Source organism: Dermatophilaceae bacterium Soc4.6 (assembly GCA_039889245.1).
Lineage (GTDB): Bacteria > Actinomycetota > Actinomycetes > Actinomycetales > Dermatophilaceae > Lapillicoccus.
The window spans coordinates 2231441-2343718 of record JAZGVH010000002.1 but is presented as its reverse complement, the minus strand read 5'-3'; the positions used below and the strand labels follow the sequence as shown (position 1 = coordinate 2343718).

Here is a 112278-nt window from a genome sequence, read left to right as displayed (position 1 = left end):
GCCAACGCCCCGCCGACCCCCCGTCCCTCGTGGGCGGGGTCGACGACGGTGTGCGTGAAGGTGACGACGCCGTCCGCGAGCCGGTAGGCCGCGTAGCCGGCGACCTCGCCCTCGGTCGTGGCCTGGTAGCGGTGCGCCTCGAGGGCGTCGTGGACGGTGACGTCGGGGGTCTGGGTCATCCCCTCAGCCTCTCGCATCGGCTCAGTCGGGCCCCCACAAGAGTCGGCAGTGCCCGGGCTCGCCCCCGGCATCGGCGAGAGCCGGCCCGACGGCATACGGGCGGGGGCCCCGGCGTTCTGCCCGTATGGAGCGCCCCGTCGTCACCGCCATCCACCTCGCGCCGGGCACCCGGCTGCCCACCCGCAGTGTGCCCACGGTCGAGGCGGAGGCCGGCACCGGGCTCGTGGGTGACCGCTACCACGGCAGCCGGCACCGCCACGTGACGATCCAGTCGGCTCCTGATCTCGAGGCCGCCGCCGCCGACCTCGGGCGGCCGGTCGACCCGGGTCTGACCCGGCGCAACCTCACCATCTCGTCGGGCCGCCTGCCGACCCGGCCGGGTGAGCGGGTGCGGATCGGGCAGGTCGAGCTCGAGGTCGTGCGCAAGGCGGCCCCCTGCCGGCTGCTCGACGACGGCATCGGGCCCGGCGCAGCCAGAGCCCTGCACGAGCGCGGGGGCACGGTCTTCCGGCTCCTGACCTCGGGCTCGATCTCCGTCGGTGACGAGGTCGACCTGTCGCCGGGGACCGAGCCCCCGACCGTGTGACGGCCTCGAGCGCGCCACCGGTGTCGGTCGCGTCTGACGCCCGGCCTGCCAGACTGACCTCGTGGAGGTCACCTCGCTCGGCTGGCGCACCGACTTGGCCCTGCTGCGTCTCGGCGGCAGCACCGTGACCGACCGGGGCGACCACCTCGAGGTGCGCACGTCCCACAACCCGACCTTCTGGTGGGGCAACTTCCTGCTGCTCGACCATGCCCCCGGGCCTGTCGAGGCGCCCGGCTGGGTGGCGCGGCACCGCGAGGTCTTCGGGGCCGAGCACGTCAGCCTCGGCGTCCACGCAGTGGCGGCCGAGGGGGCCGACCTGGCGCCCCTGGTCGACCTGGGCCTCGCGGTCGACCGGTCGAGCGTGATGACCGCGGCCCGGGTGCATCCGCCTCCGCGGCCCAACCACGAGGCGACGTACCGGCCGCTGTCCGGCGACGACGACTGGCGCCAGCAGGTCGACCTGTCGATCTCCACCTGGGACGGGGTCGTCGACGACGGCCACCGGCTCTTCGAGCAGCGGCGGGCGGCGACGCAACGGCAGCTCGTGAGCGACGGGCACGGGCAGTTCTTCGGTGCCTTCGAGGGGGAGCGGTTGCTGTCGTCGCTGGGTCTCGTGCGGGCGGGCGACGGGCTGGCGCGCTTCCAGAACGTCGGCACCCATCCCGAGGCGCGCGAACGAGGACTCGCCGGCACGCTGGTGCACCACGCGAGCCGGTGGGGGCTCAGCGACCTGGGTGCGTCCACCCTCGTGATGGTCGCCGACCCCGACTACCTCGCGATCGGGGTCTACCGCTCGGTCGGCTTCGCGGAGAGCGAGACCCAGCTCTCCGCTGCTCTGCACCGCTGACGCCCGCGACGGGTCCTCGGCCGCTGTCGGCAGCGCTCTGTCGCTCAGGGGAGGGTGTACGCCCGCGCGAGGTGCCCGCCAGGTCCCCCTCGAAGACCTTGTCGAGCTCGAAGCGTCCGAGGGTGGGGGGCTCGCCGGCGACCGGCGTCAGCTGCACCGTGAAGGTGCCGTGCCTGCGGCACGCTCAGCCCCAGTTCTTGGCGTCGGTCAGGCAGAAGGGGTGACCGCTGGGGTCGACGAGCACGCGCCAGGTGTCGCCACCCTGCGGGTCGGCGACGCTGGCCCCGAGCCCGACCGCGCGCGCCTCGACGGCCGCGATGTCGGCGCAGGAGAGGTCGAGGTGGAACTGCTTGCTGCCGTGGGGGTTCGGCCACGCCGGGGCCTCGTAGTCGGGCACGGTGCCGAAGCCGACGCGCAGCCCGTCACCGACCAGCATCGCGTAGCCGTCGCCGCTCATCGCGACCTCCCAGCCCATGAGGGCCGACCAGAAGTCGGCGGCGGCGCCCGCGTCGGCGCAGTCGATGGTGAGCATCCCCAGCGTCGGGGCTGCGGCGAGGGTCGTGGCGCCGCCTGCGTCGCTCGTCTCGCCGGTGTCGCCGGTATCGCTCGGGTCGCTCATCGCGTGTCCTCTCGTCGGGGTCCGTCGCCCCACCCTGCCGTGCGCGCGGTCGATGGTCCAGCCCGAGAGTGCTCCGTGAGACCCACTGTCGACGCCGGGGTCTAGCCTCGGCACATGTCGCATCCGCAGATGTTCGACGACGACGATCCGCTGCTGGCGCGGGTGCGTGGCCTGGCCCTGGCCCTTCCCAGCGCCGCCGAGAAGGTGTCCCACGGCCGGCCGGCGTTCTTCACCACCAAGGTGTTCGCCTACTTCGGCGGCTCCCAGAAGGTCGCCGGCGACTGGGTGCAGCACCCGGCGTGCGTGCTCGTCCTGCCCGACGGCGACGACCGGCGCTCGCTGCTCGAGGAGGGCGACGGTCGGGTCTTCTCGCCGGCCTACCTCGGGCCGTCGGGCTGGCTGGGCGTGCAGCTGCCTCCCGCTCGCGCCGCCAAGCGGCACTGGGCCGAGGTGTCCGAGCTGCTCGACGCGTCCTACCGCGCCACGGCCGGGCGCCGGCTCGTGGCCCAGCTCGACGCCCTCGGGTGAGCGACGGTGTGCGTCGTCACGGCAGGCCCGGCCAGGCGCCGAACTCGTCGGGGGAGTAGCTGCGGTCCGCCGCCTTCTGCGACTCCCAGATCCCCTGCGACACCTGCGGGCTACCGACCGACACGTCGTCGTAGTCCGTGCGGATGACGCTCAGCCGCTGCACCGACGCCGGCAGGTCCGCCACCCCGATCGCGCCGACCTCGCCGAGCTCACGGCGGATCACACCGAAGCGTCGTGACGCGATCTCGTGGGCCAGTCGTTTGTCGTCGAGCCGCAGGAAGGTCTGCAGGGCCGTGAGCAGCGCAGCCAGCAGGCTCGCCAGGCCGATGACCACCCGCCGGTCCTCGAACGCGTCGGCGGCCACGGCGCTGCCCGCGAAGACCCCGAGCAGCACCGCCGGCACCCCGAGCAGCAGGAAGAGGGTGCGGGCCTGCGCGGCCGAGTGGGCGTGCGCGATCTGCGCGGTCCGGGCCCGCCGGTACCACGCCAGCGCCAGCTGGCGGACGCCGTCGGCGGTCGCCGCGGGGTCTCCGTACGGGTCGGGGGTGGGGCTCGTCATCGCCACAGTCTGCGGGGCGGCACCGACATCGGGTCGGACCGGGAATGGGCGAGGGCATCGCCGCCGTTGCCTCGAGTGACCGCGAGGTGGATGAAGTTTCCACCATCTCGTCCCCTTCCTCAGGAGAGATCTTCTATGTCCCGTGCGTTCGAGCCCATCACCGTCGGCGCCTGGCAGCTGCCGCAGCGCTTCGTCATGGCCCCCCTCACGCGCAACCGCGCCGGCGAGGGCCACGCCCCCCACGCGCTCAACGCGGAGTACTACGGCCAGCGCGCGTCCGCCGGCCTGATCATCAGCGAGGGCACCCAGCCCAGCGCCGTCGGCCAGGGCTACCTCGACACCCCCGGCATCCACTCGGCTGAGCAGGTCGAGGGCTGGCGCGCTGTCGCCGACGCCGTGCACGCCGGTGGCGGCAAGATCGTGGTGCAGATGATGCACGTCGGGCGCATCGCCCACCCGGACAACAAGGACGGCCTCGAGACCGTCGCCCCGAGCGCCATCCCCGCGCCGGGCCAGATGATCACGGCACAGGGTCCCAAGGACCACGTGGTGCCCCGCGCGCTCGAGACCGACGAGATCGCCGGAGTCGTTGCCGAGTTCGTCGACGCGGCGAAGAAGGCCGTCGAGGCCGGGCTCGACGGTGTCGAGGTCCACGCGGCCAACGGCTACCTCATCCACCAGTTCCTCGCGCCGTCGACCAACACCCGCACCGACGCGTACGCCGGGTCGCCCGAGGCGCACGCCCGCTTCGCGATCGAGGTCACGAAGGCCGTCGCCGAGGCCATCGGGGCCGACCGGGTCGGCATCCGGATCTCGCCCGCGCACAACATCCAGGGGGTCATCGAGGAGGACGCGACCTTCACCGCGGCGGTCTACGAGACGCTGGTCGACGCGATCGCCCCGCTCGGCCTGGCCTACCTCAGCATCCTCGCCGACCCGGCCCTCGACCTCGTGCGTGACCTGCGCAAGCGCTTCGATGGCCCGGTCATCGTCAACAGCGGCTTCAGCAGCGTCACCCAGCTCTCCGACGTCGAGGCCATCCTCGAGGCCGACGAGGCCGACCTCGTCGCGGTCGGTCGCGACTTCATCGCCAACCCCGACCTCGCCCGTCGCTGGCGCGAGGGGCTGCCCCTCAACGAGCCGAACGACCAGACCTTCTACGGTGGCGGCGCCGAGGGCTACACCGACTACCCGTTCGCGGGCTGACCGACCGGGCCCGCCCCCGGGCCTCCAAGTGGTCAAGGAATCACCCCCGGAGTCCGCTCCGGGGGTGATTCTTCGACCTCCTGACCCCTCGCCCGGATACCGGGGCGACGCGGGTGGCGCCCCACGACAGACTGGGGAGGTGTTCCTCACCCTGACGTCGACCGCGAGCCCCGCGACAGACCTCGGCTTCCTCCTGCACAAGCACCCGGAGCGGGTACAGAGCTTCGAGCTGCCGGTGGGGCTGGCCCACGTCTACTACCCCGAGGCGACGCAGGAGCGCTGCACCGTCGCCCTCCACGTCGAGGTCGACCCCATCGCCCTCGTGCGCGGCCGGGCCTCCTTCGGCGAGCACGGCAGCGGCGACGGCTTCGCGCTCGGTCAGTACGTCAACGACCGCCCGTATGCCGCGTCCTCCCTCCTCGCGGTCGCCCTCGGCCGGGTCTTCGGCTCGGCTCTGAAGGGCCGCTGCCCGGCCCGGCCAGATCTCGTCGGCGCGGTGCTGCCGCTCGAGGTGCACGTGCCGGCACTGCCGGCGCCCGGCGGGTCGGAGGTGGTCGAGCGGCTCTTCGCCCCCCTGGGGTGGACGGTCGACGCTCGGGTGGTGCCTCTCGACACCCAGGTGCCCCGGTGGGGTGACGCGCCCTACGTCGACGCGCGCCTGTCGGGAGAGCTGACCCTCTCGGCGGCCCTCGAGCACCTCTACGTCCTGCTTCCCGTGCTCGACGGCGCGAAGCACTACTGGGTCGGGCCGGAGGAGGTCGACAAGCTCGTGCGCACCGGTGGCGCGTGGCTCGCGGGCCACCCCGAGCGCGAGCTCATCGCCCGGCGCTATCTCGCCCGCCGCCCGGTCTACGTCACCGATGCCCTCGCCCGGCTCGACGCACTCGACGACACCCCTCCCACCGTCGCAACCGAGCTCGACCCGGAGGTCGACGACGACGTCGAGACCGGCGACGGCGGCGCTGCCCCGACGGGAGACCCGACCGGCGCGTCGCCCACCGTCACCCTGGCTCGGCTGCGGGCCGCGGCGGTGGTCACCGCCCTGCACGACGTCGGCGCGCATCGCGTCGTCGACCTCGGCTGCGGCGAGGGCGCACTGCTGCGTGACCTGCTCGCCGACCCGACCTTCACGCAGGTGCTCGGCGTCGACGTCTCGGCCCGCGCCCTCGAGACCACCGAGCGTCGCCTCGGCCTCGACCGGATGCCGGACTCGGTACGGGCCCGGCTTCGGCTGCGTCAGTCGTCGGCGACCTACCGCGACCCCGAGCTCGAGGGTCAGGACGCCGTCGTCCTCATGGAGGTCGTCGAGCACGTCGACCCCGAGCGCCTACCCGACCTCGTGCGCTCGGTCTTCGCCCAGGCCCGTCCGTCGGCCGTCGTCGTCACGACGCCCAACGCCGAGCACAACGTGCTCTACACCCAGCTCGCGGCGGGCGCCATGCGGCACCGCGACCACCGCTTCGAGTGGACGCGGGCGCAGTTCCGCACCTGGGCCACGACCACCGCCGACGACCACGCGTATGCCGTCTCGTTCCGACCTGTCGGCGCTGACCACAAGGTCCACGGGCCACCGACGCAGCTGGCGCTCTTCACCCGCGCGGACCCGACCCGATGACCACCATCGCCATTCCTGAGCTCGCTCTCGTCGCCCTCGTCGGGGTCTCCGGCTCGGGCAAGTCCACGTTCGCCGCGCAGCACTTCGGTCGCTTCGAGGTCATCTCGAGCGACTTCTGCCGGGGGCTGGTCGCCGACGACGAGAACGACCAGTCGGCCTCGGCCGATGCATTCGACGTGCTCGGCCACATCGCCGGCACGCGCCTCGCCCGCGGCCGGCTCACCGTCGTCGACGCGACCAACGTCGGCAAGGACGCCCGTCGTCAGGTGGTCGAGCTGGCTCGGGCCCACGACGTGCTGCCGGTCGCCATCGTCCTCGACGTGCCGGTCTCGGTCGCCGTGCAGCGCAACATTGCCCGCGCCGACCGCGACTTCGGCCCGGGGGTCGTCAAGCGGCACCACGACCAGCTGCGGCGATCGCTGCGCGGGCTCGAGCGCGAGGGGTTCCGCCAGGTCCACGTGCTGCACGGGGTCGACGAGATCGAGGCCGCCACCGTCGTCCGGGAACGGTTGCGCAACGACCTGCGTGACCAGCACGGTCCCTTCGACGTCATCGGCGACGTGCACGGATGCCTTTCCGAGCTGCTCACCCTGCTGCACCGGATGGGATACACCCTCACCTGCGACGACGCGGGCCGGCCGGTCGACGCGACCCACCCGCAGGGTCGGCAGGTCGTGTTCGTCGGTGATCTCGTCGACCGGGGGCCCGACAGCCCTGGCGTCCTGCGGCTCGCGATGGGCATGACCGCGGCGGGGCACGCTCACGCGGTCCCCGGCAACCACGAACACAAGCTCGTGCGCGCCCTCCAGGGCCGCCAGGTGCAGGTCAGCCACGGTCTCGAGACGACGCTGGCCCAGCTGGCCGAGCAGCCGGAGGAGTTCCGTGCCGCTGTGGCCACCTGGTGCTACGGCCTCGTCTCGCACCTCGTGCTCGACGACGGGCGTCTCGTCGTCGCCCACGCCGGCCTCAAGGAGAAGTACCACGGGCGGGCCTCCGGTCGCGTGCGCTCCTTCGCCCTCTACGGCGACACGACGGGGGAGACCGACGAGTTCGGTCTGCCCGTGCGCTACCCGTGGGCCAACGACTACCGCGGACGCGCCATGGTGCTCTATGGCCACACCCCGACGACGGTGCCCGAGTGGGTCAACCACACCATGTGCCTCGACACGGGCTGCGTCTTCGGGGGGTACCTCACGGCGCTGCGCTACCCCGAGAAGGACGTGGTGCAGGTGCCGGCCGAGCAGGTCTGGTACGAACCGGCGAAGCCCTTCCCGATTGCAGCGACCTCAGCCGCCGGCCTGCGCGGGTCCGACGAGCTCGCGCTCTCGGACGTCCTCGGGCGACGCTCCGTGCAGACCGCCCACCACGGGCGAATATCGGTGCGGGAGGAGCAGGCCGCAGGGGCCCTCGAGGTCATGAGCCGCTTCGCCCTGCACCCGCGGTGGCTGCCCTACCTGCCGCCGACGATGTCGCCGGTCGCGACCTCGCGCCGCGACGGCTATCTCGAGCACCCCGCGGAGGCCTTCGACTACTTCCGGGACGTGGGTGTGACGCAGGTCGTCTGCGAGGAGAAGCACATGGGGTCGCGGGCCGTTCTGCTCGTCTGCCGCGACGCCGAGGTCGCCACCCGCCGGTTCGGTGCGAGCGGCGCCGCCACCGGTGCGGTCTACACGCGCACCGGGCGCTCCTTCCTGACGTCGCCGCTCACGGAGCAGCTGCTCGCCCGGGTGCGCGTCGCCATCACCACGGCCGGCCTGTGGGAGTCACTCCGTACCGACTGGCTGCTGGTCGACGCCGAGCTGCTCCCGTGGTCGCTCAAGGCGGACTCCCTGCTGCGGGACCAGTACGCCGCCGTCGCCGCAGCGGCCGAGCTCATGCTGCCCGTCGCGGCGCGTGCCCTGGAGGGCGCGCAGTCGCAGGGGCTCGAGGTGGCGGCGCTGCGCTCGCGCACCGACGAGCGCATCGGCGACCTCGCGCTCTACCGCGACGCCTACCGCGGCTACTGCTGGGAGGTCGACGGTCTCGAGGGGGTAGAGGTCGCGCCCTTCCAGCTGCTGGCGGGCGAGGGTGTGACATGGCACGACCGTGACCATCTGTGGCACCTCGAGCAGGTCGACGCGCTGGTGGCCGCCGACCCGGTGCTGCTGCGGTCGACGCGGCGTCTCGTCGTCGAACCCGCCGACGGCTCGTCGGTCGCGGAAGGGATCGCGTGGTGGGAGGAGCTCACTGCGGCCGGCGGGGAGGGCATGGTCGTCAAGCCCAGGGCCAATCTCCAGCGCACCGGCAAGGGCCTCGTGCAGCCCGGCCTCAAGGTGCGTGGGCGTGACTACCTGCGCATCATCTACGGACCCGACTACACGATGGCCGGCAACCTCGAACGGCTGCGCGAGCGCAGCCTGGGGCACAAGCGGTCGCTGGCGCTGCGGGAGTATGCCCTCGGCCTCGAGGCTCTCGAGCGGGTGGGGCGCAGCGAGCCGCTCTGGCGGGTGCACGAGGCCGTGTTCGCTGTGCTCGCGCTCGAGTCCGACCCGGTCGACCCGCGTCTTTGACCACCTAGGGGCGCGCGCGGCCCAGCACTCGGGCCAGGAAGGCCTGCGTCCGTGCCTCCTGCGGCTCCTGCAGCACCTGCTGCGGATGGCCCTGCTCGAGGATCCGGCCGCCGTCGAGGAAGCACACGGTGTCGGCCACCTCGCGCGCGAAGGCCATCTCGTGCGTCGACAGCACCATGGTCATCCCCTCGGCGCGCAGACCTGCCAGCAGGTCGAGCACCTCGCCGACCAGCTCGGGGTCGAGGGCCGAGGTCACCTCGTCGAGCAGCAGCAGCGACGGTGACCCGACGAGCGCCCGGGCGATGGCGACCCGCTGCTGCTGACCACCCGAGAGGTCGTCGGGTCGCGCAGACGCCTTGTCGGCCAGCCCGACCCGCTCCAGCATCGCGCGTGCGTCGGCTTCCGCCCGGGCCCTGGGCACCTTGTGCACCCGCACCGGGGCGAGGGTGATGTTGTCGATGACGCTGAGGTGCGGGAAGAGGTTGTAGGCCTGGAAGACGATGCCCATCGACGCTCGGACCGCGTCGGTGTCGACCCTCGGGTCCGTGACGTCGACCCCCTCCAGCTCGATCACCCCGTCGTCGACGACCTCGAGCAGGCTGACGCAGCGCAACAGGGTCGACTTGCCCGAGCCCGAGGCGCCGATGAGGGCGACGCACTGACCCTGCTCGACGTCGAGCGACAGGTCGGCGAGCACGACGTTGGCGCCGAACGCCTTGCGCACGTGGCGGATCGACAGCAGGCTCACATGATCCCCCCGGCGCCCTGGAAGCCCTGCTTGCGGGCTACCCAGTCGGTGAGGCGCACCATCGGGATGGTGAGGCAGACGAAGAGGAGCCCCGCGACGACGTAGGGGGTGTAGTTGAAGTCGCTCGCCGTCTCGATGCGGGCCGCATAGATCGCGTCGACGATGGCGAGCACCGACAGCAGGCCGGAGTCCTTCTGCAGCGAGACCAGGTCGTTCATCAGCGGGGGGAGCACCCGGCGCACGGCCTGCGGCAGCACGACGAAGCGCAGCGTCTGGGCGTTGGTCAGCCCGAGGGAGCGGGCCGCCGCCCGCTGCGAGGGGTGCACCGACTCGATCCCGGCGCGGAAGACCTCCGCGACATAGGCGGAGTAGGACAGCACCAGCGAGGCCCCGCCCCAGAAGAGCGGGTCCTTGGGCACCCCCTGCAGCCGCAGCGCCGGCACCCCGATGCCAAGCAGCAGCAGCACGAGCAGCACGGGCAGGCCGCGGAAGAGGTCGGTGTAGACGGCCGAGAACAACCGCAGCGGGAAGAAGACCGGCCCCCGCAGGGTGCGCATGACGGCGAGCGTCAGACCGAGGATGCCGATGAGGATGCCGCACACGATCATCACCCGCACGTTGAGCCACAGTCCCGTGGCGACGGCGGGCAGCGACGACCACGCCTTGTGCGGGTCGAAGAAGGTCTCGCGCACCCGCGTCCAGCCCGGCGACGAGACGATCGCGACGAGCACCACCGCGACGAGGGCCACGGTGGCCCCCGTCGCGATCGCGCCGGAGCGCCGCGTGCGTCCCCGCCGGTATGCCGCGCGCTCCTGCTCGAGCGCAGACGGAGCCCAGTCGGTGCTCGCCACCCGCGCTACTTCAGCTCGGGTGCGCCGGCGCCGGCGAGGTACTCCTTGGCCAGCGCCGCCAGGGTGCCGTCGGCCCGCACGGCGTCCACGGCCTGGCTCACGCACGTGGTCAGGGGTGACCCCTTGTCGAGCACCATGCCGAACTGCTCGGGAGTGGCGCCCGACTGCGGCAGCTGACCCACGATCACGCCGTTGTCGAGCTGCGCCCCGATCATGTAGAAGGCGGTCGGCAGGTCGACGACGATGCCGTCGATCTGCCCGTTCTTCAGCGCCTGCACGGCGAGGTCGTTGGTGTCGTAGGGCGCGGGGGCCTGGCTGGGCTTGATCTGGTCGGTGATCGCCGTGTAGGACGTCGTGCCCACCTGGGCCGCGAGCTTGGCCGAGGCGAGGTCGGCCATGCTCGTCTTGCCGTCGATGGGGCTCCCCTTGGTCGTCACCACCGCCTGCCGCACGTCGTAGTAGCCGGAGGAGAAGTCGACCGCCTTCTTGCGGGCGTCACTGATCGAGACCTGGTTGAGGTCGACGTCGAACGACTTCTCGCCCGGGGTGACCACGTTGTTGAAGGGTACGGTCACCCAGGTGACGTCGGCCTGGGCGAAGCCGAGGCGGGCGGCCACGGCATACGCGACCGCCGACTCGTAACCCTTGCCGTTGCTGGGCTTGTCGTCGGAGAACCACGGCGGGTACGCGGGCTTGTCGGTGCCGACGGTCAGCTTGCCGGCGGTGCGCAGGGTCAGGGAGGCCTTGTCGCAGGCGGCGGCCCCGCCGGTCGTGCTGGCGGCCGAGCCACCCGCGGTGGTCTCGGGTGCGCCGCAGGCGGCGAGGGTGAGGGCGGTGGTGGCCACGGCGAGGCCGGCGGCGAGACGCGTGAGGGTCATGGGAGAACGGTAACCAGACGTCCGGACGAGGGGGCATGTTGACCGGGTGACGGACTCGACCCGGCCGGCCATCCCGGGTAGTCCGTTCTCCCGATGCGGCAGGACTCGGCAGGGCGCAGGATTACGGTGGGTGCTCTCTTGACAAAATCGTGAAAAGTGGCCCAAGATGGGACATGTCGACGCAGGGCCCGTGGGGGGTCCAGAGCGAGAGACCGTGAGGGTCTCGAGACGAGCGTCGGTGTACGTGGAGTGAGGGGTGGAGCGCCGGGCCCGTGGGGGGCCCGCCTCCACCCCATCCGCGTTGGCCGCCCGGGTCGCGGAGAATGGGGGTGTGACCCCTCGTCCCGTCCTCGCGCAGGGCCCACCGCTACCGACGCCGCAGATCATGAGCCAGTGGTGGCGCGACATCTGCTTCGCGCATTGGAGCATCGACCCCGCGAGGATCGCCCCGATGCTGCCGCGCGGGGTGCGCCCCGACCTGCACGACGGCCGGGCCTGGGTGGGCCTGATCCCCTTCCGCATGGTGGACGCGGGCGTGCTCACCGGGCCCCCGGTCCCGTGGCTCGGCACCTTCCTCGAGATGAACGTCCGCACCTACACCGTCGACGACCACGGCCGCCATGGCGTCTACTTCTGCTCGCTCGAGGCCCAGCGGCTCGCCGTGGTCGCCGGCGCCCTCGGCTCGTTCGACGTCCCCTACCGCTGGGCGCGGATGACCTACGAGCAGCAGCCGTATGGAGCCGCCCCCGTCGGGCCCGGCTCCACCCTCACCTACACCAGCCGCCGCATCGGCCCGCGCCTCGGAGCGGGGAGTGGTCGCGTGCGCGGCTCGGCCGCCCACAGCCGGATGAGCGTCGCGGTCGGCGACTCCGTACCAGAGCCGTCGGAGCTCGACCTCTTCCTCACCGCCCGCTTCGGCCTGCACACCAGCCTGCTCGCGCAGCCCCTCTGGGTGCCCAACACCCATGGTCCGTGGCCGCTGCACCGGGCCGAGCTGCTCGACCTGGACGACACGCTGCTCGCCGCAGCCGGCTTCCCCGACCTCGCCGCCACCCCTCCGCAGAGCGTGCTGTGCTCACCGACGGGGGTGCGCACGACCTTCGGCCTGCCCCAGCGGGTGCGCTGATGACCCTCCCGCAGCTCGCCCTGGTCGCCTCGGCGACCCTCCACCTGGGCTTCCAGGCCACGGTGACCGCCCTGGTCTACCCCGCGCTCGCCGCGGTTCCCTCCTCGGAATGGGATGTCTCGCACGCTGCCCACAGCCGCCGCATCGTCCCGCTCGTCGTCCTCACGTACGGGGCGCTGCTGCTCGCGCTCGGCGCGGCGGTGGTGGCGGGGCCCCGCACGGCGTGGCTGTGGCTTGCCGCCGCGGGGGGCGCGCTGGCCTTCGGTACCACGGCGCTCGCCGCTGCTCCCACCCATGGGCGGCTCTCCGGCGGACGTGACGACGCACTGGTCGTGCGGCTGCTGCGGGCCGACCGGTGGCGGTGTGGCGGGGCGGTCATCGCCGCGATCGGAGCGGTGGGTTGGGCGCTCCGATGAAGGGCGCGGCGATCAGGGGGTGGGGGCGCTCCAGTCGACCTCGGTGACCGTCGCGTCGGTGACCACGACCTCGTGCGAGCGGCCGCTGTCGCGCTCGTGGAGGCGGTAGGTGCCGACGGGCAGCGAGGGGAAGACGGCGCTGTAGATGACCTCGCCCGACGGAGTGGGCCGGCCGAGCACGGCGACGTGCGGGCGGGGGGCCACGGGCTCGTCGTGCGCGTGCTCGTGCTGGTGCTCGTGCTCGTGCTCGTGCTCGTGCGGGTGCTCGTGCGCCGGGGCGGGGGCGTGCTCATGGGCGTGCAGCTCGACGAGCTCGGCCTCGCTGGCCGCGCCGTCGAGCGACTCGATCTCGACCTCGGCGCCCTCGTCGGCCGCCGACAGGTGGGCGATGATCGCCCCCCGACCGTCACCGATGTCGAGCACGACGGCGCCCTGGCCTGCGTTCGGGTTCTCGGCGAGGTTGGCGGCGCGTTGCGGTGAGAGCGACATCGGAACTCCTGGGCTGTGTTGCGGGGGGCGGGGGCAGCGTGGGGCGGCGGCGCCGTTGCGCCACCGCCCCACCCTGTCAGTCTTGCCGGTCGTGCCGGGTCGTGCTCGGTCCGGTTACGGCTTGGGCGTCCCCGGGAGCGACTCCGAGCCGCTGGCGGGGTGCCCGAGGTACGGGAACGTGCTCAGCGTAGGGAGGTTGGTGTCGGTCGTGCCGTCCTTGATCGCCGAGGTGGCGCCGTCCGGGGTGAACGACGGGTCGACCAGCGGGATCGTCAGGCCGGCGATGGCCCGCAGCTCGATGGTGACGACGTCGTCGGCGATCCGGCGCCCGTTGGGGAAGCCGGCTGCGTCACCGGCGACGAGCCCGAGGTTGTTGGGCTTGGCCGTCGGCTTGACCGCGACGTTGAGGCGCAGCATGTCGGCCTTCACCGTGCCGGTGAAGTTCTGGAAGCCGGGGACGACGCCCGTGGGGATACCGGTCAGCAGGATCGCCGCCAGGTCTGCGCGGGGCTTCTTGTAGGCCGCGAGGTTCGGGAAGACCCCCGGGTAGAGCACGGGGAGCAGGCCCCCGAGCTCGGGCGTGGTGACCGAGTCGGCGTACTGCGCGTCCGCGACCGGGGACTGGCTGTTCCAGCGGTCTTTCTCGGCCATGGGGACGATGACCTCGTTGAACAGCGGGTTGCCCAGGCGCGAGACCTGGACCCAGCTTCCGTGACCGCCCCACGTGCCGGTCGCCGGGTCCCAGACCGAGGACTTGCGGCGGTAGGCCGCGGCATACACACCGATGGTGGACTTGGCGTCCATGACGTCGGTGGGCACGCTGCCGTCGCGGGTCAGGTCCGAGATCGGCACCTGAATCGCGATGGTGTGCACGTTGAAGCCCTGCACGCTGTTGACCCCCATCGCCGCAGCCGACGGGATGAGGTGGGCGTTCTGGAACGGGCGCAGCGTGCCGAGGTCGAAGATCGAACCCAGGTCGACGTTGAAGGCGTCCGAGCGCTGCCCGGCGAAGACCGTGCGACCGCCCTTGATGCCGTGCACGGCCTGCTGGCCGAGCTTGGCGTAGTTCGGGGTGCTGCGGACGCCGACGTTGCACGGGGGCACGGACAGGTTGCGACCGAGCACCTCGCCGCCGCTGCCGTCACGCGTGTAGCGACGCACGACGTAGCTCTGCGGGCGGTTGAAGTTCGGGTCGTCGATCGAGTTGATCGGGCCGGTGTTGTAGAGGAACGTCTTCGGGTTGCGGATCGTGGTGTTGAAGTTGAAGGCGTAGGAGATGTCGGGGATGCCGTCGCCGCTGTTGCAGATGTGGATCTTGTAGGTGACATCGTCGCCGAACTCGTAGAAGTTCGGGCCGCCGCTCGGGCTCTGCAGCGGGATGAAGTTGGCGATGAGGGTGACGGTGTCGGGCTTGTCGGGGGAGACGAACGCGTAGACGTCGGTGTTGTCGGCGACCGGGTCCTTGGAGATCTCCGGTGCTTCGCGGTGGCTGCTCATGGCGTCACTTCCCCATCTTCGCGGCGTGCTTGCTGAGGGCGCGCACCAGGGCGGCGTCGCGGACCACGATCTCGTTCTCGCCCTTCATCAGGGTGACCTCACCCTTGGAGGCGTCGTGCACGTAGGCCAGCATCGCTCCGGATGCCGCGGCCTGCTCCTGCTTGCTGTCGGCGGCCGGTCGTCCGGCTGCCATGGCGCTGGGGGCCACCGCTGCTGCGGCCACCCCTGCTCCGCTGATGGCGAGGAACCCTCGCCGCGTCGCGTCCTTCATGTTGCAACTCCCTTGTCGTCACGGACCCCTCGACATCAGGGGGCATGAGGTCTTCGGAGCCCTCGGCGGGACGGATTGGCCTGTCTCACAACGAGTTTGGCGTCCTTTTGGGAGGTCTATGGCAGCATTTGTAACTGTATGGAGGGGGCGGTGGCCCCGTGTCCTTCGGCGGCGGAGCCATCTGCGGCTCGAAGTCGGTCCGGGTCAACCTCGTCTGCGGCAAGGTGATGCCCTGACCGCGGCCCGAGTGCAGAGCGCGCGTCAGCCTCGCCTCGTGGTCCCCGGGAGGACCCCGGCGCTGATGACCGCCTTCGAGAAGGGGCGGAAGGCGGCGATGAGCTCCTCCGCGTCGAGGACGTCGACCCAGACCGCGGCCGACGCGTCGTCGGTGGCGTCCTCGATGTCGTCGCGCAGGGCCCGGCCGCGCTCGCTCGCGCGGACGGTGTCGCCGTCGACCTCGAGCAGGCCCTCGGTGGTGAGGGCCTCGACGCGGGCCGCCCAGTCGTCGTCGCTCCACTTGCGACTCGGCTGGAGGAACGCGCGGCCACGGCCACCGGTGGCCTGCTCGGGCGGCAGCCAGGCGTCGTAGAGGACCAGGGCGTCGAGCGGGGTGAGGCCGCGGGCCACGAGCGCGGCGTTGTGGCCGTCGCCGCGCCACTCGCGGAAGAGGGTGGCCGCCTGCCACAGCGCGAGGTGGGGGGCGTCGGGCCAGGGCAGGGCGGCATACGCGGCGGCGAGGGCGCGGCCGCCGAGGTCGGCGCGGGAGATGACCTCGCGCATGCGGCCCGCCTGCCGGGCCACCTCGGGGGAGTCGACGAGGTCGCCGAGGGTGGCGCGCAGGCCGGTGTCGACGCACGCCGTGCGCACCGCGTCGAGGTCGGCGGGGGAGCGTCCGTCGAGCGCGAGGGCCCAGGCCTTGGCGACGGCGGCGGGGTGGAAGCCGAAGAAGGCCGCGGCGACGACCGGTGCCGGGACGGCGCCCAGGGGTGCCGCCCGCATCCCCACGTAGGAGCCGAGCCACCCGACGCCCAGGGCCTCACGGGTGGCGTCGACGTGCGGCCCGAAGTAGGCCAGCAGGTGCAGGGGCTCGAAGGTCTGGTAGGCCGCACGGGCGAGGCCGCGCTCCCGCTCACCGTTGCGCAGGGTCATGGCGGTGACCCTAGCTGCCCCAGCCGAGCGCGCGGTGGGTAGTGGCCGGAAATCAGCGGCTGGGAGTTGACTGGGAAATCCGTTGCGGTGGGTCCCGGGCTCCTACGCTCGGCCCAGCCGCGCGATGTGAGGCGGCTCACAGTGCACCCGTCGATCGGAGCTCGAGATGGCCAGCACCCGGACCACCGCAAAGGACCACCCTCGACCGGCTGCGGGGCACCTCACCCGGTCGGTCGGCTTCTACGGCCTGATGTTCGTCTCGCTCGGCTCGATCATCGGGTCGGGCTGGCTGCTCGGGGCGCTCAACGCGGCCGAGAAGGCCGGTCCGGCCTCGATCCTGTCGTGGATCCTCGCGGCCGGGATGCTCAGCCTCCTCGCGCTCACGTATGCCGAGCTGGGGGCGGCCTACCCGGTGGCGGGTGGCAGCGGGCGCTTCGCGTACTACTCGCACGGCTCGATCGCCGGTTTCACGGCCGGGTGGGCGTCGTGGCTGCAGGCCGTCTTCATCGCCCCCATCGAAGTCCTGGCCGCCATCACCTACGTCAACAGCGTGGGGTGGGTCAACCAGCACATCGACATGATCTACAAGGACGGGCCCAAGGAGGGGTTGCTCAACGGTCTCGGGCTCGTCGTCGCCGTCGTGCTCATGGTGCTCTTCACCGCGATGAACCTGGCCGGCGCGCAGTTCATGTCGGAGAGCAACGTCGCCGTCGTCATCTGGAAGACCGCCGTGCCCCTGCTCGCGATCGTCGTCGTCGCCTCGCTGCAGTTCAAACCGGGTAACTTCACCGCCGGCGGAGGCTTCATGCCCTATGGGTTCCACGGCGTCTTCGCGGCCCTCACCGGCGGTGTCGTCTTCGCCCTGCAGGGTTTCGAGCAGGCGGTCCAGCTGGCCGGCGAGGCCCGCAACCCCAAGCGCGACCTCTCGCGGGCGATCCTCACCGCGATGGCGATCGGCGCGGTGCTCTACGCGCTGCTCCAGGTCGTCATGATCGGCGGGCTCAACCCGGCCGACATCGCCAAGGACTGGAGCTCGCCGCTCGGGGGTGACCCGTCCGACTACGGCGCCTGGTACACGCTGGCCCTGGCCCTCGGGGCCGGCTGGCTCGCCGTCGTCCTCATCATCGACGCCGTGATCTCCCCGGCGGGGACGGGCGTGGTCTACATCGGCACCACCGCTCGGCTGTCCTACGCCCTCGGCGAGGAGCGCGAGCTGCCGTCGGCCCTGTCCCGCACCAACGACAAGGGCGTGCCGTGGGTCTCGATCCTCACGGCCTCGGTCGTGGGGATCATCGGCTTCGGGCCCTTCCCGAGCTGGAGCTCGCTCGTGGGTGCCGTCACCGGGGCCACGGCGGTCATGTACGCGATCGCTCCCGTCGCGCTCGCCTCGCTGCACCGCAGCGACCCCGACCGCTCGCGGTCCTACCGGGTGCCTGCGCCCAGGCTCGTCCTGCCGGTCGCCTTCGTCTCGGCGAACCTCATCATCTACTGGGGTGGCTTCGACATCACGCTCAAGGTCGTGTGCGCGGTCGTCGCCGGGCTGGTCATCTTCGCCATCGGCTCGTCGAGGGCCGGCACCGATCTGGCGAGCATGGTGCGCCCGGCGATCTGGCTCGGCCCCTGGCTGGGCGGTCACCTCGTGCTCGGCGCCCTGGGCCGCTACGGCACCGGCTCCCACGAGGTGCTGCCGGAGTGGGTCGACCTCGGCACGGTCATCGTCTTCAGCCTCGTCATCTTCTTCTGGGCCATCGCCCTGCGGCTGTCCCCCGAGCAGGTCGCCCAGCAGGTGGCGCGCGACGCCCACCAGCTGGAGTACGAGGAGTCCGTGCCAGCCTGACCGTGCCGTCGCCCGTGTGACGCGCGCCACCTCGCGCCCCCTCGCTACCGGTAAGTACGTCGACAGGCGATGATGGAGGGGATGCGCGCCCCGCCCGGGCGGTGGGGCGGCGTCAGCAGGGCAACGCGGCGCCGCGAGACGCCGTACCGCGAGACGACGGAAGGCGACGAGTCGATGCAGCTGGAGCTGTCCGAGCAGGACCAGGAGTTCCGCACGCAGATGCGCGAGTTCTTCACCACGAAGGTGTCGCCGGAGATCCGCGACGCGGTGGCGGAGGGACGTGAGCTCACCAAGGAGCAGATCGTGGAGGCGCAGCGCACCCTCAACGACGCCGGCTACGCCGTGCCGCACTGGCCGGTCGAGTGGGGCGGGCAGGCCTGGAGCGACCTGCAGCGCCACATCTGGAACGAGGAGATGATGGCTGCCGCGGTGCCGCCGCCGCTCGCCTTCAACGCCTCGATGATCGGCCCGGTGCTCGCGCAGTTCGGCAGCCAGGAGCTCAAGGAGCGCTTCCTGCCCGCCACGGCGAGCCTCGACATCTGGTGGAGCCAGGGCTTCTCCGAGCCCGATGCCGGCTCCGACCTGGCGTCGCTGCGCACCCGGGCGGTCAAGGACGGCGACGACTGGATCGTCACCGGTCAGAAGACCTGGACCACGCTCGGGCAGCACGCCGACTGGATCTTCACCCTCGTGCGCACCGACCCCGACGTCAAGAAGCAGGCCGGCATCTCGATGCTGCTCATCGACATGACGCTGCCCGGCGTCGAGGTGCGCCCCATCGAGCTCATCGACGGCGGCCACGAGGTCAACGAGGTCTGGTTCACCGACGTGCGCGTGCCCGGCGACATGCTCGTCGGCGAGGTCAACCAGGGCTGGACCATCGCGAAGTTCCTCCTCGGCAACGAGCGCGTCGGCGTCGCCCCCGTGGGCTCGACCAAGCGCAGCCTCGCCCGGGCCAAGCGCCTGGCCACCGAGAGCGGGCTGCTCTCCGACCCGCTCTACGCCGCCCGCATCGCCGAGCTGGAGAACCAGCTGCTCGCGCTCGAGCTCACCGCCCTGCGGGTCGTGGCCAACTCTCACAACGGCGCCCCGCACCCGGCCTCGTCGGTGCTCAAGCTCAAGGGCACCGAGATCCAGCAGGCGGTCACCGAGCTGCTCGTCGACGTCGCCGGCCCCGGCGTGCTCAACGGCGACGGCTGGGAGTCGCGCGCCACGCCGGCCTACCTCAACATGCGCAAGGCCTCGATCTACGGCGGCTCCAACGAGGTGCAGCGCCAGATCATCGCCAAGACCATCCTCGGGCTCTGACCCGCGACCGCCCTCAGACCCCCCGAGACCTGCGAGAAGAGACATGGACTTCACCTACACCGACGAGCAGGACGCCCTGCGCGACGCCGTCCGCGGCCTGCTGACCAAGAGCTACAGCGACTTCGAGAAGCGCCGTCAGGCGACCAAGGCCGAGCCCGGCTACAGCGAGGAGCTGTGGGGTCGGCTCGCCGAGCTCGGCGCCCTCAGCCTGCCCTTCGCCGAGGAGGACGGCGGCGCCGGCGCCGGCTGGATCGAGACCTCTGTGGTGGCCCAGGAGATCGGCCGGGTCATCGCCCCCGAGCCGTATGCCGTGACCGTCGGCCTCGCCGGGTCACTGGTCGCCGCGGTCGGGACGCCCGAGCAGCGCGCCGAGGTGCTCGGCGCGATCTCCGCTGGGGAACGGCTCGTCGCCGTCGCCCACGAGGAGCCGGGCCGCCGGTGGAAGCCGTCGGCCAGTGACGTCAAGGCCAGCCAGGACGGCGACTCGTGGACCGTCGACGGCGTGAAGGCGCCGGTGGTCCAGGGCGCCCGAGCCGACCTGCTCGTCGTGTCGGCCGTGCTGCCCGAGGGCGGCACGGGCCTGTTCCTCGTCGAGGGTGACGCCGAGGGAGTGCAGCGCGAGGGGCACCCGACCTTCGAGGGCGGCCGCGCCGCGCGCATCACCCTCACCGCCGCGCGGGCGACCCCCCTCGGCGAGGCCGGGGTCAACCGCACCGCCGCGCTGGCGACCGCGCTCGACACCGCGCGCATCCTCGTGGCCAACGAGGCGATCGGCATCATGGAGGTCGCCCTCACCATGACGACCGACTACCTCAAGAGCCGCAAGCAGTTCGGCGTCACCCTCAACACCTTCCAGGCGCTGACCTTCCGGGCCGCCGACATGTACGTCTCGCTCGAGCTCGCCACGAGTGTCGTGCAGTGGGCGACCATGGTGCTCGAGGCCGGCGACCCCGCCGCCATCTCGGCCGCGGCCCGCCGCTCGACCCTCATGGTCAGCCGGGCATCGCGCCACATCGGCCAGGAGGCGATCCAGCTGCACGGTGGCATCGGCATGACGGCCGAGTACGCCGTCGGCAGCTACACCTCCCGCCTGACCGCGATCGACCACCTCTTCGGTGACGGCACCTTCGCCGCCGGCGCCCTGGCCGACGGTGTGGCGGGCTACGACGCCCTGGACCCGTTGGCCTGACCCACCCGTCACGTCGTGTCGGGTGCCGGCGTCACGGCGTGCGGGGGCCGGTGCGGGTGGTGGCGTCGGTCGTGGCGGCCTGCAGCTGGGGCTGGGTGAGGAACAGGGCGCCCCTCAGGTCGGCCCCCCTCAGGTCTGCCCCACGCAGGTCCGTGCCCAGTAGGTCGGCGGCGCCCAGCCTCGCGCCCCGCAGGTCGGCCCCGATGAGCAGGGCACCACGCAGGTCGGCTCCGCGCCCGTCGACCCCCTGCAGGTCAGCGCCGACGAGGTCGGCCCGCGCCTGCAACCGCCCGTCCGGCTGGTAGGGAGCCCCGCCCCGCACCTCGCCGCTCGCCGCCCCCAGCACCGGCCCGACGCGGGACCGCAGCTCGCCGAGGTCGAGCGCCAACAACAGGTCTGGCCCGTCGCCCGTCCGGGCGACGACCTCGTCCAAGAGCGCCGCGACCCGCCCGGCCAGCCTCGTCGACAGCGGCCAGCCCGAAGCCTCCTGCAGGTGGCGCAGCACCTCGTGCAGTGCCTGCATGACCGGGAAGACGGCAAACATCGAGGCGGCCAGCGACGGCGACTCCCGCCACGACATCCCGCGGAAGGTCACCTGCGAGACCTGCTGACCGGCCCCGAAGCACTCGAAGACGGTGCACCCGCGGTATCCCTCCTGCGGGAGCGACGCGTGGATCCCGCAGCCGTGGTCGAGCCCGAGATGACGGCACGGCATCCCGGCGGGCTTGTCGACGGCGAAGTCGGCTGAGCGGGCGAACGGCAGTGCGACGCAGCACAGCCCGACGCAGCGCGAGCAGTCCGACCGCGTCTCCGGTGTCGAGCTCACGCGCCCCCCGTGAACGGCACGGTGAGGGTCAGCTGCACGAAGCCGAGCCGCTCGAGGATCGGGCGGCTCTGCGGCGAGGCGTCGACCTGCAGGTAGCGGAAGCCGCGATCCGCGGCGACGCCGGCCCGCTGCGCGACGAGCGCCCGGAAGACTCCCTGCCCGCGCCAGGCCGCCACCGTCCCGCCACCCCAGATGCTCGCGAAGGGCGTGCCGTGGTGCAGCTCGACGCGACCCGACGAGACCGGCTCGTCCCCGGCCATCGCGACGACGGCGGCGCAGGTGGGCGGGTCACCGGCGATGCCGGAGGCCACGTGCCGCCCGATGCCGCTGTGGTCGCCGCCGAAGACCGCGTCGTGCACGACCACGAGCCGCCCGACCCCCACGTCGTCGGTCACCGGCTCCAGCCGCACGCCCGCGGGCAGCCGCACGTCGAGGTCGAGCTCGGCCAGCTCGGCCACCATGAGCGCCTCGTCCTCGCCCCGGGTCAGGCCGGCCGCGACGAGCCGGTCGGGCAGGTCGGCCGGCTCGTCGTAGGCGTGCCACTTCCACTCCCACGGCGTGCTCCGGGGGGCGAAGCGCGCCACCTCAGCGGCCACGGCCTCGTCCACCTCGTCGGAGGTGAGCCCGCCCAGGTCGGACCACAGCACCCCGGCCCAGCCGCCCTCCCACAGCATCCGCACGACGCCGGCGTCCTTCTCCACGACCTCCCCCGGCGCGGCGGCCGGGTTGCGTCGCAGGTGCTCGTCGTAGGCCGCGCGGGCGGCGAGGAGGTCCATGGCATCAGCCGACCACGCGGCGGCGGCGCAGGCAAGCCGTTTGCCGACCCCCACCCGTCAGCTCGCGAGCAGTGCGTCGATCTGGTTGATCGCCGAGGTCGCACCCTCGATGACGCCCATCTCGAGCACCTTCTGCAGGCCCTCGGCCGACTCGTAGGTGCTGACCGTCACGACCGTCGTCGCCCCGCCGGCCCCGGAGAACCGGTAGTCGTTGTGCGACACCGGCATCGACGCCACCGGCTGCAGGTCGTCGTCAGCGAAACCGTCGTCGAAGGAGAGCAGGCTCTGCGGCTCGATAGCGGTGAACTCCCACCACCCACCGTGCTTCTGCCCCTGCGGCCCGGTCATGAAGTAGGTGACCCGTCCGCCGACGCGCAGGTCGTGGTGGACGAAGGTCGCGGGGTAGGTCGGCGGCCCGAACCACTTCTCGATCAGGCGCGGGTCGGTGTAGACCTGCCACACCCGCTCCAGCGGGGCGGCGAAGTCGGCGGTGAAGGTGATGGTGAGGGCGTCGAGGTCGTGGGTGGCGGTGTGGACGGGCATGTCATTCTCCTGGTTCGCTTGGAGCAGAGCGGGATTCGGCGGGGGTGGTGAGTGCGAGGAGGTCGTCGATGCGGGCGACGCGACCCCTCCATACGGTCTCGAGCTCGGTGAGGAGCGCGCCCACCGAGCGCACCGCCTCGACGTCGCCGCGGGCGAGCTGCTCACGGCCCTGACGTCGCTTGGTGAGCAGGCCGGCCCGCTCGAGCACGGCGACGTGCTTCTGCACGGCGGCAAAGCTCATGTCATATGAAGCCGCCAGCGTGCTCACCGAGTGCTCCCCCGCCAGCACCCGGCGCAGGATGTCGCGCCGGGTGCGGTCGGCGAGGGCCTGGAACAGGGCATCAGCCCTGTCGTCGTCGCCGTCGATCACACCGATAATATACAACCAGTCAGTTGTATGTTGTCAACGCTCACCGGGTCACGTGTGAACCTGCTCGCCCAACGCGGGATCGCCCGGCCAGCAGGCCGACCGCGCCGAGGTCGACGTACGGTGTGAGGCATGACGACGACGTCCGCGCCCCACGCCGCGCCCCACTCCGACCCGGCCCACGCTGCCGCGCACGCAGGGTCGCGGACCACGCGCGAGACCCTGCTGGAGGCTTTCGGCCGCAGCATCCCGGCCGAGCGCCTGGTGACCGACGCCGATGTCGTGGCGAGCCTGTCGCACGACGAGGCCGAGTGGGCGGCGGTCGGCACCGCCGCCGTGGCGCTGCGAGCGCGCACCGGGACCGAGGTCGAGCACGCCGTCCGCGTGTGTGCTGACCTGGGGGTGCCGGTCGTGCCGAGAGGGGCCGGCACCGGCCTCTCGGGCGGGGCCAACGCCGTCGACGGCTGCCTCGTGCTCGACCTGTCGACCATGGACGCCATCACGGAGATCGACGCCGACGACCTCATCTGCGTCGTCGAGCCCGGCGTCGTCAACGACGACCTCAAGGCCGCCGTCCGGGAGCACGGCCTGTGGTATCCGCCCGATCCGGCCAGTGCTCCGTGGTCGACCATCGGCGGCAACGTCGCCACCAACGCTGGTGGTCTGTGCTGCGTGAAGTACGGCGTCACGCGCGACTACGTGCTCGGCCTGAAGGCCGTGATGGGCGGCCCCGCGGGCTACGGCAACACCGTGCGCATGGGCCGTCGGACGGCGAAGGGGGTCGCCGGCTACGACCTCACCGCTCTGATGGTCGGGTCGGAGGGCACGCTCGGGGTCGTGACCGAGGTGACGCTGCGGCTGCGACCGGCACTCACCGGCACGCCGCACACGGTCGTCGGCGCCTTCGACTCCCTGGTCGCCGCCGGTCGTGCGGTGGCCGAGGTGACCCGGCGGGGGCTGACGCCCTCGGCGTTCGAGCTCATCGACCACGACACCCTCGTGGCGGTCGAGGAGTGGAAGCACCTCGGCCTCCAGTCGGAGGCCGCGGCCCTGCTCCTGGCTCGGGTCGACACCCCCGGCGAGGCCGGGTCCGTCGAGGCCGCCGCCGTGGTCGCGGCCTTCGAGACGGCGCAGCCCCTCTTCGCTGCCGTCTCCACCGACGCCGCCGAGGCCGAGCTGCTGTTCGCGGCCCGGCGGCTCGCCTACCCGGCGCTCGAGCGGCTCGGGCCGCTGCTGACCGAGGACGTCTGCGTGCCCCGCTCGGCGCTGCCGGCGATGCTCGGCCAGCTGGGAGAGATCTCGCAGCGTCACGGCATCACGATCGGCACCATCGCCCACGCCGGCGACGGCAACCTGCACCCGCTCATGGTCACGCCCGTCGGCGACGAGGCGGCTCGGGCCGCGGCCCAGCTCGCGTTCGACGACATCATCGACGCGGCGCTCGCCCTCGGTGGCACCGTGACGGGGGAGCACGGCGTCGGGCTGCTCAAGATGGCCGGCCTGCGGCGCGAGCTCGACCCGCTCGACCTGGCGGTGCAGCGGGCGATCAAGGACCGCCTCGACCCGCTCGGCATCTTCAACCCCGGCAAGGTCCTCTGAGCCGGTCGTGGTCTGAGCCGGTCGTGGTCCGGGCCGGTCGCGGCCCGAGCCGGTCGCGGCCCGGGCCGGCTGCGCTCAGCGACTGGCGGAGTGCTCGGCGACCCAGGCCTGCGGGTCCTTGTTCGTCGGCTCCACGCCCTCGGCGGCCGTCATCGCCTCGAAGCGCAGGAAGGTGACCGCCAGGTCGTGCCGCAGCTGGAGGCTCGCGTGTCGCCGGAAGTCGGTGAGGTCCTGACGCTCCTCCTCGGCCATGTGGTCGGAGTTGGCGACGTTGGTCTCGGTGACGGCCGCCCACCACTCGTCGCTACCGGTCGGGGCGGCCGCGACCGAGCGGATACCGTCACGGATCTCGTTGTGGTCCTTGACGGCGTCGGTGGTCTCCTCCTCGACGGAGTCGGCGTCCCCGCCACCCTCGCCGCGGGCCAGCAGCTCGGGGTAGAAGAACCGCTCCTCGGCCGCTGCGTGGGTCTCGAGCAGGATCGCGAGGCGGCGCCACAGCGCAGCCAGGCCGTCGAGGTCGTCACGGGGCCACTCCTCGAGCATCGCGAACATGCGCCGCTGTTCCATGTGCTGGTGGAGGATGACCTGGGTGATGTCCATGACGCGCTGACCTTCCGGTGAAGTGATGGCGGCATCAGCCGCCCTGTCCGCCCTCTACCCTGCGACCCGCCCGCCGAATCAGCACCCGGCGCACCGGCTCACGTTACCTCTCGGGGAACCGCGCATCCGCGCGGACGCGGTGTCTGCGCAGAGGCCAGCAGGGTCAGCCGAGCGGTGAGGCCCACCGCAGCGATAGCCCGAGACCGAGCACCAGCAGGGCCGCCGCCCCGACGGTGAACCAGACGCTGAGGTCGACCTCCTGGGTGCGCACCTCGACGTGCTGCGGCAGGTCGGTGAGCACCGTGGCGAGCTGGTCGGCGTCGGTGGCCGCGAAGTACTCCCCGCCGGTCGTCTTCGCGACCTCCTGCAGGGCCGGCTCGTCGACGACGAGGAAGCTGCGACCGCCGTTCGCCCCGCTCGCGCCGTCGCGAGCCCGACCGCCGCCGCCGAAGCCACCGCCGAGACCGCCGGTGAAGCCGCCCACCCCGGCCTGGGCGGCGGTGCACACCATCTGGGTGGGGTTGGTGGTGCCGAAGCCGATGGGGTAGACCCGCACCCCTCGGGCGGCGGCCTGGGCGGCGGCCTGCGCCGGGGTGACACCGCGGGTGTTGGCCCCGTCCGTGAGCAGGACCACGATCTCGGGCGCGGTGGCCGCGCTGCCACCACCCGCCGTCGGCGCCGTCCCCGCCGCACCCGGCCCGCCCGGGCCGCCCGTCCCGCCCGGCTCGGTGGCGCCGAGCGAGGATCCGTCGGGTGCCGGGGCCTGCTCGCGGTCGCTGGGGGCGACCGACGGGTCGAGCTCGCTGATCGCGTCGATCGAGGTGAGGATCGCCGATCCGATGGTCGTGCCGCGACCCGTCGTCGCGCCGTCGATGGCGGTGAGCAGGTCGCCGCGCTCGGTGGTCGGGGCCACCACCAGCGACGCGAAGCCGGAGAAGAGCACCAGCCCCACCTTGGTCTCCTCGTCCTGGGTCTCGACGAAGCGACGGACGGCAGCCTGGGCCGCGGTCAGGCGGTTGGGCTCGACGTCGGTGGCGCACATCGACCCCGAGACGTCGAGGGCCAGGATGACCGACGCCCCGGAGACCGGCACCCTGGCCTGCACCTGCGGGCGGGCGGCGGCCAGCCCGAGCAGGGCGAGGCTGCCCAGCACGAGCGCGATGGGGGTGTGTCGCCGCCACGGTGACGTGCGCCCGGCGGCGATCCTGACGAGCGAGACGTCGGAGTAGACCACGCTCACCCGGCGCCGTCGCCGCAGCTGCCACAGGTAGGCGGCGAGCAGCCCGGGCACGAGGAGCAGGACGGGCAGGACCCAGGGCTGGGCGAACACGTCAGACCACCCGCCCCGTGCGCAGGACCGAGACACCCGCGCCGAGCGCGAGGAGCATCAGCGCGAGGGTGGCGACCCACGAGGTCACCTCGTGGGTGACCGACCGCGTCGTCCACTTCAGCTGCACGGCGTCGAAGACCCTGGCCAGCGCCGACGCGTCGGGGGCGTTGGCGTAGCTGCCGCCGGTGGTCTGGGCGACCGCCTCGAGCACGGACTCGTCGAGGCTGGTCGCGAGGGTGAAGCCGTCGGCCTGCAGCGTGGTGCCTCCCGGTGAGCCGAGCCCGATCGGGTAGACCTTCACCCCGGCGGTGGCAGCCAGGTGGGCGGCGTCGCCGGGGTCGACGCCCACGGTGCTCTCGCCGTCGGTGAGCAGGACGACGGCGGTGCCGCCGTAGTAGCCGATGTCGACCCCGTCGAGGGTCTCCGGGGCGGGCGCAGACGTCGCCGTGGATCCTGTGGCAGCCGGGGCCGGGCGGGCGGGCACCAGGGGCCGGCCGGCGATGGCCCCGAGGGCGGCGACGATGCCACGGCCCACCGCGGTCTCGCCCTCGGCCCGAAGCCGGCCGATGGCTGCGGCGACTGCCCCCCGGTCGGTGGTCGGCGCCTGCGTGACGACCGCTGTGCCACCGAAGGCGACCACCCCGATCCGCACGTCCTCCGGCTGCTTGGCCACGAACGCGTCGGCCGCCGCCCGGGCGGCGTCGAGTCGGGTCGGGGACCCGTCCTTCGCGGCCATCGACGTCGAGACGTCGAAGGCGAGCACCAGCGTGCCCTCGCGCCGGGGCTCGGCCACAGCGGCGACGGGGCGGGCCAGGGCGAGCAGCATCAGGGCGAGCGATGCGCCGAGCAGAGCCGGGGCCAGGTGGCGCGAGCGGTCACCGCGACCGCCGGCAGGCACCAGACCCTGACGGGTGAGCTCGGCCCGCGCTCCGGCCTGACGCCGCAGCCGGTCTCGGTAGGCGCGCAGCAGCACGGGCAGCACGAGCAGGGCCGCGAGGGCCCACGGCCAGGTCAGGCTCATCCGGCCCGCCTCGAGGTCGCCGCGCGGGCTCGCAGCGAGCAGATGCGCACGAGCGTCCGCACCAGGTCCTCGTCGGTGCCCACCCGGTGCAGGGTCACGCCGGCGGCGCGGGTGGCCGAGAGCAGCTCCTCGTCCCGCGCCGCAGCCGCCTCGAGCAGCCGGGCGCGGAAGGCCGGGTCGCACGTGTCGACGAAGATCTGCTCCCCGGTCTCGGCGTCCTCGACGTAGACCATGCCGGCGCTGGGCAGCTCGCTCTCACGGGGGTCGACCACCCTGATCGCGACGACGTCGTGCCGCTGGGCCAGCTGAGCCAGCGGCCGCTCCCACCCCGGGCTGCTGATGAAGTCGCTGACGACCACGACCAGGGAGCGGCGGCGGACGAGCGCCGTCCCGGCGCGCAGCAGGGCGCCCAGGTCGGTGCCACCACCGGGTGCTCGGGTGCGTCGACCCCTGGCGTCGGCCTGGGTGGCGCGGATGTCGGTCGCGGCCGCTCGGGCGGCCCGCTGCGCGAGCAGGGCGCCGGCGATCCGCAGCACCTGCCGGCGGCCACCGCCGGGCGGGATGACCTCGTCGATCACCCCGGGCTCGTCGCCGAGCAGCATCATGCCCACCCGGTTGCCGCCGCGCGAGAGCACGTGGGCCAGCGTCGTGGCCGTCTCGGCGAGCACGAGGTCCTTCTGCCGGTCGACCGGCCCGAAGCCCATCGACGCCGAGTGGTCGAGCAGCAGCCAGGCGGTGACCTCGCGGTCCTCGACGTACTCGCGCACGTAGGGCGTGTCCATCCGCGCCGTGACGTTCCAGTCGACGTGGCGCAGGTCGTCGCCCGGGGTGTACTCGCGCAGGTCGGTGAAGTCGATGCCCGCCCCGCGGAAGAGCGTGCGGTAGTCCCCCTGGAGGAGGCCGTCGAGCCGACGCACGACGCGCCACTCGAGCCGGTGCAGCAGCGCCTGCGGCGTCAGGGACGCGGTCGCGTCCACGGCGACCCCCCCGACCCAGGTCGTAGGGAGCCGCCCCCCGTGTGGGCGCCACCGCCGCCACCGCCGCCACCCAGGCCGGATCCGCCCGGGTCCCCGGGGTCACCGGTCTGCCCCGGCGCGGAGTCGTCGCGCCCGCCGAGCAGCTCGGTGGGGGGCGCGACCGCTGCGAGGATCGGGTCGAGGATCTCGTCCGGGGACAGGTCCTCGGCGAGCGCCTCGTAGCTGAGGACGAGCCGGTGGCGCAGCACGTCCTTGGCCAGCTCGCGCACGTCGCTCGGGATCACGTGGTCGCGGCCGCGCAGGTAGGCCAGGGCGCGAGCGGCGAGCACCATGTTGACCGAGGCGCGAGGGCTCGCGCCGAAGGTGAGGTAGCGGGCGAGGTCGCCCCGGCCCACGTCGCCCGGTGAGCGGGTGGCGGTGGCCAGCCGCACGGCGTACTCGATGATGGAGGGGTCGACATAGACCGCGTCGGCCTCCTGCTGGTAGGCCCGCAGCCGCTCGGGGCTGAGCACCGTCCGGGCTGGGGTCGGCGGTGCGATCTGGCGCTCGACGACGACGAACTCCTCGGCGGCAGTCGGGTACCCGACGATGACCTTGAGCATGAAGCGGTCGACCTGCGCCTCGGGCAGGGCGTAGGTGCCCTCTGACTCGATGGGGTTCTGCGTGGCCATCACCAGGAACGGGTCGGGCGCGGGGTAGGTCTCGCGGCCGATGGTGACCTGACGCTCCTGCATGACCTCGAGCAGCGCCGACTGCACCTTGGCGGGGGCACGGTTGATCTCGTCGGCGAGCACCAGGTTGGCGAAGACCGGGCCGAGGGCGACCTGGAACTCGCCCTCCTTCTGGTTGTAGATGCGGGTGCCGACGAGGTCGGCGGGCACGAGGTCGGGGGTGAACTGGATGCGCTGGAACTGCCCCCCGATCGCGTCGGCGAGCGTCTTGACCGCCATCGTCTTGGCCAGGCCCGGCACGCCCTCGACCAGCAGGTGACCGCGGGCGAGCAGGGCGACCATCATCCGCTCGAGCAGCACGTCCTGCCCGACGATCGTCTTCTTCACCTGGTAGAGCGCCTGCTCGAGCGGGTGCGACGTGGTGGTCGGCGTCGGCGTCGGGGCGGCCGGCGGCTGGCGGGGTGGGGTGTCCATCAGGTCCTCACTGGGGTGGGCTGCCGGCGGGGCCGGCTGCGGTCGCGATCGGGACGGCGAAGCCGATGCCGACGAAGGCACCCTCACCGCGGGGGTTGGCCAGACCGGTGACGATTCCCACGACGTGACCGGCGCGGTCGAGCAGGGGGCCACCGGAGTTGCCGGGGTTGACGGCGGCATCGGTCTGGATGAGGTTCTTCAGGGTGCGCCCACCGGGCACGGTGACGGAGCGGCCCAGGGCCGAGACGACCCCGGCCGACAGCGAGTCGGCGAGGCCGACTGGGTGCCCCACGGCGAAGACGGGGGCGCCGACCTGCAGCCCGCCGCCGAGGGTGGCGGGGACGAGCGTCTCCGGCAGTGTGGCCGGTCTCAGGGTCGCGGTGTCGTCGGCGGGCTGGGCGGCGATGACCGTGGCCGAGGTCCGGGTGCCGTCGGTGTAGGACACGGTCACGGTGCGGGCGCCCGCGACGACGTGGTTGGCCGTCAGGATGGTGCCGTCAGCCTTGACGATGACGCCCGCCCCGGTGCCGCTGCCACCGGCCAGGGTGACGCTGATCAGCACGAGCGACGGCTGGATCGTGGCCCAGGCGGTCGCGGCGTCGGAGGGGGCGGCAGCCTGCGCCTTGGCCTGGGCGGCCTGTGCCTCCTGGATCGCGGCCGCGACGTCGGCGGCGGTCTGCGGGGCCGGTCCCGCCGGGCGGGTGAGGAGCCAGGTCGCGGTGCCGGCGACGAGCAGCACGAGGGCGGCGACGACGAGCCGCTGCGGCAGGTCGCGCAGGTCGCGCACACGAGCCCGAGCGGCCACGACCTGGCGTCGCACGATGGCGGCGGCGCCGCGGCCCCGGTCGGCCCGCGTGGGCGGCGCCAGCTCGTTCGCCGGTGGGAGCATCAGGCGCCCTCCGGCCCCACCCGCGCCCAGGGAGGCGGTCGGCAGGGGCGAGGCCGTCCGGCGCAGCACCTCGCCGCCGCGCTCGCCCGGAGGCGGCGGCGGAGGAGCGAGGAGCCTGGCCATCAGTCGACTGTACGTTCGGGACGGGTGGATCGGCAGGAGCGGTGACCGGTCCACAGGCTGACGACAGGGTGCGGCGGCGGGCTGGTCGCCCGCCGCCGCACCCTGGTCATCAGCTCGGTGAGCCGTCGGGTTCAGTACGACAGGTCGTCGAAGTACCAGGTCGTGGCGGCGGTCTGGGGTGCGTAGCCGGAGCCGCCGACGCCGAAGTCGTAGAAGACGGAGACCTTGTTGTAGGTGTTGGCGGCGTTGACGGGGGCGGTCGGTTTGGTGAGGTCGTATCCGGTGGGTCCGGGGCCGTTGGGGATGTAGTGGGTGGAGGGGTCGTTGAAGTCGAAGGTCAGGGTCTCCCAGGCGCCTGCGACGGTGGTGAAGGCATCGGTCTCGCAGTTGATGCCGGGGTTGGTGGCGTTCTCGACCTTCATGCGGATCCGTGCGCCGGCGGCGGGGCTGTAGACCCTCATGGTGATGGTGGCGCGGGCGGTGGTGAAGGGGATGGTCGGGACGGCGAGCACGGTGGGGTCGGCGTTGGTGAGGGTGGAGATGGTGGTGCCGGCGTAGAACGCTGCCGTGGTGGACTTCACTGCCCGTCCGACGAGGTTGGTGGGGTCGGTCGGGTCGGCGACCACGGTCCCGTCGGCGCCTTCGAAGCCGGTCAGGACCGGCGGGGTCGCCTCGTCGAAGGTGATCACGTGGTCGGTGGGCGGCGGGGTCGTGGTGCCGGACTCCGGCCAGGTGAGGTCGTCGAGGTAGTAGGTCTGCCCGCTGCCGGTCGTGCCGAAGGCGAAGAAGACCGACACCTTGTCGTAGGTCAGGCTCGGGTCGAGCGCTGCTGTGCCCGACGCCTGGTGGGCGAAGTCGAAGGTCAGCGTCTCCCAGGCTCCCGCGAGCGTCGTCGTGGCCTCGGTCTCGACCGACTGAGCGGCGGTGGTGGAGCTCTCCGCCTTCAGACGGATCACGGTCCCTGCGTCGGGTGACCACACGCGGGCGGTCATCGTCGTGGCCGTCGCCGTGAAGGGGATGACCGGGACCGCCTGGTTGGCCAGCGTGGACACGGTGGTGCCCGCATAGACCGGGGCACCGGCGAGCTTGACCACCCGGGCGACCGTGTTGGAGGCGTTGGTCGGGTCAGGCACCAGGGACGACTGGTTGTCACCGAAGTCCGTCAGGACCGGGGGCGTGGCCTCGTCGAAGGAGATGGTGAAGGAGCTGGGTGGGGTCGTCGTCGTCGTGTCGTAGGCCTGCTGCGCGGTGCGCCGACGGTGTTGGCGTTGCCGGCGAGGTCGGTGAAGGCGCCGGTGGCCACGCTGACCTGGAGGGTCCCCGTCGTGTCGGCGTCCGGGCTCGCCACGAGCGTGGCGTGGGTGGCGTCGACTCGGGTGAACGTGCCTGCCGCGCCGCCGGTCACGGCGACGTCGGCAGCGGTGAAGCTGGTGCCGACGTCCTCGCTGAAGGTGAAGGTGAAGGTGACGTCACCCTTCGCGGTCGCCCCGGGCACGTCGTCGGTGACGGCGACCGTGGGGGGCATGGTGTCGGGCACGGCGGGGTAGTCGACCACGGTGACAGGGGTGCCGGGGTTGGTGATCGTCGAGGACCCTCCGACACCGTTGACCACGTGGGTGATGCCTCCGGAGCCCTTGTTGGGGTCGAGGAAGATCGTCAGCAGGTTGTGCAGGCTCCCGGGAGCCAGCGTCGCCGGGACCTCGTACGCGTTCTCGGCGAAGATGTCCACGCCCTGGTTGAAGAAGCTGTAGCTGCCCATGCCGTAGGCGCGGAAGGTCTTCACCGAGTCGGCGACCTTGAGGGCGGACCAGCCGTTGACGCGTCGGGACTCCTTCCACGCCGCCTGGCTCGGCGGGTCGTAGGCGAGCTCGTTCTGGAAGAAGACGATGGTGCCTCCGTTGCCGTTCCAGACGACGTTGTGCTGCTGGTAGTGCTCGACGAAGAACCCGGTGGCGGTGACGTTGTCACCGTTGACGACGACACCCGTCTTGGCGGTGTTGATGGTCCACCCGACGGTGCCCGCGTTGCCGTGGTCGGCCCGCCAGGCCCAGATGTCGTCGAGGATGACGTTGTTGCTGTTGACCTCAAGGCTGACGTCGGCCTTGCCGACGTGCGGCCCACCGATCCGGAAGAACACGTCCTGCAGGGCCGTCGGGTTGTTCTTGTTGCCCGACCCGCGTGCGCCGGGGGCGGTCGGCTTGCCGATCTGGAGCAGCACGTGGGCGTTCGTGGTGCCCGCGTCGAAGGTGATGCCGGCGATGTCGACGCCGGTGACGTCGTCGACCTTCATCACGGACGACCCCTGCGCGGAGGTCAGGGTGGCCATGCCCATGCCGAGGACGACGGTGTTCGAGTGCGTGACCATGAGCGTCTTGTCGATGTCGTAGACGCCCGGGGTCAGGAGCAGGTTCATGCCGCGGGAGAGCTGGGTCTTGATCGCCTGGGCCGAGTCGGACGGCTTGGCGACGAAGAACCGGGCCAGGGGGATGGAGCGGCCCGGTGTCGTCCCGTTCGCCCACGAGACCCCCGCGGAGCGGGTGGTCGCATACGGGGCGAAGACGTTGTACGTGCCGGCGGCGTCGATGTAGAGATAGGGCTTCTCGCGGCTGACGGGGGTCTCGCCGAGGGTGGTGTAGGGGCCGCAGCCGCCCGGGACGGCGGGGAAGCACTCCTGGGGAGCGCCGACCACACCGGAGAAGACCTGGTTCCACACGCCGTTGGTCCAGCTGCCGATGGTGCTGTTGCGCACGAAGTACTGCTGCTGGGAGCCGTTGACGACGTCGCCGGTCCGGGAGTCGGCGATGAAGCCGCCGCTGGCGTACTGCGGGCCGTCGGTGCAGTAGTCCATCAGGCTCAGCTTGCCGACGATGTTGACCCTGCGCATCGGCGAGGCCTGCGACGCCGCCCAGAAGTTGGTGTCGGCCCGGCAGCCCTGCCCGCCCGTGACGTTGATCGTCAAGTTGGACAGGGAGCGCCAGAAGTTGTCGAGGGCGATGCAGCCGGAAACGGGGCGGCACCGGTTGTAGACGTCGACGTGCCCGTTGATGGTGACGTCGGTGGGGTTGCGGCCGAGCCCGACCACCTCGGTGTAGTAGCCCACCTGGATCATCAGCGGCTGGGCGACGGTGCCGTAGGTCCCGGGCTTGAACATCAGGGAGTAGCGGGCCGTGCCCATCTCGTCGTTGATCTGCAGGTCACGGATCGCATCGGCCTTGGCCTGGATGTCGGCGGTCGTCATGCTTGGGTCGAAGACCGTGACGTTGGGCCCGAACTGGGGCTCGGCAGAGGCTGGTGAGGCCGCGACCGCCGTGGCCGCCGGGGCTGTCGCGGCATACCCGCTGGCCGGGATGGCGCCGAGCGAGGCGCCGAGGCAGATCGCGGCCACCGCGACCCGGCGCAGCACCGTCCTCGCCAGAGTCGATGGTGGGGTGACGAGGGTGACCGAGCGCCTCATTGGGCTCCTATGCCGAGATGACGGGCAACCGGTGGGGGCCGGCGCCCCGTAACTGTGACAGAGGACACAACGGCCGGCAACCCTGCGCGGAGCCGGACCAACCGGCTGGTCTGAGCCTGCTACCCGGCGGTGACGGTGGTCGCCTGGTAGGCGGGCGTGAGCTCGGTCCATCGCTCGTGCCAGGCGGGGGCCGCGGCCTGCTCGGACCAGCCCTCGGGGTGAGCGGAGCCGCGACCGGCGAGCGAACGCGCCAGGTCCTCGAGATGCACCTGCCAGCCGGCACCGTAGAAGGGCAGCTGCGCGACCGGGATCCCGCGCTCCTCCACCACCAGCCTGGTGCGTGGTCCCTCAGCGGTCAGCCAGGCCTCGATCCGGGTCTCGCCCTCGGTGCCCGGCTCCGTGGTGAGCAGCAGGTGGTGCGGGTCGTCACAGACCTCGATGGTCGCGGGCCCGGCCCAGGTGCTCGTGAAGACGAGCCCCACCGTCCCCCCGACGCGCAGGTCGCCCGTCACCTCGGCGATCCAGCGAGCCAGCCGCTCCGGCCTGGTGCACGCGCGCCACAGGTCGTCGATGTCGGTGTCGTAGACCTCCTCGACCCGCACTGCCCCTCTCGTGTCATCGAGCGTCCTCATCGAGCCGTTCACCGTCATGTCGTCCCCGTCTTCCCTCGAGCGATCTCCGTGTGCAGGGCCCCGAGTCGGCGCTCCCACAGGACGCGGTAGGCCTCGAGCCACTCGTCGAGCTCGACCAGGGGCTCGGGGCGGAGGCTGTAGATCCGGCGCTGCGACTCCTGCCGCACCTCGACCAGCCCGGCCTCCCTCAGCACCCGCAGGTGCCGGGAGACGCCCGGTCGGGCGATCGGCAGGGCGTCCGCCAGCTCGCCGGCCGTCGCCGGGTGGTCCCGGAGGATCCCCAGCACCGTGCGCCGACTGGGGTCAGCCAACGCCTGCATCACTGCGTCCATGACCACGACCGTACCTCATCAGTTACATACCCACAAGGGTACGGAAGAGGACGACTCCGGGAACGACTGGGGGGCGGACGGACCTCAGCGCAGGGGGTCGCAGGCCGCGAGCTCGGCGAACCGTTGGCGATGGTCTGGGCCAGCAGGCGGCCGATGGCCGCGGCTGGACGGGCTGGACGGGCTGGACGGGCTGGACGGGCTGGACGGGCTGGACGGGCTGGACGGGCTGGACGGGCTGGACGGGCTGGAAGGGCTGGACGGGCTGGACGGGCTGGACGGGCTGGACGGGCTGGACGGGCTGGACGGGCTGGACGGGCTGGACGGGCTGGACGGGCTGGACGGGCTGGGGGTTGTCGGGTCGGCTGCGGCTGACTGGGAGGGCGCTGCGGCCGCTGGCCGGGGGCGCGCGGATGAGGAGCTCCTGCGCAGCGGCGACCTCACCGCGGAAGGGGCTCTCGCTGGTCCTGGGCTCGGGACCGCTGGCGGCCACCTTGCGCGCCTGCACGGCTCGGTCTGCGTCCTGGGGGTGCGATCGGGTGCATCGCTTCGCAGCTCGGGCAAGGTCATGCTTCCTGGTCCACCCGGTGAGCCGCTTCGCAGCCCGCCGTCGCTCAGCTGGGGGGATACGGCGCGGGACACGTCCTCACGCTTCGTCAGGGGGTCGTGCAGCACCGGTCGGGTCGGGTGTCGGGCCACCGGGTCGGGTTGTCCGTTGTGGGTGTGGGTGGCGGTGTCAGGCGGCGATGTCGTGGGTGGTGCGGGGGTGGGTGGTGTAGGTGTGGCCGTGGGGGGGTGGTCCAGGTGCAGGTGGCGTCGGGGGTCATGGTCAGGGTCCAGCCGGCGTGGTGCTTGAAGGTGTGGTGCTTGCGGCAGAGGCAGGCGAGGTTGGTGACAGCGGTGGGGCCGACGGGGAACGCGATGACGTGGTCGAGGTCGGTGCGGGCGGCGTCGGTGGTGCAGCCGGGGAAGCGGCAGTGGCCGTCGCGGGTGCGGACGGCGCGGGCGAGGGCGGCGTTGGGGCGGTAGGTGGTGGGGTCGTGTCCGGTGAGGGCGCCGGTGGCCGGGTCGTAGGTGGCGAGGCGCAGGCGGGTGTCGGGGTGGGCGAGCCAGGTGGTGACAGCGGTGTTGAGGATGATCCCGACGCGGGGGTGACGCACCCCGATCAGGCAGGTCGCGGGATCGGGGGAGGGGGGTCTCAGTGGGGGTGGGGTGAGGGAGGGGCAGCCGGGGGTGTCGCCGTCGGGGTCGGTGAAGAGGGCTTCGAGGGGGTCGAGGAAGAGGGCTTCGAGGGGGTCGAGGAAGACGTCTCCGAGTGGTTGGGGCTGTTCGGGCTCCCGGTCGGTGTCGGTGTTGGCACCGGAGTCAGGGTGTCGGAGGTGGGTGTCGAGGGGGGTGAGTGTGGTGATGTCGATCTGGGTGCCGTGGGCGACGACGAGGTGCAGGTGGCGTTCGTACACGGTGGCGGTGGGTGGGGGTGGGGCGCAGGTGGTGCAGGTCGCGTCGGGGTCGTTGCCGGCGGGGCAGGTCGGTGCGGGGCGGGTGCCGGGGCGGATCGTGACCTGCGGCGTCGGCTCGTGCTCGGCGGCCTCAGTGGTGTCAGTGGTGTCAGTGGTGTCAGTGGTGAATGGGGTGTAGGGCACGAGGAGCTCGATGTGGGTGCGGATGGTGGCCTGGGCCAGGATCAGGTCGGCCATCGCGTCAGCGCGGGCCTGCCCGATCAGCATCCCAGGGGTGGCCGCGGCGTACTGCGACGCGAGGGCGTCGACCGCGGCCCAGGCCTTGAGGGAGGTGTCCGAGGGCAGGACCGCCGACCAGGACGTGACGCCGGGGTCGGTCCCCGGCCTCACCCGCACGTGCCGCTTGTCCAGGGCGTCGGCGGCGCGGGCGGCGGCGGCGTCGGGATCGACGCGGACGGCGGCCGCGGCCCCGCGGCGGTGCACCGATCCCGGGGTCAGGTCCGTCAGCGGGGTCCTGACCCGTCCTCCGAGGGTCAGGACCTCCTGGTCGAACGCGTCCCGCAGCTCGGGCGCGACGAGGGCCCCTTCGGTGGCGACCGCGCTCGCCCGGTGCAGGTCGAGCCGGCCGGCCCGCACGAGCGCGAACGTGGCGGGCAGGTCGTTGACCAGCACCCGCACCGCCTCCAGATGCGCACCGGTGGTGCGCGGTGTCAGGTGCAGCACCGGCGCGAGCGTCGCCTCTGCCACATGTGCCGCCTGCGCCAGAGCCTGTGCCGCGCCGACAGCGGCGACCCTCTCCCCGCGCTGCCGCTGCTCCTCCCGTCGCCGAGCCAGCTCTTCCCTGGTGCGCCGGGCGACCGCCTCGATGACGAGCGCGGAGACCGCGGACAACGCCGCCGACGCGGCCGTCACGACTTCGAGCACCCCGACCGCGTCACCAAGGTCCAACCCCAGCAAACTGACATCGTCCAGACCTTCGAGGTCGGCCACGAGCGCCAGGGGTGAGACGGATCCCTCCGTCACCCCGGCTGCGGCCGCTCCCCAGTCGAACATGTGTACGAGTGTATTCCGACTACGAGCTCCCTTCAAGGGATGATTCGGGCTGTGGACGACCGGCCGCGCGGCAGCGTCCACCTTCCATGCCGCTCGAGGTCGCCGTTCCTGCGGAACGCGGCGGCCGGCCCTCTGTGCCTCGATTCCCCTCCCTGTACGACGCTGCAGCACTCACGCAGGCAGCACGCCGGGTGAGCGCGCTGACGCCCTACGACCGGCAGGCCCAGGACGCGTGTGCACCGTGGTCCGTGGCGATCCGCCACGCGGTCCTCCGCGGCGAGCTCGACCTCCGCTCGGGCCTGACCCAGCTCGGTGCCGAGTCCGCCGCGGAGTGGGCGACCCTCGTCGAGGCAGCCGAGGATCGCGCCCCCGACACCTTCACCCCGAACGGCGGGGTCGTCACCGCCCTCCAGGCCGAGTGGTCCGCGATCGTCCACACCCGCGGCCGCGTCGACGACCCCGCTCGCCACTTCAGAGACGCTCTCGAGACCACCATCCTCATCGGCGACGACACCGACACCGTGGCGGCGATCGCAGGTGGACTGCTCGGGGCAGGCGCGGGCCTGTCGTCGCTTCCGGTGGCGTGGACGACGATGCTCCACGGGTATCCCGGGATCACCGCCGACGACCTTCGAGATCTGGCGGACCGCTCCGTCGCCTGGGCCTGAAACCGGTGCTCCAAGGCCCTGGTGAGTCAGACCTTCTCTGGCAGGTGGGCGGAGAGCGTGTACCAACCCTCCGGCGTTGGCGGGCAACCGTCTGGTGGAGCACGACGCGAATCAGGTGTGGGGTGCCGACGCGTCGAACGGGGCGGTCGCGTGGCGTTCCGCCCCGGCTTTCGGCACAGTCCTCACGGGCAACCCGATCGTCGTCAGGGGCACTGAGATCGTGCTGGTCGGGCGTGACCCCGACAGCCCGCACCCGTTCGTCGGGCTGGAGATGAGAGACCTGGGCCCGGGGTCAAGACGGGTTCCTTCGACCTGCCCACCGCTCTCGAGGGTGACGTCGGCAACCTCACCGAGGTCGTCGCCGCGGAGGGCAGCCTCTTCGTCAGCTTCACCGACGGGCCAGGCGGGACGCAGGAAACGGTCGAGCTCGCCGCCTCCTGAGGCACGACCCCGACCCTCAGCGCAGGGGGTCGAAGGGGGCGAGCTCGGCGACCGGCACACCGGTGGTCATGGCCTCGGCGAGCAGGCGGCCGGTGGCCGGGCCGAGGGTGATGCCCCACATGCCGTGGCCGCCCGCGGCGAAGACGCGGGGGCTGCGGGTGGCGCCGATGAGGGGGAGGCCGTCGACGGTGCAGGGGCGGGAGCCCACCCACTCGTCCTGGCGGTCGTCGAGGTCGGCGCCACGCAGCAGCGGGCGGGCGGCCTCGGCGATGGCGCGGATGCGGCGGGGGTCGAGGGCGGCCTCGGGCTGACGGAACTCCATCATCCCGGCGACGCGCAGCCGGTCGCCGATGGGCGTGCAGGCGACGCGCTGGCTGGGGAAGTAGACCGGGCCGTCGGGCACGTGGTCGACCGCGACGGAGAAGGAGTAGCCGCGGCCGGCCTGGACGACGCGCTTGACGCCGAACTGCCTGGCCAGGCGGCCGAGCCAGGCGCCGGTCGCGAGGACGACTGCGTCGACGTCGTGCGCGCCGCCCTCCGCGGTGGCGACGGTGACCCCGCGCCCGGTGTCGGTGACCCCGGTGACCGTCGCGTGGTCGACGATCTTGCCGCCGCGGGCGCGCACCGAGTCGGCGAGCGCGTGCACGTAGGAGCCGGGGTCGACGAAGCGCTGGCCCTTGAGCCGGATGGCCGCGCCGATCTCGTCGGAGAGCGACGGCTCGACCGCACGGGCCTCGTCACCCGTGAGCAGGTCGTAGTCGATCTGCTGGCCCGACGCGTGGATGTGCTCGATCTCCTCGACGAGGGTCTCGCGGTCTGTGGTGGTGCGGTAGGCCGCGATGAACGACTCCGCCTCGCGGGTGACGGCGTCGACGCCACCGGCGCCCAGCAGGTCGAACGACTCGAGGGCCAGGCCGTTGATCGGCACGAGCTTGCTCATCGAGCGCTTCCAGTGCGCCATGGTGGAGTGGCGGGTGAAACCGGTGACGAAGCGCAGGAAGTCGGGGCGGGCGCTCGGCGGCACGTAGACCGGGCTGCTCGGCGAGAGCACCGCCCCGATGCCGTACTTCAGCACGGCGGGCTCGGGCAGGGGGGTGCAGATGCCGGGGGTCAGCCAGCCGGCGTTGCCCCAGCTCGATCCGGCGGCGACGCCCTCGCGGTCGAGCACCGTCACCTCGACGCCGTGCTCCTGCAGGAACCAGGCCGTGGAGAGTCCGACCATGCCGGCGCCGACGACGGCGACGCGCCGGGGGATGGGCTGGCCGCTGGCGGTGTCGGACATCAGGGTCTCCAGGTGATGAGGGGGTGGGGCCCGAAGGTGGGCACACCACCAGCATCGGACCCGGTGTGGGGGCCCGGCTAGTCGTCTGCGCACGACGTGACGTGGCATCCTTGTGCTGAGCGCACAATCGAGGGGGAGCTGTGGTCGACCTGCACGTCCTCGCCGGCTCCCTCGGAGCCGGACTGGTCAAGGTGATCGTGCCCGGCAGCGGGAGCGAGGTCACCGACGTGACCGTCGTCGAGCCGGGAGAGGGCTGGTACGGCGTGCCCGGCGACCTCGTCTTCGGCGTCGGCGTGCCTGACCCCGCGGCGGCCGTCGCGCTGGTCGGGCGACTCGGGGAGGTGGGGTCGGCGGGGGTGGTGCTGCGACGGCAGCTGGCCCGCGCGCGCCCGGTGCGCGCCGCGGCCCGGGCCGCCGACCTCGCGCTCCTCGAGATCGCCCCGACCGCCGCGCTGGCGCACGTGCTCGGGCTCGTCCGCAGCGTGCTCGACCGCGCCACGGTCGTCGGCGCCGACCAGCCCGACGCCGCGGCACCCGACGACCTCTTCACGCTCGCCGACGCGGTGGCCGCCGTCGTCGACGCGCCCGTGACCATCGAGGACTCGTCGTCCCGGGTGCTGGCCTACTCGTCGCGCCAGGACGTGACCGACCCGGCGCGGATCGACACCATCGTGGGTCGTCGGGTGCCGCCCGAGCTGGTGGCGCACTTCCGCTCGCTGGGGCTCTTCCGGAGGCTGGCTCGCTCGGACGAGCCCTTCCTCGTGCCGACCGGCCCGACCCAGGACCTGCCGCGTCTCGTCGTCCCGGTGCGCGCCGGGGGAGAGTGGCTGGGATCGATCTGGGTGGTCACCGCACGGATGCCGGATGAGTCGGTGCTGCGTGAGCTGCGCCAGGTGGCAACGGTGCTCGCGATCCGGCTGTTACGGGTGCGCGCCGAGAGCGACCTCACGCGGCGGGTGACGGCTGAGCGGTTGCGGGCCCTCGTGCGCGGAGACGTCGCCGGAGGTGGTGAGTGGCTGCCAGACCCGCCGTGGCGGGTCGTGGCGCTGTCGCGGCCGACCGACTCCTCCGACGTGTCCGGCGACTTCGATGTCTGGGAGACGATCTGCCGCCGGCACCGTTGGCAGCGGCCGCTGCTCACCGACGAGGACGGGGTGGCGGTAGCACTCGTGGCGGCCGACGGCGGGGTGCTGGCTGACGGGTCAGCACCCGGTCGTCCCGGCTCGTGGTCGTGGCTGCGGGGGGTCGTCGCGACCGAGCGAACCGCCGACCCAGCCCTGCGGGCGTGGGGTAGTGCACCCCTGACCGGGGTCGGGTCGCTGGTGCGCGGGCTGGCGGAAGCGGCCGAGCTCGCAGCCCTGCCCCCCCTCGCGGCGCTCGGTGGGGGTGACCCGGCACCGGCCTTCGAGGAGCGCTGGCGCGAGGTGACGCTGGCCCGGGCCGCCGCCGCGGTGCGCGCGCCTGACGGCGGGCCTCGGGCGCGGCTGCCCGGTGGCCTCGAGGAGCTGCGCCGGCACGACGAGACGCACGGCACGGCCTACCTGCCCACGCTCGGTGCCCACCTCGACCACCACGCCGACCCGGCGCGCGCTGCGGCCGCCCTTCACGTGCACCCCAACACCCTGCGCTACCGCCTGGCCCGGATCGCCGAGGTCGTCGACCTCGGTCTCGACGACCCGACGACCCGGCTGGCCCTGCGCCTGCACCTGCTCGGCCTCACCGGCCGACCCACGCCGCACCCCGCAGCCGGCCGATCCGACTCCTGCGCACCCAGCCCGACCGGGTAGGAAGAACCAATGCCTGATACCAAGCGTGCCGACATGATCGTCCACGAGCAGGAGCCCTACAACGCCGAGCCCCCCCGCTCGGCCCTCCTCGACGACCTGGTGACGCCTGTCGAGACGTTCTACAGCCGCAACCACGGCCCGGTCCCCCGGCTCGACGCAGGGAGCTGGCGGCTCGTCGTCGACGGGCTCGTGCGAGAGCCGCTGTCGCTGTCGCTCGACGACCTGCGCACCGCCTTCCCCGAGCGAGAGGTCACGGCGACGCTGCAGTGCGCTGGGGCGCGCCGGGCCGACCTGCTCGCGGTGCGCGACATCCCCGGCGAGGCGCCCTGGGGTCCGGGCGCCACGTCGACCGCTCGCTGGTCGGGGGTGAGCCTGGCCGACGTGCTCGCCCGCTCTGGTCCCGCCACCGGTGCGGCTCACGTGGGGCTCGAGGCGCCCGACCGCTCACCGGACCTCGACCAGGAGGTCGGCTACGGAGGGTCGATCCCGCTCGCCAAGGCCCTGTCCCCCGAGGTCCTGCTGGCCTGGGCGATGAACGGCCAGCCCCTCACCCCGCTCCACGGCGCCCCGGTGCGGGTGGTGGTGCCGGGGTGGATCGGGGCCCGGAGCGTCAAGTGGGTGCAGCGCGTGCACGTCTCGGCGGAGACGTCGACCAACTACTACCAGGACAAGGCGTACCGGCTGCTGCCGGTGGAGGCGGACCCCACGGAGCTCGTCGCGGGGGCAGGGTTCGCCCTGGGGCCCGTCGCGCTCAACTGCGACCTGCTCAGCCCGCCGGACGGGGCTCGGGTCGTGGCGGGGACGACGACGCTGAGGGGTTATGCGTATGCGGGTGACGACCGCTCGGTCGTCCGCGTCGACGTGTCCACCGACGGTGGGCGCACCTGGCGGCAGGCCGCGCTCCAGCAGGATGACCACGGGCCGTGGGCCTGGTGCCACTGGCGGCTCGACGTCGCGCTGAGCGCCGGACGCACCGAGGTCGTGGTGCGGGCCTGGGACTCCACCGGCGCCCTCCAGCCCCGCTCGCCGAGCGATGTGTGGAACCCCAAGGGCTACGTCAACAACTCGTGGGCGCGAGCGGGCCTGACGGTGCTCTGAGGGCCGTCGTCAGCGGCGCTGCGCGGACACCACCCGACGGAAGCGCAGGACCCGCTCGCGCTCGCGCTGCTCGTGCTGGTCGCGGCGCCGCCCCTCGAGCAGCTGGTGGAAGGACACGATCCCCACGATGCGCGTGTCGTCGAGGCGGTCGACCACCGGGAGGGTGGTCAGCCCGGTCGTGGCCATCAGCTCGGCCACGTTGCGCAGGGTCTGGTCGGCGTGGGTGACGGTGGGGTTCTGGAGCATCGCCTCCTCCACCGGCTCGTCCGAGGACGCCGTGCCCGCAGCCAGCAGGCTGCCGCGGGTGATGACGCCGAGCATCCGCCGGTCCTCGCCGAGCACGGGGTAGAGCTGCTGGCGCCAGGCAGCCCAGTCGTCGTCGGGGGAGTCGAGGGCGGCCAGGGCCTGGCTGGTGGAGACGCCCTCGTCGAGCTCGAGCACGTCGGTCAACATGACCTCGCTGACGAAGACGATCTCGAGGGGGTCGACGTCGTACTCCCGGCTCAGGTGGTAGCCGCGCCGGGCGATCTTCTCGGTGAGGATGGAGCGCTTGAGCATCAGCACCGAGACGGCGTAGCCCGCGAACGACGCGATGAGCACCGGCAGCAGGCCGTTCCACCGCCCGGTCAGCTCGAGCCCGAAGATCGTGGCGGTGAAGGGGACCCGCATCGCCGCCGAGAGCATGCTGGCCAGCCCGACCATCGCCCAGAAGCCGGGGCCCACAGTGGGCAGGACGTGCGACTCGACGGCGCCGAGGGTGCCGCCGATGAGCAGCAGAGGCGCGAGCACACCCCCGGAGGTGCCCGAGCCCAGTGACAGGCTCCAGATGAGGGTCTTGACGACGAGGACGCCTCCGGCCAGCCCCAGGGAGATGGAGCCGGTGAGCGCGGCGCCGATGACGTCGTAGCCGACGCCGAGGGCCTGCGGCACGACCAGCCCCCCGAGCCCGATGACGAGCCCGCCGATGGCCGGCCACCACATCCAGTGGAGGGGCAGGCGCTGGAAGGTGTCCTCCGAGGCATACACGAGGTAGGTCGCCAGCACCGCCACGAGTGCTGACACGACCCCGGCCGCGACGCACAGCACGTAGGTCGAGACCGAGAGGTGCAGGGCCCCGGTGGACGCGAACAGCGGCTGCTCGCCGAGGATCGGGTGGCGGATGACGACGCTGGTCGCGACGGCCGCGACGACGGGGACCACACTGCGCGGCCGCCACTCGAAGAGCAGCAGCTCGACCGCGAGGGCCACCGACGCCAGAGGGGCGTTGAAGACCGCGGCCATGCCGGCGGTGGAGCCCGCGACGAGCAGGACCTTGCGCTCGTCGGTCGTCAGCTTGAGCAGCTGCGCGAAGATCGAGCCGACCGCCCCGCCGGTCATGATGATGGGTCCCTCGGCACCGAACGGCCCGCCGGAGCCGATCGAGAACGCGGCCGAGACCGGCTTGAGGATGGCCACGCGCGGCTGAATCTTGCTGCCGTTCATGAGGATCGCCTCGATGGTCTCGGGCATGCCGTGCCCGCGGATGCGCTCGGACCCGTAGCGGGCCATGAGGCCCACGACCAGCCCACCCGCGACGGGGGCGAAGAGGATCAGCCACCACGGGTGGTCGTTGGCGCCGGGGGCCACGAGGGTGGTCTCGAAGCGCTGGTAGAACACGGCGTTCGTGATGATGCCGATGAGCTTGACCAGGCACCAGGCCACCAGGGCGCTCAGGGCACCGACCGGGACGGCGAGGGCGGTGATGGCCAGCATCCGCGGGGTGACGGTGAAGTCACCGAGGTGGCGCACGTCGCGGACCGTCGTCGCGGTCGAGCGCTCGGGGCGAGACGGGGGGGTGCCGGCCGGGGAGGCGGTGGGGGGCATGGGGCCTTCCAGGGGGGACAGGTCTATATATCGCAACACGACATATTACAGTGACTCGATGCCTCCTGGTCGCACACCGCCGTCCGACGACGAGTACGCGCGGCTGCTCGCCTTCCGGGTGCGGCTGCGCACCTTCGACCGCTGGAGCCGCCAGGCGGCCTCCGAGCAGGGGCTGACGCACGCCCAGCACCAGCTGCTGCTGGCTGTCCGGGGGCACCCGGGCCCCGACGCTCCGACCGTCGGCGACGTCGCCGAGGTGCTGCTCGTGGCGCCCCACACCGCCAGTGGCCTGGTCGACCGCACCTCGGCCCTCGGCCTGCTCGACCGCGAGCGCGACACCGAGGACTCGCGTCGGGTGCGCCTGCTCCTCACCGCCCGGGGTGACGAGGTGCTCAGCGAGCTCACCTCCGTGCACCTCGAGGAGCTGCGACGGCTCGCGCCGGTGCTCGGCGGCCTGTGAGGCTGTGAGCCGGTCAGCCGGTGACCTCCTCGGCGAGGGACACGTCGGTGAGTCCCGCGCCGGTGGTCGCCGTGTGCCCCTTCGTGAAGACGAGGTAGAGCACGTGTCGGAGCCGGGCGTCGGGTCTCGACACCACCCACGACGTCAGGCTCCCGGCAGGCCCCACCAGGTGTCCATCCGCGCCAGGGCCGGGGCCCCTCGCCCCGTCCGGAGCACCCGCGCCGTGCGCCGCAGGAGCGTGGCGATGCCGGCCGCGCCCTGCATCCACCCGGCCTCGGCCGGCAGGAGCGGGTCGTCACGGCGGTGCTCGAGGAAGCGCCAGCAGGCCCGGTCGCCGTCGACGAGGGCCCGGTCGACGACAGCGTCGGCGATGCGCAGGGCGAAGGCGAGCCAGTCGTCGCGCCCGGTGCGCTGGAAGCCGTCGAGCACGACGTCGCCGACCCCGGCGGAGCCGCAGCAGCGACCGTCGTTGTCCCAGAACCCCGGCCACAGCCGGTCCGGCAGCCCCGACCTCAGCAGGGAGTGCATCGCCGCGTCGTGCCAGTGCAGGGGCGGAGCGCCCGCCACCTCGCCGACCCCGGCGTGGGCCAGGGCGGTGAAGAGCCGGGAGGTGCCTGCCGGGCCGTGGCACCAGCCGTAGGCATACCGGCTCCGGTCCCTCGTGGGGTCGTGCGGGACGGTGGTCTCCACCACGAAGCCCCCGTCCGAGGTGTCGGCCAGCGAGACGACGTGCTCGGCAGCTCGTCGGGCCGCGTCGACGAGGTCCGGGCGGGCGAGGGTGCTGCCCGCCACGGCCAGCGCGGCCGCCATCCCCGCCGTGCCGTGCGACCAGTTGGGCATCTCGCGAGCCGGGGCGTCATCGGCTCCTCCTCCGACCCGGAACCGCTCGGACCGATAGGGGAGCTCGAGCCCGCCGGGGGTCTCCCGCCCCTCCCTGCGGACGAGGTCGGCGGCCAGGGCGCCGACCTCGCCGCCCACCCGGCTCCCGTGGCGTGCGGCCCACACGCCCGCCAGCACGGCGCTGCCGTTGCCCGTCGTGACGTCGTTGCAGGGTGAGCCCGGTACCCAGGACCCGGACTCGTCGGTCGGCGCCGTCCAGCCGTCGGGGCCGGCCAGCTCGGCGAGCCGGGCCAGGGCCAGGTCGGCCCCGCCCGGGTCGTCCAGGGCGAGGAGCGCCCCGACGTGGCTGCTCAGCCCGTCGAAGTAGCTGGGGTCGGTCTCGGTCTGCGCGGTGCGCCGCAGCCGCTGCCGTATGCCGTCGGCGAGCCGCTGCTCCTCGTCGGTCCACGACCGGTCGAGCCGGATCTCGGCCAGGGTGTGGGCCAGGCCTCCGATGCCGCTGTGGCTGCCGTCGCGGTCCGCGGGTGCCGGGTCCGGCTCGAGCGTCGGGTCCGTGGTGCCGGGCACCGGCACCCACGGGCCGTCGTCCCAGCGCACCTGGTCGAGCACCCAGCGCCAGGCGGCGTCAGCGAGGTCGTCGTACCGCGAGGCGTCGGGGCTCTGCACCCCTCGATGCTGGCACGCGCCGGGCGGCGCGTCGACGGGTTACCGTCCTGTCATGGCTGCTGAGACCGTCAAGGGCACTGTCGTCGCACTCGGCGGGGGAGGCTTCTCGATGTCGGACGACGGCTCCTCGCTCATCGACGACCACCTGCTCGAGCTGACCGGACGCTCGAGACCCCGCGTCTGCTTCGTCCCGACCGCCAGCGGTGACGACGACGACTACAGCGGGCGGTTCGTGGCCGCCTTCACCGGGAGGGCCGAGACCTCGGTCCTCTCGCTGTTCTGCCACGAGCCGTGGGGCTACTCCGACCCTCGCGTGCTCCTCGAGCAGGACCTGGTCTACGTCGGCGGCGGGTCGACCGCCAACCTCCTCGCCGTGTGGAGGCTGCACGGTCTGCCCGCGATCCTGCGCGAGGCGGCGGCACAGGGCACCGTGCTGGCCGGCATCAGCGCCGGAATGAACTGCTGGTTCGAGGGGTCGTCCACGGACTCCTTCGGGCCGCTCGCCCCCCTCCCCGACGGGCTCGGTCTCGTCGCCGGCAGCGCGTGCCCGCACTACCTCGGGGAGCCGGGTCGTCGCGAGCTCTACCGCCGCTGGGTGGGCGCCGGTGCGCTGGCGGACGGCTGGGCGGCGGACGACTACACGGCGGTCGTGACGCGGGACGGGGCGTTCGTCGAGGCGGTCGCCGAGCAGCCGGACCGACCCGTCGTCCGCGTGGTGCGCGAGGGGGAGACGGGCGTCGAGCACGAGGTCGGCGTCCGACTCCTGCGCGGCCGCGGGTGAACCGCTCGCGCACCGGGTAGTCCGTCGCCTCGGCGGGGGTGAGAGGGGGCGGGGCGGGTCAGGCGGCAGGCGCCCCGAGGATCGCGAGCAGCCTCGCCGCACCCTCGCGGATGGCGGCCTCGGGGTGCTCGTGCAGGCGCAGGGCGGTCTTCGCCCCCTGCAGGCGGGTCGCGTCGGACGTCTCGACGACCTCGCCCACCCCCTCGCGTACGGCGCCCTGCTGGCTCTCGTCGGCCGTGGCGAGCGCGAGGACCAGCACAACCCAGCCGTGCGGGTCGGCTCGCCGGGCGACGGCGGCGCTCACGGCCCGGTTGACGGCGTCGTCGGCGTCGAGGACCAGGTCGTGCAGGACGGCCTGCGCGTGCTCGGCGTCGAGGAAGCCGGTGAGGGCGACCCCGGCGTCGCGCCGGTCGGCGGGGCGCTCGCTGGACGCGAGCGCGACGAGAGCGGAGACGGCGTGGGCGCGAAGGTCGGTCTCGGGCATGCGACGACGGTAGCGGGGACGGCTCGCGATGGCGGTCGTCGCGCCCCTGGTGGCCCACCTGCCGCTGCTCACCGTCGGGCATCTGTGAGACTGGTGCGGCAGGTCAGCATCCGTGTCGCCGGGCCACCCGGTGACCACGCAGGACACGACGACACGGACGACACGACGACAGGCAGAGGGTGGGGGTCATGGACATCGACGAGCAGCTGGGCCGCTTGAGGCCGTCGATCGAGGTCGAGATGCTGGTGCGGGAGGTCGTCTCCTCGCGCTCGGTCGAGGTCGCCCGCCGGGGCGAGGAGCTGATCATCAGCCGGCTCGGCTCCGACGTGCCAGCGATGCACTGCTTCCCGGCGGTCGTGTCGCTGGCGCTCGACCCGGCGCGGGCTCGAGCCCTCGACGGCAGCGCCCTGGTCGAGCGGGTCGAGAGCAAGACCACGACGACGAGCTATGTCTGGGTGCCGACCGCCCGTCTGCGCGGTGCGCTCGACGAGGCGGTGGCCCTGGCCCAGGAGGCCGTGGACCGGATGGTGCGCACCCCCGTCGCCACCCGCTCGCGCAGCACGACCCCTCGCGCCACGGCGGCGCGTCGCCCCGCGGCGGCGGTCGCCCCGCCCCCGCCGGAGCCCAAGATCTGCCCGCGCTGCGGGCTGCAGATCTCGGCGGCCGGCACCTGCTTCTGCGACTGACGCGGTCGGGCCGGGCAGGTTGCGCAGCTGGTGGACGAACTTCATCGCGGTTGATCGGGTACGCGAAGCAGGCAGCGGGGCTCGGTCGTGGTGGGTGCACCAGGTGATGAACTCGGCCCAGTCGGAGCGGTAGCCGCGCAGCGTGTCAGCCGCCCGGGCAGGCGCTGGTGGCGTCGCTCCAGGTCCACGCGAACGCGGTCTCGGCGACCTCGACCTGCGTCGTGGGGTCGGTGGTTTCGTGCTCGGGATGATCCCCTCACCGCACTCGGCCCGTACCTCGGACCATGTCCCAGGACATCACCCACGGTCAATCCGCGGAGGCCTCCGCGGCGAACTACCCATATGTCCTTCCGAACCCGCGTCACCACGGCCGCACCGTACGCCGCCGCCGGCATCTTGGCCGCCGCCGCCGGCGCCGCCGCCGGCCACCTCGTCGCGGCCTTCGTCAACCCGGCGGCGTCGCCGGTCCTCGCCGTCGGCTCGACGGTCATCGACCTCGTGCCGACCCCGTTGAAGGAATACGCGATCGCGACGTTCGGCACCAACGACAAGCTCGTGCTCGTCAGCTCGATCGGCGTGGTGACGCTCGTCCTGGCCGCCGTCGCCGGCGTGCTGTCCCGCCGCCGCCCGGCCGTCGGGGTCGGCCTCGTCGTGGCCCTGGTCGTCGCCGCCGGCGTCGCCGCCATGACCCGCCCGACCGCCCGGCTCGTCGACCTCCTGCCGGCGCTCGCGACCCTGGTCGTCGGTCTCGCGACCCTGGTGCTCCTGCTGCGCAGGGCGTCGGCGACCACGACCACCGACGCGGGTCCCGTCCCGAGCCGACGCGGGTTCCTCGTCGGCGCGGGCAGTGCGACCCTCGGCGCGCTCGTCCTGGGTGGGGTGGGCCAGAAGGTCGCCACCAGCGCGGCCGACCCGTCCAACGTCACCCTCCCGGCACCGGCCGACGCGGCGAAGGCCCTGCCGGCGGGCATCGAGGGCAAGGTGGCAGGCATCTCCGCCTTCCGCACCCCGACCGCCGACTTCTACCGCGTCGACACCAACCTCACCGTCCCCCAGGTGGCCAAGGGCTCGTGGAGCCTGCAGATCGACGGCGACGTCAAGAACCCCTTCACGCTGACCTTCGACGAGCTCGCCGCGATGCCGCTCATCGAGCGCGACATCACCCTGACCTGCGTCTCCAACGAGGTCGGCGGTGGCTACATCGGCTCGGCCCGCTGGCTCGGCGTGCGCCTGAGCGACGTCCTCGACCGGGCCCAGGTGGGCAGCGGCTCCGACCAGCTGCTGAGCACGGCCGTCGACGGATTCACCATCGGCACGCCCCTCGAGGTGGTGCGCGACGGTCGCGACGCGATCATCGCCATCGGCATGAACGGCCAGCCGCTCAGCGCCGAGCACGGCTTCCCCGCGCGGCTGGTCGTCCCCGGCCTCTACGGCTTCGTCAGCGCCACCAAGTGGCTGACCAAGCTCACTCTCACGACGTATGCCGCGCAGGAGTCCTACTGGACCAAGCGCAAGTGGGCGAGCGACGCCCCCATCAAGATCTCCTCCCGCGTGGACACGCCGCGGCCCCTCGAGACCATCAAGCCCGGCATGACCGCCCTCGGCGGTGTCGCCTGGGCCCAGCACCGGGGCATCGGCAAGGTCGAGGTCAAGATCGACGACACCCCCTGGCAGCCGGCCATGCTCGGCCCCGACGCCGGCGTGGACTACTGGCGCCAGTGGTACCTCCCGTGGAACGCCGTGTCCGGTCAGCACAACGTCTCCGTGCGCGCCACCGACCTCGACGGCGTCGTGCAGACCGCAGAGCGCACGACTCCGTTCCCCAACGGTTCCAGCGGTATCCAGCAGGTCGTCGTGATCGTGTCGTGACCTAGCTCGCACGAAAACCACGAGAACCAGCAATCCGCCCCATCGCGGGGCACGAAGTACTCATGTCAGCCGGCCACCGGCCGCTGGCCCAGAAACCCGCCCGATACGCCCCAGGAGATTCACCGTGAACGTTCGTCGCACCACTGCCGCCCTCGCCCTCGTGGCTGCCCTGCCCCTCGGCCTCGCCGCCTGCGGCTCCAGCAGCACCGGCTCGGCCGGCACCGCCGCCAGCTCCAGCTCCTCGGCCGCGACCACCCCGTCCGACACCACGAGCAGCACCGCCACGGACGCCATGTCCACCAAGCCCTTCGGTGCCGGCTGCTCCGCCGTCCCCGCCGACGGTGCCGGCTCGTTCAACGGCATGGCCACCGCCCCGGTCGCCACCGCTGCCAGCGCCAACCCGGTGCTGTCCACGCTGGTCGCCGCCGTGAAGGCCGCCGGCCTGGTCGACACCCTCAACTCGGCTCCCGCGCTGACTGTCTTCGCCCCGGCCAACTCCGCCTTCGAGAAGATCCCCGCTGCCGACCTCGGTGCGCTGCTGAAGGACAAGGCCGCCCTGACCAAGGTCCTGACCTACCACGTGATCGCGGGCAAGCTCACCCCCGAGCAGCTGGCCGGCACCCACAAGACCCTCAACGGTGGCGAGGTCACCGTGACCGGCTCGGGCGAGTCGTTCCAGGTCGGCGCCGCCAAGGCCAACGTCGTCTGTGGCAACGTGCAGACCGCCAACGCCACCGTCTACATCCTCGACTCGGTCCTGACGCCCCCGGCCGCCTGATCACCGCAGTCGACGTCCACCCAAATTGACGATTCAACCAGTAACGCAGGACAGTAACAGGGAGACCGGTCACAATGGGTTCCATGGCTGAACTGCAGGTAGTCCCTTCCGGCGAGATCTCGCCGGAGGGGACGTCCCCGTCCGAGACGCATGCCGACCTCCTGAGGGCGGCATCGCTCGGCGACGAGCAGGCGTTCGCTCGGCTCTACGACGCGATGTCCTCGAGGCTCTACGGCCTCGTGGTCCGAGTGGTCCGAGACCCATCACAGTCGGAGGAGGTGACCCAGGAGGCGTTCCTCGAGATCTGGAAGACCGCATCGCGGTTCGACGAGACTCGAGGTAGCGCCCTGGGATGGATGATGACCATCGCCCATCGCAAGGCCGTCGACCGCGTGCGCTCGGCCGAGGCCTCCAGCCGCCGCGACACCACCTACCACGACAACACCACCGAGGTGGAGTTCGACAGCACCGCCGAGGCGGCCCACGCCTCCCTCGACGCAGAACGCGTACGACGTGCCCTCGACTCCTTGACCGCCGCCCAGCGCGGCGCCCTCGAGCTCGCCTACTTCGGCGGCTACACCCACAGCGAGGTGGCTGCCATGCTCGGCCTACCACTCGGCACCGCCAAGACCCGCATCCGCGACGGCCTCATACGCCTGCGAGACAACCTGGGGATCCCCTCATGAACGACCAGCTGAAGCCCAGCCATCCCACACACCACGCCGCGTCCACCGAGCCCTACCGGTACGACGACCTGCACGCCCTCACCGGTGCGTATGCCGTCGACGCCGTCGACGACCTCGAGCGGGCCCGCTTCGAGCACCACCTCGAGACCTGCGACGACTGCCGCGACGAGGTCGCCAGCCTGCAGGCGGCGGCCAGCGAGCTCTCGCACCTGGCCGACCTGATGCCCCCGCCTCAGCTGCGGGACCGGGTGCTCAAGGACATCGCCGCCGTCCGGCCCCTGCCGCCGGCCGTCCCGGTGCGGTCCGCGCCGACGGTCGAGGTGCTCACCCGGGCCGAGGTGCGCGCCGAGGCCACGCCGCTCGAGCAGCGACGGGCCCGTCGTGAGCAGCGTCGAGGCGCCCCCCGCTGGCTGTCTGTCGCCGCGGCCGTGATCCTGGTCGGTGGCGGCGCCACGGCAGCCATCACCCAGCCGTGGAGCTCCGGCAACCGGGGCCTGCAGGTGGTGGCCTCCAAGGTCCTCGACGACCCGGCAGCCACCCACCACACCTCGAAGTTCTTCGGGGGAGCGTCGGCCGAGGTCGTGACCTCGGCCACGCAGGGTCGGGCGGTCATCGTCACGAAGAACATGCCCGCCGCCCCGGGCGGCAAGGACTACCAGCTGTGGTTCCAGCGCGGTGGAGCCTTCTACAGCGCGGGCCTGATGTCCGACCAGGCCAACCAGGTCACGGTGCTCGACGGCAACGCCAACGGCGCGTCCGCGGTGGGGATCACCGAGGAGCCCGACGGCGGGTCCCCCCAGCCGACCACGGCCCCGCTGGCGCTGATCTCGCTGGCCTGACGCGCCATCCCCCCGGGGAGCGGCGACGAATACAGAGTGAGACCGACGGTGGGGCCGCGACAAGCGGCCCCACCCCCATTTCCCGTCAGAGCACCCTCTGACCCTCGACCACGAAGGACCAGCCATGACCGCCCCTCAGACCAGCCCCCGCCGCGTCGCCGTCATCGGCAGCGGAGTCGCCGGTCTCGTGGCGGCGCACGTGCTGTCCCGCGAGGCGCACGTCGTGCTGCTCGAGGCCGCCGGCCGGCTGGGGGGCCACGCCGACACCCACGAGGTCGACCTCGGCGACCGCGTCGTGCAGGTGGACACCGGCTTCATCGTGCACAACGACCGCACCTACCCGACGCTGCTGCGCCTGTTCGCCGAGCTCGGCGTCGCCACCCAGGACTCCGACATGAGCATGTCGATCCGCAATGACGAGGCCCGCCTGGAGTACGCCGGGGCGCGCAAGGCCCGCGGCCTCTTCCCGCACCGGCGCAACCTGGCCAACCCGTCCTACCTGCGGATGCTGCTCGAGGTCAAGAAGTTCCACCGCGAGGCCACCCGGGTGCTGGCCCGGCCCGAGTCCGCCAGCGGATCCGACGAGACCCTCGGCGCCTTCGCCGACCGGGTGGGCTTCACCGGCTACTTCCGCACGAACTTCCTCGAGCCGGTCGTCGCCGCCGTCTGGTCCTGCGACCCGGCCGTGTCCCTGCAGTACCCCGCGCGGTACCTCTTCAGCTTCCTCGACCACCACGGCATGCTCACCGTCTTCGGCTCGCCCACCTGGCGCACCGTGGTGGGCGGCTCGGCCCGCTACGTCGAGAAGGTCGCCGCCGGCATCGACGAGATCCGTCTGTCGTCGCCGGTCACCTCGGTGCGCGAGACGCCCGACGGCGTCGTGCTCGAGACCGCGACGGGTGAGCTCACCGTCGACGCCGTCGTCATCGCCACGCACCCCTCCGCAGCCCTCGGTATGCTCGCCGACCCGACCGCCGGCCAGCGTGCGGTCCTGACGGCGATGCCCTACAGCGCCAACGTCGCCCAGCTGCACACGGACGAGTCGGTCCTCCCCCGCAGCCTCGCGGCCCGCGCCTCGTGGAACTACTGGCGGCGCCCCGCCGGCACCGAGAGTGGTCGGGTGCTCGTGTCCTACGACATGACCCGGCTCCAGCGACTCGACGAGACCGGTCCGATGGTCACCGACCGCCGCTTCATCGTCACCCTCGGCGGCGAGGACCTCGTCGACCCGGCCACCGTCATCGACACCATGCACTACGAGCACCCGATCTACACCCCCGAGTCGATCGCGGCCCAACGGCTCCTGCCGACCATCAACACCGCCCGCATCGCCTTCGCCGGGGCCTACCACGGCTGGGGCTTCCACGAGGACGGTGCCCTGTCGGGCCTACGGGCGGCCGAACACCTCGGCGGCTCCTGGGACCGGCCCCGGACGCGGGTCCCGCAGCCCGAGCTGGCCCCGGCATGAGCACCGCGAGCCCGGTCCGTCAGGCCTCGCCCCCGCGCGCCGGCGGCCCGGCCACCCCACGGCTGTATGCGACGACCGTCCGACACATCCGCCGCGAGCCGGTGAAGCACGACTTCACCCTGCGCAGCTACACCTGGCTCGTCGACCTCGACGCCCTGCCCGACCTCGGCCGCCTCGCCCGCCTCGCGTCCTTCGAGGCCGGAGACCACCTCGACCGGGACGCCCCCGGCACCCTGCGCCAGAAGGTCGACGCCTTCCTCGACGTCAACGGGGTCGACCTGCACGGTGGGCGGGTCGTCATGCTCGCGCAGGCCCGGGTCGGCGGCTACGTCTTCAACCCGATCTCGCTCTACTGGTGCCACCGCCTCGACGGCGGGCTCGAGTGCGTCGTCGTCGAGGTGCAGAACACCTACGGCGACCGGCACGCCTACCTCGTGCGCACCGACGACCACGGCCGGGCCCGCGCCGACAAGGCGCTCTACGTCAGCCCCTTCAACGACGTCGACGGGCACTACGACCTCGTCCTGCCCGAGCCGGGTGAGAGCCTGCGCACCAGCGTCGTCCTCCAGCGCGAGGGTCGGCCACCCTTCGTCGCCGTCATGTCCGGTCGCGCGCACGACGTGACCACAGCCCGACTGCTTCACATCTCGCTCACCCGCCCGCTCGAGCCCCTGGTCGTCATGGCCAAGATCAAGGCTCACGGCATCGTCCTGTGGTTGCGCCGGCTCCCGGTCCGACCTCGCCCGTCCCACCGTCAGGAGGCAGTCCAGTGACCACCGTCGTCCCCGTTCTCACCATCCCGTCCATCGACCCCGCAGCATGGCCCGACCTGCTGACGCCGCCCAGCCCGCTCAAGCGGCGGGTGCACGCGCGCATCGCGGCCCAGCTGTTCACCCGCATCGCCGCCCGCTTCCCGATCCGGGTCGAGCTGCCCGACGGCTCGACCTTCGGCGGGGCCGGGCACGACGCGACGGCGCCGACGATGCAGCTGCTGCACCCGCAGCGCTTCTACGGTCGGGTCGGCGCCGGGGGCCTCATCGGCTTCGGCGAGTCCTACATGGCCGGCGACTGGGAGTCACCCGACCTCGGTGGCTTCCTCGCCGTCCTCGCCGAGGAGATGGGCAGCCTCGTCCCCGTGCCCCTGCAGAGGCTGCGCGCGTTCTACGTCGCGCACCAGCCCCACGCCGAGAAGAACAGCGAGGCCAACACCCGCTCCAACATCTCGCGGCACTACGACCTGTCGAACGACCTGTTCGAGACCTTCCTCGACTCGACGATGACCTACTCGTCGGCCCTCTTCGACTCTCCCCGCTACGCCGTCCGTCCCGAGGGCACCGAGCACGCCGTCGTCGCCGACCGCCCCGAGGTCATGCCCGTCTGGAGTGACCTCGCCGCGGCCCAGCAGCGCAAGATCGACCGCCTGCTCGACCTGGCAGGAGTCCGCGAGGGCTCCCGCGTCCTCGAGATCGGCACCGGCTGGGGCGAGCTCTGCATGCGGGCCGCCGCCCGCGGCGCCACCGTCCGCAGCGTCACGCTGTCGAGCGAGCAGCAGGCCCTGGCCACGACCCGCGTCACCGAGGCCGGCTACGCCGACCGGGTGCAGATCGACCTGCTCGACTACCGCGCGGTCGACGGGGAGTACGACGCCATCGTCTCCGTCGAGATGATCGAGGCCGTCGGCCACGAGTACTGGCAGACCTACTTCGAGACCATCGACCGGCTGCTCGCTCCCGGTGGGAAGGTGGCCATCCAGGCCATCACGATGCCGCACGACCGGATGCTCGCGACCACGACGACCTACACGTGGATCCACAAGTACATCTTCCCCGGTGGCTTCCTGCCCTCGACGACCGCGATCGTCGACCTCACGCGCGACCACACGACCCTGCGGGTCACCGACCGGCTCACGTTGGGGCAGCACTACGCGCACAGCCTGCGGCTGTGGGACGAGAAGTTCCAGGAGCACGCGGAGCGCGTGGCCGGTCTCGGCTTCGACGACGTCTTCCGCCGCATGTGGCACTTCTACCTCGAGTACTCGCGCGGGGGCTTCCTCAGCGGCTACCTCGACGTGCAGCAGATCCTCCTCGAGCGGCCGACCTCCTCCGACGACCCGACGGCCTGACCCGCCATGTCCGTGACCGACACGCAGGCCCCCGCTGCGCCCTCGACGACCCGGGCCGCCACCGCGGATGGTGTGGCCGGCATCCTGGCGCGGGCGCTCGCGCCGATCGCCGGTGGCGAGCTGCCGGTGCACCTCACCGCCTGGGACGGCTCCACCGCCGGCCCCGACGACGCCCCGCACGTGGTGCTGCGCTCACCCGACGCCCTGCGCCGGCTCATCTGGCACCCGGGTGAGCTGGGCGCGGCCCAGGCCTACGTCACGGGCGAGATCGACGTCGAGGGCGACCTCGGCGCCGCCCTCACCCACGTGTGGGACGTCTCTGCGCAGCGCGGCCTCACCGGCATCCGCCCCACCCCGGGACTCATCGCCTCGGTGGTGCGCACGGCCAGGGAGGTCGGTGCCCTCGGCACCCCGCCGGCGGCCCCCGGCAGCCAGGCCAAGATCACCGGCCGCCTGCACTCGGCCCTGCGTGACCGGCAGGCCATCCACCACCACTACGACCTCAGCAACGACTTCTACTCGCTGATCCTCGACCCGCACATGGCCTACTCCAGCGCCTACTGGACCTCTGACGACGCGGCGTACGGCGTGGAGGACGCGCAGCGCGACAAGCTCGACCTGGTCTGCCGCAAGATCGGGCTCGAGCCCGGCATGCGTTTCCTCGACGTCGGCTGCGGCTGGGGCTCCCTCAGCCTGTATGCCGCCGAGCACTTCGGCGCGCAGGTCACGGGGGTGACCATCGCCAAGGAGCAGAAGGCCTTCATCGACAACCGGATCCGCGAGCGTGGGCTGGAGGACCGGGTGCAGATCCGGCTGCAGGACTACCGCGACGTGCATGACGGCGGCTTCGGCGCGGTCGCGTCGCTCGAGATGGGCGAGCACGTCGGCGAGAAGAACTACGCGACCTACGTCGAGGTGCTGCGGCGCAACGTCGTCGACGGCGGCCGGGTGCTCGTGCAGCAGATGTCGCGTCGGGGCCGGCACTCGGGTGGCGGCCCCTTCATCGAGTCGTTCATCGCCCCCGACATGACCATGCGTCCCGTCGGCGAGACGGTCGACCTCATCGAGCGCGGCGGTCTCGAGGTGCGCGACGTGCACATGATGCGTGAGCACTACGTGCGCACCATCGCGGCGTGGCACGAGACCTTCGAGGCCAACTGGGACGAGGCCGTCGGCATGGTCGGCGAGGAGGTCGCCCGCGTGTGGCGCCTCTACCTCGTCGGCAGCATGATGGCCTTCCGTGACGGCCGCATGGGGGTCGACCAGATCCTCGCCGTGAGGAACGACTCGCGGGGTCACAACGACCTGGCGTGGGTGCGGCCCGCGTCCTGGTCCCGCTAGGTCGAGGCGACTGCGAGACTGAGCCCATGGACTTCTCGGTCAGCAACTTCCTCCTCGTGAGCGGTGTCTCCGTGCTCGCCGTCGCCGTCGTCATGACCATCACCGGTCTGGTCGGGGCGAAGGCCGGCAAGGTCAGCGTGGTCGACGTCACCTGGGGTCTGGCCTTCGTCACGGTCGCCCTGGTCAGCGCCCTCGTCGGGCAGGGCACGGGGTGGCGCCGACTGTTGCTGCTGGTGCTCGTCGCCGTCTGGGGCGGGCGGCTGGCGTGGCACATCGGTCGCAAGAACAAGGGCAAGCCCGAGGACCCGCGCTACGCCAGGATGAAGGAGGGCAAGTCCACCTTCTTCGTCATCCTGAAGGTCTACGCCCTGCAGGGGTTCCTGGTCTGGTTCGTCTCGCTGCCGCTGCAGGTCTCGGCCGCTGCCGGTGGCGGTGCCGCGTGGGCCGTCGTCCTAGGCATCCTGCTGTGGGTGCTGGGGGTCTCCTTCGAGTCGGTCGGCGACGCCCAGCTCGCGGCCTTCAAGGCCGACTCCTCCAACAAGGGCAAGGTCATGGACCGCGGCCTCTGGGGCTGGACGCGCCACCCCAACTACTTCGGAGACTCCTCCACCTGGTGGGGCCTCTTCGCCATCTCGGCCAGCGCCTGGCCCGGGGTGCTGACCGTGCTGTCCCCGGTCGTCATGACCTACTTCCTCGTCTTCGGCAGCGGCGGCAGGCACCTCGAGCGGGAGATGTCGAAGCGTCCGGGGTACCGGGAGTACATGGAGCGCACGAGCTTCTTCTTCCCCCGGCCGCCCAAGAAGGCCTGAGGGAGCGCTTCACCCCGCCCGTCCCGCACCGACCCAGGAGGACCGAGCATGCCGCTCGTCACCAGCACCGCCTACGCCCACGTGCGTCTCAACGTCACCGACATCGAGCGCTCGAAGGCCTTCTACGACGACCTCTTCGGGTGGCCTGTCGCCATCGACGCCCGCGAGCACTCCGGTGAGGACGGGGTCGAGGGCGACCCGCAGCGCTTCTACGGCGGGGTGGTCTACCAGATGCCCGGCGGCACGCTCTTCGGTCTGCGTCCCGTCGGCCGCGACCGCTTCGACGCCGACCGCACTGGCCTCGACCACGTGAGCTTCACCGTCGAGTCGCGCAGGGTGCTGGTCGCTGCAGCCGAAGCACTGGATGAGGCCGGCATCGAGCACGGCGAGGTCATCGACCTCGGCGGCTCGGGCACCTCGATCCTGTCGATCCAGGACCCCGACGGCATCAACCTCGAGCTGACCGCCGTCATCGCCTGAGGCCGCGACGCCCCGCCGTGCGGGTCTGGCGCAGGCTGAGCAGCGCACCACCGGCGCAGGCGCACATCACGAGCGCCATCGGCAGCGCCGTGTCGGCGCCGCCCAGCCCCACGAGCGGGGACACGAGGGCACCGACGCCGAACTGCGCCGACCCGATGACCGCGGACGCGGTGCCGAGGCCGGTGGTGACGCTGCCCATGGCCAGCGCGACACCGTTGGCGAAGACGAGCGCGGTCGCGGCCATGACGACGAAGAGCAGCGGCAGCACGACCCCGGTCGAGGTCGAGCCGGCGGCGGCCAGGCCCAGCAGGGCGAGGGCGGCCGCGGCCAGGGTGACAAGCCCGATCGTCAGCAGCCGGGTTGCGCGCACGTGCAGCACGAGGCGGGCGTTGAGCCCACCAACGATGACCAGCGCGGTCGAGTTGACGGCGAAGTCGGCAGCATACTGCCCGGGCGTGAGCCCCAGCACACCTTGCACCACGAACGGCGACGCGGAGACGTAGGCGAAGAGCGCGCCGAAGGACAGCACCACCGCCCCGGTGTAGCCGCGGAAGGGCCGGGAGGAGAGCACCTCGCGGGCGACGCGTCCCGTCTCGCGGAGCCCACCCGTCGTGCGCCGGTCGGACGACAGGGTCTCGCGCACACCGAGCATGACCGCGAGGAGCATGAGGGCGCCCACCCCGACCAGACCCCAGAACAGGCCCCGCCAGCCGAGCACGGGCAGCAGCGACGCCCCCAGCACCGGGGCGACCACGGGGGCGAGCGCCCCCACCATCGACAGGAGGCTGTAGGCCTGCACGGCTGCCCGACCCCGGACCGAGTCGGCCACGACGGCCCGGCCGATGACCATCCCAGCCGACCCGGCGAAGCCCTGCAGGAAGCGCAGGGCGACGAGGACGGCGACCGAGGGGGCGACCGCGCACAGGGCGCCGGCCACACCGAAGACGACGACCGAGGCGAGCAGCGGCCCCCGGCGGCCCCACCGGTCGGAGAGCGCGCCGATGACCAGGTGGCCGACACCGATCCCGAGCATGAAGGTGGTGAGGGTGAGCTGGATCGAGGTGGCCGTCGTCCCGAGGTCGCGGGCCATCCGCGGGAAGGCCGACAGGTAGGTGTCGATCGACAGGGGCCCGGCGGCGTTGAGCAACGCCAGGATCAGCAGGAGCCTGAGACCCACGCGGTCGCGCGACGGCCCGTCGGGGGTGGTGCGGGCAGGGGGCGCGGCCGCGACGACGACGGGGCGGGAGGCCTGTCGGACGCAGGTGGGGGCAGCGGACAGCGGGGGGTTCACGGACGCCTTCGTGGGAGAGCGGGTGCGGTCGATGGGCACGCCACTCTGCGCTGGCCCCCAGTTTACGCCAGGCCCTGGGCCGACCCGTCCGACAAGTCGTGGCGGCCACCTGTCCGAATGGGGGGTGCCCAAGCGGTCCGGCTTTCCTAGTCTCGAGGAGACCGGGCGCGTGCCCGGTCCCCTCGGCCTGACAAAGGAGTCGCGCGCGTGAAGACCAAGGCAGCTGTCGTCTACGAAGCCGGAAAGAAGATCGAGATCGAGGAGCTCGACCTCGACGGACCCCGCGAGGGTGAGGTCCTCATCCGCTACACCCACGCTGGTCTGTGCCACAGCGACGTCCACGTCGCCCACGGCGACCTCGAGGCCCGTCTGCCGATGGTCCTCGGTCACGAGGGTGCGGGCATCATCGAGGAGGTCGGCCCCGGGGTGACCCGGGTCAAGGTCGGCGACCACGTCGTCTGCTCCTTCATCCCCAACTGCGGCTCCTGCCGCTACTGCGCCACCGGGCGCCAGTCGATCTGCGACATGGGCGCATCGATCCTCGAGGGCAACCTGCCCGGCGACCGCTGGCCGATCAGCGGTCCCCGGGGCCAGTACGGCGCCATGTGCATGCTCGGCACCTTCAGCCAGTACGGCGTGATCCACCAGACCTCGGCGGTCAAGGTCGACGACGACCTGCCCCTGGAGAAGGCCGTGCTCGTCGGCTGCGGCGTGCCCACCGGGTGGGGCGCGGCCGTCAACACGGCCAACGTGCGCGCCGGCGACACCGTCCTCGTCGTCGGCATCGGCGGCATCGGCATCAACGCCGTGCAGGGCGCGCGCTACGCCGGGGCCAAGAACGTCATCGCCATCGACCCGCTGGAGAACAAGCGCGAGAAGGCGATGGAGCTCGGGGCGACCCACGCCTTCGCCAGCACCGACGAGGCCATGGCCGCGCTCACCGACATGACCCGCGGTCAGATGGCCGACTCGGCCATCCTCACCCCCGGGCTGATGACGTCGGAGATCGTGACGGGCGGCTTCCACGCCGTCGGCAAGGGCGGCACGGTGGTGCTCACCGGGCTCAACAAGCTGATGGAGCAGAACATCGAGCTGCCCGGCACGATCCTCACCCTCTACCGCAAGAGCATCAAGGGCAGCCTCTTCGGCGACTGCAACCCGACGGTCGACATCCCGCGCATCCTCTCGCTCTACCAGAGCGGTGACCTCAAGCTCGACGAGATCATCACGCGCACCTACACGCTCGACCAGGTGCAGGAGGGCTACGACGACCTGCTCGCCGGCAAGAACGTGCGTGGGGTCGTGGTGCACGAGCACCCGTGACCGCGACTGCAGACCGTCCCTCTGCTCGCACCCCGGCCGGCCAGGTGGTCGGCCGGGGTCGTGAGGTCGAGCTGCTCGAGGCAGCACTCGCCAGCGGCGCCCACGTCGTGCTCGAGGGCCCGCCCGGCACCGGCAAGTCGACGCTGCTGCGCCGGGTGGCCGCAGACCGGGAGAGCACCTTCGAGCTCGTCGAGGGCAACGCCGAGCTCACGCCCGCGCGGCTGGTCGGGCACTTCGACCCGGCCCTCGTGCTCGAGCGCGGCTACCGGCCCGAGGTCTTCGTCGACGGCCCGCTGCTCGAGGCCATGCGCGACGGTGGGCTGCTCTACGTCGAGGAGCTCAACCGCGTGCCCGAGGAGACGCTGAACGTGCTGCTCACGGTGATGTCGGAGCGCGAGCTCAACGTGCCGAGGCTCGGCCGGGTCGCCGCCCATGACGGCTTCCGGCTGGTCGCCGCGATGAACCCCTACGACACCGTCGGCACGGCGCGCATCTCGGGCGCTGTCCACGACCGCACCTGCCGCATCGTCATGGGCTACCAGTCGGCGCAGGACGAGCACGACATCACGGCGCTGGCGGGGGTCGAGATCCCCGCCGACCATCGGGCCGCCATCGTCGCGCTGGTGCGGGCAACCCGCTCGCACCACGACATCCGGGTCGGCTCCTCGGTGCGGGGCGCCATCGACGTCGTGGGGATCAGCAGCGAGCTGGCCCGGCGCCGAGGCGTCGCGCCCACCGACTGGCAGGCCGGGCTCGACGCGGCCCTGGTGGCCCTGTCGGGGCGGATCCGGCTGGGGGAGGCCTGCACCCGCACCGCGGAGGAGGTCATCACGGCGCTCTGGGTCGAGCACTTCGGCCGTCAGCCCGACCCCGACGACGAGGGTGACCCATCGGACACCGAGCGAGGTGGTGGCTCGGGGGAAGCCTGAGCCCGCCGCCGGCGGGCCCCCCGCGACGGCCGAACCCCAAGGCCGGCGCTCCCGACCTGCGCACCACCGGTCGGGCCCAGCTCTCGCAGCACCCGGCTTTCGCCGAGGTCTCGCCGCAGGTGGGGGTGCTCGACCGTGACGCCCTCGATGCCGCGATGGCGCAGGACCCGGACGGCACCCTCGTGCTGCTCGCCGACCTGACCAACGCGACCGACGAGGCCCTGCGCGCGGCGGCTCGTCGGCTGGCCCCGCTGCTGGTGCTCGACCGGGTGCGCTCGGGCCGCTCCACCCGCAGCGGCGCCGCCCGCCCGCGCGAGGTCCCCGCCTCGCGCGGGGGCGACCTCGACATCGACCGGTCCATGGACGCGATCGCCGCGGCCCGCGCCGAGCGTCGTCCGGCGTCCCTCGACGACCTCGTCGCCCGCGACTGGGGCCGCCCCGGGTTGGCCCTGGTCGTGGTGGTCGACCGCTCGGGCTCGATGTCGGGTGACCGCCTCGCCACGGCCGCGGTCACGGCTGCCGCGTGCGCTCTCCGCGCTCGCGACGAGCACGCCGTCATCGCCTTCGCCCGTGACTCGGTCGTGCTCAAGCGCCTCGACGAGCCCACGTCGCCGACCACGACGGTCGACCGGGTGCTGCGGCTGCGGGGGCACGGCGTGACCGGCCTGGCCGGCGCGCTGGTGGCGGCCGCCGAGCAGCTGCGCTCGTCCCGGGCGCAGCGCAAGGTCGTCGTCCTGCTCTCCGACTGTCGCTCGACCGACGAGCAGGACGCCGTCCCCGCAGCCCTGCGGCTCCCCGAGCTGCTCATCCTCTCGCCCGCCGACGACTCCGACGAGGCCGTCGAGCTGGCCCGTCGCACGGGGGCCCGTCAGGCCGAGCTGTCGTCGGCCGGTGACGCCGCCGCGATCCTCGACCGCTGGCTGGGCTGACCATCGAGAGGCGCTGGCCCGAGGTCTCAGGCAGCGCCTCCGAGGTGGCGGAGCAGCACCCCCACGACGAACTGGTGGTCCTCCAGCTGGGGAAGCCCAGAGACCCCGAACCAGCCCACGACCCCGACCCCGCGGACCCGTAGCGGGATCGCCCCCCCGGCCGCGGCGTAGTCGTCGGCGGGCAGGGCGAAGCGCTCGGCCAGGGTGATGCCCTGGTCGTGGCACAGGCGCGCCATCGACAGCGAGGAGCGCTCGAACCGCAGGACGACCCGGCCCTTGCGCCGCAGCCACTCGTCGTTGTCCCTGGTCGACCCGGGGAGCCCGCAGTGGAAGAGCTGGTGCTCGCCGCGCCACAACCCGATCGAGATCGGCAGCCCCCGCTCCCTGGCCGACTCGGCTGCCGACGTGCCCAGCGCGTAGGCGTCGTCCTCCGTCAGGGCGGGGAGCCACAGCCGCTCCTCCTGCGCCTCGAGGTCAGTCAGCGTCGGCCACGTGGTGATGTCTGACGGCACGAGCGCCTGCCCCTCGATCGAGTGTGCTTGTGGCCTCAGCCTATAGCGGGAGGTCGGCTCGGCGGCGCGGGCTATGGGCAGTTTGCGGGGGTTCACGGGCTAGCCAGCTCCGGGGCGACGGTCGAGGGTGGGACGACGTGCCGTCTGACGCCCGTCGTGACACCCCTCGACCTGTTGGGCGTGATCCCAGCCTTCGCACAGATTGGCCCTAGCCGGACAGGATGCGGTCCCCCGGGGATGCCGGCGTCGGCTCTTGCGCCAGCCGGGCGAGGGCGAGCGCCCCGGCGAGGGCGAGCACGAAGCCCACGACCGCGACCGGCCCGAAGCCGTCACGGGTGCGGTCCCCCAGCAGGGCGATCCCGACGACCGCGGGCACGAGGGTCTCGCCGATGAGCAGGGGGGCCGTGGCCTGGGTGACCGCGCCTCGTTGCAGCGCGGTGGAGTAGGCGAGCAGAGCCACCAGACCGGAGAGCGCGAGCGCCCACAGTGCGGGGTGCGTGAGCAGGAGCCACACACCGTGGCCGTCGGCCGGGGTGGGGAGCAGCCGGCCGGCGATCGAGGTGGCGCCGAAGGCCAGGCCGGCGACGACCGACAGCGCCGCGACACCACGGGCGCCGGGCACGCGACCGGCGAGCACCGCGAGCCCGGTCAGCACCAGGGTGACCGCCAGCAGCCCCCACTCCACGGCCGGGCCCACGGCTGAGGCGGCTCCCTCGCGGGCCGAGAGCGCCACGAGCACCAGACCGACGAGCACCACCGCGAGGGAGACCACCGCCGGGCGGCTGAGCCTCGTGCGCTGCAGGACCGCGCTGGCGACCGCCGTGACGGCCAGCGACCCGGCGATGACGACCTCCACCAGGAACAGCGGCAGGCTGCGCAGAGCGAGCAGCCACAGCACGAAGGCGAGGCCGTCGAGGGTCAGCCCGAGCACGTAGCGCCAGGACCGCGCGAGTCGGCCGAGCAGCCGTGGGTCGAGCCCCGCGCTGCGGCGCGTCTCGCCGGCGGCGATCGACTCGAGCACCGCGGCGACCCCGTATGCCAGGGAGGCCGCGACGGCGCAGCCGAGCCCGAGGGCAGCGCCCATCCGCGTCAGGCCGGGAGGAGGCGCGCGAGCAGGGCTCGGGCGTAAGCGCGCTCGGCGTCGAGGTCGACGAAGCGACCGTCGACTCCACCGGCGGCAGTGGCCGTCACGGCATACCCACCGCTGACCTGCTCGAGACGCACGAACGCGGCGCCGAGCAGTGCGCGCAGCTGGTCCTCGCGGGGGAACCACACGACCCGCTCGCGCTCGATGCTGTCGAGGGCCCACTCGGTCGTGCCGTTGAAGCCGATGAGGTCACCGGTCTCGAAGCGGTGGACATCGGCCGTGACGTCACTGAGCACGAAGACGCGCTCCTCGAGGTCCTCGACGGGGATGACGAAGCGGTCCCCGGACGAGGGCGACCAGAGGAGTCCCGCGTCCTTCAGCTGCCGGGCCATCTCGAGCGTGAGCACGCTCCCATCTGACCACACTCTGCTAGCGCAGGCCCTCGACGGTCGCCACCGACCGTGCCTCTCCGCGCACGAAGAGGTCGAGCGTCAGGTCGTCGTCGAGGTACGACGCGATCCCCGTCAGACCAGCCGTCGCCCGCACGATCGCCTGCGCCCGGTCACCGGTCAGTGGGTAGTCCGGCACCACCGGTCGCCAGTGGGCGGCGAGCACGTGACCTCCGGGAGCGAGCTGGGCCACGGCCCGGTCGAGCAGGTCCCGCGCCTCGTCGGGCTCGAGGTAGGAGACGACCTCGCTCAGCACGACGAGGTCGAAGGGCCCCTCGGGCCACAGGTCGCGCAGGTCCCAGTGCCGCAGGGTCACCCGCTCGTCCAGCTCGACCGAGTGCAGGCGCTCACGGGCGAGATCGACCGCGGCGGGCACCAGGTCGCCGGAGACGACGTGGTCGGCCCGGCGGGCCAGCTGCTCCGTGAGCACCCCGAGCGAGCAGCCCGGCTCGGCCACCCGCCCCAGCTCGGGCCGCGGGAGCATCGCCATCGTTAGGGCGTGCTTGCGCTGCTGGTACCACATGGGGGGGTCATACCCGTGGGGCCGGACGGGCAACCCGGGGAGCGGGTGGGCCTCCGGGTGTCGGGGACGTCGCCGCAGTGACATCCTGCGAGGATGCACATCCTCACCGTGGCCTACGGCCACCCGACCGACCCCGCCGCCTTCGACGCCCACTACGAGCAGACGCACCGCGGCCTGGCCGCGAAGATGCCCGGGCTCCGGGCGTTCACCGCGCTGAAGTGCGCCTCGCTCGACGGCACCCCAGCGCCGTACTACCTGATGGCCCAGCTCACCTTCGACTCCGAGGCCGACCTCGGTGCCGGTCTCGGATCGCCCGAGGGGCAGGCCGCCGCGGCAGACGTGGCGACCTTCGCCGACGGTGGAGCCGCGATGTTCGTCCAGCACGACTGACCGAGCCCTCGGCGGCCAGCGCGCTTACGGGGCAAACACCCCCAGTTATCCACTCCTCCCGCGAGGGGGCCCCGGCGTCCCTATAGTGAGAGCGCGAGCAAGGACGTCCCCCTAGGTCCTTGGTCGCATCGCGGTCCTTGACCGCACCGCCTCACCCTGTCCCCTGTGGGTGAGGCATCGAGCGTGGTGGTGCCTTCCCCGGGTGCCACCACGCTCGGTTCGTCTCGGGCTCCTCTCGGGCTCCTCTCGGGCTCGGTCAGAGGTCAGCGCGGGGCGAGGGGCTCGCCGCGGCGCAGCGCCTCGAAGCCGTCGGGATCGGTGGTGGCCAGGTGGCGCCGGGTGCGTCGGCGGTGGCGCCACACCTGGATGCCGCCGCCGACCCAGAAGAGGTACTGCACCGACAGGGCCCAACGGAAGTCGCCGAGGTCGTAGTAGGCCGGACCCCGCGGCTCGAGGTGGTCGAGCACCACGCCGATCAGCGCCATCGTCAGCAGCGACGCCGCGAAGCCTCCGATGTTGGCGATGCCGAGGGCCGAGCCGATGCGGTGCTGGGGGTTGAAGGTGCGGGCGAGGTCGAGCCCGACCATGCTGCCGGGCCCGCCGACGGCGATGACCACGACGAGCAGCACCAGCAGCCACAGGGGAGCACGCCCCGGCCACAGCAGCACGACGGTCCACATCGCGCTGATCGCGCCGACGATGCTCAGCACGAAGCGCGAGCGGTGGAAGGGGTGGTCGGCGACGAGCTTGCCCAGCAGCGGGCCGGTGACCATCGCACTCAGGGTGATGACCACCAGCACGACGCTGGCCGTGCCCGCGGAGAGCCCCTCGCCCTTGACCAGGAAGGGGAACCCCCAGAGCAGGGTGAAGACCGTGGGGGAGAACTGGGCGGTGAAGTGCGACCACAGCCCGAGCTGGGTGCCCGGGGTGCCCCACGTCTCGCGCAGGGACTGCGCGACCGCGCGCACCCGGATCGGCTCCTGCGGTGTGCCTTCGTAGGGAGAGTCCTTGACCAGGAAGATGACGCCGGCTGCGGCCAGCAGCCCGAGGGCCGAGGCGATCGAGAAGGTGCGCGTCCACCCCAGGTGGGCGAGGGCCGCCGACAGCGGGAACGACGCCCCGATGGCCCCGACCTGCCCCAGCTGGCCCGTGAGCTGCGTGAGCAGAGGGGCCTGCCGCACCCGGAACCAGAGGGCGACGATGCGCATCACGCTGACGAAGATCATGGCGTCGCCGGCGCCCACGAGGACGCGCGCACCGATGCCGACCGCGAAGGTGCCGGCGAAGGCGAACCACAGCTGCCCGCCGGACATGAGCGCGACCCCGATGAGCAGCAGACGGCGCGAGCCGTAGCGGTCGAGCAGCACGCCGACCGGGATCTGCATCGCGGCGTAGACCAGCAGCTGCACGACGGTGAAGGTCGCCAGCTGCGCGGCGCTGATGTGGAAGCGGTCGGCGGCGACGAGCCCGGCGACACCGAGCGAGGTGCGGTGGAAGATGCCGAGCACGTAGACGCCGAGGGCGGTGGCCCACACGGCATACGCCCGGCGACCGCCGAGGTCGTGCAGCCGGGCCGGGCTCGGCGACGGCGATGCGGCGCTCACCGGCCGGCCTGGATCCGGGAGATCGCCGCCTCGACGTGGTGCCGCACGGCTTTGGCGAAGGCGGCCTTCGTGCCCGAGCGCAGCAGCTCGACGAGCTCGCGGTGGCCCGTGAGGGCCTCGTCGAGCCGGGAGCCCGACATGCGCATCTGGGCCGCCACGATGGTCAGCTGTCGGTCGCGCAGCGACTGGTAGGTGCCGGTGAGGACGGCGTTGCCGGCCGCGGCGACGATCACCTCGTGGAAGTGACGGTCGTGCCCGACGAAGGCGCTCACGTCGTCGGCGACCCGGGCCGTCTCCATCTGGTCGAGGAGGTCGTCGAGGGCGCCGAGGACCTCGCCGCGCCGCTGCCACATCGCCCCAGCCGCCCACTCCTCGATCACGAGGCGGGCCTGCAGCACGTCGCGGGCGGCGTCGGAGGTCAGTGGCACGACGAGCGCGCCCTTCTTGGGGTAGAGCCGCACGAGGCCCTCGGTCTCGAGGCGGAGCAGCGCCTCCCGCACGGGGGTGCGTGAGACCCCCGTCACCGTCGCCAGCTCGCCCTCGGTGACGAAGCCGCCCCCGGGCAGGTGGCCGTCGAGGATGTCGCGCTTGACGCGGTCGTAGACGCGGGTGGAGGCGGAGGGAGGCGCAGGCATGATGCGTACAGCATAGATGCAACACGGGGGGCGGTCGGCCGACCCGACCCCTGACCACAGGCTCCCCACAGGTGCCCGACAGGGCCAGTGAATGCCGAGTACCTACCGTCGTCGCCGGTGGGCAGCACGTGCCCGCCGGGTGATGCGAGGGGTGGCGACATGGCCGGTCGTCGAGGGGTGCGCCGCACGTCGGTGCTCGTCGTGGGGGGGCTCCGAGCGGATCCGCGAGATCGGCCTGCGCAAGGCGCTGGGCGCCACCCCGCGGGTGATCCTGCGCCAGTTCCTCGTCGAGGCGAGCCTGCTGGGCCTCGCCGGAGGCGTCCTCGGTCTCGGCCTGGGCTACCTCGGCGCCGCCGTCCTGCCCCGCATCATCTCCCAGCCCGTCACGATCTCGGCGCTCGCGGCCCTCGCTGCGCTCGTCGTCTCCCTCGTCATCGGCATCGGCGCGGGGGTCCACCCCGCCAACCGTGCCGCCCGTCTGCCCCCCATCGACGCCCTGAGAAACGAGTGACTCGTATGAAGCGCCTCACCTCCACCCCCTCCACCACCACGGCTGTCGCGAAGGCGACCGCCACCCTCGCCGTGGCGCTCCTGCTGTCGGCCTGCGGCGGCAAGGCTACGACGACGGGAGGGGCGACGACGGCCCCGACCGCTGGTGGCACGCCCAGCGCGCGGGGGGGCGCGGCGGCCCGCCGCACTCCCGTCACGACGGGGCTCGTCGCCGCGGTGAGCGGCGGGACGATGCAGGTGCAGACCCGCACGGAGCAGACCGCGGTGACCTTCTCGTCGTCCACGCCCGTCACCAAGACCGTTGCCGGCTCGGCCTCGTCGGCCGCGGTGGGCTCCTGCGTCCTGGTCCGCGACGACTCGGGGGCGACGTCGTCATCGGTGACCGCGACGGCGGTCACGGTCAGCCAGCCCGTCCGGGGCGCGTGCCGCACCAACGCTTTCGGCGCGGGAGCCGGAGCCGGCTCCGGTGGTGGGCGGGGTCACGGCGGCGGTGCTGCCGGGATCGTGGGCACGGTGAGCGCAGTGCAGGGCTCGGCCCTGACGGTCGTGCCCTTCATCCGGGCCGCGGGCGCCACCGCCACCCCGAGCCCGACGACCGCCGCCCCGGTCGCTGTGGCGGTGACGGCCGCGACGACCTGGACCGTGGTCGAGAAGGGCGCGGCCAGCGACGTCACCGTCGGTGAGTGCGTGACCGCCGTGGGCAAGGCCGACGACACCGGCTCCGTGGCCGCGACCTCGCTCAGCCTGCGACCCGCGGTCGACGGGGCCTGCACCTTCGGTCGTGGCGGTGCCGGTGGCTCGGGTGGTGCTGGGGGCGGGGCGAACAGCGGAGGCGGCGCGAACGGTGGCGGCGCGGCGGCGACCGCGACGACCAGTGCCTGAGTCACTCACGGCCTGGCGTCGGTCGGCTCGCATTTCCCGGCTCGGCGGCGCCTGGGTGCGGCGCACGGCCACGGGGCTGGCAGTGGCGCTGGTCGCCGTCGGCGCCCATGCCGTGCACGCCTCCGGTGCGGGCTCCGCCGACCAGGGTCGATGGGTGTCGGCGGCCCCGCGTCGGTGACGTGCACGATCGCCGGAGCGGTCGCCGTGCCACCCTCGCTGTCGTGCACGGTGAGCGTGGCCGTGACGTCGCCCGCTGTGGCCTAGGTGTGGACGACCCCCGACTCCGGCAGGGGGTCTCGACGGCGATTCCGCCGGCGGCCCCGGCTCAGCCGACGGGCTGCGGCTCCCGGGCTCCGACGGGCTCGGCGCGCTCGCGGGGCTCGGCGGGCTCGCCGTCGTGGACCATCCCGATCATCCGCTCGTCGAAGGGGTCCTGGCCCGACAGCACCCGCTCCACCTGGTCCATGTCGATGGTGCTGGTCCACTGGCCGACGAGCACGCAGGCGATGGAGTTGCCGGCGAAGTTGGTCAGCGCCCGGGCCTCCGACATGAAGCGGTCGATGCCCACGATGAAGCCGACACCGTCGACGAGGTCGGGGCGGTGGCTCTGCAGGCCGCCGGCCAGCGTGGCCAGCCCGGCGCCGGAGACCCCCGCGGCCCCCTTGCTGGCGATGACCATGAAGACCAGCAGCCCGAGCTGCTCACCGATGGAGAACGGCTTCTTGAGCGCCTCGGCGATGAAGAGCGAGGCCATCGTCAGGTAGATGGCGGTGCCGTCGAGGTTGAAGGAGTAGCCGGTCGGGATGCTGATGCCGACGGTCGAGCGCTGCACGCCGAGGTGCTCCATCTTGGCGATGACCCGGGGCAGCGCCGACTCGGACGACGACGTCGAGAGGATGAGCAGGAACTCTGTTCCCAGATAGCGGAAGAGACGGAAGACGCTGACGCCGGTGACCATCCGCAAGATGGTGCCCAGGACCCCGAAGACGAAGATCGCGCAGGTGAGGTAGAAGGCGAGCATCAGCAGCCCGAGGCTCTTGAGGGCTCCTACACCGGTTGCGCCGACGATGGCCGCCATGGCACCGAAGGCACCGACCGGGGCGACCCACATGACCATGGCCATGACCTTGAAGACGAGGCCCTCGAGGTGGCGGATGCCTCCGAGGACCGGGTCAGCCGCCCGGCCCATCATCTGGAGGGCGAAGCCCACGAGCAGGGCGACGAGCAGGGCCTGCAGCACCGAGCCGGCAGTGAGGGCCGAGACCAGGGTGGTCGGGATGATCCCCAGCAGGAAGTCGACGGTGCCCTCGGCCGCTCCGGCGACCTGCTTCTGGCCCGAGCTGCGCACCGCCTCGGTCAGCTGGAGCGACTCGCCCGGCTTGATGATGTTGCCCACGACCAGGCCGATGCCGAGGGCGACGGTCGACATGGTGATGAAGTACCCGAGGGCGAGCCCGCCGACCTTGCCGACGCTGGCGGCCTTACGCACCGAGCCGATGCCGAGCACGATCGTGCAGAAGATGATCGGCGAGATCATCATCTTGACGAGGTTGACGAAGAGCGTCCCCATCCACTTCAGCTGGACGGCGAAGGTCGGGAAGAGGAAACCGACGATCACGCCGAGCACCACCGCGGCGATGACCGCGAGGTAGAGGAAGCGGGTCTTGTCCGTGCGCGGCTCCGACGCGACGGGTGCGCCGTCATCCGGGCCTGAGGTCCTGGTCACCGTGGACACATGTGCTCCTTTGCAGATGCGGGGCCGCCGGCGGGTGGTCGGAGGCTCTCTGTGGGTGAACGATGCCGCGCCTGCGACGTAGGGTCACTGTTGTGTTCATAGAGTTCGCGCCGCGTCGGTGGTCGCTCGCGAGCCAGATCCTCGGTCTGCAGGTCGTCGTCGCCGCGATCGTCGTCGCCGGCGGTCTCGTGGGGGCCTACGTGCAGGCCCGTGCCGCCACCCAGGAGCAGGCCCGCCAGCGGGTGCTCGCGGTCGCGAGCACCCTCGCCTCCGACCCCTACGTCGTCAGGGCGGTCACCGGCGCGGACCGGTCGGCCGTGACAGCGGTGCTCCAGCCGTATGCCGAGCGAGTGCGCCGCGAGACCGACACCGACTTCATCACGATCATGAACCCGCAGGGCACCCGCTTCACCCACCCCGACCCGACCAAGATCGGCGGCGCCTTCGTCGGTCACACCGCCGAGGCGCTCGCGGGGGGCGAGGTCGTGGAGGACTACCCCGGCACCCTCGGGCCGTCGACCCGTGCGGTCGTGCCGGTCTTCGCCGGGGGCGAGCGCGGGCGCCCGGTCGTCGCGCTCGTCGCGGTGGGCATCGGGCTCACGGCGGTCAGCGACCAGGTCGCCGCGCAGGTGCCCGGTCTGCTGCTCGCGGGGCTGCTCGTCGCCGCCTTCGCCGGGCTCGGCACCTGGCTGGTCGCCCGGCACGTGCGCCGGCAGACGCACGGGATGAACAGCTCCGAGCTGCGCCGGATGTACGACTACTACGACGCCGTCCTGCACGCCGTGCGCGAGGGTCTCGTGCTCGTCGACCACGACGGACGGGTGGGGCTGGTCAACGACGAGGGCAGGCGCCTGCTCGGCCTCGACGGCGAGGTCGACCCGGTGGGGCGGCCGGTGGGCGACCTCGGTCTGGCCCCCGACCTCGCCGGCGCGCTCGCGAGCGGCGAGCCGCGCACCGACGAGCTGCACGTCACGGCGGCCCGGGTGCTCGTGCTGAACCAGGCGCGCGCCCGGTGGGAGGGCCGTGACCTCGGCACCGTCACGACCCTGCGCGACCGGACCGACCTCGAGGCGCTGACGGGTGAGCTCGACTCGGCCCGCGGCCTCGCCGACGCGCTGCACTCGCAGGCGCACGAGGCGGCCAACCGGCTGCACACGGTCATCTCGCTCATCGAGCTCGGCCGCACCGCCGAGGCCCTGCGCTTCGCCACCGACGAGCTGACCTCGTCCCAGCGACTGACGGACGACTTCGTGGCCGCGGTGGGCGAGCCCGCCCTCACGGCCCTGTTGCTGGGGAAGGCGGCGCAGGCCAGCGAGCGGGGCGTCGACTTCCGCGTGCAGGCCTCGACGCGGGTCCCCGGCGGCCTCGCCCCGGCCCGCGACCTCGTCACGATCGTCGGCAACCTGCTCGACAACGCCCTCGACGCCGTCGCCGGTATGCCGCAGGGCCGGGTCGGCTTCACCGCCCACCTCGAGCCGGGTGCATGCGTGCTCGAGGTCAGCGACAACGGCCCCGGCCTCGACGCGCAGCAGACTGCACGCGCCTTCACCCGCGGCTGGTCGTCGAAGCCGACGCCCGACGGCTCCGCCGGCCGGGGTCTCGGGCTCGCCCTCGTGCAGCAGTGCACGAGCCGGCTCGGTGGCACGGTGTCGGTGTCGGAGCCCCCCGGTGCGACGTGGACGGTGCGGCTGCCACTGGCGGCGGCCGGCGTCGGGCCGGTCCCGTGAGCGAGCAGCCACCGGGCGGCGTCCGAGAGCCCACCGCGCCGGAGGCGCGACCTGACTTGACGGTGCTCGTGGTCGAGGACGAGCCGATCGCGGCGGCGGCACACACGGCCTACGTCAGGCGGGTGCCCGGCTTCACCGTCGTCGGTGCGGTGCACACCGGCCGAGATGCGTTGCGGTTGCTGGCGACCGAGTCCGTCGACCTCGTCCTGCTCGACATGCACCTGCCCGATGGGCACGGCCTCGACGTGGTGCGGGCCATGCGGTCGCAGGGTCTGCTCGCCGACGTCGTGGCGGTGACGTCGGCCCGCGACCTCGAGGTGGTGCGCGCCGCGGTGTCGCTCGGGGTGGTGCAGTACCTCCTCAAGCCCTTCGTCTTCGCCATGCTGCGCGACCGGCTCGAGGGCTACCGCGCCTTCCGTGACCGCACCGGCGGGCAGGAGGTGGTCGCGACCCAGGGCGACGTCGACGCGGTCATGGCCGGCGTGCGGCACACGGGCGCGAACCCGTTGCCCAAGGGTCTCGCCGAAGACGTCTGGGGCCGCGTGCTCGGGGCCGTGCGCGACCGGGGCGCCGCCTCGGCCAGCGAGGTCGGCGACGCGGTCGGGGTTGCCCGCGTGACGGCCCGGCGCTATCTCGAGCACCTCGCCGAGTCGGGGCTCGCGACGAGGGCCTCACGGCACACGGGCAACGGTCGGCCCGAGGTGGAGTACCGGTGGAAGCCGCCGGCCTGAGCGGTCGTCAGCGGTCGTCAGCCGGCCCAGGTGCCCCGGGCTCCGCGTCGGGCGTCTTCCCCGAGGGCGAAACGGCTCACCGTCTCGTGCCGCGGTCGGCGGCTCGGGCCCTCGTGCAGGTGCGAGGCGATGAGCTCGACCTCGTCGACCTGCCACGCCGGGCCGCGGTAGGTGTCGAGGACCCGCAGCCAGCGGGTGGCCTCGACGGGCCGCTTGAGCCGGGCCAGGGACAGGTGCGGGTGGAAGGGCTTGCCGTCCACGGGGGCGCCCGAGGTGGAGGCGGCGGCCCGCACGTTGACCGCAAGGCGGTGCAGCTCGCCGAGCGGCCCACCGGCCGCATCGTTGGCGTCGTCGCCATCCTGTAACCCCAGCCAGATCACCCGCGCCGCAACGGGATCGGGGAAGGTGCCGGCTCCGGCGAGGCGCACCGTCATCGGCCGCCGCCGGCCCGCCGCGTCGGCGAGCCGCTCCTCCAGCTCGAGCTCGGCGGCCGCCCCGACCGACTCCATGAACGCGAGGGTGACGTGCCACTGCCCGGGGTGGATCCACGGCATCCCGTGGTCCCGGCGTGGCTCGAGGAACTCCTCGAGGTGCTCGACGACCTCGTCGGGCGGCACGACGGCGACGAACATCCTCTGACCCATGGGCCTGATTCTGCCTCCGCCCGCCCCGCCCCAGCCACCCAGTTCCGCGTTCCGACCCGCTGTTCTGACGGCGTCCGACCCGCCGAACGGCGGGTTTCCCTTGTTCGGAACGCGATGTCAGGGGTGGGTGGATGGCGCTGGTTACTGGGTGGTCGCGTCGACCGCCGGGGTGTCGGCGGGGACCAGTGGCACCGGGATCTGCTCGGGGGGGTCGGCGGCGGAGCAGCTGCGCTCGGCTGCCCCCGCCTGCCGGGCGGTCTGGATGGTGGCGCCGTTGACGACGGTGACGTTGTCGTAGACCGGGGCCCCTTCGAGCAGGTTGCGGTACTCGTAGCGGGTGAGCGTGGCCAGCCGGCACGAGGTGTCGAAGGCCGCGATGTCGAAGGCGTAGGGCTGGCCGCGCAGCTCGCCGTCCGGCTCCTCGACGTAGTGCGAGACGACGCCGCCCCCGGTGAAGGTCCCCACGGTGATCCGGCTGCCGTCGATGGCGGCCGTGTGCAGGTGCCCGTTGACGCGCACCTGAGCCCGGTCGGCCCCGGCCGCCGCGCCCGGCTCGTGGGCCACGACCACGTCGGGCACCGGCTGGTCGGCCATCGACCGGTTGAACGCGTCGACGGCCGGCTGCTGCTTCCGGTCGGTGTCCATCGCGTCGTCGCCGAAGTAGCGCGGGTCGTCGAAGCCGGCCACTCGCAGCCCGTGCAGCAGATAGGTCGTGTATGCCGTCTCGCTCGGCTGGAGCAGCACGACGTTGGGGACCCGGCCCATCCGGTCGCGCAGCGCCCGGTCAGTGGGCGACGACTGGTCGTGGTTGCCGGTGGTGAAGATGTAGGGCACCCCGAGGGACTTGATTCCCGAGAAGACACCAGCCGCGTCGGCCTCGGTGACCGTGCCGAAGTTGACCAGGTCACCGGTGTCGATCACCGCGTCGATCTGCTCGGCGTCGATGATCGAGCGCATCAGGCCGTACTGGTTCTGACCGTGCACGTCGGAGACCAGCAGCACGCGGGTCGAGACCTCCTGGTTGAGGTCGGCCGGCACGAGGTTCTCCTGCAGCGACTTCGACAGGGCCAGCAGGTTGAGCACGTAGGGGGTGATCTGAGACGAGCGGGACGAGATGTCCTGCAGCAGGGCCCGGTTGCGCTCCACCTGCAGCAGCAGCCCGGTCGTGCGGAAGCTCTCGAAGGTCGACTGGCGGTAGGTCACGACGATCCCGCCGCCGGTGGCCAGGCAGGCGACGAGCAGGGCGCTGAGCACGATGCCGAGGTGGCGCAGGTCGGAGCGGCGACGCCACCTCGAGTAGTGCAGGGCGAGCGAGAGAGCCAGGGCCACCACGCCCGCGCCCGAGACGAACCGCCATCCCACGCCCTGCGCGGCCGCGGCCAGGGCGGTCGAGATCTCGTCCGGGCTCGGTTGCAGGGTGGCGATGTCGATGTCGCGGCTGGTGAAGACCGACGTGATCGTGTCCTTGACCGAAGCGGAGACCTCGATGCCGGGGGCGATGACGGGCGAGCGGAAGCCCAGGTCGACGTCACCCACGATCGTGGGGCTGTGGAGCACCGCGGTGCGGGTGGGCACGGGCGACAGGCGGATCGTGGCCGAGTAGTTGGTGGTCTCGACGGTGGTCGGGGCGAGGTTCGTCGCCGCCACACCCCCGAGGTAGCAGGCAGCGACGATCGCGACCCACCGCACCACGGCGCCCACCCAGCGGCCCACCGTGCGGGCCTGAGTCGCGCGGCGCCCGCGGACCTCTCCGGGCCGACCAGGGTCCACGAGGTCAGGCCTGGAAGGCCGGCTCCGGCAGAGCGGGGCTGCGCAGCCGCACCACGCCCAGCGTGACGACCAGCGGCACGACCGACTGGGCCGTCAGCAGCACCCGCTCGCGCAGCCCGAGGGTCGCGCCGCCCGTGACGATGTCGGCGACGAGCACGATGAAGAGCAGGAACAGCACGACCGCCGTCACCTGGCCGAAGCGGGGCCGGAGCACGGCCGGTGCCCCGGGCACGTTGCGGGCCACGACCGCCGACCAGATCGACAGCGACACGAAGGCGATGTAGCTGGGGATCATGTGCCCGAGGCTGTTGTGGGCCGCGTGCGCGTTGGGGATCCACGCCATGATCAAGGTGGCGACCCCGCCGAGCCCGAGCAGGCCGCGTCCGGCACCGTCGGCCGTCCGCAGGCCGACCGCCGTCACCAGGTAGGCGAGGCCGGTGACCACGAGGGCGAGGGTCATGATCCACCGGTTCGGCAGGTCACCGGCGGCGAGCGCGCTCACCGACGACCGCACAGGGTCGTAGCCCGGGGTCGCCGACCCCGCCGCGAGCCAGCCCGTCATCAGGGCGACCGGCGCCACCGCAGCGGAGAGCACCGTCCACCCGGGGGCGGGGCGCAGGCGAGCAGGAGGGTGAGCGGTCACTCCATACGTCTAGCACACCCGTATGAGGCGTCGGCCAGCCGGCCGCCGTAGTCTCGCGCCATGCACGACACAGATGCGGACGCGATCGTCGTCGGAGCGGGCCTCGCGGGTCTCGTGGCGGCCACCGAGCTCACCGACCGGGGCCGGCGGGTGCTGGTCGTCGAGCAGGAGTCTCGGGCCAACCTGGGCGGCCAGGCGTTCTGGTCCTTCGGCGGGCTCTTCCTCGTCGACTCGCCCGAGCAGCGGCGGATGGGCATCAAGGACTCGGCCGAGCTGGCCTGGCAGGACTGGCAGGGAACGGCCGGCTTCGACCGGCCCGAGGACCACTGGCCCGGGCTGTGGGCGCGCGCCTACGTCGACTTCGCGGCGGGTGAGAAGCGGGCCTGGCTGCACGACAAGGGAATGCGCTGGTTTCCCCTGGTCGGCTGGGCCGAGCGCGGAGACGGCCGCGCCGGCGGCCACGGCAACTCCGTGCCGCGCTTCCACGTCACCTGGGGCACCGGCCCGGGCGTCGTCGAGCCCTTCGTGCGGCGCGCCGTGCAGGCCGAGCGCGACGGCCTGCTGCGCTTCGCCTTCCGTCACCAGGTCGACGAGCTGCTCGTGCAGGGGGGCACGGTCACCGGGGTCCGCGGCACCCTGCTCGCCCCGGCGACACAGCCCCGCGGGGTGACCACCTCGCGCGAGGGCGTCGGCGACTTCTCGCTCACTGCGGGGGTCACGCTGGTCACCTCCGGTGGCATCGGCGGCAACCACGACCTCGTGCGCGCCGCGTGGCCGTCGCGGCTGGGCCGCCCACCCGAGCGGATGGTCACCGGGGTGCCGACCCACGTCGACGGCCGGATGCTGTCGATCAGCGAGCGCGCCGGCGGGCACGTCATCAACGGCGACCGCATGTGGCACTACGTCGAGGGGGTGCACAACTGGGACCCGATCTGGCCGAGCCACGCCATCCGCATCCTGCCCGGCCCGAGCTCGCTCTGGCTCGACGGCAACGGTGACCGGCTGCCGCCGCCGCTCTTCCCCGGCTTCGACACCCTCGGCACCCTCGCGCACCTGCGCGGCACGGGGCACGACCACTCGTGGTTCGTGCTGACCCGCTCGATCATCGAGAAGGAGTTCGCCCTCTCGGGCTCGGAGCAGAATCCCGACCTCACCGACCGGTCCCTCACCCAGGTGCTGGGTCGGGTGCGGCCCGGGGCGCCGGCGCCCGTGCAGGCGTTCCTCGACCACGGGGTCGACTTCGTGCAGGCCGACACGATCGGCGAGCTCGTGGCCAAGATGAACGCGCTGACCCCCGACGCCCCGCTCGACCCGGGCCACGTCGAGCGGCAGGTGGTCGAGCGCGACCGCGAGATGGGCAACCGCTACAGCAAGGACGCGCAGGTGACCGCGATCCACGGCGCGCGCACCTACCGCGGCGACCGCCTTAGTCGGGTCGCCACCCCGCACCGCCTGCTCGACCCCGCCCACGGGCCGCTCATCGCGGTGCGCCTGTCGGTCGTCACCCGCAAGTCGCTCGGCGGCCTGCAGACCGACCTCGAGGCCCGCGTGCTCCGTGCCGACGGCACCCCGGTCCCCGGCCTGTATGCCGCGGGCGAGGTCGCCGGCTTCGGCGGCGGCGGGGTGCACGGCTACCGCTCGCTCGAGGGCACCTTCCTCGGCGGCTGCCTCTTCTCGGGCCGGACTGCGGGCCGGGCGGCGGCCGCCGCCCTCGGCTGACCCCCCGTCAAGTGGGCCGGGGAGTGGCGGGGGGCATCCGACGGGCCGGTCGGCCCCGAACCTCCTGCATGACGACCCGCCCGGCACACACGGCGACGCGCACCGCATCCAGGGCGCTCGCGACGCTCGCCGTCCTCGCCCCGACCGTCGTGGTCGCGCGCGCCCTGCGGGTGCGGCTGTCGGTGGGACCGTGGGGGCGGCACTGGGCCCGACGGGCTCAGCACGGCGAGACCCTCCTCGTCACCCTGGGTGACTCCCTGACGGTGGGCACCGGCTCGTCCCGTCCGAGCACCTCGTGGCTGGGACGCTTCGTCAGCCACGTCGAGGCGAGCACCGGCCACCCGCTGCGGGTGGACAACCGGGCGGTCTACGGCGCGAAGATCGCCGACCTGATCGCAGCCCAGCTGCCGCTGCCCCCCGACGCCACGCTCGTCACCCTCTGCGTCGGCGCCAACGACGCCGGGCGCACCGACCCGGAAGCCTTCCGCCGGGACCTCCGGCTCGTATGCTCCCAGCTGCCGCCGGGATCGCTCGTGGGTGACGTGCCGCAGTTCCAGTGGGGTGGCCGGATCGACGCCGCCGCGCAGCTCGCCCGGGTCGTGCGGGAGGTCGTCGCCGACTTCCCCGACCTCGTGCTCGCCACGGTCGAGACGCACACCGTCGACACGAAGATCCTCACCGAGCTGGCCGGCGACTTCTTCCACCCCGGCGACCCCGGTCACCGCAAGATCGCCTGCGCCTTCATCGAGGCGTACGAGGTCTCGGCGGTCTCGTCTGCGCCTGAGCTGGCGGCCGGGGCACCGGTCGCCTCCTGACGGCTGGTCAGCGGCAACGGGTCAGAGGTACTGCCCCGTCGGCCCGGGGTGCCCACCGAGACCGCTGGCACCCGGAGGTGACTCCGCAGCGGCGTCGGCCTGCGGCTGACCCGGCGGCAGCGCCCGCATACCCTGCAGCTGCTGCTGGGCCGCCATCTGCTGCGCGAAGAGGGCGGTCTGGATGCCGTGGAAGAGCCCCTCGAGCCAGCCGACGAGCTGGGCCTGCGCGATGCGCAGCTCGGCGTCCGACGGGGTCTGCCCCGCGAAGGGCAGCACGAGCCGGTCGAGCTCGTCGACGAGCTCGGGGGCCAGGCCCGACTTGAGCTCCATGATCGAGCGGCCGTGGATGTCGGCGAGGCGGGCGCGCCCGGCGTCGTCGAGCGGGGCACCCTTGACCTCGTCGAGCAGGTTCTTGATCATCGAGCCGATGCGCATGACCTTCGCCGGCTGCTCGACGAGGTCGGCGGGGTTGGTGCCCGGACCGTCGCGACCCCCCGCCGGTGAGGCGACGCCCATGCCGTCCTGGGTGACGACGACGACACGTCCCTCGGAGGCGCCGTCCCCGTCGGGGGCACCGGACGCAGCGGGGGCACCGGACGCAGCGGGGATGACCTGATCGCTCATGACGACCATCCTGCCGCACGACCCCACGGGCGGAACGGGGTGGTCGTGACGGCGGCGCGGGTGCCCGGAAGCGGCAGGGTGAGCGAGCTCCCCCTGCCGCTCCGTGGCTGCCACAGGGGCAGGGCGGGGCAGACATGGCTGCACCGCACGGGCAGCCGTCTTCCATCTTGTCGGTTGTGCGAGCGACCGGACGATAGTCAGATCGGACCATTCCCTAGGCGTGGCACCGAGCGGCGAGCCCGCGCGGGTCAGGTGAGGCGGCGGGTGACGGTGGGCGAGCGCCGGCTGCACGCGGCGAGGGTGCCGGAGAAGGCCTGGCTCTCGGCCTGCGACGACGCCGTCGCGATGAGGGTGGCGACCAGGGTGAGGAAGGCGACCACGCCGAAGGCGATGAGCGACACCAGCCTCAGCGTCGCATCGCCGTCGTAGCCGGGCTCGACGTCGATGCGCGCACCCGGCAGCAGCCGGTCGAGCGCAGCCTGTAGGGAGCCCTGCACCTCCGGGGTGATCGGGCCCACCGGGTCGAAGGCGACCGTCGGCGCAGCCGGGCGAGGTCGCCGGACTTGAGGCTGCCGACGTCGGTGCCGTGGATGCGCACGCTCCCGCTCGTCGGGCGGTCGAGCCCCCCGCGAGGTTGAGCAGCGACGACGTGCCCGACCCGCTGGGACCCATCACGGCCACGAGCCCGCCGGCGCGCACGGTGAGGCAGACGCCGTCGAGGGCCCGCACCTGGGTCGCCGCCTCACCGTGCACCCGGGTCACCTCGTCGAGGACCAGAACCGGATCAGTGGAGACGGTCCCGGCGTCTGCCCTCGCACTCATCGTGTCGCCCGGGGCAAGGGGTCAGACGGTGAGCAGGATCTTGCCGATGTGGGTCGAGCCCTCCATGAGCGACTGCGCCGTCCCGGCCTCCGCGAGCGGGTGCGTGCCCTGGATGACGGGCGTCACCCGACCTGCCGCGATCAGCGGCCAGACGTGCTCGCGCACCGCGGCGATGATCGTCGCCTTCTCGGCCGCGGGGCGGGCGCGGAGGGTGGTGGCGATGACGGCGCCGCGCTTGGTGAGCAGGGCGCCGAGGTCGAGCTCGGCCTTCGCGCCGCCCTGCAGGCCGATGACCACGAGGCGTCCGGCGGTGGCGAGCACGTCGACGTTGCGAGCGAGGTACGCCGCGCCGACCATGTCGAGCACCACGTCGGCCCCGTGGCCGTCGGTCGCGTCCTTGACCCGCGCGACGAAGTCCTCGTCACGGTAGTTGACCAGGATCTCGGCGCCGAGGGCCCGACAGGCCTCGAGCTTGTCGGCCGAGCCGGCGGTGACGGCCACCCGGGCGCCGACCTCGCGGGCCAGCTGGATGGCCATCGTGCCGATGCCCGACGACCCCCCGTGGACCAGGAACACCTGTCCCGGCTGGAGGTTGGCGGTCATGAAGACGTTGGACCACACCGTCGCCACGACCTCGGGCAGCGCTGCGGCCTCGACCAGCCCGACCCCGACGGGGACGGGCAGCAGCTGCCCGGCGGGGACGGCGACCTTCGCGGCATACCCTCCGCCGGTGAGCAGGGCGCAGACCTCGTCACCGACCTGCCACTCGCCCGTGTCGCCGCCGCCGAGGGCGCTCACCCGGCCGCTCACCTCGAGGCCCGGGTAGGGCGAGGTGCCGGCTGGCGGGTCGTAGAACCCTTGCCGCTGCAGCACATCGGCGCGGTTGACACCGGCGGCGACGACGTCGACCAGCACCTCGCCCTCGCCAGCCACCGCATCGGGCACGTCGGCCAGCTGGAGCGCGTCGGGGCCGCCGGGGGTCGGGATCGTGATCGCCTTCATGCCTCCAACCTACGACGGGCGTCCTCCAGCTGCTCGGGGGTGTCGACGTCGAGCAGGTCGTCGGAGGCGACCTTGAGCACGAGGTGGGGCACGGCCTCGAGCAGCGCGCCGGCGCGGCCGGCATACGGGCTCCGGGGCATGGCCGTGCGAGCCACCTCGGTGACGTAGGCCGTCAGCAGCGGGTGGCCGCCCCGGCTGCGCCCGCGTACGGTCGTCGCCGTGACGCCGAAGTCGTCGGAGTCGGAGAGCGCCTCGGTGAGGGTCTCGGTGAGGCGCCGCGCCACGGGCCCGGCGAACGGCATGTCGCCGCCGAGGACGACCACGAGGTCGGTGTCGACGTGGCCCAGCCCGGCGTCGATCGCGGCGAGCGGGCCACCGTCGGGCCGCTCCTCGCGCACCCAGGTGACCGGGCGGGCGACCTCGCGGGTCGGGCCCACGACGACGACCGGCCAGTCGGGAGGCAGCGAGTCGAGCAGGTGCCCGAGCACCGTCGTGCCCCCGAGGGGCTGGTCGAGCTTGTCGGCCCCGAAGCGGGTCGAGCCGCCACCGGCGACGACGAGGGCGGTGACGGTGAGGGTCAAGGGGGGCCTCTTCCAGTGCCGGGGCGGGGGAGCGTGCGCTCCCCCGCCCCATGGGACCACGGGCGGCGCTAGCGTGGTGCGGGTGAGCGACCTCGAGGCGGATCCCGGGCAGCCGGCCGTCACGCAGACCAGCACGGCGTCGAGCGGTCAGGCGACCGTCGCCTTCGTCCTCGGGGTCTTCTCGGTCGTCGGGCTGTGGCTGCTCGGCCCGGTGGCGATCGTCGTCGCGAACGGGGCACTGCGCAAGGTCGAGACGGGCGAGATCCCAGCAGGCTCGCGGGGGCTCGCGGTCGTCGGCCGCATCCTGGGGATCATCGGCACCGTGTTCCTCGCGCTCGCGATCCTGGCGGTGATCGCCGGCGTCGTCCTCTTCGTGACCCGGAGCTCGGGTCCCTGAGCCCTGTTGCGTCAGGTGGCGTCGCGGGCCTGCTGCACGGCCGGCTGCACGGCATACACGGCGTCGACGAGCCGCATGACGGCGACGGCGACGACCGAGCCGGCGCTCGTGAGCGCGTAGTCGACCCGTGGCGGGACGCTGCCGTGGTCGGTGCGGGTGACGAGGCCGTCGGCCTCCAGCAGCTTGAGGGTCTGCGACAGCATCTTCTCGCTGACGCCGTCCACCCGACGGCGCAGCACCCCGAAGCGCATCGGACCGTCGGCGAGGGCGGCCAGCGTCAGCGCTCCCCATCGGCCGGTGACCGTCTCGAGGGTCTGCCGCGAGGGGCAGCGGGTGGCGAAGACGTCGTAGCCGGGTGCCGGGTCGACTCCTGCGGTCATCACGGCTCCTCGTCGTCTGCTTGGGTCCAAGCTATCAGCCGGGTAGCGCTAACCTTGAGTGAGCACTAACATTCAGTTAGTGTCGTTCCGACCCAGCCCGTTCACCTACCTGAAAGAGGTCCACCATGACCATCGCCGTCACCGCCGCCACCGGACAGCTCGGCCGCCTCGTCGTCGACGAGCTGCTGACCCGGGTGCCCGCCACCGAGGTCGTCGCCGTCGCTCGCGACGCGACCAAGGCCGCCGACCTCGCTGACCTCGGCGTCACCGTGCGCCTCGCCGACTACGACGACGGCGCCGCGATGGAGGCGGCGCTCGCCGGGGTCGACCGGCTGCTGCTGGTGTCGGGCAGCGCCATCGGCCAGCGGGCCCGCCAGCACGCGGTCGTCGTCGACGCCGCGATCGCTGCCGGCGTGGGGCACATCGCCTACACCAGCCTGCTCGGCGCCGGCTCCTCCACCATCGGCTTCGCGCCGGAGCACGTCGCCACCGAGGAGCACCTGCGTCAGACCGGCGTGGCCCACACCCTGCTGCGCAACGGGTGGTACCACGAGAACTACGCCTCCACGCTCGGCGCGGCGGCCGCGACGGGCACGGTCCTGACGAGCGCCCAGACCGGGCTGGTTGCCAGTGCCTCGCGCGCCGACTACGCCCGGGCCGCTGCCGTGGTGCTCACCACCCCGGTCGCTGAGCTCGACGACGTCTACGAGCTGTCGGGTGACGACGCCTGGCCGCAGGAGGTGCTCGCCGCCGCCGTCGCCGAGGTGATCGGCCGGCCCGTGACCGTCACCCGGGTCTCGGCGCAGGAGCAGGTAGCGGCCCTGCAGCAGGCGGGTCTCGACGAGGGCACGGCGGGCTTCGTCGCGAGCGTGGACACCGCCATCGACCACGGCGACCTCGCCCGGCAGACGGGTCAGCTCGCCGCTCTCATCGGCCGACCCACCACGTCGCTCGTCGACGGGCTGCGCCCGCTGGCGTGAGCCTCGCCGGGCGCCGGATCAGTCCTGCGAGTAGGTGCTCAGGAAGTCACCGATCCGGTGGATGGCCTCGGTGAGCACGTCGGCGTCGGGCAGGGCCACGAGCCGGAAGTGGTCGGGGTCGAACCAGTTGAAGCCGGTGCCGTGGGTGACGAGCAGCTTCTTGGCGCGCAGCAGGTCGATGACGAAGCGCTCGTCGTCGACGATGTGGTGGACGGCAGGATCCAGTCTCGGGAAGCAGTAGAGCGCGCCCCTGGGCTCGACACAGCTCACGCCGGGGATCTGGTTGAGCAGCGTCGTGGCCAGCTTGCTCTGCTCGTAGAACCGGCCACCGGGCACGATCAGCTCGGTGATCGACTGGTATCCACCGAGCGCGGTCTGGATCGCGTGCTGGCCGGGCACGTTGGCGCACATCCGCATGTTGGCCAGCAGGGTGATCCCCTCGAGGAAGTCGGCCGCCAGGTGCTTCGGGCCCGAGACCATCACCCATCCCGCGCGGTAGCCGCAGACGCGGTAGGCCTTCGACAGCCCCGAGAAGGTCAGGCACAGGACATCGTCGGCGGCGAACGTCGCGGCGTGGTGGTGCACCGAGTCGTCGAAGATGATCTTCTCGTAGATCTCGTCGGCCATGACGACCAGCCGGTGCCGTCGCGCGATGTCGACCAGGCCGCGCACGATCTCGTCGGAGTAGACCGCGCCGGTCGGGTTGTTGGGGTTGATGATGACCAGCGCGTGCGTGGCCGGGGTGATCTTGGCCTCGAGGTCGTCGAGGTCCGGCGCCCAGCCGTTGCTCTCGTCACAGCGGTAGTGCACCGGGGTGCCCCCGGCGAGGGTGACGGCGCCCGTCCACAGCGGGTAGTCGGGTGCCGGCACGAGGATCTCGTTGCCGTCGTCGACGAAGGCGGTCAGCACCATCGAGATCAGCTCGCTGACGCCGTTGCCGATGTAGACGTCGTCCACGAGCGTGTCGGTCAGCCCGTGCGACTGGTAGTACTGCGCCACCGCGGTGCGCGCGGAGTAGATGCCACGGCTGTCGCTGTAGCCCTGCGAGTCGGGCAGGTGGCGCACCATGTCGGCGACCATGGACTCGGGGGCCTCGAAGCCGAAGGGCGCGGTGTTGCCGATGTTGAGCTTGAGGATCTTGTGTCCCTCGGCCTCGAGCCGCTGCGCCTCGACGAGGATCGGCCCGCGCACGTCGTACCGCACGCCTTGCAGCTTCTTGCTCTGGACGATCTCGCGCATGAGAGCACTCTGTCATCCGACTGGCGGGCTCGCCTCGCAGTATTACCGGCTGGTCGAGGGCAGGCTCGGCCCCGGCTCGATCGTGAACAGCCGCCGCCACGGGTAGGCCAGCAGCCGCTGCACGCCCCGGCCGGCCAGGACCAGGCTGGTCACGACGACGACCGGCGCGCCCACCGACGTCGTCGAGTAGGCCAGACCGTAACCCCCGGGCAGAGCGGCGAAGGCGAGCAGGGCAGCCAGCAGGGCGAATCCGGTGAGGGCCCGCCGGTCCCGCAGGGTGGCGGCCAGCAGCGGCAGCGCCCACAGGAGGTACCAGGCGTAGAAGGCCGGTGAGAGCAGGGCGACGGCCAGCAGGGCGAGGGCGGCGTTGCGGCACACGAGGCGGGGGTCGTGGGCGTGGCGGGCGGCGTCGAGCCACAGCAGCACGAGCAGCACGCCGAGCAGCGCGAAGGCGGCGGTGCGCGCCCCCGAGGTCACGCTGGCGCCCCTGTCGGCGCCGCCCACCCAGCCGGCGAGGGTGCCCCAGGCGGTGGAGACGGCCGTCCAGTTCGACGCCTGGCCGGGGGCTCCGAGGGCGCCGAGCCATCGGAAGCCGAGACCGGTGGCGAGGCTCAGCCCGCCGAAGACGGCCCCCGTCAGCGCCGACGCGAGCAGCGCCCGGGCCACGAGACGGCGCCAGTCGTGCAGCCGCCCGCCGTCGCCCGCCCACAGCAGGGCGAGGAACGGCACCACCACCGCGGCCGGGGCCTTGACCGCAGCCGCCAGGCTGACGAGCAGCATCGCGACGGCCCACTGCCGGTCGAGGGCGACGACCACGGCCGCGACCACGCCGGCCACCATCAGCGCGTCGTTGTGGGCGCCCGAGACCAGGTGCCCGCCCACGACCGGGGTGAGCACGCCCAGCCACAGCGCCCGCACCTGCGAGCGCTCGTCACCACCGAGCCGGCGCGCGACGGCGGGCACGCCCCAGGCCAGGGCGACGACCGCGAGCACGGCGAGCAGACGCAGCAGCGCGAGCGCGACCAGCAGGTGGCCGCCGGCGACGCCCGCCACGACGCGGGTCAGCACCAGGAAGACCGGCCCGTAGGGGGCGGGGGTGTCCAGCCAGGTGCGCGCGACGGCGTCGACCCACGGCGAGTCGAGCGCGCGCACGCCCTGCGTGTAGGGGTCGAGACCCGAGTGGAGCATGAGGCCCTGCGCGGCATACGAGTAGAGGTCGCGGCTGTAGAGCGGTGCGCTGAGCAGCAGCGGGCCGCACCAGCAGGCGGCGGTACGACGCGCCCAGCCCAGGCCCACGGGCGCGTCCCGTAGCGCCCACCAGCAGTAGACGAGGGTGCCCATCGCGAGGATCGCGACCGAGGCGGCGAGGTTGGAGCCGCCCTCCGGTCGCCAGGGGACGACGCCCGGCCAGACGACGGGTGAGAACTCCTGGGGGACGGCCGCGCAGAACCAGGACGCCAGGGCGAGGGCGGCAGCCGCGACGGTGCCGACCACCCGCCAGGTGGTGGGCGGGCCCTGCCGCCGTGAGGGTCGCAGGGCGGCCACGGCGTCGAGCGTCACGGGTCCTCCTGGTGGCCGGCACCCGGTCGAATCGGGCGCGCCCAGCATAGGCGGGCCGGTAGCGTGACCCCTCGTGATGGTGCTGCCCGATCTCGACCTGGTCTTCCTCGCCTACAACAAGGCGGGGTCGAGCTCGATCGAGGCTGCGCTGCACGGGCACCGGTCGGCGGTGTGGGAGGCCTACGCCCGGGCGGGTCACCAGGCCCTGCGCCGGCCGGGCCCGTGGAAGCACATGAACGCGAGGGAGTTCGAGCGTCTCTTCGCCTGGCGGCGGGCCGTGACCGGGATGCACCGGGTCGCCGTCGTGCGCAACCCGTGGGACCGGATGGTCTCGGTCTACCACTACCAGCGCCAGACCGTGCCGCAGTCGCACGACCGGGCGAGGGAGCTCGACTTCCGCGACTACGTGCTGCGCGGGGGGCAGGGATCGGCCTTCACGACCTTCACCGACTTCGCCGGCGACGGGTCGGGCGAGCTCAAGGTCGACACCGTGCTGCGGGTCGAGACCCTCGACGACGACTTTGCGGCGCTCTGTGCGGCGCGCGGGCTGACCGGGATCTCGTTGCCGCGCAAGAACACCAGCGCTCGTGGCGACTACCGCGAGCTGTATGACGACGACACCCGCGAGGCGGTCGGGCGGGCTTTCGCCGCCGACATCGAGCGCTTCGGCTACCGCTTCTGACGAGCGTGACCCCGGACGCCAGGACGCCGCTGAGACCGCGCCCGCGGCGATCATCCTCGTCTCCTCGCACTTCGGGCAGGCGCTGTCGACCACCCACGTGGCCACCGGCTCCACCCTGGGCAGCGGGGTCGGCAAGCGAGGTGCGGAGGTGCGGTGGCACCTCGCGCGGCGAACGGGGCTGGCCTGGCTGCTCACCATGCCCGCCGCCGCCTCTCTCGTCACCTTCGCCCTGGGAGGGACCGTCGGGATGGTCGTCCTGTTCGTGGGCCCCCTGACGGTCGGCGCAGCCGTGTTCAGGGCCTCGCGCCACCACGCAGTCACGGCGGCCAACGTCAACACCGACTGGACGGTCGTAGTATCCAGAGCACCACCAACGCGTCGGGACCCGTCCAGCCCGCGGAACCGCCGCAGACGGGATCACGCACATGAGCTCCTGGATCGACCTCGGCGCAGTCGCCAGGGTGTGTACGGTCGCTCTGCTGGCCGGTGCCCTTCCTGAGGACGACATCGCCCGGGTCCAGGCACACCTCGCCGCGGGCGATTCGCCCCTCACCCGAGCCATGCCGTAGCCCGTCGTGGAGGACAGGTGCGACCCCGTGGGACCGAGCGGGGGGCCGGTGGCCGCCAGGGCCTTCCGCCTTCCCGTGCTGCGAGGCGTGCTGCCGATCTCGGGTCGGGGTGTCCCGCGGGAGGTGCTGGCCGGGCTCAGCCTCGCGGCGCTCGGCATCCCCGAGGTCCTCGGTTACGCCCGCATCGCCGGTATGCCGGTCGAGACCGGGCTCTACACGATGCTCGTGCCGATGGCGGTCTTCGCGGTGCTCGGCTCCTCGCGTCACCTGGTGGTGGCCGCCGACTCCGCGACGGCAGCGATCATGGCGGCCGGTGTCGCTGCCCTGGCGCTGCCGGGGTCACCGCGCTACGTGCAGCTCGTCGCCCTCGTGACGCTCGTCACCGGCGTGTTCCTCGTGGTCGCCCGGGTGGCTCGGCTCGGCTTCCTGGCCAACTTCCTGTCCCGCACCGTGCTGGTCGGTTTCCTGTCCGGCGTCGGCGTGTCGGTGGCGATCGGCCAGCTGCCGGAGCTGCTGGGCGTGACCGTCCACGCCGACAACGCCCTCGGCACGCTCATCGGCTCGGTCGCCGCACTGCCCCAGGCGTCCCTGGCCACCGTCGGTGTGGCAACGGCCGTGCTGCTCGGGGTCCCCCTGCTCCGCAGGACCGCCAAGCGGGTGCCCGCAGCCCTGCTCGCCGTGACCGTCTCCATCGTCGTCAGCGTGCTGTGGGACCTTCCCTCGCACGGCGTCGAGGTCATCGGCCACGTCCCCGGTGGCCTGCCCCCTCTGCGCGTCCCCGTGGTGACGGTGCACGACACGTCAGCGCTGGCGATGACCGCCGTGTCGATGGCAGCGGTGATCCTGGCGCAGTCGGTGGCGACCGCCCGAGCCTACGCCGACACCTACAACGACGACCTCGACTCGAACGCCGACCTGCTGGCCCTCGGAGCGGCGAACGGCATCGCCGCATTCACCGGGAGCTTCGTCGTCAACGGCAGCCCGACCAAGACGCAGATGGTGACCAGCGCCGGCGGACGCACCCAGCTGGCGCAGCTGAGCTGCTGTGCCGTGGTGCTGCTGGTGCTCCTCGTCGCCAGTGCCCCGCTGGCGCACCTCTCCGTCGCCGTGCTGGCGGCGGTCGTCTTCCTCATCGGGGTCGAGCTCGTCGACCTCGTCGGCCTCCGGGAGATCATGCGGGTCCGGCGGGTCGAGTTCACCCTGGCGCTGCTCACCATGGCCGGCGTGGTGGTCCTCGGTGTCGAGCAGGCCATCGTGTTCGCGATGCTCGCCTCGATCGTCGACCACCTGCGTCACAGCTACGGGCCGCGCACCCAGGTGCTGACGCGGCAGCCGGGCGGGCACTGGCAGGCGGTGACCGCCACGGCCGAGGTGCGCACCCGCGAGGGTCTGGTCATCTACCGCTTCCCCTCCAGCCTCTACTACGCGAGTGCGCACACGCTCGCCGCCGACCTGGCGGCCTTCGCGTCGTCGACCGCCGCGCTCGACTGGTTCTGCATCGACTGCACCGCGCTGAGTGACATCGACTTCACTGCCGCCCAGACACTGCGCCGGTCCATCAGCCGGCTCTCTGCCCGGGGCACTCGCGTCGTGTTCTCCGGCGCCGATGCCGCCGTCCGGGAGCAGCTCACCGCCAACGGCCTGATGGCGCCGTCCAGCCCCGACTGCTATCCCACACCGGGCGCCGTCCTCGACGCCTACGAGGCCTCCGACCGACCGACCGGCGCCGCATCGCCTCGGCGCTGTGACCACCCTGCCCCGGACGCTCCGCCAGCCGGCCAGCGCTGAGGCCGCCCGACGGTCAGGCGTCGCCGACGCTGAGGGCCAGGGCCTCGTCCCGCTTCTCCTCGACCGCCGTCTCGCCGGGCTCGGGCTCGTCGATGTGCCGCAGGTAGGGGCGGGTCGCGGCGAGCACGACGACCGCGAGCAGCACCCCGCCGGCACCGACCCAGAACGGCACGTGCACGTTGACCTCCTCGCCGAGCTTGCCGGCCAGCCAGGGTGCGACGGCGCCCCCGCTGAAGCGCACGAAGCTGTATGCCGCTGACGCCACGCTGCGCTCGACCGGCGCAGCCTTCATGACCGTCTCGGTGACGAGGGTGTTGTTGATTCCCAGGAAGAGTCCAGCCACGATCACGCTGACGACCAGCACCGGCTTGCTGTCGGTGCCGACGGCCATCACGGCGAGCGTCGCCGACAGCAGCGTGAGGTTGACGAGCAACGTGGGCACCGTGCCGAAGCGGCGCTGCAGCCGCGGCGCGACGACGACCGAGGTGAAGGCGAGGCACACACCCCAGCCGAAGAAGATCAGGCCGATCTGGTGCGCATTCATGTCGAGCGGGAACGGCGTGTAGGCGAGAAGGATGAAGAAGCCGAAGTTGTAGAGCAGCGCGGTGATCGCGACGCCGAGCAGGCCCGGGTGGCGCAGCGCGCGGAAGGGGTCGGCCAGACTGCTCTTGTGTGCTGATGGGGGCGTGGACGGCAGGGCGAAAGCGGTGACGACGACGGCGACGACCATGAGGACCGAGACACCGAAGAAGGGCCCGCGCCAGGAGATCCCGCCGAGCAGGCCGCCGACGAGGGGGCCGACGGCGATGCCGATGCCGAGGGCGGCTTCATACAGGATGATGGCCTGCGCGACCGAGCCTCGCGACGCGGTGACGATGGTGGCCAGGGCGGTCGCGACGAACAGCGCGTTCCCGAGGCCCCACAGGGCCCGCCAGCCGACGATCTCCATGACCGTGCTCGAGGAGCCGGCGAGCCCGGCGCCGACGATGATGATGAGCAGGCCGATCAGCAGCGTCTTCTTGGCGCCGATGCGGCTGGAGATGACGCCGGTGACGAGCATCGCCAGCCCCATCACGGCCATGTAGCTGGTGAAGAGCAGCGAGACCTGCGACGGGCTCGCGTCGAGCTGGTCGGCGATCGGCTTGAGGATGGGGTCGACGAGCCCGATGCCCATGAAGGCGATGACGGACGCGAACGCGACGGCCCAGACGGCCTTGGGTTGGCGCAACATGTGCGGTCTCACTGCTCCTTGCTGGTGTGGCTGCTGGTGTGGCTGCTGGTGGATGCGTCGGCGAGCAGTCGGCGCAGGATGGGGACGGCCGCCGCGAGCACGTCGTGCTCGTCGGGGTCGAGGGTGGCGAGGTAGGGGGCCACGGCGGCTGCCCGGGCATCCCGGGCCGCCGTGAGCCGTTCGCGCCCGGCGGGTGTGGTGGAGACGAGCACCGCGCGGGCGTCGCTCGGGTCGGTGACGCGGGCGACGAGCCCGGCGCTCTCGAGCCGCTGCACCTGCGCGGTCATGGTCGGCTGGGCGCAGTTGTCGAAGGCGGCGAGCTCGCTGATCCGCGAGGCCCCCCGCTCGTCGACGAGGGCGAGCAGCCGCACCTGGGCGAAGGGCAGGCCGAGTCCGGCCTGCTGCGTGGCGAAGCGGTTGAGCCGGGCCACGACCGAGAGCAGCTCGGCACCGACGGTGTCGGCCGGGCTCACCAGCTGGTGGTTGGTCATATCAACCAGTTTACCTAGGTGACCTATGTAAATCCAGCTGCACCCACCCAGGGGGTGCCGGCGGCGACATGGTCCATCGGTCCCGTGACATCCCCGGTCGCAGGACGGCGGTCGTCGGATGTCAGGGGGGTCTCCACCGCCAGTCGCTCCGTCCGCACTCGCGTCACCGAGCCACGGCCCGTCGGGCTCTCCCCAGCCGGCATGGTCCGGTCGCCGATGGCGACGGGGGCGCTGGGTGATGATCGTGGCCTGCGTGCTGGTGGTCGCCGGGGCTGCGCTCACGGGTGAGCACCCCTCCTCCTGGCAGGACGCCCGGGCGGCGATCGCGTCGGGCGAGGTGCACGAGCTCTGGCTCCGCACCGACCCCTCCACCGGAGTGGGTCCCGTCGGGCAGCTCAGCTGGAGCGCCGGCTGGACGACGGCCTACGCCGACGTCGACACCACCGAGGTCGACGCCGTCGCCGGCACACCGGACGACCCGACCGAGCAGGGCGTCACCGTCCTCCATCGGTGGGTCACCGAGTGGGTGGCGAGCGTCCATCCCGGCGTGAGCGTGCAGTACGGGGGGTCACGCAAGCATCCTCGGCTGGCGCCTGCCCGACTGGCTGGTGTGGGTGGGCCTGGAAAGGCGTTCCCGAGCCACCGGCGCGGCCCGGCGGCCGGCCTCGAGAGCCGGCCTCGCGCTCAGGGCAGGACGAGCCCGGCGACGACGGCGACCACCGCCGGCACCAGCCCGAGCAGCACCGCGAGGGTGTCAGCCCGCCGCCACGGTGCGGCCCCGGCCCAGGTGCGCCGGTCGGCGCCCGCGAACCCACGCGCGTCCATCGCCAGCGCGAGCACCGCCGCCGCACCGAGCACGCCGACGAAGAGCCCGAACGTGGTGGCTCCCACGTCGCGCGTGCGGGCCGCGAGCGACCGGCCGCCACCGACCCCCCGGACCCGGCGGGCCAGGGCGAGCTCGGCCCACAGCTGGCCGAAGGACTGAAACCGCGCGAGGGCCGCTGACGCGGCGACCACCGGGCGGGCCGGCAGCCGCAGCCGCTGGGCCAGGTGGTCACCGAGCGCGTCGGGGTCGACGTAGGGCAGCACGAGCACCGACGGCAGCACGAGGGTGACGATCCGCAGGGCGGCACCGGCGGCGACGCCGACGTCGTGACCCGCGAGCAGCCACGTCGACCAGCCCACGCCCAGTGCCCCGATCGCCGGGGCAACGAGACGACGCAGCAGAGACCTGGCCCGGCCGCGGGGCCGGGCTCCCGGCCCGGGTGCCACGAGCACCGCTGCACCCAGGACGATCTCGGCCACCACGACGACGAGTGCCTGCGGCCACGAGCGCAGCAGCGCCGGCAGCGGCAGCACGAGCAGGGCCGCCGCGAGGAGGGCGAGCGGCCCGGCCTGTGCGACGAGTGGGACCGCGGCCGGGGCCGGGGGCGGCACACGCGCTGCTGGGGTGAGGGTGTGGACGGCGTCGGCGCGGGCGACGACGCCGGCGTCGTGGGTGGTCACGAGCACCCCCGACCCGGCCGCTCGCAGCGACTCGACGACACCCATCACGGCCGCCCAGGTATGCCGGTCCTGCCCGACCGTCGGCTCGTCGGCGAGCAGGAGGGTGGGCTGGTGCACCGCGGCGGCGGCCAGCGCCAGCCGTCGCTGCTCGCCGCCGGACAGCTGACGGGGGTCGGCGCCACGCAGGTGGGACAGGCCGAGCCGCTCGAGGAGCACGTCGGCCCGCGCGCGCGCGATCCTCTCGTCGATGCCGACCGCGCGGGCGGTCGTGAGCACCTCCTCGTCGACGGTGCGCGCGACGAGCGTGCTGGCCGCGCGTTGCGGCACCCAGGCGACGCGGCGGGCGAGGTCGTGCGGAGCCAGTCGGTGCGGCGCGGTGCCCGCGGTCGCGATCTCCGCCGCCCAGGACACCGTGCCGGCCGCTGGCTCGAGCAGACCGCCCACGGCCGCCAGCAAGGACGACTTCCCCGCCCCGCTCGGCCCGACGAGGGCACTCACCCGCCCTGCGGGGACCGTCAACGACGCGTCGCGCACGGCGACGGTCTCGCGGGTCTGCGTCGAGAGCGACCGCGACCGGTGCCGCACGGTCACGCCTACGGCCGTCGCGACCGGCGCGCCCGACGCGACCACCGCTGCGCCCCAGCTGATCTCAAGGCCCACGGGCTCGGGCTCCGGCCGTCCGGGCACCCAGACGCCGGCGGCGGTGAGCTCGTCCCCCTGCCTCGCCAGGACGTCGTACGGCGCGCCGTCGGCCACCGGCCGGCCCCCCTCACCGAGCACGACGAGCCGGTCGACGTGCGGCAGCCACGGACCGAGCCGGTGCTCGACCACGACGAGGGTCAGACCTCGCGCGGCTACGACCTCGGAGACGACCGACCGCACCGTGGCGGCGGTCTCGGCGTCGAGCATCGCCAGCGGCTCGTCGAGCAGCAGGACCCGTGGACCGAGGGCCAGGGCGCCCGCGAGGGCGAGTCGCTGTTGCTCGCCTCCGGAGAGGCTCGAGGGTGACGCGTCGACGGGCACGTCGAGGTGCACCTCGCGCAGGGCCCGCCGGACGGGGTCGGCCATGGCCTCACGGGGCAGCCCGAGATTCTCCAGACCGAACGCGACGTCCCGACCGACCGACGTGGCGACCACACCCGAGCCGGGGTCCTGCAGCACGAGACCGACGAGCCCGGCGACCGACTGCGGGTCGCGACCGTCCACGCTGACCGCGCCGGTGAGCTCGCCCGCGTCGGCGGTCAGCAGCAGCCCGCCGAGGGCCCGCAGCAACGTCGACTTTCCCGAGCCGCTGGGGCCGACGAGCAGCACGCGCTCGCCGGCCCCGATGCGCAGGTCGACGTCGTCGAGCACCGGGGAGCGTCGCCCGTAGGGCCGCCAGGTCAGGTGGTCGACCGTGACCGGCGCGCCCGCGAGCGCCGACACCCCGGTGGGGTGTCGGGGCCAGGTGGTCAGCTCAGACCGCCCCGGCCTCGCGCTGCTCCTGCCCCACGGGGAAGGCGTTGAGTGCGCCGGCCCTCGCGAGCCCGCGGGTCAGGAGCCAGCCCAGCCCGCCGGCGACGACGGCGCCCGATGCGGTCAGGATCACCAGGTAGGCGACCTTGTAGCCCAGGCCCCAGTCGGTCCAGTAGGCATACCACTCGTAGACCGCCTCGAACGGGGCCGAGAGGGCCCCGGCCAGCACTGCCGCGCGGATCCCGAACGAGGCGTAGCCGAGGAGCAGGAACGCCAGCTCGGCGCCGGCGCCCTGGAGCAGGCCGGAGTAGACCGCGGAGATGCCCCACTGGCTGCCGACGAGGGCCTCGACGACGGCGGCGATGAGCTCGCAGAAGAGGGCGGCGCCGGGGCGACGGACGACGAGCCCACCGACCACCCCCGCCATCAGCCACGGGGCGCCCGTGATGCCCTGCAGCGGCGGGAAGACAGTGGCCAGGGCCGTGGACGGCCCCTGGTAGGCGAGGGACCACGCCCAGTAGGCCACGCCGAACGCGACGCCGAGGAAGGCGCAGGTCAGCAGGTCGATGGTGCGCCATCGCCTCAGGGCGCCGGTCGCGCGGATGGTGGGGGCCAGGTGGCTGTTGGTGCTCTCGCCGGCGGTGGTGCTGTCGGCGCTGTCGCTGGTGCTGTCGGTGATGCTCATGGTGTCTGCTCCCAAGGGTCCGGTTGGATTCCTCGGGGAGGTGGTCCCCCGGCCTACGGGTCGCGTAGTCCGGGAGCACACCTGAGATTGCTCGACTCCCTTCGCCGGTGCTAGCCGGAGCAGGTTCGAGGGTCTGCGGCGGACCGCACTCTCAGCGCCGTGGCGCTCCCCTGTCGTTCAGTACTGCTGACTCTACCCTGTCGGCACGCCTCCGGACCATGTGGAAGAGTTGTTCCTCAGAAGGTCCGCCGAGCACGAGAAGGAGACGACGCAATGGGTCCGATGGCGTGGAAGCTGCTCGGCACGGGGGCCGCGGTGCTCGCGGGCTCGGTGGCGAACAAGGTGGTCAGCCGGTGCTGGAAGGTCGTGTCCGGCAAGGATGCGCCCAACGACCCGCTGAACACCGATGACGTGTCGTGGAGGGAGGCGCTGCTCTTCGCCGCCATCACCGGCTTCGCCGTGGAGGCGGCCCGGGTCGCCGCGCAGCGCAAGGCCTCGCAGTACTACGAGAAGTCGTCCGGCCACCGCCCCGCCGCGCTCGTCGGGAAGCGCTGACCCACCGCCAGGTGAGGGTCGTGACTCAGCCCGCGTCGTGGAAGGCGCGGTAGTTCGTCATGGCCACGACGGCGGCGAGGCCGGTGCCGTGCACGACCCGCACCCGCTGACGGGGCACGAGGGCGTCGAGCGGGTCGAGCGTGGCGCTCTCGCCGCGGGACTCGGTGACAGTGGCCCACCCCGTCAGCTGAACCAGGCTGGTGGCCCCGGCGATGCTCACCGAGCCGGCGCCGAGGTCGACGACCTTGACGTTCGCCACCATCCGGCTCCTCTTGGTCATGACGTTGAGGACCCGTGACGGTCCACCGAGCGGCTGCGCGCACGTCTGCGCCTCCCCCGAGAACGCGAACGTCTCGAAGAGGCCGACCTGGCTGTGGGCTCCGTCGACGTCGACACCGACACCCTGGCCCCAGATCGGCACGATCGTGCGCTCGACCCCGGGGAAGGTCGAGAACTCTGCGTCCTCGGTCACCTCGGCCACGCTGATCCGCCAGACGAAGTCAGGTCCCACCACCCCGAGCAGGCGCTTGGCCAGCTCGCGGGTCGAGCCGCGACCGTTGCGCCAGGGCACCGCCGGGCGGTCGGAGAAGCGGACCAGTCCGAGGCGGTCGGTGGGCTCGCCGTTCACGCGAGGTCTCGCACGGATGCGGCGGCGGGCAGGCTGGCGTCGATCAGTCGGGCGAGGGGCACCCCAGGACGATATGCCAGGTGGGTGTGCGACGGGGCGTCGATGACCGTCAGGCCCGGCCGGCTGCCCACGCGGATCCGACCCACGTCACTACGACGCAGCGCCCTGGCGGCGCCGGCGGTGGCCGCCCGCAGCGCCTCAGCGGGGGTGAGGTGCATCTCGCGCACGGCGAGGGCGATGGCGAAGGGCATCGACGACGAGTAGCAGGTGCCGGGGTTGCAGTCGGTGGCGATCGCCACGGACACGCCCGCATCGAGCAGGCCGCGACCGTCGGGGTAGGGCGAGCGCGTCGAGAACTCCACCCCCGGCAGGAGCGTCGCGACGGTGGTCGCGGACGCGCCCACGAGTGCGTCGACGTCGGCCTGCTCGAGGTGGGTGCAGTGGTCGACGCTCGCCGCCCCCAGCTCGACCGCCAGCCGCACGCCGGGCCCCGGCCCCAGCTGGTTGCCGTGCACGCGCAGGCCGAGGCCCGCGGCCCGGCCCGCCTCCAGCACCACGCGGGCCTCGTCCCCGTCGAAGGCGTGCGAGCTGCCGGGCTCGCAGAAGACGTCGACCCACCGGGCGTAGGGCGCCGCGGCCGCCAGCATCGCTCCGGTCACCACGGCCACGTAGTCGGCCCGGTGGCTGCGGTAGGCCGGGGGCACCACGTGCGCCCCGAGGAAGGTGACCTCGGGGGTGACTTCGGCGGCCAGCCGCAGCAGCCGGGTCTCGGCCGCGACGTCGAGCCCGTAGCCGGACTTGACCTCGATCGTCCCGGTGCCCTGCGCGCGCATCTCGGTGACCCGCGCCGCGAGCAGCGCACGCAGCTCGTCGTCGGTCGCGGCCGCGGTCGCGGCCACCGTCGTCGCGATCCCACCCCCGTCGTATGCCGTGCCCGTCATCCGTGCGGCGAACTCACCGCTGCGCTCGCCCGCGAAGACCAGGTGCGTGTGGGTGTCGACGAAGGCGGGGACCACCGCCCGGCCACCGACGTCGATCTGCCGATCTGCTTGCGGGGCAGCACTGCTGAGACCGACCCACTCCACACGGCCCTCGTCGTCGAGCACCACGGCGCCACCGTGCAGCTGGCCGAGCCCGTCGCCGTGGTCGATCCCCTCGACCTCGGCAGCAGCGTCGTCGTCGGCGGTGGTCAGGGTCGACAGCTCGCCGATCCCGGTGACGAGGAGGCTCACCCGGCCTCCCGCAGGAGGTCGAAGGCATCGCGGAAGAGCGGTGCGATGGGCCCGAGCCGCACGTGCTCGCCTCGCTCGACGACCACGTGCCCGCCGACGACGACGGTGGCGACGTCGGCGGCGGTCGCGGCATACGGGATCTGGGAGGGGCGCGCCCCGACGGTGCGCACGGTGTCGTCACGCACGACGACGAAGTCGGCCAGTCGGCCGGCCGCGAGGGCGCCACCGTCGGGCACGCCGAGGCTGCGGTAGCCGTCGGCGGAGGCGGCCTCCAGCAGCTCTTCCGGGGTGAAGCGGCAGCGCTCGCCGGTGAGGAGGCGCTCGTGCATCTCGAGCCCGCGCATCTCCTCGAAGGGGTCGATGACGCCGTGCTGGTCGGAGCCGAGGGTCAGGTGGACGCCGGCGTCAGCGAGGGCCCGGGCCGGCCCGATGCCGTCGGCGAGGTCGCGCTCGGTAGTGGGGCAGAACGACGCCATCGCCTCGGCGTCGGCCAGCAGGGTGATGTCGTCGTCGGTGAGGTGGGTCGCGTGCACGGCGGTGAGGCTGGGGCGCAGGATGCCGGTCTCGGAGAGCAGCTGCGTGGGGGTGCGGCCGTAGTGCACCGCGGCCGCGACGTTCTCCGCCGGCTGCTCCGACAGGTGCACGTGCAGGGGCTGGCCGGGGTCGACGGCGTCGACCGCGCGCGCCGCCGCGGCGAGGGCGTCGCGCGGGACGGCGCGCACCGAGTGGACGGCCGACCCGAGGGTCACTCCGGGCCGGGCGCCGAGCCCCTGACGGCGGGCCGCCGACCGCTCGGCCCAGGCGTCGACCGAGCCGTCGGAGAAGCGTCGCTGCGCGTCGTCGAGCGGCACGTGCCCCTCGCCGGTGAGCCCGCCGGTCAGGTAGAGCGTGTCGAGCAGCGTCAGCCGCAGGCCCGCGTCGGCGGCGGCCTGCGCGAGGGCCTCACCCATGGCATTCGGGTCGGCGTAGGGCCGCCCGACGGGGGTGTGGTGCAGGTAGTGGAACTCACCGACCGCCGTGGTCCCCGAGAGCACCATCTCGGCGTAGGTGGCGCGGGCGAGCGCGAGGTAGGAGTCGGGGGTCAGTCGGGTCGCGACGGCATACATCTGCTGGCGCCAGGTCCAGAAGTTGCCGTGACCCTCGTGGGTGCGCCCGGCCTGCACCCGCCCGCGCAGGGCGCGGTGGAAGGCGTGGCTGTGGGTGTTGGCCAGCCCGGGCAGCACCACGCCGGGCAGCACGACGTCGTCGTGGCGCAGGTGGGCGTGGGCCTCGACCGCGGTGATGTGCTCGCCCTCGACCGTGAGCCGGACGTCGGTAGCAGCGCCGGTGGGGAGCAGGGCGTGGGCGGCGTAGTACGTCGTCATGCCGGGGCTCCGATGGTGAGTGGTGGCGTGGTGCTCGCGTCGGTGAGGTCGGCGACGACCCGGGCGAGGGCCGCGACACCAGCGTGGCAGTCGTGGGGGTCAGCGTGCTCACGGGGCGAGTGGGAGATGCCTGTGGGGTTGCGCACGAAGAGCATCGCCGCCGGTATGCCGTGCTGTGCAAGGACGCCCGCGTCGTGCCCTGCTCCGGTGCCGAGCACCGGGGTGCCGGGCCCGACCACGGCGGCCAGACGCGTGACCAGGCTCGTGTCGAAGCGGGTCGTGGCGGTCCACGACTCCTGCGTGACGGTGGTGCGCACGGCGTCAGCCTCGGCCGTGAGGTCGGCGACCAGAGCACGAACGGCGTCCTCGTCGGTGCCGCGGGCGTCGAGCCAGCCCGTCACCGACGAGGGAATCGCGTTGATGCCGTTCGGTGCGACGAGCACCTTGCCCGTTGTCGCGACGCAGCCACGCGACTCGGCGAGGCGACGGGCGGCGAGGACGAGACCGGCATACGTCACCATGGCGTCGTCGCGGTCGGCGAGCCGGGTGGTGCCGGCGTGGTCGGCGCGACCGGGCACGTCGAGGCGCCACCGGCCGTGCGGCCAGATGTCGGAGCCCACGGCGACGGCGCTGGTGCCCTGGTCGTGGAGATCGGTATCGGCCAGGGCGCGGCCCTGCTCGACGTGCAGCTCGACGAAGGTCGAGATGCGTTGCAGCGCATCGGGATCGGGGCCGAGTGGGGCCTGCCCGGACGACTGGAGGGCGTCGGCCATCGTCGTGCCACCAGCGTCGCGCAGGCCCATCGCCCGGTCGGTCGTGAGGACGCCGGTGAGGATGCGCGACCCGGCGCAGGCGATGCCGAAGCGCGCGCCCTCCTCGTCGCCGAAGCACGCGATCCCCAGCGGCACGGCGGGGGTGAGGCCAGCGGCCCGCAGGGCGTCGACCGCGGCGAGGGCCGACACGACGCCGAGGGGCCCGTCGTAGGCCCCGCCGTCCGGCACCGAGTCGAGGTGCGAGCCGATGGCCACGCCACCGCGGCGCCCGTCGGCCCGCACGGCATCGGGGTCGCCCCACCAGGCCCAGAGGTTGCCCGCCCGGTCTGGGACGACCTCGAGGCCACGGGCTACGCACTCGCCGGCGAACCACTCGCGCAGGGTCGCGTCCTCACGACTCCAGGCATAGCGGCGGTAGCCCCCCGTGCGGGCGTCGAGGCCGAGTGGGGTCAGGTCGGCCCACATGCGGTCGAACGCCGCACGGACGCTCGGCCCGGCCACGGGTGTGGGGGTCGGGGTGGGGCTCACGAGACCAACCTAGGCTGTCGGTCATGGTCGAGCAGTCCGAAGGCGAGGCGAGAGCGCTGGCAGCGGTCGAGTCGAGCGGCATCCCCTACGTCGTGACTCGCCACGGTCGGGTCGGGTCGCTCGCCGAGGCGGCCGCGGCGCGGGGGGTGGCGCCCGACGACATCGTCAAGACCCTCGTCGTACGGCGCGCCGCCGGCGACTTCCTCTTCGTGCTGGTGCCCGGCGGCCGGACCTTCAGCTGGGTCAAGCTGCGGGCGCTGCTGGGTGAGAACCGGCTGTCCATGCCCGATGCCGCCGGCGCGCTGGCGGTGACCGGCTACGAGCGCGGCACCATCACGCCGTTCGGCTCCACCCGTGCGTGGCCCGTCGTCGCCGACACCCGAGTGCTGGGGCGCACGGTCAGCCTCGGGGCCGGTGGGCACGGCGTCGCGCTGACGCTCCGGGGTGATGACATCGTCCGGGCCCTGGACGCGCAGGTCGCCGACATCGCCGACGACGAGGTCTCGGAGCCCGGCTGAGCGGGTCGCGCTGAGGTCGGCCATCGCGTGGGCGCGGGCCTGACCGATCCGCAGTCCGGGGGTGGTGGTGGCGTACTGGCTGGCGAGGGCGTCGATCGCGGCCCACGCCTGGAGGGACGTGTCCGACGGCAACGACGCCGTCCAGGACGTGACGCCGGGGTCAGCGCCGGCCCGGACCCGGACGAACCGTTCGTCGAGTGCGGCGGCGGCGCGGGCGGCGGCACTGTCGGGGTCGACCGTGGCCGCGACCCCGGCGGCGCGGCGGTGGACCCCGCCCGGGGTCAGGTCGACCAGTGGGGTGCGGACACGACCGGAGATGGTGGTGATCTCGGTGTCGAACTCGCCCCGCAACGGTGGGTCGACGAGCGCGGCCTCCGCAGCGACCCGCACCGGCCCGGTGCCGGTCGAGACGGCCCCCCCGGACCAGCGCGAACGTGGCGGGCAGGTCGGTGACCAGGGTGTGCGCCTCGTGCAGGCGGGCACTCATCGTGCGCGGGGTCAGGTGCACCACCGGCGCGAGCATCGCGGTCGCGACCTCCGCCGCCGTCTCCCCCGGGTGCGGCCGCCGACCCCCCGGGCCCCCCGGGCCCCCCTGACCCCCCTGACCCCCCTGACCGCCCTGACCGCCCTGGCCCAGCTGGCCCAGCTGACGCTGCTGCTCCTGCTCGACGGCCAGCCGCTCCGCGGACCGCCGCACGAACGCCACCATCGCGAGCACCGACACCGCGGACAACGCGGCCGTGGCCCGCTCGACGATCTCGACGACCGCCAACGCCTCCTGCTCGTCCAGCCCGAGCACGGCCGGGTCCGTGAGGTCTCCGAGCGCGGACACCAGCGACAGCGGTGACACGGAACCCTCCGTCACCGCTGCCGTCACCTCCACTCACTCGAACACGTGTTCGATTCTATCCGAGCGAGATGCCTGGTTCAAGGGTCGTCTCGGACCTGTGGATCAGCGGCTCTCCAGCACGAGGTCGGCCGCCGCCCGTGGGTCGCACTGCGCCAGATAGAGCCGCTGCCCGCCGACATACCGTCGCATCGACGGGTGGTCGGGGTCGGGCTCGTTGCCGTCGCGCGCCGCCATCCGTCGGGCCGTGACGTCGAACGGCACGTCGAGGAACACGGACAGGTGCCAGTGGCCCCTCAGCGACTCGCGGTGCAGGAACATCCCCTCGACCACGACGACCCCGTGGTCCGGCACGATGACCGGGTCGACGTGCACGCGAGCGTCAGCTACGTGGTCGAAGGCGCGGGCGACGACGCGGGCAGGCCCCGGTCGTCTGAGCGGGTCCAGCACCATCGCGGTGAAGGTCGGCAGGTCGTAGGTGTCGAGGAAGAACCCCTCGGGTGAGTGCCGCCCGAGCCGGTGGCGAGCTGCGCGGGGGTGGAGGAAGTCGTCGAGGTGCACGACGAGGCACGGGCGGCCGGCGGCGGCATACCGCTCGGCCAGCGCGGACGCGAAGGTCGTCTTGCCGCTGCCGTCGACCCCGTCGACGGCCACGAGCGCAGGCCGGTCGAGCACCGGGGTGCGGGCCACTACGTCGCCGAGGTGGGCGGCGGCCGGGCCGTCCGTCGCAGGGGGAGCGGGCACGTCGCGCAGTCTACGAAGCCCCGCCAGCCGATGTCAGGGCGTGTTGAGGTCACCGACGGCTACGCTGGGCTGCGCTCGTAGCATGACCCGAGTCGCGTCCCGAGAGCTCCGCAACGACACCTCAGGTGTGCTGCGTCGAGCGGCCTCGGGTGAGCCGATCGAGATCACCGTCAACGGACTGGCCGTCGCCAGTCTCATCCCCCTGTCAGATGTCCCCTCACGGTGGACCTCGAGGGAGTCCCTCATCGAGAGGCTGGCCCGGGTGCAGGCCGATCCGGCACTTGCTCACCACCTCGCCGAGCTCGACGCCATGAGCGACGATCTCGGGCCCCTGGCGTGAGCCGGGGCCTGCTCGACACCTCGGTCTTCATCTCGCAGGAGGGGTGAGGCCTGCCCACCGAGATGCTCCCCGACGAGTCGGCGGTCTCGGTGGTCACGCAGGCCGAGCTCAGTGCTGGAGTGCTCGCAGCCACCGACCTGCGGGTCCGGTCCCGGCGACTGGCGACGCTGACGGCGGTGACCGAGATGAACCCCGTGCCAATCGATCTGGCGGTGGCCGAGGTCTGGGCGCGACTACGAATCCAGCTGGCGCAGGCTCGTCGCCGGGCACACGTCAACGACATCTGGATCGCGTCGACCGCGATCGTCCTGGGTGTGCCCGTGGTGATACAGGACGACGACTACGACGTGCTGGCCGAGCTGTCGGAGCTCGCCGTCATCCGCGTCTGAGGAGGCGTGCCCGTCACACCTCCTGCATCGGGATCCGCACCCCACGCTCGGCGGCGACCTCGACGGCGCGGTCGTAGCCGGCGTCCACGTGCCGGATCACGCCCGTGCCGGGGTCGTTGGTGAGCAGGCGCTCGAGCTTCTGCGCGGCGAGCTCGGTGCCGTCGGCGACGGAGACCTGACCGGAGTGGATGGAGCGACCCATGCCGACCCCGCCGCCCTGATGGATCGAGACCCAGCTCGCGCCGGAGCTCGTGGTGAGCAGGGCGTTGAGCAGCGGCCAGTCGGCGACGGCGTCGGAGCCGTCGGCCATCGACTCCGTCTCCCGGTAGGGGGACGCGACCGAGCCGGAGTCGAGGTGGTCGCGGCCGATGACGATCGGCGCCGAGACCTTGCCATCGGCGACGAGCTGGTTGAAGAGCAGGCCAGCCTTCGCGCGGTCGCCGTAGCCCAGCCAGCAGATTCGCGCGGGTAGCCCCTCGAACTCGACGTGCTCGGCCGCAGCGTCGAGCCAGCGGTGCAGGTGGGCATTCTGCGGAAAGAGGTCCTTGAGCGCCGCGTCGGTCACCTCGATGTCCTTCGGGTCGCCCGACAACGCCACCCAGCGGAACGGGCCGAGACCCTCGCAGAACAGCGGCCGGATGTAGGCCGGCACGAAGCCCGGGAAGTCGAAGGCCCGGTCGAAGCCGCCTGAGCGCGCCTCGTCGCGGATCGAGTTGCCGTAGTCGAAGACCTCGGCGCCGGCGTCCATGAAGCCGACCATCGCCTCGACGTGGCGCGCCATCGACACCCGTGCGAGGTCGGTCGCCTCCTCGGGCTTGCTGGCGGAGAAGTCCGGCCACTGCTCGAGCGGGATCTCGACCGGCACGTAGGACAGCGGGTCGTGCGCGCTGGTCTGGTCGGTGACGATGTCGACGGGCACCTCGCGAGCCAGCAGCTCAGGCAGCACGGCGGCGGCGTTGCCGACGACGCCGACCGACAGGGCGCGGCGCTCGGCCTTGGCGGCGAGCACGAGCTCGAGCGCGTGGTCGAGGTCGTCGGCGACCACGTCGAGGTAGCGCTTGGAGACACGGCGCTCGAGTCGGGTGCGGTCGATGTCGATGACGAGGCACACTCCGCCGTTGAGGGTGACGGCCAGCGGCTGGGCGCCGCCCATGCCGCCGCAGCCGGCGGTGACGGTGAGTGTGCCTGCGAGAGTAGCGCCCTCGGCAGGCTCGCCCCGTTGGACGGCGAGCTTCGACGCCACCGCGGCGAAGGTCTCGAAGGTGCCCTGCAGGATGCCCTGCGTGCCGATGTAGATCCAGGAGCCGGCCGTCATCTGGCCGTACATCATCAGGCCCTCGGCCTCGAGCTTGCGGAAGTGCGGCCAGGTCGCCCAGTCGCCGACGAGGTTGGAGTTGGCGATGAGCACGCGCGGCGCCCACTCGTGGGTGCGGAAGATGCCGACCGGCTTGCCCGACTGGACGAGCAGCGTCTCGTCGGCCTCGAGGTCGCGCAGCGACGCGACGATCGCGTCGAAGGCGCGCCACGAGCGGGCGGCGCGGCCGGTGCCGCCGTAGACAACGAGGTCGTCGGGGCGCTCGGCCACCTCGGGGTCGAGGTTGTTCATGAGCATCCGCAGGGGGGCCTCGGTGGCCCACGACTTCGCGGTCAGCTCGGTGCCGCGAGCTGCGCGGACGGGACGGGCGCCTTCCATGGGACTGCCTTTCGGTTCGGAGCGGGTGAGGGTCACAGCAGGGGGGTGGTGGTGGCTGAGCCGGCCGCAGCCACCACTGCGCCACTGGCCACCAGGCCCACCACCGTCTCGATCTCGGGAGAGAGGAAGCGGTCGGGGCCGGGGTGGCCCGGCGAGCCGGGGGCGGCCCCGAGCAGTGCGACGACTGCCCCGGTCGCGGCAGCCGGCAGCAGCGGTGCCCGCAGCCGTATGCCGCGGGCGGCCGTCAGCACCTCGACCGCGAGCACCCGGGTGAGCCCGTCGACGGCCCGGCGCAGCTTGCGCGCTCCCGACCAGCCCATGGACACGTGGTCCTCCTGCATGGCGCTGCTCGGGATCGAGTCGACGCTGGCGGGGGCAGCGAGCCGCTTGAGCTCGGAGACGATGGCGGCCTGGGCATACTGCGCGATCATCAGACCGGAGTCGACGCCGGGCTCGTGGGCGAGGAACGGTGGCAGGCCGTGGTTGCGGGCGACGTCGAGGAAGCGGTCGGTGCGGCGCTCGCTCATGCTCGCGAGGTCCGCGGCCACGATGGCGAGGAAGTCGATCACGTAGGCCACCGGGGCGCCGTGGAAGTTGCCGTTGCTCTCGACCCGACCGTCCGGGGTCACGACGGGGTTGTCGACGGCCGAGGCCAGCTCCCATTCGGCGACGCGGGCGGCGTGGTCGATGGTGTCGCGGACGCCCCCGGCCACCTGCGGGGCGCAGCGCAGCGAGTAGGCGTCCTGCACCCGCGTGCAGTCCTGCGTGCGGTGGGACGCGCGGATCCCGCTGCCGGAGAGCAGGTTCCGCAGGTTCGCCGCCGACGCCGCCTGGCCCGGCTGGGGTCGCAGGGCCTGCAGGTCGGCGGCGAAGACGTCGTCGGTGCCGAGCAGCCCCTCGACGCTCATCGCCGCAGAGATGTCGGCGGTCGTCACCAGGAGGCGCAGGTCGTGCAGGGCGAGGACGAGCATGCCGAGCATCCCGTCGGTGCCGTTGAGCAGCGCCAGACCTTCCTTCTCGGCGAGCACCAGCGGCTCGATGCCGTTGTCGCGCAGAGCCATCGACGCCTCGACCAGCAAGCCGTCACGAGTGCGCACCGGGCCCTCGCCCATGGCCGCCAGGGCGCAGTGCGCCAGCGGGGCGAGGTCGCCCGAGCACCCGAGGGAGCCGTACTCGTGCACGACCGGCGTGATCCCGGCGTTGAGCATGGCGACATAGGTCTCGGCGACGACGGGCCGCACGCCGGTGCGACCGGTCGCCAGGGTCGACAGGCGCAGCAGCATTAGGGCGCGCACGACCTCGCGCTCGACCTCGGGGCCGGAGCCGGCTGCGTGCGAGCGCACGAGACTGCGCTGCAGCTGGTCGCGCCGGTCGCGGGGGATGCTCACGGTGGCGAGGGCGCCGAAGCCGGTCGAGACCCCGTAGTGCGGCTGCGGGTCGTCGGCCAGTGCCTCGATGACCGCCCGCGCCGCGGCGAGGCCGGTCAGCGCCTCGGGCGTCAGCTCGACCGGTGCGTCGTGGCGGGCGACCGCGACGACGTCGTCGGGCGAGAGGGGGCCGGTGCCGACGCGGACGACCGTGTCGAGGGAGACGTGGGCCGCTCCCGAGGGTGCGTGGGCGACGGTGCTCTGGCTCATGACTCCATTGCAGCGGGTGCCCGGCCCTGCGTCAGCGGTGCCGACGCAGATTGCGTCTCGTATCCGAGACTTCGCGCGATCCCGCGAGCAGGCTCGGCACCCGGCGCAGCGCCAGCCCGCAGCCCAGGGCGAGCACGAAGAGCGCGCCGACCACGACGACGACGAGGTCCCACCCGCCCGCGCTCCACGCCAGACCCGACACCGAGCCGAAGACCGACGAGCCGAGGTAGTAGGCGAAGAGGTAGAACGACGAGGCCTGCCCGGTGCCCCCGCCCCCGAGCGCAGCCCGGGCCGCGACCCAGCCGCTGGCGACGCCGTGGGCGGCGAAGAACCCGACGGTCTCGAGCGCGACCCCGACGACGACGAGCCACAGCGGAGCGGCGAGGGTCAGGGTCAGGCCAGCGAGGCTCACCGCGACGCCGACCGGTAGGACCGCCCGGCGGCCGAAGCGGTCGGCCAGCCCGCCGGCCACGGTCGACGACACCGACCCCAGGGCGTACGAGAGGAAGACGAGCCCGGCGACGCCGAGGCTGAGGGCGTAGGGCGGCGCGGCCAGCCGGAACCCCAGGGTGTTGTAGGTCGCGACGAAGCCGCCCATCGCCAGCGCGGCGAAGGCGTAGAGCAGGAGCAGGGCCCGGTCGCCGAGCACGTGCCGAGTCGTCGCCCAGATCGCGGCTCTCCCGGGGGCCGCGGGCACGAAGCCCGACGAGGCGGGCAGCAGCAGGCGCACGACCACGGTGCACGCGACCCCGAAGGCGGCGATCGCTCCGAGCGCCCACCGCCATCCCGCGACGTCACCCACCCCGCTGGCCAGCAGGCGTCCGACCATGCCGCCGAGCGCCGTCCCGCCGATGTAGAGACCGCTGGCCCGCCCGTGCGCCTCGGGGGCCACCTCCTCGCGCAGGTAGGCCATCGCGACGGCCGACAGCCCGGCGAGGGTCACCCCCTGCAGCACCCGCAGACCGAGCAGGAGCGGCCACGTCGGCGCGATCGCGCAGAGCACCCCCGCCACGCTCGAGGCGGCGAGCGACGTGTGCATCAGCGGGGTGCGCCCGACGCGCTCGGTCACCGGTCCGACGACGAGCAGCGCCACCCCGAGTCCGAGGGTGGCCGCCGACACGCTGAGCGCGCTCGCGGCCGGAGAGAGCCCGAAGTCGTGCGCGAGGTCGGGCAGCACCGCCTGGGTGGAGTAGAGCGCGGCGAAGGTCGCGAGGCCCGCGGCGAACAGGGCCAGCGTCAGACGCCGGTAGGGAGCGCTGCCCGGCCGGTGGCCGTCGAAGGTCGACACCGCCCCACGGTGCCACGAGCTGCCTCGAGCTGCCCGGAGGCCATGACGTCCGTCGGCCTGCCACACTGCCACCTTGTGAGCAACGCCCCCGCCGCCGCTGCGGCGCTCGACGTGCTCGCCCTGCTGTCGCGGCACACGGAAGCCATGCCGGCGGCGTCGATCGCGAGCCAGCTGGGGCTGCCCCGCTCGAGCACGTACCACCTGCTGGCGGTGCTGCAGGAGCGCGGCTTCGTCGTGCACCTGCCGGAGGAGCGGCGCTACGCGCTGGGGGTGGCGGCCTACGAGCTGGGCTCGGCCTACTCGCGCCAGGCGCCGTTGCAGCGACTGGCCCGGCCCCTCGTCGAGCGTCTCGTCGACGAGACCCAGCAGAACGCGCACCTGGCGGTGCTGCACGGCGCCGACGTCGTCTACCTGCTCGAAGAGCGCGCCCCCCGTCGCCCGCCCCTGGTCTCCGACGTGGGCGTGCGGCTGCCGGCCCACCTCACTGCCAGCGGTCTCGCTCTGCTTGCTGCGCTGCCGGCGGCGCAGGTGCGTGCCCTCTACCCCTCCGGGGCGGGGCTCGTGCGGCGCCACGATGCCGGCCCGACCTCGCTGACGGCCCTGCGGTCGCTGCTCACCGGGGTGCGGCAGCGCGGGTATGCGGTGGAGGACGGCACGGTGACCCCCTCCTTCTCGTCGGTGGCGGCCGCCGCCCTCGACCGCGCGGGCTACCCGGCCGCCGCGATCGCCCTGACCTTCGAGGGTGACCGGGTGGAGGAGCGCGAGCGGGCCGCCCTGGCCGCCGCCGCACGGGCCTGTGCGGCTGCCCTCTCGCGCCGGCTGTGACGGGCGGTGGCCAGGCTCGACCGTGGCCGGTGTCAGCCCGACGTGCGAGGGTGAGCGACGTGAGTGACCTGAGTGACCCCACCGACGGGGCCCTGCTCGAGCGTATCGAGGGCTACTGCGATCTCGTGCCCCGTGCCGACACCGTGCCGCAGGAGGTGGGGGCGTTCACGCTCTTCGTCTCGCGTGGGGGCCCGGGGGCCTACGACTACTACGCCCGGCCACGCCTCGGTCTCGACCGCCCGGTGACCGCGGCCGATGTCGGTGCCGTCCTCGACCGGCAGGTCGAGCTCGGGGTGCCGCGGGCCCTGGAGTGGGTCGACGAGACGACACCGTCCCTGCTCGCGGCCGCTGAGGCCAGCGGGATGGTCGTGGAGCGCTGCCCCCTGCTCGTGCTCGTCGGCGCACCGGTCACCCCTCCCGTGGAGGCGCAGGTGCGGGTGCTGGAGGCCGACGACCCCGACCTCGCGGGCGTGCTGGCGTCGATCTCGGTCGGCTTCGGCCACCCCGGGACGGCCACGGGTGCGGTCGGGTCGACCGAGCGCGACGCCGAGGCCGCGTCCCGGGTGCACGGAGCCAGCGCCACGGCCTCGGCCGTGAGGGCAGGGCGCACCGTGGTCGTGGGGGCCCTGGTCGCGGGTGTCGGTGCGGTGGGCGGCGGCAGCCACCGACCCCGCGGGGACACGACCGAGGTGGTCGGTGTGGGAGTGCTGCCGGCCTACCGGCGACGGGGCGCAGCCGGCGCGGTGACGGCCGCGCTCGCCCGCACGGCGCTCGACGCGGGGCTCACGACCGTGTTCTGCGGGGCGCAGGACGACGCGGTGGCCCACGTCTACGAGCGGGTGGGTTTCCGCCGGGTCGGGACGGCGTGCATCGGGAGGGTCGAGTAGGTGGGTCCATGTCATGCGCGGGGCGAGCCACACGGCTGTCGAGAGGTCTCCCACGAGAAGGTCCGCACCGTGTGCCTTCGGGGTATCGTCCAAGAGTGCCCGACCCGTCGTCGACCGAGGTGACGTCGTCCCCGCTGGTGGACGACGCCGTCGTGGCCATGCGCGAGCTCATCCTCGCGGGCGAGCACTACCGCTCGGCGATCGCCGTGCACCTGGGACTGACCGTCAACGAGAGCCAGGCAGTCAGCTACGTCTTCGCCCGGGGTCCCATCGGGCAGGGCGAGCTGGCGGCCGCCATGGGCTTCACCACCAGCTCGACGACAGCGCTGGTCGACCGGCTCGAGCGGCGCGGCATCGCCGAGCGCCGCAACGACCCGAGCGACCGTCGACGCGCCATCATCGCCTTGTCGGCACAGGGTGAGGCCGAGCTCGACGGGGTGCGCACGTGGATGGGCAACGCGTTCAGCGGGCTCGAGCCGCACGAGGTCGAGACGGCGCGCACGCTGCTGCTCACGCTGGCCTCGAACCTGCGCGGGTTCACCGACTCGGTCCTCGAGGGCCAGCCCGGTGGCTCGAGGGCGCGCCGGCGGGTCTGACCGGGCTCAGGCATCGCCGTACGCTGGTCGGATGACGCTCGAAGCCCGCCCGGCCGACCTGCCTCCCGAGAAGCCTGCCCACCGCAGCACCACCCTCACCCGCAGGGCCCTGGGGGCCTACACCGCGACGAACGCCCGTGGCGGCACCGTGGCGGTGGGCGGCGGTGAGGACGAGTTCACGGCCGTCGAGCTGCTGCTGGCCGGGATCGCGGCCTGCACGGCCGTCGACGTCGACCACCTCACCAGCCGGCGCGCCGAGCCCGATGACTTCGAGATCCGGGTCGACGCGCAGAAGGTCGCCGACGAGCAGGGCAACCACCTGCAGGACGTCGTCGTCACCTTCCGCATCCGCTACCCCGAGGGCGAGGGGGGTGACCGGGCGCGGGCCGTGCTGCCCGACATCGTCGCGAAGTCGCACGACCGCCTCTGCACGGTCAGCCGCACCATCGAGCTGGGCACGCCGATCCGCACGGTGATCGCGTGAGCACCTCGTCGACCCCTGGCAGTCACCCCGGCCGTCCCGGCCGTCCACGCCGGCACGTCGACCTCGACGCGCTCGACCTCGTGCCGGTCGCCGAGGGGAGCACGCCCGCGGACGCCGTCGCCGCGACCGTCGCCGCAGCCCGGACGGCCGAGGCGGCCGGCTACCGGCGCTACTGGATGGCCGAGCACCACAACTTCCCCGGCGCCGCCTCGTCGGCCACCGCCGTGCTCGTCGGCCACGTCGCCTCGGCCACGACGTCGATCCGGGTCGGCTCCGGCGGGATCATGCTGCCGAACCATGCCCCGCTGGTGGTGGCCGAGCAGTTCGGCACCCTGGCGACGCTGCATCCCGGACGCATCGACCTCGGGCTGGGCCGGGCCCCGGGCACCGACCCGGTCACGGCGCACGCCCTGCGCCGGGTCGAGGACGCCGCCGTCGACTTCGGCTCGGAGGTGGCTCAGGTGCTGCGCTACCTCGGGCCCGTCGACGTCACGGCCCGGGTGCGCGCGGTCCCCGGCGAGGGCACCCAGGTGCCCGTCTGGATCCTCGGGTCGAGCCACGGCGGCGCGCAGGTGGCCGCTGCCCTCGGGCTGCCGTATGCCTTCGCGTCGCACTTCGCCCCGCGCATGCTCGGCTCGGCCCTGCAGGTCTACCGCGAGGGGTTCCGGCCCTCGGGGCGCGACGGGTCCCTCGAGGCCCCGCGCGTGGCTGCGGCGGTCAACGTCGTCGTCGCCGACACCCGCGAGCGGGCCGAGCGCATCTGGGGCTCGCACCTGACCCGGGTGCACGGCATCGTCACCGGACGCCGGGGGCTGCTGCCACCCGCCGTCGACGGTGACGTCACGGCCGGCTGGTCCCCGCAGGAGCGCGCCGCGGTGGACTCGATGACGGCGGTCTCCTTCATCGGGACGCCGAGCGCCGTGCGTGACGGGCTGCAGGACTTCGTCGACGCGACGGGCGTCGACGAGCTCGTGGTCGCGACCTCGGCCCACGACCTCGACGACCGGCTGCGCTCGCTGCGGCTGCTCGGTGAGGTCTGGCACGGAGCTGGGGTCACGGCCTCGGTCGCCTGACCGCCCGTCTGACCGCA

General features: G+C 72.9%; 113 protein-coding genes, 2 pseudogenes and 1 riboswitch (1 of these 116 running past the window's edge). Of the genes and pseudogenes, 54 read left to right on the top strand and 61 right to left on the bottom strand.

Annotated elements, in window-relative coordinates; all coding sequences use genetic code 11:
- A protein-coding gene (locus V3N99_10825; protein ID MEO3937240.1) for a GNAT family N-acetyltransferase crosses the window boundary here: on the bottom strand, positions 1-179 show its 5' portion. Its footprint begins 115 nt before the window's first position; 179 of the gene's 294 nt are visible here — the first part of the coding sequence; its start codon is at positions 177-179; its stop codon lies beyond the left edge, outside the window.
- A 125-nt stretch (positions 180-304) separates the two neighbouring features.
- Between V3N99_10825 and V3N99_10820 the strand changes: the two genes are divergently transcribed.
- A complete protein-coding gene (locus tag V3N99_10820) occupies positions 305-766 on the top strand; it encodes an MOSC domain-containing protein (protein MEO3937239.1) in 462 nt (153 codons plus the stop codon).
- Positions 767-827: 61 nt separating this feature from the next.
- Positions 828-1613: a GNAT family N-acetyltransferase gene (locus tag V3N99_10815; protein MEO3937238.1), complete on the top strand. Its 786-nt coding sequence runs from the start codon at positions 828-830 to the stop codon at positions 1611-1613.
- Between the two features lie 184 nt (positions 1614-1797).
- Here V3N99_10815 and V3N99_10810 read toward each other — a convergent pair whose 3' ends face one another.
- Positions 1798-2232, bottom strand: a complete 435-nt coding sequence (locus tag V3N99_10810) for a VOC family protein (GenBank protein ID MEO3937237.1) — start codon at positions 2230-2232, stop codon at positions 1798-1800.
- Positions 2233-2346: 114 nt separating this feature from the next.
- Between V3N99_10810 and V3N99_10805 the strand changes: the two genes are divergently transcribed.
- The gene (locus tag V3N99_10805; GenBank protein ID MEO3937236.1) at positions 2347-2760 is read left to right on the top strand and encodes an MmcQ/YjbR family DNA-binding protein; all 414 of its coding nucleotides are present in this window, start codon (positions 2347-2349) and stop codon (positions 2758-2760) included.
- Positions 2761-2776: 16 nt separating this feature from the next.
- Here the strand turns inward: V3N99_10805 and V3N99_10800 are convergent, their stop codons facing one another.
- Positions 2777-3319, bottom strand: a complete 543-nt coding sequence (locus tag V3N99_10800) for an SLATT domain-containing protein (GenBank protein ID MEO3937235.1) — start codon at positions 3317-3319, stop codon at positions 2777-2779.
- A gap of 135 nt (positions 3320-3454) precedes the next feature.
- On the opposite strand from V3N99_10800, the gene V3N99_10795 reads away from it, so the two are divergent.
- The 3 genes from V3N99_10795 (at position 3455) to V3N99_10785 (ending at position 8689) form a co-directional block, all read left to right on the top strand.
- The gene (locus V3N99_10795) at positions 3455-4525 is read left to right on the top strand and encodes an alkene reductase (protein ID MEO3937234.1); all 1071 of its coding nucleotides are present in this window, start codon (positions 3455-3457) and stop codon (positions 4523-4525) included.
- A 139-nt stretch (positions 4526-4664) separates the two neighbouring features.
- Positions 4665-6140, top strand: coding sequence for a 3' terminal RNA ribose 2'-O-methyltransferase Hen1 (locus tag V3N99_10790; GenBank protein MEO3937233.1), 1476 nt, complete (start codon positions 4665-4667; stop codon positions 6138-6140).
- Positions 6137-8689 (top strand): polynucleotide kinase-phosphatase, encoded by a 2553-nt coding sequence (locus V3N99_10785; GenBank protein ID MEO3937232.1) that lies wholly within the window; start codon positions 6137-6139, stop codon positions 8687-8689. Before V3N99_10790 ends, V3N99_10785 begins: the two co-directional genes overlap by 4 nt.
- Before the next feature lie 4 nt (positions 8690-8693).
- Here the strand turns inward: V3N99_10785 and V3N99_10780 are convergent, their stop codons facing one another.
- The 3 genes from V3N99_10780 to V3N99_10770 are packed head-to-tail and all read right to left on the bottom strand — an operon-like array spanning position 8694 to position 11166.
- On the bottom strand, positions 8694-9437 hold the full coding sequence (locus V3N99_10780) for an amino acid ABC transporter ATP-binding protein (GenBank protein ID MEO3937231.1): 744 nt from the start codon (positions 9435-9437) through the stop codon (positions 8694-8696).
- Positions 9434-10288 carry an amino acid ABC transporter permease gene (locus V3N99_10775; protein MEO3937230.1) on the bottom strand — a complete coding sequence of 285 codons (855 nt, stop codon included), beginning with the start codon at positions 10286-10288 and terminating at the stop codon, positions 9434-9436. Before V3N99_10775 ends, V3N99_10780 begins: the two co-directional genes overlap by 4 nt.
- Positions 10289-10293: 5 nt before the next feature.
- Positions 10294-11166: an ABC transporter substrate-binding protein gene (locus V3N99_10770; GenBank protein ID MEO3937229.1), complete on the bottom strand. Its 873-nt coding sequence runs from the start codon at positions 11164-11166 to the stop codon at positions 10294-10296.
- A 331-nt stretch (positions 11167-11497) separates the two neighbouring features.
- On the opposite strand from V3N99_10770, the gene V3N99_10765 reads away from it, so the two are divergent.
- Complete coding sequence (locus V3N99_10765; GenBank protein ID MEO3937228.1) at positions 11498-12292, top strand: DUF2071 domain-containing protein; 795 nt, start codon at positions 11498-11500, stop codon at positions 12290-12292.
- Complete coding sequence (locus V3N99_10760; protein MEO3937227.1) at positions 12292-12708, top strand: hypothetical protein; 417 nt, start codon at positions 12292-12294, stop codon at positions 12706-12708. The genes V3N99_10765 and V3N99_10760 overlap by 1 nt, the downstream gene beginning before the upstream one ends.
- A gap of 12 nt (positions 12709-12720) precedes the next feature.
- On the opposite strand, the gene V3N99_10755 is transcribed toward V3N99_10760, so the two are convergent.
- From V3N99_10755 to V3N99_10740, 4 genes are all read right to left on the bottom strand, one after another.
- Positions 12721-13197 carry a hypothetical protein gene (locus V3N99_10755; GenBank protein ID MEO3937226.1) on the bottom strand — a complete coding sequence of 159 codons (477 nt, stop codon included), beginning with the start codon at positions 13195-13197 and terminating at the stop codon, positions 12721-12723.
- Between the two features lie 114 nt (positions 13198-13311).
- On the bottom strand, positions 13312-14694 hold the full coding sequence (locus V3N99_10750; GenBank protein MEO3937225.1) for a DUF4331 domain-containing protein: 1383 nt from the start codon (positions 14692-14694) through the stop codon (positions 13312-13314).
- Positions 14695-14698: 4 nt separating this feature from the next.
- Positions 14699-14965: a hypothetical protein gene (locus tag V3N99_10745; protein ID MEO3937224.1), complete on the bottom strand. Its 267-nt coding sequence runs from the start codon at positions 14963-14965 to the stop codon at positions 14699-14701.
- Positions 14966-15226: 261 nt separating this feature from the next.
- Positions 15227-16114 (bottom strand): hypothetical protein, encoded by an 888-nt coding sequence (locus tag V3N99_10740; protein ID MEO3937223.1) that lies wholly within the window; start codon positions 16112-16114, stop codon positions 15227-15229.
- 166 nt (positions 16115-16280) lie between these two features.
- Between V3N99_10740 and V3N99_10735 the strand changes: the two genes are divergently transcribed.
- The 3 genes from V3N99_10735 (at position 16281) to V3N99_10725 (ending at position 20448) form a co-directional block, all read left to right on the top strand.
- Positions 16281-17951, top strand: a complete 1671-nt coding sequence (locus tag V3N99_10735) for an APC family permease (GenBank protein MEO3937222.1) — start codon at positions 16281-16283, stop codon at positions 17949-17951.
- Positions 17952-18125: 174 nt separating this feature from the next.
- Positions 18126-19259 carry an acyl-CoA dehydrogenase family protein gene (locus tag V3N99_10730; protein ID MEO3937221.1) on the top strand — a complete coding sequence of 378 codons (1134 nt, stop codon included), beginning with the start codon at positions 18126-18128 and terminating at the stop codon, positions 19257-19259.
- Between the two features lie 43 nt (positions 19260-19302).
- Positions 19303-20448, top strand: coding sequence for an acyl-CoA dehydrogenase (locus tag V3N99_10725; GenBank protein ID MEO3937220.1), 1146 nt, complete (start codon positions 19303-19305; stop codon positions 20446-20448).
- A 31-nt stretch (positions 20449-20479) separates the two neighbouring features.
- On the opposite strand, the gene V3N99_10720 is transcribed toward V3N99_10725, so the two are convergent.
- From V3N99_10720 to V3N99_10705, 4 genes are read right to left on the bottom strand one after another with little or no spacing between them, the layout of a single operon-like run.
- Positions 20480-21274 (bottom strand): pentapeptide repeat-containing protein, encoded by a 795-nt coding sequence (locus V3N99_10720; GenBank protein MEO3937219.1) that lies wholly within the window; start codon positions 21272-21274, stop codon positions 20480-20482.
- A complete protein-coding gene (locus V3N99_10715) occupies positions 21271-22050 on the bottom strand; it encodes a hypothetical protein (GenBank protein ID MEO3937218.1) in 780 nt (259 codons plus the stop codon). Before V3N99_10715 ends, V3N99_10720 begins: the two co-directional genes overlap by 4 nt.
- A gap of 57 nt (positions 22051-22107) precedes the next feature.
- Positions 22108-22593, bottom strand: a complete 486-nt coding sequence (locus V3N99_10710; GenBank protein ID MEO3937217.1) for an SRPBCC domain-containing protein — start codon at positions 22591-22593, stop codon at positions 22108-22110.
- A 1-nt stretch (position 22594) separates the two neighbouring features.
- Positions 22595-22963, bottom strand: a complete 369-nt coding sequence (locus tag V3N99_10705) for a metalloregulator ArsR/SmtB family transcription factor (GenBank protein MEO3937216.1) — start codon at positions 22961-22963, stop codon at positions 22595-22597.
- A gap of 129 nt (positions 22964-23092) precedes the next feature.
- On the opposite strand from V3N99_10705, the gene V3N99_10700 reads away from it, so the two are divergent.
- Complete coding sequence (locus tag V3N99_10700; GenBank protein MEO3937215.1) at positions 23093-24559, top strand: FAD-linked oxidase C-terminal domain-containing protein; 1467 nt, start codon at positions 23093-23095, stop codon at positions 24557-24559.
- 75 nt (positions 24560-24634) lie between these two features.
- Here the strand turns inward: V3N99_10700 and V3N99_10695 are convergent, their stop codons facing one another.
- The 11 genes from V3N99_10695 to V3N99_10645 form a co-directional block, all read right to left on the bottom strand.
- Complete coding sequence (locus V3N99_10695; protein MEO3937214.1) at positions 24635-25159, bottom strand: hemerythrin domain-containing protein; 525 nt, start codon at positions 25157-25159, stop codon at positions 24635-24637.
- Between the two features lie 163 nt (positions 25160-25322).
- The gene (locus V3N99_10690; GenBank protein ID MEO3937213.1) at positions 25323-26489 is read right to left on the bottom strand and encodes a VWA domain-containing protein; all 1167 of its coding nucleotides are present in this window, start codon (positions 26487-26489) and stop codon (positions 25323-25325) included.
- Position 26490: 1 nt separating this feature from the next.
- A complete protein-coding gene (locus V3N99_10685) occupies positions 26491-27510 on the bottom strand; it encodes a VWA domain-containing protein (protein MEO3937212.1) in 1020 nt (339 codons plus the stop codon).
- The gene (locus V3N99_10680) at positions 27507-28487 is read right to left on the bottom strand and encodes a DUF58 domain-containing protein (GenBank protein MEO3937211.1); all 981 of its coding nucleotides are present in this window, start codon (positions 28485-28487) and stop codon (positions 27507-27509) included. Before V3N99_10680 ends, V3N99_10685 begins: the two co-directional genes overlap by 4 nt.
- Positions 28466-29632 carry a MoxR family ATPase gene (locus V3N99_10675; GenBank protein ID MEO3937210.1) on the bottom strand — a complete coding sequence of 389 codons (1167 nt, stop codon included), beginning with the start codon at positions 29630-29632 and terminating at the stop codon, positions 28466-28468. The genes V3N99_10680 and V3N99_10675 overlap by 22 nt, the downstream gene beginning before the upstream one ends.
- 7 nt (positions 29633-29639) lie before the next feature.
- Positions 29640-30644, bottom strand: coding sequence for a trypsin-like peptidase domain-containing protein (locus tag V3N99_10670; GenBank protein MEO3937209.1), 1005 nt, complete (start codon positions 30642-30644; stop codon positions 29640-29642).
- A 131-nt stretch (positions 30645-30775) separates the two neighbouring features.
- Positions 30776-31777 carry a hypothetical protein gene (locus tag V3N99_10665; protein MEO3937208.1) on the bottom strand — a complete coding sequence of 334 codons (1002 nt, stop codon included), beginning with the start codon at positions 31775-31777 and terminating at the stop codon, positions 30776-30778.
- A gap of 29 nt (positions 31778-31806) precedes the next feature.
- Complete coding sequence (locus V3N99_10660; protein ID MEO3937207.1) at positions 31807-34098, bottom strand: Ig-like domain-containing protein; 2292 nt, start codon at positions 34096-34098, stop codon at positions 31807-31809.
- Positions 34099-34217: 119 nt separating this feature from the next.
- Complete coding sequence (locus V3N99_10655; protein MEO3937206.1) at positions 34218-34730, bottom strand: SRPBCC domain-containing protein; 513 nt, start codon at positions 34728-34730, stop codon at positions 34218-34220.
- A 14-nt stretch (positions 34731-34744) separates the two neighbouring features.
- Positions 34745-35062 (bottom strand): metalloregulator ArsR/SmtB family transcription factor, encoded by a 318-nt coding sequence (locus V3N99_10650; protein MEO3937205.1) that lies wholly within the window; start codon positions 35060-35062, stop codon positions 34745-34747.
- Positions 35063-35715: 653 nt separating this feature from the next.
- Complete coding sequence (locus V3N99_10645) at positions 35716-37572, bottom strand: HNH endonuclease signature motif containing protein (protein ID MEO3937204.1); 1857 nt, start codon at positions 37570-37572, stop codon at positions 35716-35718.
- A gap of 86 nt (positions 37573-37658) precedes the next feature.
- Here V3N99_10645 and V3N99_10640 point away from each other — a divergent pair, with 86 nt between their 5' ends.
- Positions 37659-38240, top strand: a complete 582-nt coding sequence (locus V3N99_10640; protein ID MEO3937203.1) for an ADP-ribosylglycohydrolase family protein — start codon at positions 37659-37661, stop codon at positions 38238-38240.
- A 457-nt stretch (positions 38241-38697) separates the two neighbouring features.
- Here the strand turns inward: V3N99_10640 and V3N99_10635 are convergent, their stop codons facing one another.
- Positions 38698-39963, bottom strand: a complete 1266-nt coding sequence (locus V3N99_10635) for an FAD-dependent oxidoreductase (protein MEO3937202.1) — start codon at positions 39961-39963, stop codon at positions 38698-38700.
- A gap of 140 nt (positions 39964-40103) precedes the next feature.
- Between V3N99_10635 and V3N99_10630 the strand changes: the two genes are divergently transcribed.
- Together V3N99_10630 and V3N99_10625 are read left to right on the top strand one after the other, a co-directional pair.
- Complete coding sequence (locus V3N99_10630) at positions 40104-41750, top strand: helix-turn-helix domain-containing protein (protein MEO3937201.1); 1647 nt, start codon at positions 40104-40106, stop codon at positions 41748-41750.
- Positions 41751-41759: 9 nt separating this feature from the next.
- Positions 41760-42848, top strand: a complete 1089-nt coding sequence (locus V3N99_10625; GenBank protein MEO3937200.1) for a sulfite oxidase — start codon at positions 41760-41762, stop codon at positions 42846-42848.
- Positions 42849-42857: 9 nt separating this feature from the next.
- On the opposite strand, the gene V3N99_10620 is transcribed toward V3N99_10625, so the two are convergent.
- On the bottom strand, positions 42858-44711 hold the full coding sequence (locus V3N99_10620; protein ID MEO3937199.1) for a chloride channel protein: 1854 nt from the start codon (positions 44709-44711) through the stop codon (positions 42858-42860).
- Positions 44712-44769: 58 nt separating this feature from the next.
- On the opposite strand from V3N99_10620, the gene V3N99_10615 reads away from it, so the two are divergent.
- Positions 44770-45171, top strand: coding sequence for a MarR family winged helix-turn-helix transcriptional regulator (locus V3N99_10615; protein MEO3937198.1), 402 nt, complete (start codon positions 44770-44772; stop codon positions 45169-45171).
- 13 nt (positions 45172-45184) lie between these two features.
- Here the strand turns inward: V3N99_10615 and V3N99_10610 are convergent, their stop codons facing one another.
- Positions 45185-45307 (bottom strand): hypothetical protein, encoded by a 123-nt coding sequence (locus V3N99_10610; protein MEO3937197.1) that lies wholly within the window; start codon positions 45305-45307, stop codon positions 45185-45187.
- Between the two features lie 8 nt (positions 45308-45315).
- Complete coding sequence (locus tag V3N99_10605; protein ID MEO3937196.1) at positions 45316-46677, bottom strand: lanthionine synthetase LanC family protein; 1362 nt, start codon at positions 46675-46677, stop codon at positions 45316-45318.
- A gap of 52 nt (positions 46678-46729) precedes the next feature.
- Here V3N99_10605 and V3N99_10600 point away from each other — a divergent pair, with 52 nt between their 5' ends.
- On the top strand, positions 46730-47458 hold the full coding sequence (locus tag V3N99_10600) for a peptidase E (GenBank protein ID MEO3937195.1): 729 nt from the start codon (positions 46730-46732) through the stop codon (positions 47456-47458).
- Between the two features lie 58 nt (positions 47459-47516).
- On the opposite strand, the gene V3N99_10595 is transcribed toward V3N99_10600, so the two are convergent.
- Positions 47517-47942, bottom strand: coding sequence for a hypothetical protein (locus V3N99_10595; protein ID MEO3937194.1), 426 nt, complete (start codon positions 47940-47942; stop codon positions 47517-47519).
- A gap of 188 nt (positions 47943-48130) precedes the next feature.
- Here V3N99_10595 and V3N99_10590 point away from each other — a divergent pair, with 188 nt between their 5' ends.
- The 11 genes from V3N99_10590 (at position 48131) to V3N99_10540 (ending at position 59020) form a co-directional block, all read left to right on the top strand.
- The gene (locus V3N99_10590; protein MEO3937193.1) at positions 48131-48628 is read left to right on the top strand and encodes a hypothetical protein; all 498 of its coding nucleotides are present in this window, start codon (positions 48131-48133) and stop codon (positions 48626-48628) included.
- Positions 48629-48970: 342 nt separating this feature from the next.
- On the top strand, positions 48971-50497 hold the full coding sequence (locus V3N99_10585) for a molybdopterin-dependent oxidoreductase (GenBank protein MEO3937192.1): 1527 nt from the start codon (positions 48971-48973) through the stop codon (positions 50495-50497).
- A 124-nt stretch (positions 50498-50621) separates the two neighbouring features.
- Positions 50622-51275 carry a fasciclin domain-containing protein gene (locus tag V3N99_10580; protein ID MEO3937191.1) on the top strand — a complete coding sequence of 218 codons (654 nt, stop codon included), beginning with the start codon at positions 50622-50624 and terminating at the stop codon, positions 51273-51275.
- A gap of 83 nt (positions 51276-51358) precedes the next feature.
- A complete protein-coding gene (sigK, locus tag V3N99_10575; GenBank protein ID MEO3937190.1) occupies positions 51359-51961 on the top strand; it encodes an ECF RNA polymerase sigma factor SigK in 603 nt (200 codons plus the stop codon).
- Positions 51958-52800, top strand: a complete 843-nt coding sequence (locus V3N99_10570; protein ID MEO3937189.1) for an anti-sigma factor — start codon at positions 51958-51960, stop codon at positions 52798-52800. The genes sigK and V3N99_10570 overlap by 4 nt, the downstream gene beginning before the upstream one ends.
- Positions 52801-52924: 124 nt before the next feature.
- A complete protein-coding gene (locus V3N99_10565; GenBank protein MEO3937188.1) occupies positions 52925-54268 on the top strand; it encodes an FAD-dependent oxidoreductase in 1344 nt (447 codons plus the stop codon).
- Positions 54265-55041 (top strand): DUF1365 domain-containing protein, encoded by a 777-nt coding sequence (locus tag V3N99_10560; protein ID MEO3937187.1) that lies wholly within the window; start codon positions 54265-54267, stop codon positions 55039-55041. Before V3N99_10565 ends, V3N99_10560 begins: the two co-directional genes overlap by 4 nt.
- On the top strand, positions 55038-56390 hold the full coding sequence (locus V3N99_10555) for a class I SAM-dependent methyltransferase (protein MEO3937186.1): 1353 nt from the start codon (positions 55038-55040) through the stop codon (positions 56388-56390). The genes V3N99_10560 and V3N99_10555 overlap by 4 nt, the downstream gene beginning before the upstream one ends.
- Positions 56391-56396: 6 nt before the next feature.
- Positions 56397-57731: a class I SAM-dependent methyltransferase gene (locus tag V3N99_10550; protein MEO3937185.1), complete on the top strand. Its 1335-nt coding sequence runs from the start codon at positions 56397-56399 to the stop codon at positions 57729-57731.
- A 26-nt stretch (positions 57732-57757) separates the two neighbouring features.
- Positions 57758-58540: a DUF1295 domain-containing protein gene (locus tag V3N99_10545; protein ID MEO3937184.1), complete on the top strand. Its 783-nt coding sequence runs from the start codon at positions 57758-57760 to the stop codon at positions 58538-58540.
- A 48-nt stretch (positions 58541-58588) separates the two neighbouring features.
- Entirely contained in the window at positions 58589-59020 is a 432-nt protein-coding gene (locus V3N99_10540) for a VOC family protein (GenBank protein ID MEO3937183.1), read from the top strand.
- Here V3N99_10540 and V3N99_10535 read toward each other — a convergent pair.
- Complete coding sequence (locus tag V3N99_10535) at positions 59010-60311, bottom strand: multidrug effflux MFS transporter (protein MEO3937182.1); 1302 nt, start codon at positions 60309-60311, stop codon at positions 59010-59012. The two genes, V3N99_10540 and V3N99_10535, sit on opposite strands and share 11 nt — an antisense overlap.
- Positions 60312-60518: 207 nt before the next feature.
- Between V3N99_10535 and V3N99_10530 the strand changes: the two genes are divergently transcribed.
- The 3 genes from V3N99_10530 to V3N99_10520 all read left to right on the top strand — a co-directional run bounded on the left by V3N99_10530 (position 60519) and on the right by V3N99_10520 (position 63492).
- On the top strand, positions 60519-61634 hold the full coding sequence (locus V3N99_10530) for an NDMA-dependent alcohol dehydrogenase (protein ID MEO3937181.1): 1116 nt from the start codon (positions 60519-60521) through the stop codon (positions 61632-61634).
- The gene (locus tag V3N99_10525) at positions 61631-62563 is read left to right on the top strand and encodes a MoxR family ATPase (GenBank protein ID MEO3937180.1); all 933 of its coding nucleotides are present in this window, start codon (positions 61631-61633) and stop codon (positions 62561-62563) included. Before V3N99_10530 ends, V3N99_10525 begins: the two co-directional genes overlap by 4 nt.
- A gap of 119 nt (positions 62564-62682) precedes the next feature.
- Positions 62683-63492, top strand: a complete 810-nt coding sequence (locus V3N99_10520) for a vWA domain-containing protein (protein ID MEO3937179.1) — start codon at positions 62683-62685, stop codon at positions 63490-63492.
- 26 nt (positions 63493-63518) lie between these two features.
- Here the strand turns inward: V3N99_10520 and V3N99_10515 are convergent, their stop codons facing one another.
- The 4 genes from V3N99_10515 to V3N99_10500 form a co-directional block, all read right to left on the bottom strand.
- On the bottom strand, positions 63519-64004 hold the full coding sequence (locus V3N99_10515; GenBank protein MEO3937178.1) for a heme-degrading domain-containing protein: 486 nt from the start codon (positions 64002-64004) through the stop codon (positions 63519-63521).
- Positions 64005-64212: 208 nt separating this feature from the next.
- Positions 64213-65088, bottom strand: coding sequence for a hypothetical protein (locus V3N99_10510; protein ID MEO3937177.1), 876 nt, complete (start codon positions 65086-65088; stop codon positions 64213-64215).
- Between the two features lie 5 nt (positions 65089-65093).
- Positions 65094-65498 carry a pilus assembly protein CpaE gene (locus V3N99_10505; protein ID MEO3937176.1) on the bottom strand — a complete coding sequence of 135 codons (405 nt, stop codon included), beginning with the start codon at positions 65496-65498 and terminating at the stop codon, positions 65094-65096.
- Positions 65499-65520: 22 nt separating this feature from the next.
- A complete protein-coding gene (locus V3N99_10500; GenBank protein ID MEO3937175.1) occupies positions 65521-66063 on the bottom strand; it encodes a class I SAM-dependent methyltransferase in 543 nt (180 codons plus the stop codon).
- Between the two features lie 93 nt (positions 66064-66156).
- Between V3N99_10500 and V3N99_10495 the strand changes: the two genes are divergently transcribed.
- Complete coding sequence (locus V3N99_10495) at positions 66157-66453, top strand: EthD family reductase (GenBank protein ID MEO3937174.1); 297 nt, start codon at positions 66157-66159, stop codon at positions 66451-66453.
- A 263-nt stretch (positions 66454-66716) separates the two neighbouring features.
- On the opposite strand, the gene V3N99_10490 is transcribed toward V3N99_10495, so the two are convergent.
- Complete coding sequence (locus tag V3N99_10490; protein MEO3937173.1) at positions 66717-68057, bottom strand: MFS transporter; 1341 nt, start codon at positions 68055-68057, stop codon at positions 66717-66719.
- Positions 68054-68692, bottom strand: coding sequence for a GntR family transcriptional regulator (locus tag V3N99_10485; protein ID MEO3937172.1), 639 nt, complete (start codon positions 68690-68692; stop codon positions 68054-68056). The genes V3N99_10490 and V3N99_10485 overlap by 4 nt, the downstream gene beginning before the upstream one ends.
- A 151-nt stretch (positions 68693-68843) precedes the next feature.
- On the opposite strand from V3N99_10485, the gene V3N99_10480 reads away from it, so the two are divergent.
- Positions 68844-69203 carry an ABC transporter permease gene (locus V3N99_10480; GenBank protein MEO3937171.1) on the top strand — a complete coding sequence of 120 codons (360 nt, stop codon included), beginning with the start codon at positions 68844-68846 and terminating at the stop codon, positions 69201-69203.
- Positions 69204-69208: 5 nt separating this feature from the next.
- Positions 69209-70084 (top strand): hypothetical protein, encoded by an 876-nt coding sequence (locus tag V3N99_10475; protein MEO3937170.1) that lies wholly within the window; start codon positions 69209-69211, stop codon positions 70082-70084.
- A gap of 325 nt (positions 70085-70409) precedes the next feature.
- Here V3N99_10475 and V3N99_10470 read toward each other — a convergent pair whose 3' ends face one another.
- Entirely contained in the window at positions 70410-71810 is a 1401-nt protein-coding gene (locus V3N99_10470) for a cation:dicarboxylase symporter family transporter (protein MEO3937169.1), read from the bottom strand.
- A gap of 101 nt (positions 71811-71911) precedes the next feature.
- Between V3N99_10470 and V3N99_10465 the strand changes: the two genes are divergently transcribed.
- Both V3N99_10465 and V3N99_10460 read left to right on the top strand, forming a co-directional pair.
- Complete coding sequence (locus V3N99_10465) at positions 71912-73546, top strand: sensor histidine kinase (GenBank protein ID MEO3937168.1); 1635 nt, start codon at positions 71912-71914, stop codon at positions 73544-73546.
- A gap of 62 nt (positions 73547-73608) precedes the next feature.
- Entirely contained in the window at positions 73609-74277 is a 669-nt protein-coding gene (locus V3N99_10460; protein ID MEO3937167.1) for a response regulator, read from the top strand.
- A 17-nt stretch (positions 74278-74294) separates the two neighbouring features.
- Here V3N99_10460 and thpR read toward each other — a convergent pair whose 3' ends face one another.
- The 3 genes from thpR to V3N99_10445 all read right to left on the bottom strand — a co-directional run bounded on the left by thpR (position 74295) and on the right by V3N99_10445 (position 77334).
- Positions 74295-74921: an RNA 2',3'-cyclic phosphodiesterase gene (gene thpR / locus V3N99_10455; GenBank protein ID MEO3937166.1), complete on the bottom strand. Its 627-nt coding sequence runs from the start codon at positions 74919-74921 to the stop codon at positions 74295-74297.
- A 141-nt stretch (positions 74922-75062) separates the two neighbouring features.
- Positions 75063-76634 carry a metallophosphoesterase gene (locus tag V3N99_10450; GenBank protein MEO3937165.1) on the bottom strand — a complete coding sequence of 524 codons (1572 nt, stop codon included), beginning with the start codon at positions 76632-76634 and terminating at the stop codon, positions 75063-75065.
- 61 nt (positions 76635-76695) lie between these two features.
- Positions 76696-77334: a DUF998 domain-containing protein gene (locus V3N99_10445; protein ID MEO3937164.1), complete on the bottom strand. Its 639-nt coding sequence runs from the start codon at positions 77332-77334 to the stop codon at positions 76696-76698.
- A 60-nt stretch (positions 77335-77394) separates the two neighbouring features.
- On the opposite strand from V3N99_10445, the gene V3N99_10440 reads away from it, so the two are divergent.
- Positions 77395-79053: an FAD-binding dehydrogenase gene (locus tag V3N99_10440; protein ID MEO3937163.1), complete on the top strand. Its 1659-nt coding sequence runs from the start codon at positions 77395-77397 to the stop codon at positions 79051-79053.
- 68 nt (positions 79054-79121) lie between these two features.
- On the top strand, positions 79122-79868 hold the full coding sequence (locus V3N99_10435) for an SGNH/GDSL hydrolase family protein (protein ID MEO3937162.1): 747 nt from the start codon (positions 79122-79124) through the stop codon (positions 79866-79868).
- 21 nt (positions 79869-79889) lie between these two features.
- Here the strand turns inward: V3N99_10435 and V3N99_10430 are convergent, their stop codons facing one another.
- From V3N99_10430 to V3N99_10410, 5 genes and pseudogenes are all read right to left on the bottom strand, one after another.
- Positions 79890-80492, bottom strand: a complete 603-nt coding sequence (locus V3N99_10430) for a bacterial proteasome activator family protein (protein ID MEO3937161.1) — start codon at positions 80490-80492, stop codon at positions 79890-79892.
- Between the two features lie 248 nt (positions 80493-80740).
- On the bottom strand, positions 80741-81010 hold the full coding sequence (locus V3N99_10425) for a hypothetical protein (GenBank protein ID MEO3937160.1): 270 nt from the start codon (positions 81008-81010) through the stop codon (positions 80741-80743).
- 11 nt (positions 81011-81021) lie between these two features.
- Positions 81022-81314, bottom strand: a pseudogene (locus tag V3N99_10420) (ATP-binding cassette domain-containing protein).
- Positions 81315-81335: 21 nt separating this feature from the next.
- Entirely contained in the window at positions 81336-82316 is a 981-nt protein-coding gene (locus tag V3N99_10415) for an NAD(P)H-quinone oxidoreductase (GenBank protein MEO3937159.1), read from the bottom strand.
- Complete coding sequence (locus tag V3N99_10410) at positions 82313-82897, bottom strand: NTP transferase domain-containing protein (GenBank protein MEO3937158.1); 585 nt, start codon at positions 82895-82897, stop codon at positions 82313-82315. The genes V3N99_10415 and V3N99_10410 overlap by 4 nt, the downstream gene beginning before the upstream one ends.
- 82 nt (positions 82898-82979) lie before the next feature.
- Here V3N99_10410 and V3N99_10405 point away from each other — a divergent pair, with 82 nt between their 5' ends.
- Positions 82980-83294, top strand: coding sequence for a DUF4190 domain-containing protein (locus V3N99_10405; GenBank protein ID MEO3937157.1), 315 nt, complete (start codon positions 82980-82982; stop codon positions 83292-83294).
- A gap of 11 nt (positions 83295-83305) precedes the next feature.
- On the opposite strand, the gene V3N99_10400 is transcribed toward V3N99_10405, so the two are convergent.
- Complete coding sequence (locus V3N99_10400) at positions 83306-83674, bottom strand: helix-turn-helix domain-containing protein (protein ID MEO3937156.1); 369 nt, start codon at positions 83672-83674, stop codon at positions 83306-83308.
- A 125-nt stretch (positions 83675-83799) separates the two neighbouring features.
- Between V3N99_10400 and V3N99_10395 the strand changes: the two genes are divergently transcribed.
- The gene (locus tag V3N99_10395; protein ID MEO3937155.1) at positions 83800-84654 is read left to right on the top strand and encodes an NmrA family NAD(P)-binding protein; all 855 of its coding nucleotides are present in this window, start codon (positions 83800-83802) and stop codon (positions 84652-84654) included.
- Between the two features lie 18 nt (positions 84655-84672).
- Here the strand turns inward: V3N99_10395 and V3N99_10390 are convergent, their stop codons facing one another.
- Positions 84673-85893: a pyridoxal phosphate-dependent aminotransferase gene (locus V3N99_10390; GenBank protein ID MEO3937154.1), complete on the bottom strand. Its 1221-nt coding sequence runs from the start codon at positions 85891-85893 to the stop codon at positions 84673-84675.
- A 42-nt stretch (positions 85894-85935) separates the two neighbouring features.
- Complete coding sequence (gene mptB, locus V3N99_10385) at positions 85936-87453, bottom strand: polyprenol phosphomannose-dependent alpha 1,6 mannosyltransferase MptB (protein ID MEO3937153.1); 1518 nt, start codon at positions 87451-87453, stop codon at positions 85936-85938.
- A 76-nt stretch (positions 87454-87529) separates the two neighbouring features.
- Between mptB and V3N99_10380 the strand changes: the two genes are divergently transcribed.
- The 4 genes and pseudogenes from V3N99_10380 to V3N99_10365 all read left to right on the top strand — a co-directional run bounded on the left by V3N99_10380 (position 87530) and on the right by V3N99_10365 (position 90492).
- Positions 87530-88135, top strand: a complete 606-nt coding sequence (locus V3N99_10380; GenBank protein MEO3937152.1) for a sulfotransferase family 2 domain-containing protein — start codon at positions 87530-87532, stop codon at positions 88133-88135.
- Positions 88062-88337: pseudogene (locus tag V3N99_10375) on the top strand (inorganic phosphate transporter). Before V3N99_10380 ends, V3N99_10375 begins: the two are co-directional and overlap by 74 nt.
- Before the next feature lie 223 nt (positions 88338-88560).
- Positions 88561-88704 (top strand): hypothetical protein, encoded by a 144-nt coding sequence (locus V3N99_10370; protein ID MEO3937151.1) that lies wholly within the window; start codon positions 88561-88563, stop codon positions 88702-88704.
- Between the two features lie 27 nt (positions 88705-88731).
- Positions 88732-90492 (top strand): SulP family inorganic anion transporter, encoded by a 1761-nt coding sequence (locus V3N99_10365; GenBank protein ID MEO3937150.1) that lies wholly within the window; start codon positions 88732-88734, stop codon positions 90490-90492.
- Between the two features lie 13 nt (positions 90493-90505).
- Here V3N99_10365 and V3N99_10360 read toward each other — a convergent pair whose 3' ends face one another.
- The 4 genes from V3N99_10360 to V3N99_10345 form a co-directional block, all read right to left on the bottom strand.
- Positions 90506-91723, bottom strand: a complete 1218-nt coding sequence (locus V3N99_10360; GenBank protein MEO3937149.1) for an MFS transporter — start codon at positions 91721-91723, stop codon at positions 90506-90508.
- Between the two features lie 8 nt (positions 91724-91731).
- Positions 91732-92214: a MarR family winged helix-turn-helix transcriptional regulator gene (locus V3N99_10355; GenBank protein ID MEO3937148.1), complete on the bottom strand. Its 483-nt coding sequence runs from the start codon at positions 92212-92214 to the stop codon at positions 91732-91734.
- A 684-nt stretch (positions 92215-92898) separates the two neighbouring features.
- On the bottom strand, positions 92899-95145 hold the full coding sequence (locus tag V3N99_10350; protein MEO3937147.1) for an ATP-binding cassette domain-containing protein: 2247 nt from the start codon (positions 95143-95145) through the stop codon (positions 92899-92901).
- 31 nt (positions 95146-95176) lie between these two features.
- A complete protein-coding gene (locus V3N99_10345) occupies positions 95177-95860 on the bottom strand; it encodes an ECF transporter S component (protein ID MEO3937146.1) in 684 nt (227 codons plus the stop codon).
- A gap of 79 nt (positions 95861-95939) precedes the next feature.
- Positions 95940-96042: riboswitch (TPP riboswitch) on the bottom strand.
- 91 nt (positions 96043-96133) lie between these two features.
- Between V3N99_10345 and V3N99_10340 the strand changes: the two genes are divergently transcribed.
- Positions 96134-96415 (top strand): DUF4235 domain-containing protein, encoded by a 282-nt coding sequence (locus tag V3N99_10340; GenBank protein MEO3937145.1) that lies wholly within the window; start codon positions 96134-96136, stop codon positions 96413-96415.
- Positions 96416-96440: 25 nt separating this feature from the next.
- Here V3N99_10340 and V3N99_10335 read toward each other — a convergent pair whose 3' ends face one another.
- The 4 genes from V3N99_10335 to V3N99_10320 all read right to left on the bottom strand — a co-directional run bounded on the left by V3N99_10335 (position 96441) and on the right by V3N99_10320 (position 100940).
- On the bottom strand, positions 96441-97043 hold the full coding sequence (locus tag V3N99_10335) for a HutD family protein (GenBank protein ID MEO3937144.1): 603 nt from the start codon (positions 97041-97043) through the stop codon (positions 96441-96443).
- The gene (gene hutI / locus V3N99_10330) at positions 97040-98194 is read right to left on the bottom strand and encodes an imidazolonepropionase (GenBank protein MEO3937143.1); all 1155 of its coding nucleotides are present in this window, start codon (positions 98192-98194) and stop codon (positions 97040-97042) included. Before hutI ends, V3N99_10335 begins: the two co-directional genes overlap by 4 nt.
- A 77-nt stretch (positions 98195-98271) precedes the next feature.
- A complete protein-coding gene (locus V3N99_10325; GenBank protein MEO3937142.1) occupies positions 98272-99639 on the bottom strand; it encodes a formimidoylglutamate deiminase in 1368 nt (455 codons plus the stop codon).
- Positions 99636-100940 (bottom strand): allantoate amidohydrolase, encoded by a 1305-nt coding sequence (locus V3N99_10320; protein MEO3937141.1) that lies wholly within the window; start codon positions 100938-100940, stop codon positions 99636-99638. Before V3N99_10320 ends, V3N99_10325 begins: the two co-directional genes overlap by 4 nt.
- Positions 100941-100963: 23 nt before the next feature.
- Here V3N99_10320 and V3N99_10315 point away from each other — a divergent pair, with 23 nt between their 5' ends.
- Together V3N99_10315 and V3N99_10310 are read left to right on the top strand one after the other, a co-directional pair.
- On the top strand, positions 100964-101458 hold the full coding sequence (locus tag V3N99_10315; GenBank protein MEO3937140.1) for a YbaK/EbsC family protein: 495 nt from the start codon (positions 100964-100966) through the stop codon (positions 101456-101458).
- A 61-nt stretch (positions 101459-101519) separates the two neighbouring features.
- Positions 101520-102305 (top strand): hypothetical protein, encoded by a 786-nt coding sequence (locus V3N99_10310; GenBank protein ID MEO3937139.1) that lies wholly within the window; start codon positions 101520-101522, stop codon positions 102303-102305.
- A gap of 105 nt (positions 102306-102410) precedes the next feature.
- Here V3N99_10310 and V3N99_10305 read toward each other — a convergent pair whose 3' ends face one another.
- The gene (locus tag V3N99_10305) at positions 102411-103049 is read right to left on the bottom strand and encodes a uridine kinase (protein ID MEO3937138.1); all 639 of its coding nucleotides are present in this window, start codon (positions 103047-103049) and stop codon (positions 102411-102413) included.
- Positions 103050-103131: 82 nt separating this feature from the next.
- Between V3N99_10305 and V3N99_10300 the strand changes: the two genes are divergently transcribed.
- Complete coding sequence (locus V3N99_10300; protein MEO3937137.1) at positions 103132-103389, top strand: type II toxin-antitoxin system prevent-host-death family antitoxin; 258 nt, start codon at positions 103132-103134, stop codon at positions 103387-103389.
- Between the two features lie 62 nt (positions 103390-103451).
- Entirely contained in the window at positions 103452-103778 is a 327-nt protein-coding gene (locus tag V3N99_10295; protein MEO3937136.1) for a PIN domain-containing protein, read from the top strand.
- Positions 103779-103791: 13 nt separating this feature from the next.
- Here the strand turns inward: V3N99_10295 and hutU are convergent, their stop codons facing one another.
- The 3 genes from hutU to V3N99_10280 are packed head-to-tail and all read right to left on the bottom strand — an operon-like array spanning position 103792 to position 108396.
- Positions 103792-105471, bottom strand: a complete 1680-nt coding sequence (gene hutU, locus V3N99_10290; GenBank protein ID MEO3937135.1) for a urocanate hydratase — start codon at positions 105469-105471, stop codon at positions 103792-103794.
- Between the two features lie 32 nt (positions 105472-105503).
- Positions 105504-107108, bottom strand: coding sequence for a histidine ammonia-lyase (hutH, locus tag V3N99_10285; protein MEO3937134.1), 1605 nt, complete (start codon positions 107106-107108; stop codon positions 105504-105506).
- Between the two features lie 31 nt (positions 107109-107139).
- Complete coding sequence (locus V3N99_10280; protein MEO3937133.1) at positions 107140-108396, bottom strand: MFS transporter; 1257 nt, start codon at positions 108394-108396, stop codon at positions 107140-107142.
- 75 nt (positions 108397-108471) lie between these two features.
- Here V3N99_10280 and V3N99_10275 point away from each other — a divergent pair, with 75 nt between their 5' ends.
- From V3N99_10275 to V3N99_10255, 5 genes are all read left to right on the top strand, one after another.
- Complete coding sequence (locus V3N99_10275; protein ID MEO3937132.1) at positions 108472-109221, top strand: IclR family transcriptional regulator C-terminal domain-containing protein; 750 nt, start codon at positions 108472-108474, stop codon at positions 109219-109221.
- A 59-nt stretch (positions 109222-109280) separates the two neighbouring features.
- Positions 109281-110108, top strand: coding sequence for a GNAT family N-acetyltransferase (locus V3N99_10270; GenBank protein ID MEO3937131.1), 828 nt, complete (start codon positions 109281-109283; stop codon positions 110106-110108).
- A 95-nt stretch (positions 110109-110203) separates the two neighbouring features.
- Positions 110204-110704, top strand: coding sequence for a MarR family winged helix-turn-helix transcriptional regulator (locus tag V3N99_10265; protein MEO3937130.1), 501 nt, complete (start codon positions 110204-110206; stop codon positions 110702-110704).
- 31 nt (positions 110705-110735) lie between these two features.
- Positions 110736-111188: an OsmC family protein gene (locus V3N99_10260; GenBank protein MEO3937129.1), complete on the top strand. Its 453-nt coding sequence runs from the start codon at positions 110736-110738 to the stop codon at positions 111186-111188.
- Complete coding sequence (locus V3N99_10255) at positions 111185-112261, top strand: LLM class flavin-dependent oxidoreductase (GenBank protein MEO3937128.1); 1077 nt, start codon at positions 111185-111187, stop codon at positions 112259-112261. The genes V3N99_10260 and V3N99_10255 overlap by 4 nt, the downstream gene beginning before the upstream one ends.
- The last annotated feature ends 17 nt before the right edge of the window (positions 112262-112278 follow it).

Bases quoted from the DNA above. Each gene is read 5' to 3' on its own strand.
- V3N99_10600 (MEO3937195.1), top strand. From the start codon at position 46,730: ATGGCTGCTGAGACCGTCAAGGGCACTGTCGTCGCACTCGGCGGGGGA.
- V3N99_10655 (MEO3937206.1), bottom strand. From the start codon at position 34,730: ATGAGGACGCTCGATGACACGAGAGGGGCAGTGCGGGTCGAGGAGGTC.
- V3N99_10500 (MEO3937175.1), bottom strand. From the start codon at position 66,063: ATGTGGTACCAGCAGCGCAAGCACGCCCTAACGATGGCGATGCTCCCG.
- V3N99_10300 (MEO3937137.1), top strand. From the start codon at position 103,132: ATGACCCGAGTCGCGTCCCGAGAGCTCCGCAACGACACCTCAGGTGTG.
- V3N99_10550 (MEO3937185.1), top strand. From the start codon at position 56,397: ATGTCCGTGACCGACACGCAGGCCCCCGCTGCGCCCTCGACGACCCGG.
- V3N99_10820 (MEO3937239.1), top strand. From the start codon at position 305: ATGGAGCGCCCCGTCGTCACCGCCATCCACCTCGCGCCGGGCACCCGG.
- V3N99_10475 (MEO3937170.1), top strand. From the start codon at position 69,209: ATGAAGCGCCTCACCTCCACCCCCTCCACCACCACGGCTGTCGCGAAG.
- V3N99_10590 (MEO3937193.1), top strand. From the start codon at position 48,131: ATGGACATCGACGAGCAGCTGGGCCGCTTGAGGCCGTCGATCGAGGTC.
- V3N99_10430 (MEO3937161.1), bottom strand. From the start codon at position 80,492: ATGAGCGATCAGGTCATCCCCGCTGCGTCCGGTGCCCCCGCTGCGTCC.
- V3N99_10585 (MEO3937192.1), top strand. From the start codon at position 48,971: ATGTCCTTCCGAACCCGCGTCACCACGGCCGCACCGTACGCCGCCGCC.
- sigK (MEO3937190.1), top strand. From the start codon at position 51,359: ATGGCTGAACTGCAGGTAGTCCCTTCCGGCGAGATCTCGCCGGAGGGG.
- V3N99_10595 (MEO3937194.1), bottom strand. From the start codon at position 47,942: ATGCCCGAGACCGACCTTCGCGCCCACGCCGTCTCCGCTCTCGTCGCG.
- V3N99_10435 (MEO3937162.1), top strand. From the start codon at position 79,122: ATGACGACCCGCCCGGCACACACGGCGACGCGCACCGCATCCAGGGCG.
- V3N99_10725 (MEO3937220.1), top strand. From the start codon at position 19,303: ATGGACTTCACCTACACCGACGAGCAGGACGCCCTGCGCGACGCCGTC.
- V3N99_10640 (MEO3937203.1), top strand. From the start codon at position 37,659: ATGCCGCTCGAGGTCGCCGTTCCTGCGGAACGCGGCGGCCGGCCCTCT.
- V3N99_10495 (MEO3937174.1), top strand. From the start codon at position 66,157: ATGCACATCCTCACCGTGGCCTACGGCCACCCGACCGACCCCGCCGCC.
- V3N99_10660 (MEO3937207.1), bottom strand. From the start codon at position 34,098: ATGAGGCGCTCGGTCACCCTCGTCACCCCACCATCGACTCTGGCGAGG.
- V3N99_10740 (MEO3937223.1), bottom strand. From the start codon at position 16,114: ATGACCCTGCGCAACGGTGAGCGGGAGCGCGGCCTCGCCCGTGCGGCC.
- V3N99_10755 (MEO3937226.1), bottom strand. From the start codon at position 13,197: ATGTCGCTCTCACCGCAACGCGCCGCCAACCTCGCCGAGAACCCGAAC.
- V3N99_10715 (MEO3937218.1), bottom strand. From the start codon at position 22,050: ATGGACCTCCTCGCCGCCCGCGCGGCCTACGACGAGCACCTGCGACGC.
- V3N99_10565 (MEO3937188.1), top strand. From the start codon at position 52,925: ATGACCGCCCCTCAGACCAGCCCCCGCCGCGTCGCCGTCATCGGCAGC.
- V3N99_10670 (MEO3937209.1), bottom strand. From the start codon at position 30,644: ATGGCCAGGCTCCTCGCTCCTCCGCCGCCGCCTCCGGGCGAGCGCGGC.
- V3N99_10810 (MEO3937237.1), bottom strand. From the start codon at position 2,232: ATGAGCGACCCGAGCGATACCGGCGACACCGGCGAGACGAGCGACGCA.
- V3N99_10735 (MEO3937222.1), top strand. From the start codon at position 16,281: ATGGCCAGCACCCGGACCACCGCAAAGGACCACCCTCGACCGGCTGCG.
- V3N99_10440 (MEO3937163.1), top strand. From the start codon at position 77,395: ATGCACGACACAGATGCGGACGCGATCGTCGTCGGAGCGGGCCTCGCG.
- V3N99_10390 (MEO3937154.1), bottom strand. From the start codon at position 85,893: ATGCGCGAGATCGTCCAGAGCAAGAAGCTGCAAGGCGTGCGGTACGAC.
- V3N99_10545 (MEO3937184.1), top strand. From the start codon at position 57,758: ATGGACTTCTCGGTCAGCAACTTCCTCCTCGTGAGCGGTGTCTCCGTG.
- V3N99_10785 (MEO3937232.1), top strand. From the start codon at position 6,137: ATGACCACCATCGCCATTCCTGAGCTCGCTCTCGTCGCCCTCGTCGGG.
- V3N99_10805 (MEO3937236.1), top strand. From the start codon at position 2,347: ATGTCGCATCCGCAGATGTTCGACGACGACGATCCGCTGCTGGCGCGG.
- V3N99_10380 (MEO3937152.1), top strand. From the start codon at position 87,530: ATGGTGCTGCCCGATCTCGACCTGGTCTTCCTCGCCTACAACAAGGCG.
- V3N99_10730 (MEO3937221.1), top strand. From the start codon at position 18,126: ATGCAGCTGGAGCTGTCCGAGCAGGACCAGGAGTTCCGCACGCAGATG.
- V3N99_10635 (MEO3937202.1), bottom strand. From the start codon at position 39,963: ATGTCCGACACCGCCAGCGGCCAGCCCATCCCCCGGCGCGTCGCCGTC.
- V3N99_10260 (MEO3937129.1), top strand. From the start codon at position 110,736: ATGACGCTCGAAGCCCGCCCGGCCGACCTGCCTCCCGAGAAGCCTGCC.
- V3N99_10340 (MEO3937145.1), top strand. From the start codon at position 96,134: ATGGGTCCGATGGCGTGGAAGCTGCTCGGCACGGGGGCCGCGGTGCTC.
- V3N99_10345 (MEO3937146.1), bottom strand. From the start codon at position 95,860: ATGAGCATCACCGACAGCACCAGCGACAGCGCCGACAGCACCACCGCC.
- V3N99_10620 (MEO3937199.1), bottom strand. From the start codon at position 44,711: ATGCCCCCCACCGCCTCCCCGGCCGGCACCCCCCCGTCTCGCCCCGAG.
- V3N99_10540 (MEO3937183.1), top strand. From the start codon at position 58,589: ATGCCGCTCGTCACCAGCACCGCCTACGCCCACGTGCGTCTCAACGTC.
- V3N99_10695 (MEO3937214.1), bottom strand. From the start codon at position 25,159: ATGGACATCACCCAGGTCATCCTCCACCAGCACATGGAACAGCGGCGC.
- V3N99_10510 (MEO3937177.1), bottom strand. From the start codon at position 65,088: ATGGGCGCTGCCCTCGGGCTCGGCTGCGCCGTCGCGGCCTCCCTGGCA.
- V3N99_10800 (MEO3937235.1), bottom strand. From the start codon at position 3,319: ATGACGAGCCCCACCCCCGACCCGTACGGAGACCCCGCGGCGACCGCC.
- V3N99_10795 (MEO3937234.1), top strand. From the start codon at position 3,455: ATGTCCCGTGCGTTCGAGCCCATCACCGTCGGCGCCTGGCAGCTGCCG.
- V3N99_10675 (MEO3937210.1), bottom strand. From the start codon at position 29,632: ATGGACACCCCACCCCGCCAGCCGCCGGCCGCCCCGACGCCGACGCCG.
- V3N99_10560 (MEO3937187.1), top strand. From the start codon at position 54,265: ATGAGCACCGCGAGCCCGGTCCGTCAGGCCTCGCCCCCGCGCGCCGGC.
- V3N99_10750 (MEO3937225.1), bottom strand. From the start codon at position 14,694: ATGAGCAGCCACCGCGAAGCACCGGAGATCTCCAAGGACCCGGTCGCC.
- V3N99_10360 (MEO3937149.1), bottom strand. From the start codon at position 91,723: ATGTTGCGCCAACCCAAGGCCGTCTGGGCCGTCGCGTTCGCGTCCGTC.
- V3N99_10685 (MEO3937212.1), bottom strand. From the start codon at position 27,510: ATGAGCCTGACCTGGCCGTGGGCCCTCGCGGCCCTGCTCGTGCTGCCC.
- V3N99_10615 (MEO3937198.1), top strand. From the start codon at position 44,770: ATGCCTCCTGGTCGCACACCGCCGTCCGACGACGAGTACGCGCGGCTG.
- thpR (MEO3937166.1), bottom strand. From the start codon at position 74,921: ATGGGTCAGAGGATGTTCGTCGCCGTCGTGCCGCCCGACGAGGTCGTC.
- V3N99_10370 (MEO3937151.1), top strand. From the start codon at position 88,561: ATGAGCTCCTGGATCGACCTCGGCGCAGTCGCCAGGGTGTGTACGGTC.
- V3N99_10400 (MEO3937156.1), bottom strand. From the start codon at position 83,674: ATGACCGCAGGAGTCGACCCGGCACCCGGCTACGACGTCTTCGCCACC.
- hutH (MEO3937134.1), bottom strand. From the start codon at position 107,108: ATGAGCCAGAGCACCGTCGCCCACGCACCCTCGGGAGCGGCCCACGTC.
- V3N99_10760 (MEO3937227.1), top strand. From the start codon at position 12,292: ATGACCCTCCCGCAGCTCGCCCTGGTCGCCTCGGCGACCCTCCACCTG.
- V3N99_10645 (MEO3937204.1), bottom strand. From the start codon at position 37,572: ATGTTCGACTGGGGAGCGGCCGCAGCCGGGGTGACGGAGGGATCCGTC.
- V3N99_10395 (MEO3937155.1), top strand. From the start codon at position 83,800: ATGACCATCGCCGTCACCGCCGCCACCGGACAGCTCGGCCGCCTCGTC.
- V3N99_10325 (MEO3937142.1), bottom strand. From the start codon at position 99,639: ATGACGACGTACTACGCCGCCCACGCCCTGCTCCCCACCGGCGCTGCT.
- hutU (MEO3937135.1), bottom strand. From the start codon at position 105,471: ATGGAAGGCGCCCGTCCCGTCCGCGCAGCTCGCGGCACCGAGCTGACC.
- V3N99_10650 (MEO3937205.1), bottom strand. From the start codon at position 35,062: ATGGACGCAGTGATGCAGGCGTTGGCTGACCCCAGTCGGCGCACGGTG.
- V3N99_10415 (MEO3937159.1), bottom strand. From the start codon at position 82,316: ATGAAGGCGATCACGATCCCGACCCCCGGCGGCCCCGACGCGCTCCAG.
- V3N99_10295 (MEO3937136.1), top strand. From the start codon at position 103,452: ATGCTCCCCGACGAGTCGGCGGTCTCGGTGGTCACGCAGGCCGAGCTC.
- V3N99_10710 (MEO3937217.1), bottom strand. From the start codon at position 22,593: ATGCCCGTCCACACCGCCACCCACGACCTCGACGCCCTCACCATCACC.
- V3N99_10770 (MEO3937229.1), bottom strand. From the start codon at position 11,166: ATGACCCTCACGCGTCTCGCCGCCGGCCTCGCCGTGGCCACCACCGCC.
- V3N99_10570 (MEO3937189.1), top strand. From the start codon at position 51,958: ATGAACGACCAGCTGAAGCCCAGCCATCCCACACACCACGCCGCGTCC.
- V3N99_10745 (MEO3937224.1), bottom strand. From the start codon at position 14,965: ATGAAGGACGCGACGCGGCGAGGGTTCCTCGCCATCAGCGGAGCAGGG.
- V3N99_10485 (MEO3937172.1), bottom strand. From the start codon at position 68,692: ATGCCTGCGCCTCCCTCCGCCTCCACCCGCGTCTACGACCGCGTCAAG.
- V3N99_10700 (MEO3937215.1), top strand. From the start codon at position 23,093: ATGACGACGACGTCCGCGCCCCACGCCGCGCCCCACTCCGACCCGGCC.
- V3N99_10355 (MEO3937148.1), bottom strand. From the start codon at position 92,214: ATGACCAACCACCAGCTGGTGAGCCCGGCCGACACCGTCGGTGCCGAG.
- V3N99_10625 (MEO3937200.1), top strand. From the start codon at position 41,760: ATGCCTGATACCAAGCGTGCCGACATGATCGTCCACGAGCAGGAGCCC.
- V3N99_10315 (MEO3937140.1), top strand. From the start codon at position 100,964: ATGGTCGAGCAGTCCGAAGGCGAGGCGAGAGCGCTGGCAGCGGTCGAG.